Annotated in this window: 100 protein-coding genes and 1 tRNA gene (2 of these 101 only partly in view); 49 read left to right on the top strand and 52 right to left on the bottom strand. The window is 43.5% G+C overall.

The window, feature by feature from the left end:
• From CCC32_RS10415 to CCC32_RS10335, 17 genes are all read left to right on the top strand, one after another.
• A protein-coding gene (locus CCC32_RS10415) for a golvesin C-terminal-like domain-containing protein (protein WP_287074268.1) crosses the window boundary here: on the top strand, positions 1 to 1,028 show its 3' end. The gene continues 1,693 nt to the left of window position 1, outside the view; the window shows 1,028 of its 2,721 coding nt (coding positions 1,694–2,721); its start codon lies off the left edge, out of view; it ends in the stop codon at positions 1,026 to 1,028.
• Positions 1,029 to 1,175: 147 nt separating this feature from the next.
• Positions 1,176 to 1,496 carry a DUF8442 family protein gene (locus CCC32_RS10410; RefSeq protein ID WP_022315994.1) on the top strand — a complete coding sequence of 107 codons (321 nt, stop codon included), beginning with the start codon at positions 1,176 to 1,178 and terminating at the stop codon, positions 1,494 to 1,496.
• Complete coding sequence (locus CCC32_RS10405; protein WP_287074266.1) at positions 1,496 to 3,616, top strand: YgiQ family radical SAM protein; 2,121 nt, start codon at positions 1,496 to 1,498, stop codon at positions 3,614 to 3,616. The genes CCC32_RS10410 and CCC32_RS10405 overlap by 1 nt, the downstream gene beginning before the upstream one ends.
• The gene (locus tag CCC32_RS10400; RefSeq protein ID WP_044065848.1) at positions 3,543 to 4,355 is read left to right on the top strand and encodes a hypothetical protein; all 813 of its coding nucleotides are present in this window, start codon (positions 3,543 to 3,545) and stop codon (positions 4,353 to 4,355) included. The genes CCC32_RS10405 and CCC32_RS10400 overlap by 74 nt, the downstream gene beginning before the upstream one ends.
• 68 nt (positions 4,356 to 4,423) lie before the next feature.
• The gene (gene kdsB, locus CCC32_RS10395) at positions 4,424 to 5,179 is read left to right on the top strand and encodes a 3-deoxy-manno-octulosonate cytidylyltransferase (RefSeq protein WP_022315991.1); all 756 of its coding nucleotides are present in this window, start codon (positions 4,424 to 4,426) and stop codon (positions 5,177 to 5,179) included.
• Positions 5,180 to 5,487: 308 nt separating this feature from the next.
• Entirely contained in the window at positions 5,488 to 6,822 is a 1,335-nt protein-coding gene (locus CCC32_RS10390) for a TolC family protein (protein ID WP_287074263.1), read from the top strand.
• Between the two features lie 81 nt (positions 6,823 to 6,903).
• Complete coding sequence (locus tag CCC32_RS10385) at positions 6,904 to 8,079, top strand: efflux RND transporter periplasmic adaptor subunit (protein WP_287074261.1); 1,176 nt, start codon at positions 6,904 to 6,906, stop codon at positions 8,077 to 8,079.
• Positions 8,080 to 8,354: 275 nt separating this feature from the next.
• Entirely contained in the window at positions 8,355 to 9,107 is a 753-nt protein-coding gene (locus CCC32_RS10380) for an ABC transporter ATP-binding protein (RefSeq protein WP_287074260.1), read from the top strand.
• 18 nt (positions 9,108 to 9,125) lie between these two features.
• Positions 9,126 to 10,364 carry an ABC transporter permease gene (locus CCC32_RS10375; RefSeq protein ID WP_042519609.1) on the top strand — a complete coding sequence of 413 codons (1,239 nt, stop codon included), beginning with the start codon at positions 9,126 to 9,128 and terminating at the stop codon, positions 10,362 to 10,364.
• Complete coding sequence (locus tag CCC32_RS10370; RefSeq protein ID WP_287074257.1) at positions 10,361 to 10,885, top strand: hypothetical protein; 525 nt, start codon at positions 10,361 to 10,363, stop codon at positions 10,883 to 10,885. Before CCC32_RS10375 ends, CCC32_RS10370 begins: the two co-directional genes overlap by 4 nt.
• A complete protein-coding gene (locus tag CCC32_RS10365; RefSeq protein WP_353756534.1) occupies positions 10,886 to 11,473 on the top strand; it encodes a sensor histidine kinase in 588 nt (195 codons plus the stop codon).
• Positions 11,448 to 12,161 carry a LytR/AlgR family response regulator transcription factor gene (locus CCC32_RS10360; protein ID WP_044072443.1) on the top strand — a complete coding sequence of 238 codons (714 nt, stop codon included), beginning with the start codon at positions 11,448 to 11,450 and terminating at the stop codon, positions 12,159 to 12,161. The genes CCC32_RS10365 and CCC32_RS10360 overlap by 26 nt, the downstream gene beginning before the upstream one ends.
• 316 nt (positions 12,162 to 12,477) lie before the next feature.
• Positions 12,478 to 12,550, top strand: a tRNA-Pro gene (locus CCC32_RS10355).
• Positions 12,551 to 12,732: 182 nt separating this feature from the next.
• Positions 12,733 to 14,346, top strand: coding sequence for a CTP synthase (pyrG, locus tag CCC32_RS10350; protein ID WP_044072024.1), 1,614 nt, complete (start codon positions 12,733 to 12,735; stop codon positions 14,344 to 14,346).
• 50 nt (positions 14,347 to 14,396) lie between these two features.
• Entirely contained in the window at positions 14,397 to 16,292 is a 1,896-nt protein-coding gene (yidC, locus tag CCC32_RS10345; RefSeq protein ID WP_278839679.1) for a membrane protein insertase YidC, read from the top strand.
• An 81-nt stretch (positions 16,293 to 16,373) separates the two neighbouring features.
• The gene (gene dpp5 / locus CCC32_RS10340; RefSeq protein WP_042519670.1) at positions 16,374 to 18,539 is read left to right on the top strand and encodes a dipeptidyl-peptidase Dpp5; all 2,166 of its coding nucleotides are present in this window, start codon (positions 16,374 to 16,376) and stop codon (positions 18,537 to 18,539) included.
• Positions 18,540 to 18,600: 61 nt separating this feature from the next.
• Positions 18,601 to 20,013 carry an MFS transporter gene (locus CCC32_RS10335; protein WP_022316414.1) on the top strand — a complete coding sequence of 471 codons (1,413 nt, stop codon included), beginning with the start codon at positions 18,601 to 18,603 and terminating at the stop codon, positions 20,011 to 20,013.
• Positions 20,014 to 20,681: 668 nt separating this feature from the next.
• On the opposite strand, the gene CCC32_RS10330 is transcribed toward CCC32_RS10335, so the two are convergent.
• On the bottom strand, positions 20,682 to 21,065 hold the full coding sequence (locus CCC32_RS10330) for a DUF3127 domain-containing protein (RefSeq protein ID WP_287074255.1): 384 nt from the start codon (positions 21,063 to 21,065) through the stop codon (positions 20,682 to 20,684).
• A 219-nt stretch (positions 21,066 to 21,284) separates the two neighbouring features.
• Here CCC32_RS10330 and dnaN point away from each other — a divergent pair, with 219 nt between their 5' ends.
• The 14 genes from dnaN to rho all read left to right on the top strand — a co-directional run bounded on the left by dnaN (position 21,285) and on the right by rho (position 37,802).
• Positions 21,285 to 22,409 carry a DNA polymerase III subunit beta gene (gene dnaN / locus CCC32_RS10325; protein ID WP_042519615.1) on the top strand — a complete coding sequence of 375 codons (1,125 nt, stop codon included), beginning with the start codon at positions 21,285 to 21,287 and terminating at the stop codon, positions 22,407 to 22,409.
• Positions 22,410 to 22,779: 370 nt separating this feature from the next.
• The gene (locus CCC32_RS10320) at positions 22,780 to 23,643 is read left to right on the top strand and encodes a 3'-5' exonuclease (protein WP_044072567.1); all 864 of its coding nucleotides are present in this window, start codon (positions 22,780 to 22,782) and stop codon (positions 23,641 to 23,643) included.
• A complete protein-coding gene (coaBC, locus tag CCC32_RS10315; protein WP_287074249.1) occupies positions 23,637 to 24,878 on the top strand; it encodes a bifunctional phosphopantothenoylcysteine decarboxylase/phosphopantothenate--cysteine ligase CoaBC in 1,242 nt (413 codons plus the stop codon). Before CCC32_RS10320 ends, coaBC begins: the two co-directional genes overlap by 7 nt.
• A gap of 38 nt (positions 24,879 to 24,916) precedes the next feature.
• Complete coding sequence (porD, locus tag CCC32_RS10310) at positions 24,917 to 25,825, top strand: type IX secretion system protein PorD (protein WP_022316419.1); 909 nt, start codon at positions 24,917 to 24,919, stop codon at positions 25,823 to 25,825.
• A gap of 73 nt (positions 25,826 to 25,898) precedes the next feature.
• A complete protein-coding gene (gene recN, locus CCC32_RS10305; protein WP_287074246.1) occupies positions 25,899 to 27,560 on the top strand; it encodes a DNA repair protein RecN in 1,662 nt (553 codons plus the stop codon).
• Positions 27,561 to 27,623: 63 nt separating this feature from the next.
• Complete coding sequence (locus CCC32_RS10300) at positions 27,624 to 29,303, top strand: tetratricopeptide repeat protein (RefSeq protein WP_287074243.1); 1,680 nt, start codon at positions 27,624 to 27,626, stop codon at positions 29,301 to 29,303.
• Positions 29,304 to 29,448: 145 nt separating this feature from the next.
• Positions 29,449 to 29,862: a 2-amino-4-hydroxy-6-hydroxymethyldihydropteridine diphosphokinase gene (locus tag CCC32_RS10295; protein WP_022316422.1), complete on the top strand. Its 414-nt coding sequence runs from the start codon at positions 29,449 to 29,451 to the stop codon at positions 29,860 to 29,862.
• Positions 29,859 to 31,151 carry a M64 family metallopeptidase gene (locus CCC32_RS10290; protein WP_044080093.1) on the top strand — a complete coding sequence of 431 codons (1,293 nt, stop codon included), beginning with the start codon at positions 29,859 to 29,861 and terminating at the stop codon, positions 31,149 to 31,151. Before CCC32_RS10295 ends, CCC32_RS10290 begins: the two co-directional genes overlap by 4 nt.
• Positions 31,148 to 31,816: a tetratricopeptide repeat protein gene (locus CCC32_RS10285; protein WP_287074240.1), complete on the top strand. Its 669-nt coding sequence runs from the start codon at positions 31,148 to 31,150 to the stop codon at positions 31,814 to 31,816. Before CCC32_RS10290 ends, CCC32_RS10285 begins: the two co-directional genes overlap by 4 nt.
• A gap of 107 nt (positions 31,817 to 31,923) precedes the next feature.
• Positions 31,924 to 32,142, top strand: coding sequence for a hypothetical protein (locus CCC32_RS10280; protein WP_044064804.1), 219 nt, complete (start codon positions 31,924 to 31,926; stop codon positions 32,140 to 32,142).
• An 83-nt stretch (positions 32,143 to 32,225) separates the two neighbouring features.
• Positions 32,226 to 32,828 (top strand): riboflavin synthase, encoded by a 603-nt coding sequence (locus tag CCC32_RS10275; RefSeq protein ID WP_022316425.1) that lies wholly within the window; start codon positions 32,226 to 32,228, stop codon positions 32,826 to 32,828.
• Positions 32,829 to 32,965: 137 nt separating this feature from the next.
• Complete coding sequence (yihA, locus tag CCC32_RS10270; RefSeq protein ID WP_022316426.1) at positions 32,966 to 33,577, top strand: ribosome biogenesis GTP-binding protein YihA/YsxC; 612 nt, start codon at positions 32,966 to 32,968, stop codon at positions 33,575 to 33,577.
• Between the two features lie 126 nt (positions 33,578 to 33,703).
• A complete protein-coding gene (gene abc-f / locus CCC32_RS10265) occupies positions 33,704 to 35,497 on the top strand; it encodes a ribosomal protection-like ABC-F family protein (RefSeq protein WP_287074235.1) in 1,794 nt (597 codons plus the stop codon).
• 253 nt (positions 35,498 to 35,750) lie between these two features.
• Positions 35,751 to 37,802: a transcription termination factor Rho gene (gene rho, locus CCC32_RS10260; RefSeq protein WP_287074232.1), complete on the top strand. Its 2,052-nt coding sequence runs from the start codon at positions 35,751 to 35,753 to the stop codon at positions 37,800 to 37,802.
• A gap of 241 nt (positions 37,803 to 38,043) precedes the next feature.
• Here the strand turns inward: rho and CCC32_RS10255 are convergent, their stop codons facing one another.
• The 11 genes from CCC32_RS10255 to CCC32_RS10205 all read right to left on the bottom strand — a co-directional run bounded on the left by CCC32_RS10255 (position 38,044) and on the right by CCC32_RS10205 (position 49,341).
• Positions 38,044 to 38,571, bottom strand: coding sequence for a 30S ribosomal protein S16 (locus CCC32_RS10255; RefSeq protein ID WP_022316429.1), 528 nt, complete (start codon positions 38,569 to 38,571; stop codon positions 38,044 to 38,046).
• A gap of 154 nt (positions 38,572 to 38,725) precedes the next feature.
• Positions 38,726 to 39,400, bottom strand: a complete 675-nt coding sequence (locus tag CCC32_RS10250) for a lipocalin-like domain-containing protein (protein WP_278839691.1) — start codon at positions 39,398 to 39,400, stop codon at positions 38,726 to 38,728.
• An 83-nt stretch (positions 39,401 to 39,483) separates the two neighbouring features.
• Positions 39,484 to 40,290 carry an MBL fold metallo-hydrolase gene (locus CCC32_RS10245; protein WP_022316431.1) on the bottom strand — a complete coding sequence of 269 codons (807 nt, stop codon included), beginning with the start codon at positions 40,288 to 40,290 and terminating at the stop codon, positions 39,484 to 39,486.
• A 357-nt stretch (positions 40,291 to 40,647) separates the two neighbouring features.
• Entirely contained in the window at positions 40,648 to 41,235 is a 588-nt protein-coding gene (locus CCC32_RS10240) for an IMPACT family protein (protein WP_278839692.1), read from the bottom strand.
• 112 nt (positions 41,236 to 41,347) lie between these two features.
• On the bottom strand, positions 41,348 to 42,595 hold the full coding sequence (locus CCC32_RS10235) for a DUF1015 domain-containing protein (RefSeq protein ID WP_022316433.1): 1,248 nt from the start codon (positions 42,593 to 42,595) through the stop codon (positions 41,348 to 41,350).
• A 44-nt stretch (positions 42,596 to 42,639) separates the two neighbouring features.
• Positions 42,640 to 43,560 (bottom strand): NAD(P)-dependent oxidoreductase, encoded by a 921-nt coding sequence (locus tag CCC32_RS10230; RefSeq protein WP_022316434.1) that lies wholly within the window; start codon positions 43,558 to 43,560, stop codon positions 42,640 to 42,642.
• 127 nt (positions 43,561 to 43,687) lie between these two features.
• A complete protein-coding gene (gene serC / locus CCC32_RS10225; protein WP_022316435.1) occupies positions 43,688 to 44,755 on the bottom strand; it encodes a 3-phosphoserine/phosphohydroxythreonine transaminase in 1,068 nt (355 codons plus the stop codon).
• Between the two features lie 286 nt (positions 44,756 to 45,041).
• Positions 45,042 to 46,118 carry a tRNA 2-thiouridine(34) synthase MnmA gene (mnmA, locus tag CCC32_RS10220; RefSeq protein ID WP_287074226.1) on the bottom strand — a complete coding sequence of 359 codons (1,077 nt, stop codon included), beginning with the start codon at positions 46,116 to 46,118 and terminating at the stop codon, positions 45,042 to 45,044.
• 33 nt (positions 46,119 to 46,151) lie between these two features.
• Positions 46,152 to 46,727 (bottom strand): Maf family nucleotide pyrophosphatase, encoded by a 576-nt coding sequence (locus CCC32_RS10215; protein WP_022316437.1) that lies wholly within the window; start codon positions 46,725 to 46,727, stop codon positions 46,152 to 46,154.
• A 9-nt stretch (positions 46,728 to 46,736) separates the two neighbouring features.
• Positions 46,737 to 48,335: an OmpP1/FadL family transporter gene (locus CCC32_RS10210; RefSeq protein WP_287074222.1), complete on the bottom strand. Its 1,599-nt coding sequence runs from the start codon at positions 48,333 to 48,335 to the stop codon at positions 46,737 to 46,739.
• A 43-nt stretch (positions 48,336 to 48,378) separates the two neighbouring features.
• Positions 48,379 to 49,341: a hypothetical protein gene (locus CCC32_RS10205; RefSeq protein WP_287074219.1), complete on the bottom strand. Its 963-nt coding sequence runs from the start codon at positions 49,339 to 49,341 to the stop codon at positions 48,379 to 48,381.
• Positions 49,342 to 49,559: 218 nt separating this feature from the next.
• On the opposite strand from CCC32_RS10205, the gene prmA reads away from it, so the two are divergent.
• The 5 genes from prmA to serS all read left to right on the top strand — a co-directional run bounded on the left by prmA (position 49,560) and on the right by serS (position 55,120).
• Positions 49,560 to 50,462: a 50S ribosomal protein L11 methyltransferase gene (prmA, locus tag CCC32_RS10200; protein ID WP_287074217.1), complete on the top strand. Its 903-nt coding sequence runs from the start codon at positions 49,560 to 49,562 to the stop codon at positions 50,460 to 50,462.
• Between the two features lie 172 nt (positions 50,463 to 50,634).
• Positions 50,635 to 50,952 carry a 50S ribosomal protein L21 gene (gene rplU, locus CCC32_RS10195; protein WP_022316441.1) on the top strand — a complete coding sequence of 106 codons (318 nt, stop codon included), beginning with the start codon at positions 50,635 to 50,637 and terminating at the stop codon, positions 50,950 to 50,952.
• Between the two features lie 21 nt (positions 50,953 to 50,973).
• Positions 50,974 to 51,237: a 50S ribosomal protein L27 gene (rpmA, locus tag CCC32_RS10190; RefSeq protein ID WP_022316442.1), complete on the top strand. Its 264-nt coding sequence runs from the start codon at positions 50,974 to 50,976 to the stop codon at positions 51,235 to 51,237.
• 288 nt (positions 51,238 to 51,525) lie between these two features.
• Positions 51,526 to 53,739, top strand: a complete 2,214-nt coding sequence (locus CCC32_RS10185) for a RelA/SpoT family protein (RefSeq protein ID WP_287074214.1) — start codon at positions 51,526 to 51,528, stop codon at positions 53,737 to 53,739.
• Between the two features lie 91 nt (positions 53,740 to 53,830).
• Positions 53,831 to 55,120 (top strand): serine--tRNA ligase, encoded by a 1,290-nt coding sequence (gene serS / locus CCC32_RS10180; RefSeq protein WP_022316444.1) that lies wholly within the window; start codon positions 53,831 to 53,833, stop codon positions 55,118 to 55,120.
• Positions 55,121 to 55,256: 136 nt separating this feature from the next.
• Here serS and ilvA read toward each other — a convergent pair whose 3' ends face one another.
• The gene (ilvA, locus tag CCC32_RS10175) at positions 55,257 to 56,450 is read right to left on the bottom strand and encodes a threonine ammonia-lyase (protein WP_278839704.1); all 1,194 of its coding nucleotides are present in this window, start codon (positions 56,448 to 56,450) and stop codon (positions 55,257 to 55,259) included.
• 97 nt (positions 56,451 to 56,547) lie between these two features.
• Complete coding sequence (locus tag CCC32_RS10170; protein ID WP_287074212.1) at positions 56,548 to 57,468, bottom strand: glucosaminidase domain-containing protein; 921 nt, start codon at positions 57,466 to 57,468, stop codon at positions 56,548 to 56,550.
• Between the two features lie 182 nt (positions 57,469 to 57,650).
• Here CCC32_RS10170 and CCC32_RS10165 point away from each other — a divergent pair, with 182 nt between their 5' ends.
• On the top strand, positions 57,651 to 58,040 hold the full coding sequence (locus tag CCC32_RS10165; protein WP_042519633.1) for a thioesterase family protein: 390 nt from the start codon (positions 57,651 to 57,653) through the stop codon (positions 58,038 to 58,040).
• Between the two features lie 322 nt (positions 58,041 to 58,362).
• Positions 58,363 to 58,788 (top strand): hypothetical protein, encoded by a 426-nt coding sequence (locus tag CCC32_RS10160; protein ID WP_044075325.1) that lies wholly within the window; start codon positions 58,363 to 58,365, stop codon positions 58,786 to 58,788.
• Between the two features lie 27 nt (positions 58,789 to 58,815).
• Here CCC32_RS10160 and CCC32_RS10155 read toward each other — a convergent pair whose 3' ends face one another.
• The 4 genes from CCC32_RS10155 to CCC32_RS10140 all read right to left on the bottom strand — a co-directional run bounded on the left by CCC32_RS10155 (position 58,816) and on the right by CCC32_RS10140 (position 64,914).
• A complete protein-coding gene (locus tag CCC32_RS10155; protein ID WP_022316449.1) occupies positions 58,816 to 59,541 on the bottom strand; it encodes a DUF5932 domain-containing protein in 726 nt (241 codons plus the stop codon).
• A 44-nt stretch (positions 59,542 to 59,585) separates the two neighbouring features.
• Entirely contained in the window at positions 59,586 to 63,113 is a 3,528-nt protein-coding gene (locus CCC32_RS10150) for a DUF5112 domain-containing protein (protein ID WP_287074208.1), read from the bottom strand.
• Between the two features lie 4 nt (positions 63,114 to 63,117).
• Positions 63,118 to 63,786 (bottom strand): bifunctional 4-hydroxy-2-oxoglutarate aldolase/2-dehydro-3-deoxy-phosphogluconate aldolase, encoded by a 669-nt coding sequence (locus CCC32_RS10145; RefSeq protein WP_022316451.1) that lies wholly within the window; start codon positions 63,784 to 63,786, stop codon positions 63,118 to 63,120.
• A gap of 102 nt (positions 63,787 to 63,888) precedes the next feature.
• Positions 63,889 to 64,914: a sugar kinase gene (locus tag CCC32_RS10140; RefSeq protein WP_287074205.1), complete on the bottom strand. Its 1,026-nt coding sequence runs from the start codon at positions 64,912 to 64,914 to the stop codon at positions 63,889 to 63,891.
• 207 nt (positions 64,915 to 65,121) lie between these two features.
• On the opposite strand from CCC32_RS10140, the gene CCC32_RS10135 reads away from it, so the two are divergent.
• The 7 genes from CCC32_RS10135 (at position 65,122) to CCC32_RS10105 (ending at position 74,057) form a co-directional block, all read left to right on the top strand.
• Complete coding sequence (locus CCC32_RS10135; RefSeq protein ID WP_042519636.1) at positions 65,122 to 66,186, top strand: LacI family DNA-binding transcriptional regulator; 1,065 nt, start codon at positions 65,122 to 65,124, stop codon at positions 66,184 to 66,186.
• Positions 66,187 to 66,285: 99 nt separating this feature from the next.
• The gene (locus CCC32_RS10130; RefSeq protein WP_022316454.1) at positions 66,286 to 67,782 is read left to right on the top strand and encodes a UxaA family hydrolase; all 1,497 of its coding nucleotides are present in this window, start codon (positions 66,286 to 66,288) and stop codon (positions 67,780 to 67,782) included.
• Positions 67,783 to 68,213: 431 nt separating this feature from the next.
• Positions 68,214 to 69,509 (top strand): Na+/H+ antiporter NhaC family protein, encoded by a 1,296-nt coding sequence (locus CCC32_RS10125; RefSeq protein WP_022316455.1) that lies wholly within the window; start codon positions 68,214 to 68,216, stop codon positions 69,507 to 69,509.
• A gap of 1 nt (position 69,510) precedes the next feature.
• The gene (locus CCC32_RS10120) at positions 69,511 to 70,299 is read left to right on the top strand and encodes a hypothetical protein (protein ID WP_022316456.1); all 789 of its coding nucleotides are present in this window, start codon (positions 69,511 to 69,513) and stop codon (positions 70,297 to 70,299) included.
• Positions 70,300 to 70,355: 56 nt separating this feature from the next.
• Positions 70,356 to 71,072 (top strand): glycoside hydrolase family 25 protein, encoded by a 717-nt coding sequence (locus tag CCC32_RS10115; RefSeq protein WP_022316457.1) that lies wholly within the window; start codon positions 70,356 to 70,358, stop codon positions 71,070 to 71,072.
• 82 nt (positions 71,073 to 71,154) lie between these two features.
• Entirely contained in the window at positions 71,155 to 72,321 is a 1,167-nt protein-coding gene (locus CCC32_RS10110; RefSeq protein ID WP_287074199.1) for a zinc ribbon domain-containing protein, read from the top strand.
• Between the two features lie 35 nt (positions 72,322 to 72,356).
• Positions 72,357 to 74,057 (top strand): bifunctional metallophosphatase/5'-nucleotidase, encoded by a 1,701-nt coding sequence (locus CCC32_RS10105; RefSeq protein ID WP_287074197.1) that lies wholly within the window; start codon positions 72,357 to 72,359, stop codon positions 74,055 to 74,057.
• A gap of 9 nt (positions 74,058 to 74,066) precedes the next feature.
• On the opposite strand, the gene CCC32_RS10100 is transcribed toward CCC32_RS10105, so the two are convergent.
• From CCC32_RS10100 to uxuA, 34 genes are all read right to left on the bottom strand, one after another.
• Complete coding sequence (locus CCC32_RS10100) at positions 74,067 to 75,068, bottom strand: AMP-binding protein (RefSeq protein ID WP_353756484.1); 1,002 nt, start codon at positions 75,066 to 75,068, stop codon at positions 74,067 to 74,069.
• Positions 75,047 to 76,078 carry an o-succinylbenzoate synthase gene (locus tag CCC32_RS10095; RefSeq protein ID WP_287074195.1) on the bottom strand — a complete coding sequence of 344 codons (1,032 nt, stop codon included), beginning with the start codon at positions 76,076 to 76,078 and terminating at the stop codon, positions 75,047 to 75,049. The genes CCC32_RS10100 and CCC32_RS10095 overlap by 22 nt, the downstream gene beginning before the upstream one ends.
• Positions 76,079 to 76,166: 88 nt before the next feature.
• Positions 76,167 to 76,994, bottom strand: coding sequence for a 1,4-dihydroxy-2-naphthoyl-CoA synthase (gene menB / locus CCC32_RS10090; protein ID WP_022316462.1), 828 nt, complete (start codon positions 76,992 to 76,994; stop codon positions 76,167 to 76,169).
• Between the two features lie 6 nt (positions 76,995 to 77,000).
• Positions 77,001 to 78,713 (bottom strand): 2-succinyl-5-enolpyruvyl-6-hydroxy-3-cyclohexene-1-carboxylic-acid synthase, encoded by a 1,713-nt coding sequence (gene menD, locus CCC32_RS10085; RefSeq protein ID WP_287074193.1) that lies wholly within the window; start codon positions 78,711 to 78,713, stop codon positions 77,001 to 77,003.
• Between the two features lie 45 nt (positions 78,714 to 78,758).
• The gene (locus CCC32_RS10080) at positions 78,759 to 79,814 is read right to left on the bottom strand and encodes an isochorismate synthase (protein WP_156136929.1); all 1,056 of its coding nucleotides are present in this window, start codon (positions 79,812 to 79,814) and stop codon (positions 78,759 to 78,761) included.
• Between the two features lie 62 nt (positions 79,815 to 79,876).
• Entirely contained in the window at positions 79,877 to 80,299 is a 423-nt protein-coding gene (locus CCC32_RS10075) for a PaaI family thioesterase (RefSeq protein ID WP_022316465.1), read from the bottom strand.
• Between the two features lie 143 nt (positions 80,300 to 80,442).
• A complete protein-coding gene (locus CCC32_RS10070) occupies positions 80,443 to 81,711 on the bottom strand; it encodes a phosphoglycerate kinase (RefSeq protein ID WP_022316466.1) in 1,269 nt (422 codons plus the stop codon).
• A 273-nt stretch (positions 81,712 to 81,984) separates the two neighbouring features.
• Positions 81,985 to 82,791 carry a 16S rRNA (adenine(1518)-N(6)/adenine(1519)-N(6))-dimethyltransferase RsmA gene (gene rsmA, locus CCC32_RS10065; protein ID WP_287074187.1) on the bottom strand — a complete coding sequence of 269 codons (807 nt, stop codon included), beginning with the start codon at positions 82,789 to 82,791 and terminating at the stop codon, positions 81,985 to 81,987.
• 51 nt (positions 82,792 to 82,842) lie between these two features.
• The gene (gene cdd / locus CCC32_RS10060) at positions 82,843 to 83,316 is read right to left on the bottom strand and encodes a cytidine deaminase (RefSeq protein ID WP_022316468.1); all 474 of its coding nucleotides are present in this window, start codon (positions 83,314 to 83,316) and stop codon (positions 82,843 to 82,845) included.
• A 27-nt stretch (positions 83,317 to 83,343) separates the two neighbouring features.
• Complete coding sequence (locus CCC32_RS10055) at positions 83,344 to 84,783, bottom strand: right-handed parallel beta-helix repeat-containing protein (RefSeq protein ID WP_231556900.1); 1,440 nt, start codon at positions 84,781 to 84,783, stop codon at positions 83,344 to 83,346.
• Between the two features lie 193 nt (positions 84,784 to 84,976).
• Entirely contained in the window at positions 84,977 to 86,917 is a 1,941-nt protein-coding gene (locus CCC32_RS10050) for an NAD(+) synthase (protein WP_287074183.1), read from the bottom strand.
• Positions 86,918 to 86,945: 28 nt separating this feature from the next.
• Positions 86,946 to 88,034, bottom strand: coding sequence for a DUF2027 domain-containing protein (locus CCC32_RS10045; RefSeq protein WP_278839741.1), 1,089 nt, complete (start codon positions 88,032 to 88,034; stop codon positions 86,946 to 86,948).
• A gap of 21 nt (positions 88,035 to 88,055) precedes the next feature.
• The gene (locus CCC32_RS10040) at positions 88,056 to 89,273 is read right to left on the bottom strand and encodes an S-adenosylmethionine:tRNA ribosyltransferase-isomerase (RefSeq protein WP_287074473.1); all 1,218 of its coding nucleotides are present in this window, start codon (positions 89,271 to 89,273) and stop codon (positions 88,056 to 88,058) included.
• 188 nt (positions 89,274 to 89,461) lie between these two features.
• Positions 89,462 to 90,142: a phosphatase PAP2 family protein gene (locus tag CCC32_RS10035; protein ID WP_042519647.1), complete on the bottom strand. Its 681-nt coding sequence runs from the start codon at positions 90,140 to 90,142 to the stop codon at positions 89,462 to 89,464.
• A gap of 9 nt (positions 90,143 to 90,151) precedes the next feature.
• Entirely contained in the window at positions 90,152 to 92,719 is a 2,568-nt protein-coding gene (locus CCC32_RS10030) for a BatD family protein (protein WP_287074179.1), read from the bottom strand.
• 47 nt (positions 92,720 to 92,766) lie between these two features.
• Positions 92,767 to 93,456 carry a tetratricopeptide repeat protein gene (locus tag CCC32_RS10025; protein WP_353756479.1) on the bottom strand — a complete coding sequence of 230 codons (690 nt, stop codon included), beginning with the start codon at positions 93,454 to 93,456 and terminating at the stop codon, positions 92,767 to 92,769.
• 24 nt (positions 93,457 to 93,480) lie between these two features.
• The gene (locus CCC32_RS10020) at positions 93,481 to 94,500 is read right to left on the bottom strand and encodes a vWA domain-containing protein (RefSeq protein WP_287074176.1); all 1,020 of its coding nucleotides are present in this window, start codon (positions 94,498 to 94,500) and stop codon (positions 93,481 to 93,483) included.
• Positions 94,501 to 94,629: 129 nt separating this feature from the next.
• A complete protein-coding gene (locus CCC32_RS10015) occupies positions 94,630 to 95,628 on the bottom strand; it encodes a vWA domain-containing protein (protein ID WP_042519651.1) in 999 nt (332 codons plus the stop codon).
• 10 nt (positions 95,629 to 95,638) lie between these two features.
• Positions 95,639 to 96,703: a hypothetical protein gene (locus CCC32_RS10010; protein WP_287074175.1), complete on the bottom strand. Its 1,065-nt coding sequence runs from the start codon at positions 96,701 to 96,703 to the stop codon at positions 95,639 to 95,641.
• Between the two features lie 30 nt (positions 96,704 to 96,733).
• The gene (locus CCC32_RS10005; RefSeq protein WP_042519654.1) at positions 96,734 to 97,603 is read right to left on the bottom strand and encodes a DUF58 domain-containing protein; all 870 of its coding nucleotides are present in this window, start codon (positions 97,601 to 97,603) and stop codon (positions 96,734 to 96,736) included.
• Positions 97,603 to 98,598, bottom strand: coding sequence for an AAA family ATPase (locus tag CCC32_RS10000; RefSeq protein WP_022316479.1), 996 nt, complete (start codon positions 98,596 to 98,598; stop codon positions 97,603 to 97,605). Before CCC32_RS10000 ends, CCC32_RS10005 begins: the two co-directional genes overlap by 1 nt.
• A gap of 131 nt (positions 98,599 to 98,729) precedes the next feature.
• The gene (locus tag CCC32_RS09995) at positions 98,730 to 100,223 is read right to left on the bottom strand and encodes an HU family DNA-binding protein (protein WP_287074172.1); all 1,494 of its coding nucleotides are present in this window, start codon (positions 100,221 to 100,223) and stop codon (positions 98,730 to 98,732) included.
• Positions 100,224 to 100,238: 15 nt separating this feature from the next.
• Positions 100,239 to 100,526, bottom strand: coding sequence for an HU family DNA-binding protein (locus tag CCC32_RS09990; protein ID WP_022316481.1), 288 nt, complete (start codon positions 100,524 to 100,526; stop codon positions 100,239 to 100,241).
• Positions 100,527 to 100,547: 21 nt separating this feature from the next.
• Positions 100,548 to 101,888, bottom strand: coding sequence for a 30S ribosomal protein S12 methylthiotransferase RimO (gene rimO / locus CCC32_RS09985; protein WP_287074170.1), 1,341 nt, complete (start codon positions 101,886 to 101,888; stop codon positions 100,548 to 100,550).
• Positions 101,885 to 102,838, bottom strand: coding sequence for a signal recognition particle-docking protein FtsY (gene ftsY / locus CCC32_RS09980; RefSeq protein ID WP_022316483.1), 954 nt, complete (start codon positions 102,836 to 102,838; stop codon positions 101,885 to 101,887). Before ftsY ends, rimO begins: the two co-directional genes overlap by 4 nt.
• A 129-nt stretch (positions 102,839 to 102,967) precedes the next feature.
• Positions 102,968 to 103,123, bottom strand: a complete 156-nt coding sequence (locus tag CCC32_RS09975; protein WP_022316484.1) for a DUF4295 domain-containing protein — start codon at positions 103,121 to 103,123, stop codon at positions 102,968 to 102,970.
• Between the two features lie 21 nt (positions 103,124 to 103,144).
• Positions 103,145 to 103,333, bottom strand: coding sequence for a 50S ribosomal protein L33 (gene rpmG / locus CCC32_RS09970; RefSeq protein ID WP_022316485.1), 189 nt, complete (start codon positions 103,331 to 103,333; stop codon positions 103,145 to 103,147).
• A 4-nt stretch (positions 103,334 to 103,337) separates the two neighbouring features.
• Complete coding sequence (gene rpmB, locus CCC32_RS09965; RefSeq protein ID WP_022316486.1) at positions 103,338 to 103,601, bottom strand: 50S ribosomal protein L28; 264 nt, start codon at positions 103,599 to 103,601, stop codon at positions 103,338 to 103,340.
• A 286-nt stretch (positions 103,602 to 103,887) separates the two neighbouring features.
• The gene (locus tag CCC32_RS09960) at positions 103,888 to 104,547 is read right to left on the bottom strand and encodes an MgtC/SapB family protein (protein WP_022316487.1); all 660 of its coding nucleotides are present in this window, start codon (positions 104,545 to 104,547) and stop codon (positions 103,888 to 103,890) included.
• 307 nt (positions 104,548 to 104,854) lie between these two features.
• Positions 104,855 to 106,603: a phospho-sugar mutase gene (locus tag CCC32_RS09955; protein WP_042519658.1), complete on the bottom strand. Its 1,749-nt coding sequence runs from the start codon at positions 106,601 to 106,603 to the stop codon at positions 104,855 to 104,857.
• Positions 106,604 to 107,528: 925 nt separating this feature from the next.
• The gene (locus CCC32_RS09950) at positions 107,529 to 108,452 is read right to left on the bottom strand and encodes an IS982 family transposase (protein WP_287071600.1); all 924 of its coding nucleotides are present in this window, start codon (positions 108,450 to 108,452) and stop codon (positions 107,529 to 107,531) included.
• Positions 108,453 to 108,645: 193 nt separating this feature from the next.
• Positions 108,646 to 110,127, bottom strand: coding sequence for a tagaturonate reductase (locus CCC32_RS09945; protein WP_287074166.1), 1,482 nt, complete (start codon positions 110,125 to 110,127; stop codon positions 108,646 to 108,648).
• A gap of 176 nt (positions 110,128 to 110,303) precedes the next feature.
• Positions 110,304 to 111,116, bottom strand: coding sequence for an SDR family oxidoreductase (locus CCC32_RS09940; RefSeq protein ID WP_022316491.1), 813 nt, complete (start codon positions 111,114 to 111,116; stop codon positions 110,304 to 110,306).
• 97 nt (positions 111,117 to 111,213) lie between these two features.
• Complete coding sequence (gene uxuA, locus CCC32_RS09935; RefSeq protein WP_287074164.1) at positions 111,214 to 112,434, bottom strand: mannonate dehydratase; 1,221 nt, start codon at positions 112,432 to 112,434, stop codon at positions 111,214 to 111,216.
• Between the two features lie 240 nt (positions 112,435 to 112,674).
• Between uxuA and CCC32_RS09930 the strand changes: the two genes are divergently transcribed.
• From CCC32_RS09930 to CCC32_RS09915, 4 genes are all read left to right on the top strand, one after another.
• Positions 112,675 to 113,067, top strand: coding sequence for a DUF1573 domain-containing protein (locus CCC32_RS09930; protein ID WP_022316493.1), 393 nt, complete (start codon positions 112,675 to 112,677; stop codon positions 113,065 to 113,067).
• 42 nt (positions 113,068 to 113,109) lie between these two features.
• Positions 113,110 to 114,387 (top strand): DUF3078 domain-containing protein, encoded by a 1,278-nt coding sequence (locus CCC32_RS09925; RefSeq protein WP_044064841.1) that lies wholly within the window; start codon positions 113,110 to 113,112, stop codon positions 114,385 to 114,387.
• 486 nt (positions 114,388 to 114,873) lie between these two features.
• On the top strand, positions 114,874 to 115,116 hold the full coding sequence (locus tag CCC32_RS09920; RefSeq protein WP_287074161.1) for a hypothetical protein: 243 nt from the start codon (positions 114,874 to 114,876) through the stop codon (positions 115,114 to 115,116).
• A 51-nt stretch (positions 115,117 to 115,167) separates the two neighbouring features.
• Positions 115,168 to 115,343 carry the 5' portion of a hypothetical protein gene (locus CCC32_RS09915; protein WP_502705617.1) on the top strand. The gene runs 73 nt beyond the window's last position, so the window shows 176 of its 249 coding nt (coding positions 1–176); its start codon is at positions 115,168 to 115,170; its stop codon lies beyond the right edge, outside the window.

Genomic DNA, 115,343 nt, shown 5'->3' with positions numbered 1-115,343 from the left:
CAACAGGATATATTGTATATACCGCAGCTGGAAGTCAAGGGGGATTTGACAATGGTGAGCTTGTACAAGGCAGGAAGATACGAATAAAACTATCGCCTGATGCCGTTTATAGATTCAGGGTTACAGCGACGAACAAGGGAGGAGAAAGCTTCCCCTCAGAAACTCTGACAGCTGTTTATCACCCAGGAGCTACTAAAAGCATACTGATAGTTAATGGATTCTACAGACTGGCGGCTCCTGCCATAGTGAAAAACGAATGGCAACAGGGATTCGACCTGGCATCTGACCCTGGTATGCAAATGGGAATGACAGTGGGATGGAGCGGACAACAGATAAACTTCGACAAGTCGCGTCATACCACTGTAGGACCTGATGGGTTGGGATATAGCGGTACGGAACTGGAAGGACGTTTCATAATGGGAAATACCTTCGACTATACCGCTGAACATGCCGAAGCAATGGTTCCGATGAAGAAATACAATGTGGTGAGCGCATCGTCTCATGCTGTTGAAAACGGAAGGGTGAATCTTTCAGAATACGCATGTGTAGACTTTATATTGGGCAACCAGAAATATACCTCCACGGCGACAGAAGATTACAAGACGTTCTCATATCTGATGCAGAAGGTTCTTGAAGACTATGTCGCAGCAGGTGGCAACATACTGGCAAGTGGTTCCTATATCGCCTCAGACATGCAGTCTGACAGAGAAAAGACTTTTCTGCGCAACGTGCTGCATATTGATGATTATGCAGAAGATACCGGACAGTCTGTGTCGGGAATGGGAACAGCATTCGACATTTATGATTCACTCAACGACAGGCATTACGCCGCAACAAGAGTAAACGTGGTAACACCCACTCCACAAGCATTCTGCACGCTTACTTACGCCAATGGCAAGTCGGCCTGCGTGGCATATAATGGAACCGCCAACAGGACTCTCGCAATGGGTTTTCCTTTCGAATGCATAACATCGGCAAAAGCAAGGAGAATGATAATGAGGGGATTCCTGACATTTCTAAATGAATAAATAAACAAGAGGGAACAAATAAACAAATTAATTTGACCCGGCAAATGGTCAAGTAAACCTCCTCATTCACCTGTCAGACCATCGACAGACAGAAGGAGAAATACTTGTCTGACCCATTAATTTGAAAACAAATAAAAACAAAATTAAATGTACAAGATTCAAGCTAACGCTTCGGGAACAAGAAGCATAAACGTGACAGACGAACATCTGGCAACAGTAAAGAAATATTCATTATTAAGAAATCTCATCGACAGCACAGGCTTCATTGACGAAACCGTACTCGACAAACTCAAACTCAACATGAGGTCGATGCTGGAGTCGAACATGGGAGCAGACAAAGGGTTGATAGACCTGTGTCTCGACGTGATTTACAACAAGAACATGAAAGCTTTCGGACTACACCAACTCGTACTCCTATATATAGAATGGGACGAGAAAAACAACGGTGAAACCGAAATGGAGGACTGATGGCAGAACTGAGACTAACAGATTGGCTGCCAACGACAAAGAAGGAAGTAGAGCTCAGGGGATGGGATGAACTAGACGTCATTCTGTTCTCTGCAGACGCATACGTAGACCATCCGTCGTTTGGAGCGGCAGTAATAGGAAGAGTGCTTGAGGCCAACGGATTGAAGGTGGCAATAGTGCCACAACCCGACTGGCACGGCGACTACCGGGACTTCAAGAAACTTGGAAAGCCGAGACTGTTCTTCGGAATATCTCCTGGCTGCATGGACTCAATGGTGAACAAATATACGGCAAACAAAAGACTGAGGTCGGAAGATGCATATAGCCCCGACGGAAGACACGATTGCAGACCGGAATATCCAACCATCGTATACAGCAGAATCCTAAGAGAGATTTACCCAGACGTGCCTATAGTGCTAGGCGGCATAGAAGCTTCCCTGAGAAGACTCACCCATTACGACTACTGGCAAGACAAGCTCATGCCTTGCATTCTGAAAGAAGCCGGGGCAGACATCATAATATATGGTATGGGAGAGAAGCCCATCGTGGAACTAGCCAAGCAACTCGTTGACGGCAAAGAAATCAAAGAGATTAAAGACATTCCACAGACAGTTTACATTTCACCAGAAGATGGAATAAGCGGAGGAATAACAGAAAAGGACATCGTTATCCACTCCCACGAGGAATGTCTGCAAAGCAAAAAGGCAGAAGCGGAGAACTTCAGACACATAGAGGAAGAGTCAAACAAAATCCATGCACAGCGCATCATACAGGGATTGGGCAAAGAATACGTAGTGGTGAATCCTCCTTATCCACCGATGGACACTAAGGAATTGGACATGGTCTTCGACTTGCCTTACACTCGTTTGCCACACCCTAAATACAAGAACAAACGCATTCCGGCATACGAGATGATAAAATTCTCTGTTAACATCCACAGAGGATGTTTTGGAGGATGTGCCTTCTGTACCATAAGTGCGCATCAGGGCAAATTTATAGTTTGTCGAAGCAAAGAAAGCATACTGAAAGAAGTGAAGAAGGTAATTCAGATGGATGGTTTCAAAGGCTATCTCAGCGACCTTGGTGGTCCGTCAGCAAACATGTATGGAATGTCTGGACGCAACAAGAACCTATGTGAGAAATGCAAGAGACCATCGTGTATCAACCCACAGATATGTCCGAACCTCAACACGGACCACACGGCTCTGCTCGACATCTACCATTCTGTTGACGCTCTGCCTGGAATAAAGAAAAGTTTCATCGGAAGCGGTGTGAGATACGACTTGCTGCTGTACAAAAGCAAGGACGATAAAGCGAATAAGGCTGCACGAGAATATACAAGGGAACTTATTTGTAAGCACGTAAGCGGACGACTGAAAGTTGCTCCAGAACACACGTCAGACAATGTGCTGAGGCTTATGAGAAAGCCATCATTCGAACAGTTTGGAGAATTTAAACGGATGTTCGATAGAATAAACAATGAAGAGAACCTGAACCAGCAAATTATCCCCTACTTCATAAGCAGCCATCCTGGTTGCATGGAGGAAGACATGGCGGAACTCGCGGTAAAGACAAAAAGACTGGATTTTCATCTGGAACAGGTACAGGACTTCACGCCCACTCCAATGACGGTAAGTACAGAAACATGGTATACAGGTTTTCACCCATATACACTCGAACCTGTGTTTTCAGCCAAGACACCGAAAGAAAAACTCGCTCAAAGGCAGTTCTTCTTTTGGTATAAGCCCGAAGAGAGACGAAACATTGAAAGAGAGTTGAAACGAATTGGAAGAGCTGACCTCATAACCCAACTCTATGCTAACGTCTACAGACAGACATCTGCCGGTCCACGCACCAGCAACCAATGGAAGGACGACGGACAAGATTCACATAAAGGCAACGGCCGAAGCCGCAACAAAAAAGAATATGTTCACAACGACAATGGATATTCGAAAAATAGCAGCGACTATGTATGGAGTAAGAACAGGTACGGAAAGAACACAGGCAGAACGGGAAGACTTACTTCAAGCAACAACGAAAAAGGAAATGACAATCATAGAACAAAAAACGGAAGGAAAGGCGGGCAGGCTGCTAAACGAGGACGGCATAACAGCAGATGACAATTTCGTTGCCGTCGTAGACGGAAGTACAAGCAAAACAGAACTGAAAGTTAACCCTGAGATGAGTAACGGCAGATACTGCATGCTCGCTATCATAAAAGCCATCAAAAAGATGCCACGCGACATCTGTATGGAGAGATTTTGTGAAAAGGTGACAGAAGAAATCCGTTCCATATATAATGCACATGCTGTTGACATTCAGAAGTTGAATGATGTTCCAACGAACAGGATGACGGCAAGTGCCATCGTCTTCAGTCTCAGCAGGAAGGAGATATGGATGGTGGGCGACTGTCAGTGTCTCGTTGACGGTAAACTATACGAGAATCCTAAACCAGGGGAAAAAGAAATTGCAGCCCAAAGAGCGCTGATAATTAGAAAATCCTTGAAAGAAGGTATGTCAGAAGCCGAAATGAGAAGAAATGACATCGGGCGCAAAGCAATATTGCCAACATTGAAGAAAGCATGTCTGGAACAGAACAAGCTCTACCCGGTAATAGACGGATTCAATATCCCTACACATCTCGTGAAAGTTATACCCATAGATGACAAAACGCATGAAATAGTGCTTGCCTCTGACGGATACCCAAAGTTGATGCCTACGCTAAACGAAAGCGAAGCAGAGCTACAGAGACTGCTTGAAGAAGACCCGCTATGCATATACGAAAACATAGCGACCAAAGGCCTCAATGAGGGACAAACTTCTTTCGATGACAGATCATATATAAGGTTCAGAATTTGATGTCAAGTCACCCACAAACGCACTCAATGGAATTCCATTGTCAATTTAAAACTAAAAAAAACATAAATATGAAATTCGTAGGAATAATACCGGCAAGATACGCATCACAACGTTTCCCCGGAAAACCACTCGCCATACTAGGCGGTAAGACTGTGATTCAAAGGGTCGTCGAACAAGTAAAGAAAGTGCTCGACGACGTATATGTAGCTACTGATGATGACCGCATTTTCAATGCGGTAGCAGAATTCGGCGGAAATGCCATTATGACTTCCACTAAACACAAGAGCGGAACTGACCGTATTGAAGAAGCAGTAGAAAAACTCAGTGAGGAGTACGACGTTGTGATAAACATACAAGGCGACGAACCGTTTATCCATGAATCACAGATAAAAGAACTATGCCGTTGTTTTGATGACGACAACACTCAGATAGCGACACTCGGAAAGCCCTTCACAAAAGATCAGGACATTGTTGATCTTGACAATCCGAACTCTCCCAAAATAGTTAGAGACAACAATGGATATGCAATGTATTTCAGCCGCAGCGTGATTCCATATCTCAGGAATGTGGATCATGGTGAATGGCTTCAGAACTTCAACTATCTGAAACACATCGGCCTCTATGCCTACAGAAGAAACGTACTGAAAGAAATAACCAAGTTGCCACAGTCGTCACTCGAAATGGCAGAGAGTCTGGAGCAATTGAGATGGCTGCAGAATGGATACAAGATTAAGGTGGGACTGACCGATGTTGAAACCGTAGGCATTGACACTCCAGCAGACCTGCAGAGAGCTGAAGCCTTTCTGACAAAGAACAAGGGATAAATCCTTCATCATCCTAACCTTCTCAAAGGAAGAAACAAATTATCAAAGCAGACTACGAATAGACCTATTCTGTCTCATATATGCACAATAAGATAATAGGCTACAGTTTCTTACTTTGAAAAGATTAGGATGATTTTTCACAATCACGCTCGTCCATGAGTCCGTATTTCTGTTAAAAAACAGTTAATTTAGAGGTTCTACATCTAAGAAACAAAACTTTTCCTCTACTAACACACCCCTTATATCTATTTCATTATCATGCAGGGAATAGAATGCCTATATTTGCAGAGTAATCAAAGAAAGCAAATATGAACAAAATCATTATGACTACAGCCTTGGCATCTTTGTCGATAGTCTCCTCTCTTGCGCAAAGTACAAAACAGTGGACTCTTGAGGAATGCATTGACTATGCCATGGCCAACAATATCTCATTGAAGAAGAAAGCACTCGATAAGCAGACTGCACACGAGAATACTCTCCAGGCAAAAGCCCAACTGCTGCCATCTGTGAATGCAAGCACAACTCAAGGGGTGGGATTCAGGCCGTGGCCAAACGAAAGCATGGGTATGGTGAGCAATGGTACAGTACAACGCAGCGTAGACAAACTGTCGTATAACGGTACATACGGAGTGAATGCCAACTGGACAGTATGGAACGGCAACAAAAACACCAACACACTGAAATTAAGCAAAGTGGCAGAAGAACAAGCCGCTGCCGACTCTGCCATAACGGCAAAGACAATCGAAGAGCAGATAACACAGCTCTACGTACAGATTCTCTATACCAACGAGGCCCTGACAGTAAACAAACAATCATATGAGGCAAGTCTGGCTAATGAGAACAGAGGCAAAGAGATGGTAAATGTAGGAAAGATGTCGAAAGCAGATCTGGCACAACTCTCAGCTCAGGCAGCAAACGACAAATACGGCATAGTGGAAACAGAGAGTAATCTGGCAAAATACAAGTCACAACTTAAACAACTGTTGGAGATTACTGCTGAAAGTGGTTTTGAAATAGTTTTACCAGAAGCAACCGACGCCCAAGCCACAGCAACAGTTCCAGCCCTTAGCTTTGTCTATGAAAATGCCATTACAAACAGACCGGAGATCGTATACAGCCAGCTTGGAATAAAAGGCAGCAATCTGAACATCGCCATAGCAAAGGCAAGCTACATGCCTACGATAAGTCTCACAGGATCAGCGATGACAAGTTCCTCATCGATGAACGAGAACTCATGGGTAAACCAGATAAAAACGAACTTCGACATGGCGCTTGGAGCTACAGTAAGCATGCCTATCTACGATCAGCGACAAACAAAGACAGCATTGAACAAAGCTCGTATTGCAAGAGAAAACGCATTGCTGGAACTGGACGACCAGAAGAAGAAAATATGGAATACCGTTGAGGGATACTGGATAGATGCCAACAATAACCAACAGAAATATCTGGCAGCAAAGAGTAATGTTGAAAGCGCGCAAATGAGCTACGACCTTATGAGCGAGCAATTCAGATTAGGATTGAAGAACATTATAGAATTGATGAACAGCAAGACGAATCTGATTAAGGCCCAACAGGATATGCTACAAAGCAAATACATGACAATTCTCTCAAAACAGATGCTTGACCTTTACGGCAATAGATAGCCAACAAGCAATCTATCCGTGAAGTAATCTTACATGATAAAAAAAATCAAGAATATCAAAAAACAAGAAAGTATTAAGAATATGAAAAAGATAAGCAAAATATGGATTGGGATTGGCATTATAGCAGTCCTCGCGATAGCAACATGGATGTTCTCCGGAGGAAAAAAAGAACAGGCGGTGACATTTGACACGGCAAAGGTTGAACTTGCAAATATCAAGAACAGCGTTACGGCTACGGGAAGCGTAGAGCCTGTGACTTCAGTAACGGTGGGTACACAAGTATCAGGAATCATCTCAAGACTGTATGTTGATTACAATACAGTGGTGAAGAAAGGACAGATAATAGCAGAATTGGACAAGACAAACCTCATTAGCGAACTGAATACCGCAAAGGCGAACTTGTCGAGTGCACAGAGTTCACTGAACTACGAATCTGCAAACTACAAGCGCTATGCAACATTGTTCAAGAAAGGACTGGTAAGCGCAGACGAATATGAATCGGCAAAGCTGAACTTTGAGAAAGCTAAAGACCAGGTTGCCCAGTCGAGAGAGATGGTCCAGAAAGCCCAAACCAATCTCAGCTATGCCATCATCACCTCACCAATAGACGGAGTTGTGATTTCCAAGTCTGTAGAGGAAGGACAGACCGTAGCCGCAAGCTATGCCACTCCTGAACTCTTTACTATTGCCAAAGACCTGAAAGATATGCAGGTTGTGGCAAACGTAGATGAGGCCGACATCGGCGACGTGAAAGAAGGCGAGCGCGTATCATTCACCGTCGACGCCTATCCTAACGACACTTTCGAAGGAGTCGTGAAACAAGTAAGACAGGAAGCTACAACGACAAACAACGTAGTAACATATGAAGTAGTGATAAGTGCCCCAAACAGCGAACTGAAGCTGAAGCCAGGCCTCACAGCCAACGTAACGATCTATACGGCAGAACGGCAGAACGTGTTGTGCGTTTCCACAAAGGCTTTGCGTTTCACTCCGACCCAAGATCTGATTAAAGGCTGCAAGATAGTTGACTGTAAGGGGAAAAATAAAGTATGGACACGCGAAGGCAACACTTTCAAGGCACATGCTGTACAAATAGGTATGTCTGACGGAATACATACCGAGATTCTGAGTGGTGTGAGCAAAGGACTGGAGATAATAACCGACGCTAAGGCTGCCAACGAAAATGATGATGAACAGGCTGAAAACAACAGCGAGAGCAGTCCATTCGCTCCTAAAGGTCCACGCCAAAAGAAGTAATAACAACAGTTAAGTTTCACATCAATGAAATTCACCGGTTCCATAAACCCAAATCGGTCATTAGGCCGTTTAATGTATAATTTTAATAACTGCTTGCAGTCTTTTGTTTTTTATAAGGCGCCTTTTGCTTGTTTTTAATTCGCAATAGCTCGCTATTACTCATTAAAAGCCAAACAAAACCACTCTTCTAAAATAACAAAATCCAAGCAAGCCTAATGACCGATTTGGGATAAAAACGTGCTTGGAACTTGAATAAATTCATGAATCAGAACAATATGGACAGTAAAAAAGTCGTTATAGAATTACAGAACGTTAAAAGAGAGTTTCTTGTAGGCGATGAGATGGTACATGCCTTGAGGGGCGTCTCTTTCAAGATATACGAGGGTGAATTCGTAACCATCATGGGTAAGTCGGGCTCCGGAAAGTCTACATTGCTAAACCAGCTCGGATGCCTCGATACTCCATCAAGCGGTGAATATCTGCTCGACGGGGTATCGGTGAGAACAATGTCAAGACCACAACGAGCCGTGCTGCGCAACAGAAAAATAGGTTTCATATTCCAGAACTACAATCTGTTGCCAAAGACCACCAGCATAGAGAACGTAGAGCTTCCCCTGATGTACAACTCAGACGTTTCGTCAACAGAAATACATGACAGGGCAATTGAAGCCCTCAAGGCAGTGGGATTGGGTGACCGCCTATACCACAAGTCCAACCAGATGTCAGGTGGACAAATGCAACGTGTGGCCATAGCCCGTGCCTTGGTGAACAACCCTGCCGTAATACTTGCTGACGAAGCTACAGGAAATCTCGACACGAGGACATCGTTTGAAATCCTCGTGCTCTTCCAGAAACTCTTCGCTGCAGGAAGAACTATAATATTCGTGACACACAATCCCGACCTGGCCAACTATTCGAGCCGTAACATCATGCTCAGAGACGGCAAGGTGATAAGTGACGAATACAACAACAACATACAGTCGGCAGCCGAAGCACTTGCACAATTACCGCCAAGCACCGACGAATAAACCAATGAGGACAGAACAATGAATTATAGCAATCTTTTCAAGATAGCCCTCAGAGCTATAGCCGCCAATAAAATGCGGTCTTTCCTTACAGCCCTCGGCATTATCATTGGCGTGGCTTCGGTCATTGCCATGCTTGCCATAGGCCAGGGATCAAAGAAAAGTATACAAGCAAACATTGCCGAGATGGGCTCTAACATGATAATGATAAACCCTGGAGCCGACATGAGAGGCGGAGTGAGACAGGATGCCTCATCAATGGAAACCCTGAAACTTGCCGACTATCAGTCGCTTAAAGACGAATGTAAGTACATTTCAGCAATAAGTCCGGTGGTGAATAAAAGCGGACAATTCATCTACGGCAACAACAACACCCCATCTACTATCTATGGAGTGAACACCGACTATCTCTCAATCCGCCAACTCAGCGTGAGCGATGGAGATATGTTTTCAGATGAAGACATAAAGTCAAGCGCAAAGGTATGCGTTCTAGGACAGACCGTAGTTGACAATCTCTTTCCCGACGGCAGCGATCCCATCGGGCGTGTGGTGCGTTTCAACAGCATACCTTTCAGAGTCGTCGGAGTGTTGAAGAAGAAAGGATACAACACGATGGGTATGGACCAGGATGATCTCGTGCTTGCCCCATACACTTCTGTAATGAAGAGGATACTCGCACAGACGTATCTCGGAAGCATCAACTGTTCTGCAATAACAGAAGGGCTTACAGACAAGGCTACAGACGAGATAACCACAATACTGCGTCGTAACCACAAACTGAAAGAGGCCACAGACATGCAGGAGGCCGACGATGACGACTTCAACATACGCTCACAAGAGGAACTTGCATCAATGATGAACTCAACCACAGATATGATGACCATTCTGCTGGGATGTGTGGCAGGCATTTCACTTATAGTGGGCGGCATCGGAATCATGAACATCATGTATGTGAGCGTGACAGAGAGAACCAAGGAGATAGGACTCAGAATGAGCGTTGGAGCACGCGGAGTGGACATCCTTAACCAATTCCTCATCGAGGCGATACTGCTCAGCGTGACAGGAGGCATTATCGGCGTACTGATAGGAGTCTGTTCATCATATGCCATCAACCTCATTGCCCACTGGCCGATATACATACAGCCATGGAGTATCGTCATGAGCTTCGCCGTGTGTACCTTTACAGGTGTGTTCTTTGGTTGGTATCCGGCAAAGAAAGCAGCACAGCTCGACCCTATCGAGGCTCTCAGATATGAATGATTAAATATAAGAAGAACAAACTCAACGCCATGAACTCATACAAGAAGGCCCTTGTCGCTATCCACGTTGCCGTATGGCTCGTGATATTAATATCCCCGCTCACATTCTTCGATAGAGGTGACCGTTTTGAAGCATACAAGCTGATACCGATGTTTTCCACACCAATTGCCATGATGCTGGTGTTCTACACCACTTATCTATACCTCACGCCCAAACTGTTGCTCAAAGGACAAAAGCGTAAGTTCTGGACATATACCATAGCATTGGTGATACTAATGGGATTAGGGCTACATATCTGGTTTCAGGTGAGCCATAGGGTATTCTTCCATCCGGAACATCACCTGCATCCGATGAAAAAGATGAGAGAGCCGAATGCGTTGATGGACTTGATATTCATTTTGAGAAACGTTTTCAACATGACTGTTACTGCAGCCATAGCAGCCATGTCGATACTGTCAATCAAATGGCAGTCGTCAGAAACGGCACGTCGGGAAGCAGAGATGGCAAAACAGGATGCATAGCTGAAGAACCTGAGGAATCAGGTCAATCCTCATTTCCTGCTCAACACCCTCAACAACATCTATGCCCTCACAGCCTTCAACCAGCAGAAAGCACAAGAGGCGATACTGGAACTCAGCGGTATGCTCAGGCATATCCTCTACGATAACCAGCAGGACTTCGTCAGACTCGACGATGAGATTAAGTTTATCCACAGCTATATCAACCTTATGAAAATCCGCATTCCGAAGACTACCAAGATACAAATCCAGGTCAACGTGCCCAAAGACACGGAACTGAGGATTGCTCCCCTAATTTTTATCTCGCTGATAGAGAATGCCTTCAAGCATGGTATAGGAACGGCAGAAAACAGTTTCATACACATAAACATATATGCCGACCGCAACCATATCGCATGCGAGATAGAAAATTCAAATTTCCCCAAAAACGACACCGACAGAAGCGGTCACGGCATCGGCCTTGAACAGGTGGGCAAACGCCTCGAACTTGCCTACCACAAAAAGTATACATGGGAAAAAGGAACAAAAGACAATAACAAGATTTATTATTCTAACATATATATTTATGACACTAAATTGCGTGATAATTGATGACGAGCCGCTGGCAGCAGAGCTGCTGGAAAGTTATGCTCAGAAGGTGCCCTTCCTCAGAGTGGAAGGAGTGTACAACAGTGCCATACAAGCAATTAAGACCATACGCGAAAGAAAGATCGACCTGATTTTCCTCGACATCCAGATGCCAGAACTCAGCGGACTGGAATTTGCAAGGATAATCAGCAAGGAAACGAAAATCGTGTTCACTACGGCTTTCAACCAATATGCGATTGACGGCTACGATGTCAATGCTCTCGACTATCTTCTGAAACCCATCAGTTTCGAGAGATTCCTGCAGACTGCAAACAAGGCTCTTGAGTGGTTTGACATTCAAGACAGACAGAAGACAATGCGCGAAGACCGGTTCGTGTTCGTGAAAAGCGAATACAAGCTGCAGAAAATCAACTTCGACGACATCCTTTATGTAGAGGGTGTTAAAGACTATGTAAAATTTTATTTCACTGACAGTTCTAAAAACATCATGTCTCTAATGAACATGAAGAAGGTGGAGGAATACCTTCCTTCGCCAGAATTCATGCGCATACACAGATCATACATCGTACACATGCCCAAAGTGGAACTGGTCGATCGCTTCCGCATTGTTATCGGTGACCAATATCTCCCCATCTCAGAAAGCTACAAAAACGAAATGCTAAAATACATTGACAGCCACTCACTAGTATGAGGATAATACAACAATAATGCTTGCAAACCAACAAAGGGGATGTGACAGACCACCATTCGTCTATAATCCATCCCCTTCCCAGCTCTGATATTAATCAGACAATTGCAATACGGGTAAGGTAAAAACAATATTTAATAATGTGGAAATTGTGTTTTTAGGAAAATCTCTGTAAACTATTAAAAAAAGAGCATACAATTTAATGCTTTTTTCTTGAAAAGTTTTGCAGAAACAAAAAAAATCCGTACCTTTGCACCCGCAATCAAGAAACAAACACAACAAGAGTTGCAGGAACAAGAAGATTGTCAAGACAAACAATCGGGGTGTAGCGCAGTTGGTAGCGTTCCTGGTTTGGGACCAGGCTGTCGCAGGTTCGAGTCCTGTCACCCCGACATAAGGAGAATGATTTCGGTCATTCTCTTTTTTTTATTCTTCTAAACCAACCTCAATCCGCTGACCCATAATTCTTCATAGAAGAAAAAAGCGAAAAAAAGCTAATCCTTTGGCTATAAATGTTTTTATTGTTAACTTTGCAAATCGTTTGAATATTATAAACAATAAAAACAACAAGACCGTGACTGAAACCAAGTACATCTTCGTCACTGGCGGTGTAGTATCATCGCTCGGCAAGGGAATTATCTCTTCTTCAATAGGTAAGTTATTACAGGCAAGGGGCTACAACATCACAATCCAGAAATTCGACCCCTACATCAACATCGACCCAGGAACCCTGAATCCGTATGAACACGGTGAATGCTACGTCACCGTGGACGGTATGGAAACAGATCTCGACCTCGGACACTACGAGAGGTTCACAGGCATTCAGACCACAAAGGCGAACTCACTCACCACAGGACGCATATACAAGGCTGTGATAGACAAGGAGCGACGTGGCGATTATCTGGGAAAGACGATTCAGGTAGTTCCACATATCACGAATGAGATAAAGAGGAACATAAAGTTGCTCGGAGAGAAGAACCACTACGACTTCGTAATAACGGAAATCGGAGGAACGATAGGCGATATAGAAAGCGCCCCATACCTTGAGGCGATAAGACAGATGAAATGGGAACTGGGCAAGAATGCAGTATGCGTACATCTAACCTACGTACCCTATCTCAAAGCAGCCGGAGAACTGAAGACCAAACCAACTCAACACTCCGTAAAAGAGCTTCAGAGCGTCGGCATACAGCCCGACATTCTCGTGCTGCGAACCGAGAAACACCTCGGAGACGGAATACTCAAGAAAGTGGCATCCTTCTGCAACGTCGACTTCGACTGCGTCGTACAAAGCGAAGACCTGCCTTCCATCTATGAAGTGCCCGTCAATATGCAGAATCAGGGACTCGACTCGGCAATCCTCAAGAAGATGGGCATTGAGCCGGGAGAGACTCCTGCACTCGGACCATGGAAGAGCTTCCTCGAAAGAAGACAGAAAGCCACAGAAGAAGTACATATTGGTCTTGTCGGCAAATACGACCTTCAGGATGCATACAAGAGCATCAGGGAGAGCCTCTCTCAAGCCGGCACCTACAACGACCACAAGACCGTCATTACGTTCATCAACAGCGAGAAGCTCACTGAGGAGAACGTGGCAGAAAAGCTGCAGGGAATGGACGGCATAATGATATGTCCCGGATTTGGACAGCGTGGAACAGAAGGCAAGATCGTTGCAGCCCACTACACCAGGACTCACGACATTCCAACTTTCGGCATCTGCCTCGGAATGCAGATGATAGTTGTGGAATTCGCGAGAAACGTGCTTGGCTATGAAGATGCCAACAGCCGTGAACTCGATGAGAAGACGGAGCACAACGTGATCGACATCATGGAAGACCAGAAGAACATCACCGACCTGGGTGGAACGATGCGACTCGGCGCCTATGAATGTGTACTGAAACAAGGATCACGCGCCTTTGAAATCTACAAGAAGGAACACATACAGGAGCGCCATCGTCATCGCTATGAGTTCAACAACAGCTTCGAGCAGGAATACGAGCGTGCAGGAATGAAATGTGTGGGACGCAACCCAGAGAGCGACCTCGTTGAAATCGTGGAGATACCAGGACTGAAATGGTATATCGGAACACAGTTCCATCCGGAATACTCAAGTACGGTGCTCAAACCGCATCCTCTTTTCCTTGACTTCGTGAAAACAGCTATAGCCTGCAAGAAGGGTAAGAAATGACAACCGGTTAATAACGCAATATTTATCAGAAAAACAACTTATTTTTGACAATGGATAAAAACACCATCACGGGCTTTGTGCTCATCGCAGCATTGCTCATCGGTTTCAGTTGGTACAACAAACCGTCAGACGAGGAAATAGCCCAGCAGCAGAGAGTGCAAGACTCCATAGCCAATGTGGAGAAGAAGAAAGCAGCAGCAAAACAGGCTGCCGATGCAGCTGCAGCCAAGGCAAACGCCCAGGCGCTGGCAACAGACACCACATCCCTCTTCCATGAGGTGATGTCTGGAAAGTCAACAGACGTGACACTCCGCAACGAAAAGGTAGAACTCACGCTCAACACAAAGGGAGCCACAGTACAGAAAGCCGTAATCAAAGGGTTCGCCGACCGCAACGGCAACAATGACGTGACGCTCTTCGACGCTAAAGACCAGCAGCTCAAATTCATGCTTGCAGGCAAGGAGACAAACCTCGTGACGAGTGACATGTATTTCACGCCTTCAAACGTCACCGACTCTACGGTAACGTTCACTGCAGCAACAGCTAACGGAAAATCGCTCACTATTTCATACAAGCTGGGCAAAGACTACATGCTACATGCCTCTATACAGGCAAACGGCATGGCAGGAATGTTCTCTCCAAACTACAACACGATTGATGTGGAATGGACAGACAAATGTCGTCAGCAGGAGAAGGGCTTCACTTTCGAGAACCGTTATGCGTCGCTCACATACCATCTGACCGAAGGCGGAACCGACTATCTTAACGAGGGCAAGGAACTGACCGACGAGACTGTTGAGGACAACATCGACTGGGTGGCATTCAAGAACCAGTTCTTCAGTGCCGTAATGATAGCAGAGAAGGACTTAGGCAAGAATGCCAAGATGACAAGCATTCCGCAGGAGAAGGGTTCTGGTTATCTGAAGCAGTACGGAGCAAAGATGAAAACATTCTTTGACCCGACTGGAAAGCAGCCTACAGAATTGGAGTTCTACTATGGTCCTAATGATTTCCGTCTGCTGCAGAACGTAGAGGAAGAGAGCAAGTTCGGCAAAGACCTTGAGATGCAGCGCCTGGTTTATCTGGGATGGCCTCTGTTCCGAATCATCAACAGATGGTTCACCATTTACGTTTTCGACTGGCTCACCAAGCTCGACATTAATATGGGTATCGTATTGATTCTCATCACTATGCTCCTCAAGTTCATCACATTCCCGCTTGTGAAGAAGAGCTACATGTCTTCGGCCAAGATGCGTGTGCTGAAACCAAAGCTCGACGAGATAACGAAGAAATACGACAAGCCAGAAGACCAGATGATGAAGCAGCAGGCAATGATGGCAGAATATTCCAAGTATGGCGTCAGCCCCCTGAGCGGTTGTCTGCCAATGCTCATCCAGATGCCTATCTGGATTGCTATGTTCAATTTCGTGCCTAACGCCATACAGCTAAGAGGTGAGAGCTTCCTCTGGATCAGTGACCTCTCTACCTACGACCCAATCATAGAGTGGCACACCAATCTGTGGCTCATCGGCGACCACTTGAGTCTCACGTGTATCCTCTTCTGTGTAGCCAACGTATTGTATTCAATGATGACAATGCGCCAGCAGAGAGACCAGATGGTAGGCCAGCAGGCTGAACAAATGAAGGCAATGCAGTGGATGATGTATCTCATGCCAGTGATGTTCTTCTTCATGTTCAACGACTATTCTGCCGGACTTAACTTCTACTACTTCATATCACTCTTCTTCAGCGCTGCCATCATGTGGACATTGCGCAAGACCACAAACGATGAGAAGCTTCTGTCTATCCTCGAGGCCAAATACGAGGAAAACAAGAAGAATCCTAAGAAGACCAGCGGACTCGCCGCACGACTCGAGGCCATGCAGAAGCAGGCCGAGGAACTCCGCAAGCAGCGCGAGGAGATGGAAAGAAGAAAGGGCCACTAAGTATCAAACAACAAGTCTGTAAAGGATTCCAGGCGTTGCATAATGCCGGAATTCCTCGCAGGCTTTTTTACCTTCTATATTATGAAAAAATCAATTATCCTCGCCATGGCTCTCTCATTGGGATGCCATAGCCTAAAAGCACAGACCACAGTGGAAACAATCGGAAAGAGCAACGTCACGCTCAGCAGCAACAAGATGACTCCCGAGGCCCTTTGGGCAATGGGACGAATTGCATCTGCCCAGGCGTCACCCGACGGAAAGCTCATCGTATACCAGGTGGGCTACTACAGTGTGAAACAGAACAAGAGTCGCCAGGTAATCTGCATCATGGATGCCAACGGCAAGAACATCCGTCAGCTCACTACAGCTTCTGCAAGCGAGACTGATCCAGCATGGATAGAGGGTGGCAAACGCATCGCCTTCATTTCCGGAGGACAGGTCTGGTCTATGAATGCCGATGGAACAGACCGCAGGCAGCTGACCCACGACAAGACCGGCATAGACGGTTTCAAGTTCTCGCCAAGTGGCACACAGGTAATCCTCGTGAAACAGATAGCCTATCATGAGAGCATCAAGAAGAATCCGTCAGACCTGCCTCTGGCCAGCGGAAGGCTCATCACCGACCTGAACTACCGCCACTGGGACGAATACGTGGAGACTATCCCCCACCCTTTCTTGGCTGATGTCACAGCCGAGGGCATAACCGAAGGCACAGACATCCTTGCCGACGAACCATACGAGTGTCCCATGAAGCCATTCGGAGGTGTGGAGCAGCTGGCATGGAGCCCTGATTCAAAGAGCATTGCATATACATGCAGAAAGAAGTCAGGAGTGGAATATGCCACTTCTACAGATTCTGACATATATCTCTATGAACTGGCTACAAAGCAGACCAAGAACCTCTGCAAGCCAGCCGGATACGTAGCACCCAAGAACGACACTTCAAAGTCAAAGAAATTCCAGGCTGTGAACTCTGCCGAGAATCTGAAGAACAACCCTGGCTACGACATCAACCCCAAGTTCTCGCCCGACGGCAAACGCATTGCATGGCAGAGCATGGCACACGACGGATATGAGAGCGACAGAAACAGACTCTGCGTCTATGACTTCGCCACCGGCACAAAGCAGTATGTCACAGAGAAGTTCGACTCCAACGTGGATGACTTCTGCTGGATGGCAGATTCCAAGACCATCACTTTCATCGGTGTATGGCACGGATGCGTGAACATGTATCGCACCGACCTGACAGGAAAGGTGGAGCAGATGACAAACGACTGCGCAGACTTCGTGTCCGTATCTCTTGCCAACAGCGGCAACAAGCTGCTTGCCATCCGCCAGAGCATGTCGGCACCAAACGACATCTTCGTGGTGACGCCAGAGAAAAAGGCTGAGAAGTCGAAGGTACAGCAGTTGACTTCGGAGAACAAGGAAATCCTTTCTCAACTCTCTCTCGGCAAGGTGACAGAGCGCTGGGTGAAGACTACCGACGGCAAGGACATGCTCGTATGGGTGGTATTGCCTTCTGATTTCGACGAGAACAAGAAATATCCTGCTCTGCTCTTCTGCGAAGGCGGCCCACAGAGTCCTGTATCACAGTTCTGGAGCTACCGTTGGAACATGCAGATAATGGCAGCCAACGGATACGTGGTGGTTGCTCCTAACCGCCGCGGACTGCCAGGTTTCGGTTCTGAATGGAACGAGGAGATAAGCGGCGACTGGACTGGCCAGTGCATGAAAGACTATCTCAGCGCTATCGACGACGCTGCCACACTGCCATTCGTTGACAAAGACCGTCTCGGTGCCGTTGGTGCAAGCTTCGGCGGCTTCAGCGTTTACTACCTCGCAGGCCATCACGACGGACGTTTCAAGTGTTTCATCGCCCACGACGGTGCTTTCAACCTCGAGTCTATGTATACCGACACCGAGGAGGCCTGGTTCAGCAACTGGGAATACGACGATGCCTTCTGGAACAAGGACAAGACTGCCAATGCCAAGAGGACATACGACAACTCTCCTCACCATTTCGTTGACAAATGGGACACTCCTATACTCTGCATCCATGGCGAGATGGACTACCGCATCAATGCCAACCAAGGTTTCGGAGCCTTCAATGCAGCCCGCCTGAGAGGCATTCCTGCAGAACTGCTGCTCTTCCCCGACGAGAACCACTGGGTTTTGAAACCACAGAACGGCGTTCTCTGGCAGCGCACATACTTCAACTGGCTTGACAAGTGGCTGAAGAAATAAACTTTTCAAATGAAAATATAAAAGAAAAAGGAAAATAAAAACAATTAAAAAAAGAATTAAAATGGTTCAAACAGTTAAACAACTATTAAATGACAAGGCATGGGCACGCTGGACAGCCCTCATCCTTATCGCTTCCATGATGTTCTTCGCCTACATGTTTGTCGATGTAATGTCACCAATCCAAGCTCTCATGGAGAGCGAAAAAGGCTGGGGTCCTGACACGTTCGGAACTTATGCCGCTTCTGAGTATATCGTCAACGTGATGGGCTTCCTCATCATCGCCGGTATTATCCTCGACAAGATGGGCGTTCGCTTCACAGGAGTCCTGTCTGCCTCTATGATGTTTATCGGAGCGCTAATCAAGCTCATCGGAATCTCTGATTGGTTTGCCACGACCGGTTTTCACGACTGGCTCAACACCTGGTGGGTGTCTCTTCCTGCCAGCGCCAAGATGGCATGCTTCGGCTTCATGCTCTTCGGTTGTGGTTGTGAGATGGCAGGAACAACAGTTTCAAAGGCCATCGCAAAGTGGTTCAAGGGCAAGGAGATGGCTCTCGCCATGGGTCTCGAGATGGCTATCGCCCGTGTGGGTGTGTTCGCCATCTTCTCAATCTCACCAATCATCGCGAGCAAATTCGGCACTGTAGTAGCTCCTATAGCATTCTGCACCGTCCTCCTGCTCATCGGTCTGATTACGTTCATCGTGTTCACATTCATGGACAAGACACTCGACAAGCAGCTCGGTGTGTCTGAAGAGGCTGGAGAGTCTGAGGAGGAATTCAAGTTCAGCGACCTTGGCAAGATTTTCTCTTCACAGGTGTTCTGGATAGTTGCCCTTCTCTGTGTGCTCTACTATTCTGCCATCTTCCCATTCCAGCGTTATGGTGCAAACATGCTGCAGTGTAACCTCGACGGAATTTCTCCATCCGATGCTGCCAACATCTTCCGTTGGTTCCCTATCGGTGCTGCTGTCATCACTCCATTCCTGGGCAATTTCCTCGACCGCAAGGGCAAAGGCGCTACGATGCTCATGGGCGGTGCGCTGATTCTCATCTGCTGCCATCTCGTGTTCGCATTCGTATTGCCAGAGACAAAGAGCCCGCTGATTGCCTATACCACCATCGTGCTCCTCGGAATCTCATTCGCTCTCGTGCCGGCTGCATTGTGGCCAAGCGTTCCAAAGATTATCGACGAGAAGATTCTCGGTTCTGCATACTGCCTTATCTTCTGGGTTCAGAACATCGGTCTTTGCTTCGTGCCAAAGCTCATCGGCAACCTGCTCGCTTCTACCAATGAGAACAACCCTGCCGTTATAGCAGCCAAGAAGGCGGGTGCAGACTTCATTCCTTACGACTACACGGTGCCACTCGTAGTGTTTGCGAGCTTCGGCGTTGTTGCCCTTCTCTTCGCCATCTATCTGAAGGCACTCGACAAGAAGAAGGGCTTCGGTCTGGAGGAGCCAAACATCAAATAATGACGCACATCATGTGGGGTCCTTTATCAGAAGCCCATATAGCATAATTCTTGCCTTGACATAAAGGCGCATCGGTCATCAGGTGATTGACGGATAGGTCTTGAAGACTATCCAAAATTCCTGATGACCGATTTTTATTAGCATATTGGAAACCGACATTTGGAACATTATACCATGTAGGTATCTACGAAAAATGAATAAAAATACTTTCAGAGGCTACCGACGATGAACATATTGTAAAAGTGAATCCATCCGTTTGAATCCGTTTGTTTTACAAAATAGTACCAATAGTCCCAAAAGTCCCAAAGTCCCAAAGTCCCATAAGTGTACTATATTTTGTAAATATAATGATAATACATTGATATATAATATATTATAGAAAATGAAGAATCGTCTTGGGACTTTGGGACTTTGGGACTTTTGGTACTATTTTGTAAATTATTTTCAACCACTTACATATTCCATTCCATTAATAAGTACTCATATTTCCTAATTGTTTCAAATAAATTTGCAATTCTATCGTTGTCCGGTTATTCACATATATGGGAAAAAACGAACAATTGCGGACACAAAAAAATGCCGCAAGAAGCATTACACCTCTTGCGGCAATATCAATTCCCTGTCACTACAACGGGAAAAGCCGTTTGCTCAATCGACGGTTTTCTGCTTTAGAAAGGCAGATCATCAGTAGACTCGCCTGTAGCGGCAGCTTCCGGCTGTGCAGGCGGGAATGGTTCCGGAATTGCCTGTGGCGGAATCTCTGCCATTGGCTCCTGCACTGGCAGCTCCACTTTCCATGCACGGATAGAGTTGAACCAGCGGTCATTCCACTGGCGTGCGTCGATATCAAACGACACCTTGACAGTGTTGCCAACAACGAGCATGGAGGCAAACTGGCTGATTCTGTCGTTGCCGAAGATCTCAAAACACATCTTCTTGGGGTACTGCTCCTCTGTCTCTATCACATACTCCTGCACCTTCCATGGGTTGCCCGTCTTTGAGGTTCCCTCACGAGGGGCAAGCACAGCTATAACTTTTCCTTGTATTTCCATTTGTTTTTCCTTCTTTATGGTTTGTTCTGCGAAATTACCAAAATAGTTTTAAAAATAAAAACATTTCATTTTATTTTTTGCTCACCACAAGGTTTTTTTGTATTTTTGTAGTCGTTATCTGCCAGACGCCAACAGGTCGTAAAATAAGAAGAAAATAGCGTCCGGCAAAGCAAGGACAACGATAAACAACAATAAAAAACAACAATAAAATACACAATAATGAGAATCACATTGTCATGCGCGGTGCTAAGCAGCCGCCTTCTTACACTGTCGAAAGTGCTTAACAGCAAGAACTCACTACAGATTCTGGACTGCATCCTTTTTGATGTAAAGGACGGAGTGCTCACGCTCACCGCTTCTGACAAGGAGAACGAGCTCACCACCAGTGTGGAACTCGACGAGGCTGATTCCGACGGAAGGTTCGCCATCAGCAGCCGCACCATCATCGACGCCGTTAAAGACCTGCCGGAGCAGCCAGTCACGCTCACAGTAGACCTGAACACCTACTCCGTGAGCATTACATTCCAGAACGGAGGCTATACCTTCACGGCACAGAATGCCGATGAATTCCCTATGGCACAGCCAGTAGGCGACGGGGCAACGACAATCACCATACCATCCGGCATCCTCGCCGACAACATCTCGCGCACATTGTTTGCCACAGCTAACGAGGAAATCAGGCCTGTGATGAACGGTCTCTATTTTGACCTCAACCAAGAGGCATTGGCAATCGTGGCAAGCGACGGACACAAGCTCGTGAGAAACAAGATACTGAGCATCACCAACGAAGAGCCTGTGTCGTTCATCTTGCCGAAGAAACCCGCCACACTGCTCAAGAATGCGCTGACACACGACGACACACCTGTAGAGATACGCTTCGACAACCTCAATGCAGAGGTGACATTCGCAGCAGGCAACTTGAAGTGCAGACTCATAGAAGGCAGATATCCCAACTACAACTCCGTGATTCCAACCGACAATCCATGCCAGATGACCATCGACCGCAGGGCTCTTCTCGGTTCGGTGAAGCGCATCCTGCCATTCGCAAGCGAGAGCAGCCAGTCCATCCGTCTGCGCCTCGGCATCGGACAGGTGGAGGCGTCGTCAGAGGACATCGACTTCGCGACAAGCGCAAAGGAAACCATAGTATGCGACTACAACGGAACTCCTATGAGTATCGGCTTTAAAGGCCCTTCGCTCGTCGAGATCCTCTCAAGCCTGACAAGCGACGAAGTGTTGATGGAGCTTGCCGACCCAAGCCGTCCGTGCCTCATTTTCCCATCAGAGCAGCCTGAGGGGCAGAATATCCTTATGCTCATCATGCCGATGCTGCTGAACGACTAAAACCAGAAAGGGCAAACATATATAGGCAACAAACAAAACGGCAGGGAATACCGGGGAGCACCGACAAGCCAAGAAGGCCGAGCACCTCTCCCCTATGCCAGACGACAAGGAATAAGAAAAGGAATCAACACAGCCTGACACCATTCTGAATGGCAAAAGACTATGACGTCCTTCTCTTGTTCCTTGGTTCAGATAAGGCATAAACACCATCAGGAAACGTGTACAAACCCTTTGACAACAGAAAAAAGGCTGGTTGCTTGTCAAAAAACAACCTGGTTGCGTATAAAATAATGGTGAGTTGCCCATCTAAAACAGGTAGATTGCATTGACAAAACAATATTAAATTAACCATAACACACATAATATACAGATGAAACTGAATCTGACAAGGCCACTCGTAGTGTTCGATCTCGAGACTACAGGACTCGATATAGTGAGAGACAGAATTTTCCAACTATCATATATAAAGGTATATCCCGACGGAAAAGAAGAGAGGGAGAATATCTTTGTGAACCCAGGAAAGGAGATTCCACAGGAGGTGGTTGAACTGACCGGCACATCAAACGCCGATGTGGCAGACAAGCCCACATTCAAGGCCCTAGCCCCGGAACTGGCAGAGAAATTCGCAAACTGCGACTTCGCCGGTTTTAACTCCAACCACTTTGATCTGCCGATGCTCGCTGAGGAATTCTACCGTGCAGGCATCAACTACGACTTCAGCCAGTGCAGACTGATCGACGCCCAGACGATATTCCACAAGATGGAGCGCCGTAATCTGGCTGCAGCGTACAAGTTCTATTGCGGAAGGAAAATGGAGGACGACTTCGACGCCCACCGCGCCGACCAGGACACTGAGGCTACATACCGCGTGCTCATGGGAGAACTCGACATGTATGCGCCTGGGAAGCAAGAGGAAGAAGAACGCCAGCTGGAGAACGACATGGACGTTCTGGCACAGTTCTCAAAACAGAACGACAACGTGGACTTCGCCGGACGCGTAGTATGGAAGGAAATGAAAGACGCCAACGGACAGCCTATGCTCGACGCCGACGGCAAGCCCATGAAGCAGGAGGTGTTCAACTTCGGCAAATACAAGGGAGTGCCCGTTGAAGAAGCATTGCGCCGCGATCCGGGTTACTACAACTGGATGCTCACAAGCGACTTCACGAGCGACACCAAGCAGGTACTGACACGCATCAAGATGAGAGATCTGAGGAGGGGGCAAGGATGCTGAAAGGAAAGAAAATCGTTCTCGGCATAACAGGTAGCATCGCAGCATACAAAGCTTGCTACATCATCCGTGGACTGATAAAGGCTGGTGCAGAGGTTCAGGTTGTGATAACGCCAGCAGGCAAGGAGTTCATCACTCCCATCACGCTGTCGGCACTGACCCACAAACCGGTCATCAGCGAATTCTTCTCTCAGAGAGACGGCACCTGGAACTCACACGTAGACCTCGGTATCTGGGCCGACGCCATGCTCATAGCACCATGCACGGCATCAACGATGGGAAAGATGGCAAACGGCATTGCCGACAACATGCTCATCACCACATATCTCTCGATGAAAGCACCAGTGTTCGTAGCTCCCGCCATGGACCTCGACATGTATCGCCATCCGTCAACACAACAGAACATGAATACGCTTCTGGGCTATGGCAACCATATCATCGAACCCAAGAGCGGATTTCTTGCCAGCGGACTTGAGGGCAAGGGCAGAATGGAAGAGCCGGAAGAGATAGTGAGACAGCTCGACGCATTCTTCGAAGACAATGACAACGCGTTTGAAGACACGTGCCACACTCCTGCCTGCAAGGAAGGACTGCCACTCAAGGGCAAGAAGATAATGATTACCGCCGGACCTACATACGAGAAAATCGACCCTGTGCGCTTTATAGGCAACTACTCAAGCGGCAAGATGGGCTTCGCCCTGGCTGAAGAATGTGCGAGAAGAGGCGCTGAAGTAACGCTTATCGCCGGACCAGTGACGATGAAATGTTCTGACATGATAAAAAGAATCGACGTTGAGAGCTGCGATGAAATGCATAAGGCAGCCACAGAATGCTTTGCCAGCCAGGATGCAGCGATATTGTGTGCGGCAGTTGCCGACTTCAAACCTAGCCACGTGAGCGACAGGAAGATAAAGCGTGAGCACGACAACCTCGTGATAACGCTAAGTCCGACCCACGACATTGCCGCCGCTCTCGGCAAGGCAAAGCAGGCTGGACAGAAGCTGATCGGATTTGCACTGGAAACAAACGACGAGGAGATGAACGCAAAGAAGAAACTTGCGAAGAAGAACCTTGACTTCATAGTGCTCAACTCCACACGCAATGAAGGCACCACTTTCAGAAGCGACGACAACATGATTTCCATTATTTCGCCAGACGGCAAGAAGGATTATCAGAAAAAGCCGAAGACAGAGGTGGCAAGCGACATCGTAGACGAGATGGAGAAACTTTGGAAATGATGATTTCTCTAACAAAAAGACATAAACCACTACACATCATGAGAATACGACTGATTTGTCTGTATGCACTGCTCATCGTGGCAACGGTATCCGCCGGTGCACAGGAGCTGATAGCCAAGATAACCATCAACCACAACCAGATACAAGGCACCGATGCCAGTGTCTTCGACAATCTGAAGGAGACGCTGGAGCAGTTTGTCAACGACAGGCAGTGGACGGATTATCAATTTCAGAAAAACGAAAGAATCGTGTGCAACTTCAACATAACGGTGACTAAATACGACCAGTCATCGAACAAGTTCACATGCAATGCACTAATACAGGCAAACAGACCGGTATACAACTCGGCATATAACACTACCTTATATAATAATAAGGACAACGACTTCAACTTCGAGTTCGCACAGTTCGACCAGCTCAACTTCAATGAAGAACAGATAGACAACCAACTGACGGCTCTATTCGCCTATTACGCCTATCTCATCATCGGACTCAACCTCGACAGCTTCTCACCAATGGGAGGTGAAGACATACTGCAGCGCTGTATGAACCTCACCAACAATGCCCAGAACCTGAACTTCACGGGATGGAAATCATTTGAGACCGACAGAAACAGATTCGCCATCATAAACGACTACCTCGACGGAGCGATGAAACCGTTCAGACAACTGCAGTATGACTACTACAGAACTGGACTCGACGAGATGGCAAACAATGTGGAACGCGGAAGGACGAACATCACCACCGCTCTCGAAACCAATCTCAAGAAGGCTCATGACGACAAGCCGCTGAGCAGTCTGCCTGCTATATGGACTGACTTCAAGAAAGACGAGCTGGCAAACATCTATAAGGGCAAGGGCACGCAGAAGGAGAAAGAGGCCATATACGAACTGCTGTTCTCCATCAACCCATCGCAGAACAACTCGTGGGAAAAGATAAAAGAATGACAAGGAGGAAGATTTTCAAATGATTTTCTTACCGAATATACTCTCTATACAACCACTTTAGCAGAAAACAGAAATGCTGAAACAACTATATATCAAGAATTTCGCACTCATAGACACGCTCGATATGGAATTCTTTCCTGGGTTCTCTGTGATAACAGGAGAAACAGGAGCCGGAAAAAGCATCATACTCGGAGCCATAAACCTGCTGCTCGGACAGAGAGCTGACTCCAGACAGATAAAGAAAGGAGCTGACAAATGCGTAATCGAAGCTCATTTCGACCTCTCGAGATACGACATGAAAGCGTTTTTCGACGAGAACGACATTGAATATGATGCCAACGACACCATACTGCGAAGGGAACTTCTGGCTTCAGGAAAGAGCAGGGCATTCATCAACGACACACCGACATCACTCGCCATTACGAGAAAACTCGGCGAACAGCTCATCGACATACACAGCCAGCACCAAAACCTCATGCTAGGCAACGAGGACTTCCAGCTGAAAGTGCTCGACATTATGGCACAAAATGCAATATTACTTGAAGAATACCACTCGGCATACGACAAATTGCAGAAAGCGCGCAACAATGTGGCTGAAGCAAAAAGGGAAATGCAGAAAGCCATAGAGAACGAGGAATTCTACAGATTCCAGCTAAATGAACTGCAGGCTGCAAATCTGCAACACGGAATGCAGGAACAACTGGAAGCAGAACAAGAAAAGCTGAACCATGTGGAAGACATAAAAGGCACACTGTACCAAGTGGACGTCATGCTGAACGGGAACGGCGAGAGAAGTCTCGTAGACGACATACGCGAAGCCGCAAGGACGTTGGCTGGCATCAGCAACGTGTATCCCGAAGCTGCCGGCATGGTAGAGAGAATGGAGGACTGCCATATAGAACTGAAAGACATAGCACAGGAAGTGGGGGCAAGCATGGACGGAATAGAGATAGATCCGGAGAGACAGAAACAGGTAAACGAAACCCTCGACATAATTTACTCACTGGAACAGAAACACCACACGGACTCCGTGGACAGGCTCATAGAAAAAAGAGACGAACTGGAACAGAAGATCCTCAACATTGACAATGGTGACGAAAGACTGAAGGAACTGGAACAGAAACTCTCCGAGGCTAATGCAAACTGCAAGGAAGTGGCTGGCAGACTGACGGCAACAAGACGAAAGGCAGCGACAACGGTGGAGAGAGGAATGAAAGACCGGTTAGTGCCTTTGGGAATACCAAAGGTGAGATTCAGCATAAGCATTGAACCGAGAGAGTTCCAAAGAGACGGCTGTGATGCCGTGGCATTTCTATTCAGTGCCAACAGCAGCAGCGACATGATGCCTATTTCACAGGTGGCATCAGGAGGAGAAATCGCAAGAGTGATGCTCTCGCTGAAAGCCATGATCAGCAACGCCGTGAAACTCCCGACAATCATCTTCGACGAGATTGACACCGGAGTGAGCGGAAAGATTGCCGAAAAAATGGCACTGATAATGCAGGAAATGGCCCAAAGCAAAAGACAGGTGATAAGCATCACCCATCTGCCACAGATTGCAGCAAGGGGTACTACCCACTACAAGGTGTATAAGGAAGAAACGGAGAACGGAACTGAAAGCACAATGACAAGACTCAATGATGAGCAACGCGTAAATGAGATAGCGCAGATGCTGAGCGGATCAGACATCACCGATGCAGCAAAGCATAATGCCAAAGACCTGTTGGGAGCATGAAATGCCCGTAAACCCGTTTGCTTGGCAAGAAGAATCCCTTATCAATCCGTCAACAAATATAAAATGAAACATATAACAATTTTCAAACTGATATTCTCATTGGCAGCATTAATTCTGCCAGCAACAGTAAAAGCACAGTCGGCAGCCGTAAAGAAAGCATCGGAAAGCGTGTTCACGCTGACCACATTCAATGCGGACGGAAGCATACATGCCACAAGTCATGGAGTGTTCGTAGGCAAGAGCGGTGAAGCAATAAGCGACCTGAAACCATTCTTAGGCGCCAGCAAAGCTGTAGTAATCGATGCAAAAGGAAATAAGAAGGACGTAACACGCATCTTGGGACTGAACGATATTTATGATGTGGTGAAATTCAAAGTGGATGGCAACACGAAACCTGCAGCCATCGCCAACACTTCAACTACGCCAGGCGGCAAACTGTGGCTTCTGCCCTACTCCAACAAAAGTACGAAACCAGAAGCAGCGACAGTGAAGAATGTGGAGAAATTCATGGATAAGTTCTCATACTACATCTTCGACTATTACGCAAAGGAGACAACTGAAGCTTGCCCGTTCGTCAACGACAATGGTGAAGTGGCAGGACTGTTGCAGACATCAACGACATCGACGGAAGCTCACGCCACTGATGCAGCCTTCATAATGCAGCTGACAACAAGCGGACTGTCGGTCACCGATGACACATACAGGAAAATAGGTATACCTGCAGCATTGCCAACGGAAAAGAATCAAGCCTTGCTGGCTCTGATGCTCGCCACACAGAGCAACGACTCTCTGAAGAGCGAGGCGACAACAAGCGACTTCATAACCGCCTTCCCCACCCTTGCAGACGGCTATGTGGCAAAGGCTGAAGCTGAGGTAAACAGAAACGACTTTGAAGCAGCACGCAAGACAATGGAGACAGCAGTGGACCGCACAGAACCCAAAGACGAAATCCATTACAACTACGCAAAGCTGATGTATATGAAGGAGTTGTACAGAAGCGATATCGCCTACGCCCCATGGAGTCTTGACAAGGCCATCGACGAAGTGACAAAGGCTTACAGCATAAACGCGCTGCCAATATACAAAGATCTGGAAGGACAGATCCTCTTCGCCAAGAAAGACTACCAGAAGGCTTATGATACATTTATGGCGCTTACAGACAGCAAACTGAAAAACGGCGATCTGTATTACAATGCAGCTCAATGTAAGGACATGATGAAGGCTCCAGATACAGAAGTGCTCGCATTGCTCGACAGCGCAGTGAACAACATCGACACGCTCAACGTGAAAGAAGGCGCAAAATATTTCATCATGAGAGGCGACGTATATAACAGGATGGAGAACTACCGTCAGGCAGTGTTCGACTATACACGCTACGAGGTGATTGAAGGAAAAAGACAAACTCCCCAATTCTACTACGTCAGAGAACAAGCTGAAGTTAAGGCAAAACTCTTCAAACAGGCACTGTCAGATATCGACATTGCCATATATCTAGCCCCTGATGAAACATCCTTCAAGGCTGAAAAAGCATCACTGCAACTCAGACTCAACCTTATCAGCGAAGCCATGCAGACTGCTGAACAATGTGTGAAAGAAGCTCCTGACTATTCAGACGGATACCTCATCCTCGGACTGGCACAGATAAACTCCGGCAAAAAGGAGGAGGGACTGGCAAACCTCGACAAGGCAAAAAATCTGGGCAACAGCCAGGCTACTTCACTGATAGAGAAATACAAGAAATGAAAACAGAATTGATTGACAAGAAACAATAACGAGAAATGCGGTTCTGTAGATTCCACATCCAACGACAAGAGGATAGAATTATCACTTGAACATGGACATGAAATCTACAGGACCGATTCCAGGACCTTATACTAATACGAAAAGGATGGACAAAGGAACAAGAATCATCGTCTCAATAGGCAGCAACTTCAACGCCAAGGAGAATATCACACTGGCAAAGCGGAAACTGGCTTTCATGCTGGGCAACGATACCGTGTTTACCAAAGAAATGTGGACAGACCCCATTGGAATAGAATCGGAGAAGTTCATAAACTGCATCTGTTTCTCCACGACGAAGCATACGTTGTCGCAAATCACGAAAGCATTCAAACAACTAGAAAAACGATGTGAGAGAAGCAAGAAGAATGACTTGATGAACAGAATAACTCTCGACATCGATATTCTGATGTATGGAGAAACGAAACTGCACATAGACGATTGGAACAGAGACTATATCAAGACTCTGATGAACGACTATGACAACAACAAGGAATTATTCATTATCGACAAGACACTATGACAAAAAAGCTATTATTACTCTCAGTCGTGGCTCTTGGATGCCAGACGACATCATTGAAGGCACAAGACTTCAACAAGTATTTCACAGAAAACACCCTGAGAATAAACTGTATCTTCGGAGGTAACGCCAACGAGCAGCATATCTTCGTGGACAACATGAATTCCATTCCAGGATGGTATGGAAGAAAGACAAGACTCGGAGAGTTTCCGGTGGAGGGAAACGCTCAATTTGAAATGAGAGACCACAAGACAGGAAAGGTGATTTACAGAAACTCCCTCTCTACCCTCTTCCAGGAATGGCAGACATACGACGAGGCCAGGACATCAAACAAATCGTTTGAAAATGTCATCCTCATGCCTATGCCTAAAGATTCCGCCGAAGTGACCATCAAACTGAAGAACAACAGGAGAGAAACCGTGGCTTCAATCACTGAGACCATTGCCCCCAAAGACGTGCTGATAAGCAAAAAAGGCAGTCACCCTACGCCATACGACGTCATTCACAAGGCTGCAGACACCTCAAACTGCATCAACATTGCCTTCCTTGCAGAAGGATATACAGAAACCGAAATGGAGAAATACATCAATGATGTCAAGATTGCGACTGACGCAATCTTCGCTCATGAACCATTCTTGGAATACAAAGACAGATTCAATGTCATTGCTGTGAAGTCGGTATCAGAAGAGAGCGGGACGAGTGTACCGTCCAAGGGCATATGGAAGAACACTGCATTGGGATCCAACTTCGACACTTTCCACAGTGAGAGATACCTTACGACACTGAACCTGAAAAAGGTACACGACTGGCTCGCTGGTACTCCATACGAACATATTATCATATTGGTAAACACCGATGTTTATGGCGGAGGAGGTATACTGAACTACTATAACCTGAGTTCCACAGGACACAAATCATTCAAGCCAGTCATCGTACACGAGTTCGGACACAGCTTCGCAGGACTCGCAGATGAATACGCCTACGATTGGGAAGAGATTCCGATGTATCCTCTCGACGTGGAACCATGGGAGGCCAATATCACCACCCTTGCCGACTTCAATGGCAAATGGGAAAGCCTCATAAAGAAAGGAACTCCGATACCTACACCTGAGACAAAAGACGAAAAGAAGGCAAAAAACAAAGTGGGATACTTTGAAGGAGCTGGATACAGGACCAAAGGTGTATACAGAGGGGTGCAGGACTGCCGTATGAGAACGAACGCCTGCAAGGAATTCTGCATCGTATGCAAAAACGCTCTCACAAAACTAATTAAATTCTATACTGGAGAATGAGAGGCATCAGAACTCTGATCATCTTCATGTTCATCACTGCTGTCTGCAACACAAGACTGCCAGGACAAACAGTCAATGGCATGCCTGACAAAGAACAGCTGACAATAGCACTGGAATACTTCAGCAGCGGCAAATACATCGAGGCGCGAAATATACTGACGCGCCTCGATAAAAGATACAAGCTGAACCCCAGGTTCAAGGCGTATATTGGATTATGCTTCTATTATACCTGGGAATATGACAAAGCCTGCAGATACCTTGACCCGTATATAGCAGACCTGGAAGTTTATGCCCCACACGAAAGAAGCGTGTACTTCTTTGCAGATGCAGAAAGCCATTTCCTGCTCGAAGAATACGACAGGGCCATACCGCTATATGAGAAAACGCTTACCGTATGCTATGGCAAAGAAAAAGGCGATGTGTTCTTCAGGCTAGCCTACTGCTATATGAACAACAAAGAATGGCAGAACACTCTCGATTGTCTAGACTCTGCATTATCATTTTATGAACAATTCGGATATCCGGAAGACAAAAGCGCAAGAGTTATTCAGATACAGAAGATGATTGGAGGATGCAAGAAAAAACTCAAACAAGGAAACAAGACAAACAAAGATAATGTAAAGCAAGAAAACACGACTGAAAAAACTAAGATGAAATGCGATTGAAACATAAGTGTATCATGAGAGAAGACAAAACAATTTTCATGTCTTGTTGTAAATGAAAAGCAAAATTTAATGCAAATAATTTGCAATAAGAGAAAATAGCATTATCTTTGCAACACGAAAGAAATACAAAAGAAATAGACCGTATCGGTTCGATCGGGATACTCATCAATAATAAAACGAAAACCGAGATGATTTCTTTTGCTAATGGCGGGCCACATTCCCCAGCAATGAGGATAGCTGTAAAGCCGGTGGATTACAAAGGCGGAGAACTCTCAAATCTTTCTAGCTCGGAGTTTCATCACATCATCGGTGCGGTCTTTTTTTAAAATACAAAAGCGGTGGCACTTCGTCAAGACACGAAACACCGCTTTTCTTCTTGAAATTTTAAATCATAAAAACTTTTATAAATATGTTCTCAGGAATAGTAGAAGAATTCGCTACTGTGACCAACATACACAGATATGGTGGCAATATCGATTTTACACTCACATGCTCATTTGTAAACGAACTCAAAATAGACCAAAGCGTATCTCACAACGGTGTATGTCTGACCGTAGTGGAGATAAAGGACAATACATACACCGTGACGGCTATGAAAGAGACACTTGACAGAACGAATCTCTCACTACTCGAAGTGGGAGACAAAGTGAACGTGGAGAGGTCGATGATAATGAATGGAAGACTCGACGGACATATAGTGCAAGGACATGTTGACGAGACAGCAAAGTGCATCGACATGAGAGATGCCGACGGCAGCACATATTTCACCTTTGAATACAAGAACAACAAAGAGATGGCACAGCGTGGATATTTTACAGTGGACAAAGGTAGCGTAACGGTGAACGGAGTGTCGCTCACGGTTTGCGAACCAACCGACAATACCTTCACTGTCGCCATCATACCATACACAAGGGAAAACACGAATTTCTGCGATATACAGGTGGGAACAGTGGTAAACATCGAGTTTGACATTCTCGGCAAATATATAGCAAGGCTGAAACATTTTGACTGATAATGTTTCATGTAAAAAAAGTGAAGCAAAACGACACATAAAGCCTAATCATGAAAACCATACGAAGGAGTCTATGATAAATTGCCATACCCTACACATTTTTTCATGACAGGACAATAACAGAGAAAAACATAAACATGGAAATAAACAAATCGGAATTCGTCATAAGCAGTGCTGAGACAACCAAATGTCCAAACGACAACAAGCCGGAATACGCATTCATAGGCAGAAGCAACGTTGGCAAATCTAGTCTCATAAACATGCTCTGCAGACACAAAGGATTGGCCAAGACATCTGCCACACCAGGAAAGACCCTGCTCATAAACCATTTCATAATCAACAATGAATGGTATATAGTTGACCTGCCCGGATACGGATATGCCAAGAGGTCCAAGACCGTGCAACGTAAGCTCGAACAGATGATACAATCATATATCCTGCAGAGGGAACAGCTTGTAAATCTATTCGTGCTTATAGACATCAGACACGACCCACAGAAAATTGACACCGACTTCATAACATGGTTGGGACAAAGCGGCATACCATTCTCTATAATCTTTACCAAGGCTGATAAAATAGGAAACATGCAGAAGGCGCAAAAAGCAGCCAACAAATATATGGACACCCTAAAAGAAACATGGGAGGAACTGCCTCCCTATTTCGTGACAAGCAGCGACAAGGCTTTGGGAAGAGACGAAGTGCTCGACTACATTGAAGGAATAAACCGGGAATTGACAACAGAAGATTAATATTTGATGAGCATACAAACAAACGAGTTGACAAGACATTACTCAGAAAAACGACAACAAACATAAAATGGTGTGTCAACTTGTCTACTCGTCAATTTGACTATTCGTTTACTAAATACACACACTATGGCAAGTCAGAAACCTTTTCTTGACGTACAGAACCTGACAAAGACATTCGGAGCACAGGTGATTTTCGACAATATATCATTCAGCATTGCAGAGGGACAGAAAGTCGGACTAATAGCAAAAAACGGAACAGGAAAATCCACACTGCTATCCATACTGACAGGCAAAGAAGACTACGATGCGGGAAACATTGTATATAGCAACGGAATAAAAGTAGGATATCTGGAACAATCGCCGACCTTCGACCCAAACGAAAGCGTGCTCGACGCATGCTTCAACCACGACGGCAAAGAAGAAAAGATACTCAAAGCGAAACAGATCCTCACACAACTGAGGATAGCCGACCTCAACCAGCCTATGGGACAACTAAGCGGAGGACAGCAAAAAAGAGTGGCGTTAGCTAATATACTCATCAACGAACCCGACATGCTCATTCTGGATGAACCTACCAACCATCTCGATATAGAAATGACGGAATGGCTAGAAGGATTCATCGGCAGAGGAAACAAAACGCTGCTTATGGTTACACACGACAGGTTCTTCCTCGACAGAGTATGTTCCATAATACTGGAACTCGACGACTTCACCATATATAAATATAAAGGCAACTACAGCTACTATCTGGAAAAGCGACAAGAGCGGATAGACAATATGAGAACTGAAGTGCAGAGAGCTAACAACCTTTATAAAAGGGAACTGGAATGGATGAGAAGAATGCCGCAGGCGAGAGGACACAAAGCGAAATACAGAGAAGACGCATTTGTAGAGCTTGAGAAAGTGGCAAAACGGAAAATCGAAGAAAGACAACTCCGACTCAAATCAAGCAATGTTTATATCGGAAGCAAGATATTTGAATGTCAATACGTGTCAAAGGCTTTTGATGACAAAGTGATACTCAAAGATTTCTACTACAACTTCGCCAGATACGAAAAAATGGGTATAGTCGGAGACAATGGAGCAGGGAAATCAACATTCATAAAACTTCTGTTAGGAAAAATACAGCCAGACTCAGGAAAATTTGACATTGGAGAAACTGTGAAATTCGGGTACTTCTCACAGGAAGGACTCAAATTCAATGAAGAACAGAAGGTGATAGACGTCATAACAAACATAGCTGACTATATAGACGTGGGAGGTAAGAAACATTTGTCAGCATCACAATTCTTGCAATATTTCCTTTTCACACCAGAACAGCAACACAACTACGTGTATAAGCTAAGTGGAGGAGAAAAGCGAAAACTATATCTTTGCACGATACTGATGGCAAATCCCAACTTTCTCGTACTCGACGAGCCAACAAACGATCTTGACATCCAGACACTACAAGTGCTTGAAGAATACCTTGTGGACTTCCCCGGTTGCGTTATCGTAGTAAGCCATGACCGTTATTTCCTCGACAAAACCGTAGACCATCTACTTGTATTCGAAGGAAATGGAGAGATAAAGGATTTTCCAGGAAACTACACCCAATACCGTGATTGGAACAGCATAATAACATCTGAAGAAAGAGAAAAGAAGGAAAAAGAGAAAAAAGTCACCGTACCCTCAAAACATAAAGAAAGCCAACAAGGAGGGAAAAGGAAAATGACTTACAAGGAGAAATGCAAATATGAACAACTGGAAAAAGAAATTACAGAGTTGGAAAAAGAACAGAGACACATAGAAGAAGCTCTCAACTCAGGCACACTAACTGTGGATGAACTGACCAATAAGAGCATCAGATTCTCTGAAATTAAACAGATAATTGACCAAAAGTCATTAGAATGGCTCGAATTGGCTGAGATAGAAGGATAAAGCAAAAATACAGATTTCAACACGACAAACATAGAGGATTCTATAAATTGATTTCAAGTCGCGTCTGAATATAATGATATTTACGACATGACAAGGAACCGCAAGTTAAATTTGGTTAACCAATAGGTAAATTACCAATTAACAAAGCAAATGTTTGAAGAATGTTTTGTATATTTGCAAAATCATTAGAAACACCCTTTGTTTCTGTTTTTTTGAAACGAAAATCATATAATTTTTTCACACATAATTTATTATGTATAGCAAAGACGAATTACTATCGAAGGATATCTCCGAATTGGAGGATATTGCTAACAATATTGGAGCACAGACCAATCCGTCTGACTCAAAAGAGGTTATTGTATACACTATCCTGGACAAACAGGCTGAAGTGGAAGGCAACAAGAATCCTCTTGGCACAAAACGCAAAAGAACAAGGATAACGAAAAAGGAAACTGACAAAGTTTATTCAGTCAAAGGTGCTACTGGGGAAAACTTCGACTTAAAGAAAAGCAAGACGACACCAGCAACCAGCCAATTGCCGCTTTTTGAGGAGCCTGTTGCCGACAGCAAAGACTCTAAGTCTGCAGAAACAGAATCGGCAGAAGAGGCCACTCCTAAAAAAAGGACAAGAAGGACAAAAGCCCAGAAACAAGCTGATGAACTAGCAAAAGAAGCTGCTGAGACCATTCAGGAAATTGCAGAAATGAAGCCAACTCCAGAATCAACCGAGACTGAAGAAAATCAAAATATAGGTGAGACAACAGAAACCATCGCCCCTTTGTCAGCAAACGAAGAACCAAGCATGGAAGAGCCCTCAATATCTAAGAAAACAGATAACACAGACGACATCATGACCGCCACACCTGAGGCACAGTTCGCATTAAGCGACAACGACAGCGAAGACGGTGATATACAGGCTGACCTTATTGCACAGCTTCAGGCGAAAGTGAATGCCCACAACGAGAAAATTGAAGAGTCATATGAAGCAGGGATTGCAGAAAATAAAATTGACGAAGTGTGGGAAGGAGATCCTGGTGATGGTACCGACTTCATAACTATAGTAGACTTGCCAATAGAAGACCAAACAGCAATGCCCAACTACGACATGTTTGACAATCTAACCGCATCGGTTACAAATGACAACATGTTTGCAGTTGAAGAGAAACAGGAGACTCAATACAATTTTGACGACATAATAACGGCAAACGGCGTATTAGAAATTATGCCTGATGGATATGGTTTCCTAAGATCCAGCGATTACAACTATTTGTCATCGCCAGACGACATATACGTCTCGAACGCACAGGTTAAGAACAACGGACTGAAGACTGGTGACGTGATAGAATGCCATGTGCGACCACCACACGATGGAGAAAAGTATTTCCCTCTGACATCAATAGATAAAATCAACGGAAGGACTCCATCAGAAGTGAGAGACAGAATGCCTTTTGAACACCTTATTCCATTATTCCCTGAAGAGAAGTTCACATTATGCGGCAACCCTGCAACAACAAATCTAAGCACGAGAATTGTAGATCTCTTCGCTCCAATAGGTAAAGGTCAGAGAGCCTTGATCGTGGCACAACCAAAAACCGGTAAGACCGTACTCATGAAAGATATAGCCAACGCTATAGCAGCTAACCATCCAGAAGCTTACCTCATGATGCTGCTTATTGATGAACGTCCGGAGGAAGTTACCGACATGGCCAGAACTGTAAATGCAGAAGTAATCGCCTCTACTTTCGACGAGCCAGCAGAAAGACACGTAAAGATAGCAGGCATCGTATTGGAGAAGGCCAAGCGTATGGTGGAATGTGGCCACGACGTAGTGATATTCCTCGATTCAATAACACGACTAGCACGTGCATACAACACTGTTGCTCCTGCAAGTGGAAAAGTTCTCACCGGTGGTGTTGACGCAAATGCCCTGCAGAAACCGAAACGTTTCTTCGGTGCAGCACGAAACATCGAAAATGGTGGCTCGCTGACCATTATCGCAACAGCTCTTATTGACACTGGCAGCAAGATGGACGAAGTAATCTTTGAAGAGTTCAAAGGTACAGGAAACATGGAGCTCCAACTCGATCGCAGCTTGAGCAACAAACGTATATTCCCTGCAGTAAACCTTGTTGCGTCAAGTACACGTCGTGACGACCTGCTACATGACTCTACTACACTGGAACGCCTGTGGGTAGTAAGAAATTCCATTGCCGACATGACTTCCGTAGAAGCAATGAACACTATCGGAGAGTATATGAAGAAAACAAGATCCAACGAAGAATTCCTAATGGCTATCAATTCGTAAAAGGACTTATCAAAACTGATTATACTTCACAATAGACGAGAAAACAAGCAGAAGAGTTAATGTGAGAGTTTTCAGAATATCTGGAACTATTCAAGAAGACAATTTTCCTTGTTTTCTCGTCTTTACTTTTATACACTCGTCAACATTAGTGTCCCTATTTTAACGGGACACTAATGACGGAAAGTCAATAAAAAAAGGAAGCCATGTGGCTTCCTTAAGTCGTTTTGCAGAAAAGAATAATTTATTCTGCCTCGTTTGAAGTCTCCTCAGCAGGTGCTTCAGATGCTTCGCTTGCCTTAGCAGCTTCAATTGCAGCTTTCTTTTCTGCAACTTTCTTGGCGATAGCTTCATTGACTTTCTTCTCCTCGGCCAAATTCTTCTCGTAAGTTGCCTTCTTTTCATTGGCGACACCATTACGAACTGAATCGAGCTTGGCTGCCTTCTCTGACTTCCAAGCGTCAAACTTAGCCTGTACAGCAGACTCGTCAAATGCACCCTTCTTAACACCACCGCGCAAGTGCTTCATCAAATAAACGCCCTCGCCTTTCAAGATGTTACGAACAGTGTCAGTTGGCTGTGCACCAACTTCTACCCAATAAAGAGCACGATCAAAATTCAAATCTACTGTGGCTGGATTAGTGTTTGGATTATAAGTACCAATCTTTTCAGTAAACTTTCCATCACGTGGAGCTCTAACGTCAGCGATTACGATGCTGTAAAAAGCATAGCCCTTACGACCACCGCGCTGTAATCTGATTTTTGTTGCCATTTAAATTTTTATTTTTAGGTTTGAATTTAATGCCATTAACTCGTAGTGGCGTGCAAAGTTAATAAAATAATATGATTTGTCGAATGTTGTTTCGTAATTTTGAGTATATTTTAACAAATATCACTAAAAAACATCAAGCATTGATTAAAATTAACTATTTCGACTTCTCTAATCTTACTCCGCATTCCATTCCCTCGACACCTGACAGGTATGAACTGATTGTGCCAAGCATAGAATTATTGTACATTGCTCCTGCAGCACTTGCAAATTTAAGGAGCTTTGTCGCATCCATGACAATCAGCAATGAATTACCGTCAATCTGTGTGGTTCCCATTATCTGCTGAATTCCACCTGAATATGTCAGTTTCACATTCTTGCCTTCAATGGTATAGGTCCCGGTGACAGTTTTCTTGGCAATTGTCTGTGTGAAATTGCCTTTCTTGTCAAAGGTCATCTTGAACTTCCCTGCCTTAATGCCATATTTGTTAAATACAGTGTTAAGTTTATTCTCAATAGCTGTTGAAACTAGCTTTCCTCCTGCTTGTTTCAGAAGGCTTGAGCTTTCAAACACCACAGCTGGTTCTTTATAAACCCACGTTCCGACAATCTTGTCAGCAGTAGCGACTTTGCTGTTTTGGAAAATAGATGTAAGCCCCTCATAAATATCTGAAACCTTACTTCCTTCTGTCTTACTGCCGTTTTGCTTGTTTGACATTCTGTCAGCTACGTTACCCAAGATTCCACCTAGAATATTCTGAGATGATGCAACTGATGCCCCTCCAAACCACAAAGAAGCGACTACCATGGTCTTGATAAATAAATTCCTCATGTTCGTTTTGTTGTTAAATTAACTAAATAATATATGTTATAGTCCTTGTCCTGCAGGATTCATTGCTTGCTCTCGCCAGTGTATCATAACAAGTTGAAAATGCCGGTTGGCTGTCTGCGTCGAAGAATATCTACTTCTATATCGCCTCCCATACGCAAGCCATTTTCTTGAAATTCCTTTTCTATTGTCTTTCTCAATAGCTCAGGATGATTGTTCTCTTCACTTAAATGGCAGAGCCAAATGTGCTTCAAGCCTTTCATATAGCATTCACATATAGTCTGAGCGCATTTTACATTGCTCAAATGTCCATTCCCGCCTGCTATTCTATCTTTAAGATATTGTGGATATGGACCATTCTGTAACATCGATTCGTCATGGTTGGCTTCCATAACCAGATAATTGCATTTTCTTATATTGTCTCGGATAGTATCTGTAATATGTCCAATATCTGTCATGAGGCCAAAAACGACGTCATGATATTCTATTGTATAGCCCACATTACCACAACTGTCATGCGGAACGTCAAAAGGAGTGATCTTGAAGTCACCAATCTCTATGGTGTCATCTCCAGGTAAGAAAACCCGTTTGTTTGCCGCATTAATTTTCTTTCGTACACAATAGTTTTTTTGTATTCCTTTGTGGACTGCTTCTGTAGCGTAAACAGGAATCTTGAAATCATTACTTATTGCCCCTACTGACTTGACGTGGTCTGCATGGTCATGTGTCACAAGTATAGCGTTGATTTTAGTAAAGGACAATCCATATTCCTGGAAATATCTTTTCATGGATCTTATACCAACGCCAGAATCCAACATTAATATAGTATTATCCGACATTAACAGATAACTGTTTCCGCTGCTACCGCTGCCAAAAGATATAAATTTTAGCATTTCGTTCGTTATTTTATTCTTTAAATGTGCAGTCTAAAACCTATATGTATTTACCTATCGAACTGCATTAATCGTGCAAAGGTACAAAGTTTTAGGTTAAATAATAAAGAAAACAAAACATTAATTCGCTTTTCGCGGAAGTTTTACGCTGGAAAATATGCGACAAATGTACGACATTGGTAATTATTCTATTAAAAGTAGCTTACATTTAAATGAAAAGTAACCTATATTGTGGATATAAGTAACTGTTTTAAATGTGCAGAACAGCTATTTTTATACGCCAAAGAATGCATATTGCGACGACATTGTTTTAAAGACCAACATATCCAATGACTTTGATAGAAGTGTGCCTAAATATCATTCAAAGGACAAGCTGTTCAACTTATTTTTCAGTTCCTCTGCCTTCGATCTCCTTATTGAGAGTGTAATCGTACAGGTGTTGTCAAACTCTTGCGAAATAATCTGTGGTTCCATTGTTTTTACTACTTTCATGACCCCGTTCATCATGACATATGGGAAAGTGAATGTTATTTTTTCCTTAATGTACTTCTCTTCAATAACGCAATGTGACAATGCATCTGCAGCTGCGGTTCTATACGCTACAATCAACCCTCCGGTGCCAAGATTTACACCTCCATAATATCTTATGACGACTATAAGAATGTCAGTGAGGTCATTTGATACTATTTGTCCATAAATCGGTTTTCCTGCGGTGCTGCTTGGTTCTCCGTCATCATTCATTTTATAGTCTGCCTTATCAGCCCCTAATACATATGCATAACAGACATGTCTTGCGTCATAATATTTTTTTCTATAGATAGATAATATTTCTCTTATTTGTGCTTGTGATTCTACATGATGGGCAAAAGCAAGAAACTTGCTGCGTTTCTCACTGTAGAAGCCCTCCCCTATTGTTTTTGTGATTGTCGTGTATTTATCTTCCACTTTTAATACTGTAATTTCTTGATGACGATTATCCTTACTCTGTTTTAATCAAAAGTAGGCGCACCAATAATAAAATTATTGAGTGCGCCTTATTTAGTGTGTTCCCTGTTTCTTATGCTAATTCATGGATGATAAGTCCTGATCTGAGTTTAGGTTCAAACCATGTTGCCTTAGGTGGCATGATCTTGCCACTGTCTGCGATATCCATTATTTGCTTCATTGTTACAGGATAAAGTGCCAAAGCCATCTTCATCTCACCTGAGTCGACTCTGCGCTTAAGCTCTTCCAATCCTCTCAAACCGCCGACAAAGTCAATTCTCTTGTCTGAGCGGAAATCCTTAATTCCAAGAAGTTCGTCGAAGATAAGTCTGCTTGACACATCAACGTCGAGAACACCAATTGGGTCATTTGGATTATAAGTACCCTCCTTAGCAGTCAGACTATACCAATTTCCGTCAAGGTACATAGAGAAATTGTGCAATGCTGTCGGCTTGTACAGGTCAGTTCCCTTGTTTTCAACGATAAAGTTCTTCTCCAAGGCCTTGAGGAAATCCTCTGATGAGTAACCGTTCAAATCTGTCACAACCCTGTTGTAATCAAGAATTGTCAACTGAGAAGCCTGGAAACAAACAGCCATGAAGTAGTTGTACTCCTCATTGCCTGTGTGGTTAGGATTCTGTTTTGCTTTTTCTGCACCAACCAGAGCTGCAGCTGCAGAGCGGTGGTGACCATCTGCAATATACAAAGACGGCATTGCAGCAAATTCATTGGTAATGAGATCTATGTCTTCCTTGTCTGAAATCACCCAGAACTTATGGCCGAAGCCGTCAATAGGAGCTATGAAATCGTATTCCGGCTCTGTCTTCGCATATTTTTCAAGCAGGGCATTAAGCTTTTCGTTATCAGGATATGCAAAGAAAACCGGCTCAATGTTAGCGTTGTTTACGCGAACATGCTTCATACGGTCTTCCTCTTTATCTCTACGTGTAAGCTCATGCTTCTTGATTGTGCCGTTCATATAATCCTCTACACGAGCACCAACCACAATACCATATTGTGTCTTGTTGCCCATTGTCTGAGCATAAATGTAGTAGTGCTCTTCGTTGTCCTGAACCAGCCAGCCGTTATCCTTGAATTTCTTGAAATTCTCAGCTGCCTTATCATAAACACGTGGGTCATACTCACTTGTACCTGGCTCAAAGTCTATCTCTGGCTTTATGATATGATATAGACTCATTTCATTATCGCCAGCTTCTGCTCTTGCCTCTTCTGAATTAAGAACATCATATGGTCTTGATTCTACCTTCTCAACGAGGTTTTTCGGAGGTCTGATGCCTTTGAATGGTTTTATTGTTGCCATATCTTTATGTCAAATTTGAATTATTACAAATATGTTAGGAAATATTATTTGTTAACCTGGAACTTTGTACAACCCTCAGCAAAATAAGCATTGATCTGTTTAGCGGCTGCTATACCTGCATTAATGTTAGCCTCTGCTGTCTGAGCGCCCATCTTCTTAGGGGTGCTGAAATAACGACCTTCTGCCTTCTCTGCAAATTCTGCATCAAGATCAGGCTTGATATCTGTAACGAACTTGAGGTCTGTGCGCTCCTGCAAAAGTGCTACAAGTTCCTCTTCGTTGATAACTTCTTTTCTAGCTGTGTTAACAAGGATACCACCCTTCTTCATCTTGGAAACCAGCTCCTTGTTTATGCTCTTCTTGGTCTCGTTTGTAGCAGGTATGTGTAGTGAAACGACATCACATGTAGAGAACAACTCTTCCTGGTTGTCAACAGCATGAACGCCACTCTGCTCAATTACTTCCTTAGGACAGAATGCGTCATAAGCATAGATATCCATACCAAAGCCCTTAGCAATGCGAGCAACATTTCTTCCTACGTTGCCATAAGCTAAGATACCAAGTTTTTTACCCTTCAGCTCTGTACCAGCCTTGCCGTTGTAGAAGTTTCTGACAGCGTAAACCAATAGACCAAATACCAACTCAGCAACTGCGTTTGAGTTTTGTCCTGGAGTATTTTCAACAACAATACCCTTTTCTTTTGCGTAAGCAGTATCAATATTGTCATAGCCAGCGCCTGCACGTACTACAATCTTAAGCTCCTTAGCTGCATCAAGCACTTCTGGAGTAATCTTGTCTGAACGCACGATAAGTGCGTCTGCATTGGCTACTGCGTCAAGAAGCTGCTGCTTTTCTGTATATTTCTCCAACAATACAAGTTCATGGCCTGCATTGTCAAGCTCTGCCTTGATTCCATTAACTGCTACTGGTGCGAATGGTTTTTCTGTTGCTACTAGAATTTTCATAATTATAAGGTTTAAATTATTACACTTTAAGGTTGACTTATGATTAAATAGTCGAAAGTATTTTTTTAAATCAAAACCCATGCTTCAGTATGGAGCACGGGTTTGATTGATATTGTTTTATTCAGAATTAGTTCTGTGCTTCGAATTCCTGCATGCACTGAACGAGAGCCTTAACACCCTCTACGCTCATTGCGTTGTAGCAGCTTGCACGGAAACCACCTACTGAGCGGTGACCCTTGATGCCGACCATGCCCTTAGATGTTGCGAAATCAAAGAACGCTTTCTCAAGTTCCTTGTACTCATCGTTCATAACGAAGCAAATATTCATGAGTGAACGGTCTTCTTTTGCTACTGTGCCACGGAACAACTTGTTGCGGTCAATTTCTGCATACAGAAGTTCTGCTCTTTCGTGCGCTCTTCTGTCCATTTCTTCAACACCACCGTTCTTCTTGATCCAACGAAGAGTCTCAAGGCAGGTATAGATAGGAACTACTGGAGGAGTATTGAACATACTGCCCTTGTCAACATGAGTCTGATAGTTCAACATCGTAGGTATCTCACGTTCAACCTTACCCAGAGCTTCATCCTTAACGATAACCAATGTTACACCAGCCATAGAAAGGTTCTTCTGAGCGCCAGCGTAGATACAGTCATACTTTGCAACATCTACCGGACGGCTGAAGATATCTGATGACATATCACCAATCAGAGGAACGTTTACGTTTGGCTCCTCGCGCAGCTCAGTACCGTAGATAGTATTATTAGTTGTGATATGAAGATAATCAACATCATCTGGACAAGTCCAACCCTTTGGAATGAAGGTGTAATTGTCATCAGCAGAAGAAGCTACTTCAACAACCTCTCCAAAATGCTTAGCCTCCTTGATTGCCTTCTTTGACCACACACCAGTGTTCAGATAGGCAGCTTTCTTCTTCAGGAAGTTACATGGAATCATACAGAATTCCAATGAAGCACCACCACCAAGGAACAGAACTGAATATCCTTCTGGAACGTTAAGCAACTCTTTAATCAAAGCTGTTGCCTCGTCAATAACTGGCTGGAAATCCTTTGATCTGTGGCTGATTTCTGCCAAAGACAAACCAATACCGTTAAAATCCAGAATCTGCTTTGCAGTGTTTTCAATTACTTCTCTTGGAAGAATTGAAGGACCTGCGTTAAAATTGTACTTCTTCATTCGAAATAATAGTTTTAGGTTAATGTTTTTCAATTGCGAAGTTACGCCTTTTATTCGAACTCGCAAAATATTTTGAAGGAAATTTTGTTTAAACTGATAAAGACTTCATCTTATTGATATAATAATGTGGGATGATTGTATCAGAAACAACACATAATGATTGTAAGGTAATCCTAATGGAAAGTAAAAACTGTTGAGACACCACGAAAAACACTCTAGACGATTTCAGAATGCGCAATCAAAATGATTGTTAAGGCTTGAAAAGTATTTAAAAATTTACAATTTGTCAAATGGCTGTGATTTCACCACTACCGTAACACCTATGGTGATTTTCGTCATAGATGACACAAAACTGTCCTGGTGCAACACCATGGATGAATTCTTCTGCATGAACAACAAAATCCGAATCGCCTGTTATCTCAATTCTTCCTTTATGATACTCTGGTGTATGGCGTATTTTAAAAGTTATTTTATCCATATTGACCCTTTCTGTCAAATAATGAAAATCCATAACGGGGAATTCTTTCTTGTATGCAGTCTGAGGGTTATAGCCATGGCTGACATAGAGGATATTGTCTTGCACATTTTTCTTGACAACGAACCATGGTCCACCTCCAAATCCAAGACCTTTACGTTGGCCTATTGTGTGGAACCACAATCCGCGATGTTTGCCAATTATTTTTCCGGTTTCAAATTCTATTACGTCGCCTATGTTTTCGCCTAAATACCTGCGTATATATTCATTATAGTTGATCTGACCTAAGAAACAGATTCCCTGACTGTCTTTTCGCTTTGCATTTACAAGTTGTTCTTTTTCAGCGATTATCCTTACCTCGTCTTTCTGGAAGTGACCTATTGGGAATATAGCTTTCCGTAATTGCCATGAATATAGTTGTGCTAAAAAATCTGTTTGGTCTTTTACTGGGTCTGGACTGGTGACAAGCCATTTTCTTCCATTCTCGTCAATCTCAGTCTGTGCATAATGTCCTGTTGCAATCAGATCATATTTGTAACCAATCTTTTCATGAAATGCACCGAACTTGATCAAACGGTTGCACATCACGTCAGGATTAGGCGTAAGACCTGCCTTGACTTTTTCCATCGTATAACGAGTAACCTCACTCCAGTATTCTTTATGGCAATCGATCACAGCAAGTTTACATCCGTATTTATGAGCTACAGAGGTTGCCATTTCCAGATCTTCTTCTGATGAACAATCCCATTCTTCCTTCTCTTCTGGGCCGATTTTTATGTAAAAACAGTCTGGTGTCAGACCTTTTTCCGCCAGTTCATATAAAACGACAGAACTGTCTACACCACCAGACAATAATACTGCTATTTTCTTATCCTCTAATTTTTCCATTATTATGCTATACAGATATTTGTGTACATTTTACTAGAACTCTTCAGTTAGCGTCTGATAAATACGCTGCACCGGTAATCCCATCACATTGAAATAACTGCCATCAAGATGTTCCACTCCCACATGTCCTATCCATTCCTGTATGCCATAGGCTCCTGCCTTGTCAAACGGTTTGTATTTAGAGACATAATAGTCTATCTCAGTGTCTTGAAGTCGTTTAAATGTCACATTGGTGTTAACGGAGAAAACTTTTTTCTTTTCCTTAGTTGATATGCAGACCCCTGTGATTACTTGATGGGTTTTCCCACTTAACATTTTTAGCATCCTGACTGCATCATTTATGTCGTGGGGTTTACCAAGTATTGTATCATCACAAACGACTATAGTATCTGCCGTTATAACCATAGTGTCACCTGACAGGAGGTCGGTATAAGCAGAAGCCTTCTCTTCGGCAATATAGCGGGCAACTTCCTTGGCCGGCAGGTCTTGAGGGTATGTCTCTTTTATCCCTTCACGTACTAAAACTCTGAAGTGGAGGTCCAAACCGCTAAGGAGTTCCTTGCGGCGCGGACTTCCACTGCCTAATATGATATTATATTGTTTGATCATAAACACAATTTAGAAATGATAGCCCAATGTCAACAGCAGCTGATGCCGCTTGTTGCTTACCTTTACGGCATCACATAGATTAGACATGTCCTTTACTTCTGATTTATAATCTGTGAAAGCATGGAATTTTCCATTCTGTACAGAATACTGATATGCCAGATCAAGCGAGAATTTGTTCAATGTATAGCCAATTCCGCAAGTTACACGATTGATGGACTCCCAATTGGTATAATCCGTTGTAGACGCATAATAAGACCCTGGAGAGTTGATTGTTCCGTCCTTATAACCCACACTCTCGTATTTAGGGGAAACATAATTGTAGCCTAGGCGTATTGCCAAATTATCATCAGCCTTGAACTCCATTCCGAGTTTCAAGGTACTTACGCCTTTCAGAGTGCTTTCTGTATGGTCGTTCATCTCTCCATCTGACGAACTGTTCGAATAGTAAGTATCATAATACCAGTCATAATCGCCACCATCGTTAATTCTTGAATCGAGCGTACTGTAATCCGAATATTCATAACCTGCACCTATGGCTAGATAATTGCCGAAGGTAGTACCAAGGCTCAAGCCGAACTTCCAAGGAGTGTACAATTTGAAATCATATGACTCCCCGATATTTCCCGTGTCGTAATAGCCGAAATTGTCAGCTAATGAGCGGTTGTCAATAGTGGTGTAATTTGTTGTAGTCAGATCATACCAAATTGGAGTAGCTATCGATAGACCTATACGGAAGGGCGAACTTTCTACCGGACGGAATATAATACCAGCTTTGACATCAAATCCTGTACCAGTCACCTTTCTGTTGTCCGACAATGATGTTTTACCAATACTCTTGTCCGAACTATCTAATAACGCCTCCGTGTATTCTCCATACGATTTGTAGTGAACGTCATGAATTCCAAATGTTATTCCCAAATACACACGGTCATTTATATTGCCACTCAAGTTGAAATCGTATGTTCCGATATATCCACTGTGAGTCCTGTTGAAATCAAAGTCTGAAGCTCCTAAATAACCGTCGATGTACCCCTTGTTCTTATCGTCAAAAGCAACAGGCAAAAGGGTATTTGCATAAAGGTAGTCGACTTGGTTGAACGAGTTGTCGTTTCCGACATAAGCCCCACCCTTGTCAGAAAGGTCAAAGTACTGGTCTTGACTCTTCAGGAATGTTTGCTTGTTTTGCGAAGACAAACCATCCAATTTGCCGGTTGCAGACAATATAAAGTCAAAATTCTTACTTTTGTGATAATTGAATGCGAAATTCATGAATGAGCTACGACCTGTACGCCTGGAATAAACGAATCCAATCTGGTCAAAGCTGAGATTTGTCTTTTTACCATTTGCAAAGGTCTTACAGTCTTGTTGCGATACGATGCCGAATGAAACATTGGCAGAAGAGTGTCTGAATAGTCCAATGCCAGCAGGGTTTGAAGATATGGTGGATATATCAGCTCCCAACGCATCCAGAGCACCTCCCATACCAATATATCTTGCAGTGCCATTTAAATCCTGATCTGCAATTTTTGCATTTTCATATGTCTCCTGTGCCATGGCGCTAGAATATGCGAACAATGCTGCAGCAGAAAACAAAGCTATTTTTTTCATAATCAAATATTATATTTTAAAGTCCAATAATAACGTGTATTTGCTATCTCCTTCCTCCAAAGTGTCCGCCACCGCCGGAGCGACTGCCGCCACTGAAACCACCGGAGCGACCGCCACCAAAGTTACTTCCGCCAGTGAAGCCACCTCCTCTGTTTACGGAAGATCCTGTGTTGAAAGACGAGTTGTTACGGTACGTAGAATTGCTATCATATTCCCGTGTCCTTATGGTTCTATTCTCTCCAAATTCATTGTTGTTGCGGTTGTTGCGACGATATCCAGAGTTATTGGTGTTCCTCATTCCCTGCCTGTTATAAGCATCTGTATTTCTTCTGTTCGTGCTGGTGCTTCCTCTGTACCCGCTAAAGTTGGTTCTGTTATTGCGAGGATTACCGGCCCATCCGTGGTTTGTCGTTCCTGAAACGCCTCCATTGTAGGGATTATGAGCAACAGTTACTCCAAAATACGGCTTGTGCCAACCAACTAACCACGGGTCATACCATCCTGTCCAATAAGTAGAATACCAAGGGCTATACCATCCTCCATACCATCCGTATCTATAAGGCCATCCCCATCTATATCCATAATAGTCATACCAAGAGGCATAATACAAAGGACTTCCTGTTATCCACGGGTCATAAAACCATAGGTCGTCAAAATAACGCCATCTGTTTAATCTTGAATAGTAGTCCCATTCTCCATTATAGTCAATATCACAAGGGGCATCATCATAAAAATATGCAGAATCCGTATCAACACCGTCAATATTAATGATGTCATTAGTCAAAGAGTCATTGGTCACATATTTATAAGTGTTGCCTAATCCTCTCCTATTGTATTCGTCAACATCCCGGGTGGAGCCAGCGTCGTATTTTGGGGCTTTATCCCCCATGACAATCGTAGTTTTCTCCTTCTTGCTTTGTTTGGGTGAAAAATACATGTCGTCCTGTGCCATTGATACTGAAGGTAAAACTACAGACAATAATAAAGTGAAAACTAATCTTTTCATGTTTTTATCTCCTAAATCTTATATTGCTTGGGATATATATATCCACAAGTGCTGTCGTTAATAATTACTAAATGCAAAAATAGATTACTTTCAAATGCAAAAATACGGAAAAACCCTATATCATGATAGGTTTTCTCCTATTTTTTATAATTTTGCAATAAAATTTACGGAAAGAGAAACAAATTCTCTTCAGAAGAATACAACTAACAATTCAAATAATGAAATATTACAAGACTGTTTTTTTCATAAAAAATACTGATGGGAAAAAAACAATACAGGGGCCGTCTTTTTCCATGGCATGCGATATCTGCGCCGCCTTATGCGGTACGGTAGGATATGAGTCATTTGAAGAAAACGAAGGTGGAATTTCCGGATACATCCAGAAAGAGCTATACGACCGTTCGTCTTTGGAAAAGACTTTGGAGGATTTTCCTTTGGACACCTTCTCCATTTCTTTTGAAACAGAAGAAGTAATAGACAAGAATTGGAATGAGGAATGGGAAAAAGGAGGGTTCAATCCGATTATAATCGGTGACCAATGTATTATACATGACTTGAAGCACCCTTCAGACAAATCATATCCCATAGATATTACAATAGATGCATGCCAGGCGTTTGGCACCGGTACACACAACACCACAAGGATGATTGTTGAAGAATTGCTGAAAATGACATTGCAAGACAAACGTGTGCTGGATTGTGGATGTGGAACTGGTATTTTATCGGTTACCGCAGCAAAATGCGGTGCAGTAGCTGCATATGGATATGATATTGACGAATGGAGTGTTAGCAATACGATACATAATGCCAAACTGAACAGTCTGGAGAATGTTTCAGCGTTGAAAGGGGATTCAACGTTATTGTATGAGGAATTAATGGGGAAATATGATGTTGTTTTGGCAAACATAAACCGCAATATTCTTTTAAACGATTTGCCAACATTAGCAAATTCAATGGCAGACAATGGCACTCTCATAATTAGTGGCTTTTATAAAGAAGATGAATCTGTTCTTATTGCAAAGGCTCGTGCGTTGGGGCTAGTTGAAGAAAAGAGAAACTCTTCAGATAATTGGGCTATGATTAAATTCCTAAAAAGACAAGTCAACTTTAGTAAGCATTAGTTTTTCTAATATTAGTTAATATTGCTTAACTAACGATATAAAAATACATTCAAGAGAAAGGAAATTAATTTTAAATGAGTAATTTTGCATCCGATTTTTATCTGTCAAGGCTCAAATAAGACATAACACGAGGTTATGCGCCTTGCAGACCAAACCCGTTTTATATAACAAAATGTACGCAATTGTAGAAATTAACGGTCAGCAGTTTAAGGTTGAAGAGGGCAAGAAATTGTTCGTTCACCATATCCAAAATGCTGAAGAAGGTCAGACTGTAGAGTTTGACAAAGTGCTTCTCGTAGACAACGAGGGAGCTGTTAAAGTAGGAGCACCTGCAGTAGAGGGTGCGAAAGTTGTTTGTGAAGTGGTTAACCCACTTGTTAAAGGTGACAAGGTGATTGTCTTCAAGATGAAGCGTCGTAAAGACGAGCGCAAACGCAATGGTCATCGTACACACTTCACACAAATCGCAGTTAAACAAGTAATCGCTTAAAACAAAGGAGGACTAGTAGAAATGGCACATAAAAAAGGTGTAGGTAGTTCTAAGAACGGCCGTGAGTCAGCTTCACAGAGATTGGGCGTGAAAATTTGGGGTGGTCAGAAAGTCATCGCAGGCAACATTATTGTTCGTCAGCGTGGTACTAAGCACAACCCAGGCTTGAATGTCGGTATTGGTAAAGACGATACTCTTTATGCACTTGTTGACGGAGTAGTAAACTTCCGCAAAGGTCGCAAGGACAGAAGCATCGTTTCAGTACTTCCAGAAGCTGAAGCTTAAATAAAAACAAACTTATTCCAAACAAACATAAGAGTCTCATTAGAGGCTCTTTTTTTTATATAGGCAATTTAGATTGTCTTTTTAACAAGTTATAAGTAGAAAATCTTTATTCCGTTGATATTTTCTATGAGTTTTGCATTATCTTTGCAAATAATTATCAGAATGCAGGGAAATCAATTTCATACCCTATCAGTTCTTGTCGCTTGGTTATAACAGGTTTTTAATCAAAATACGGCATACTTGATTTACATATTTGAATTTCAACAATATTTAATTTGACCTTTGCTTATGGACAAAAAACTGTTTTTTACGAATAACGAGAAATCTCAAGTTCTTGAAGCCATAAAGGAATTAAGAAATTCGCAAAACTATGTATTGACAAAGTCTGATGAATTGAAAGTCTTTCAGTCTTTGAAGCAGGCTATAATACAAAAAAGAATACAAAGAGATATTTTTGGACTTAATCCAATATTGTCAAGCATACAGACAGCATTAATAGCCATTGAAGAAATTGGACTAAAACGGGATGGAGTTGTAGCTGTTTTGCTTTATTCGTGTTTTACGGAAGAAACGGAAAATGATTATGATAAATACGAAAAAGAATTCGGCAAGACAGTAGTAAGCATTCTTAAAGGACTTGTACACATACAAGAGTTATACAAGAAAAATCCCGTAATAGAAAGCGAAAATTTCCGTAACCTTCTTCTTTCATTTGCAGAAGACATGCGTGTGATCCTTATCATGATTGCCGACAGGGTAAATCTGATGAGACAGATTCGCAATACTGAATGTGAAGAAGAAAAAAAACGCGTGAGTGAAGAAGCAAGCTACCTCTATGCTCCACTTGCCCACAAACTAGGACTCTACAAACTCAAAAGCGAGTTAGAGGATCTTAGTCTTAAATATCTTGAGCATGATGTTTACTATATGATAAAAGACAAGCTCAACGAAACGAAAAAAAGTCGCGATAAATATATAGAAAACTTTATCAAGCCTATAAGGGAAAAGTTGGAAGCCGACGGATACAAATTCCACATGAAGGGGCGTACCAAAAGTATCCATAGCATTTGGCAAAAGATGAAAAAGCAGAAATGTGAATTCGAAGGAATATATGATCTTTTCGCCATACGTATTATTATTGACGCTCCTTTAGAATTGGAAAAGATACAATGTTGGCATGTCTTCGCTTTGATAACAAATATGTACCAACCCAATCCAAAGAGATTGCGTGACTGGCTGAGTGTGCCCAAATCTAACGGATATGAAAGTCTTCACATAACGGTGAAAGGACCCGAAAACAAATGGGTTGAAGTTCAGATAAGAACAGAAAGAATGGATGAAGTCGCAGAACGTGGACTTGCAGCTCACTGGCGATACAAAGGGATAAAAAGTGAAGGGAGCATGGACGAATGGCTTACGAGTATTCGTAGAGCTTTGGAAAACAATGACGACATGCAGGTCATAGATCAATTCAAAATGGACTTGTATGAAAACGAGATATATGTCTTTACCCCCAAAGGAGATTTGATGAAATTTCCTAAGGGCGCAACGGTTCTTGACTTCGCTTATCGCATTCATTCTAACATAGGCAATCACTGTGTCGGTGCCAAAATAAATGGTAAAGTTGTTACTTTCAGACATATCCTGAAGAGTGGAGATCAAATAGAAGTAATGACATCAACCGTACAGAAGCCTAAACAAGATTGGCTCAACATCGTTAAAACCAGCAGAGCCAAGGCAAAGATACGCCTTGCACTTAAGGAGACACAAGTGAAAGACGGGCTATATGCAAAGGAAATGCTTGAAAGAAGGATGAAGAACCGTAAGATAGAAATGGATGAGGGCACTATGTCCCATTTGATCAAAAAGCTCGGTTTCAAAGAAACAAATGATTTCTACAGGCAGATTGCTGATGAGACATTGGATATCAATCATGTAATTGAAAAATATCAGGAGATTCAAGCTTATGACAACAACCTCCAAGGTCAACAGCAGACAAGAAGCGCAGACGAATATAGCTTTGAGAATTCAATCAAGAATTTTACAAAATCCAATGGAGATGTACTTGTCATTGACCGCAATCTGAAAGGCATAGACTATCAATTGTCAAAATGTTGCAATCCGATATATGGTGATGATGTCTTTGGCTTTGTAACAGTAAGCGGTGGAATAAAAATCCACAGAAAAGATTGTCCAAATGCTTTGGAGATGCGCAAACGTTTTGGGTATAGAATTTTACAAGCCAGATGGAGTGGCAAAGCAGACTCTAAATACACCATAACATTAAAGATAATAGGCAATGACGATATTGGCATTGTCAATAACATTACAAGTGTTATATCCAAGGAGGAGAACATAATGATGAGAAGCATTAATATTGATAGCCATGACGGACTGTTCAGTGGAAATCTTGAAATAAACGTCGAAGATACTTCCAAATTGAACCAGTTAATAAAAAAATTGCGCATTATAAAAGGCGTAAAACAAATTATAAGATTATAAATAACGTTTTTTTAATCAAAAACATTAATTTTGCATAAAGAATACGTGCTTATTCTCAGAATGATAAAACATTAATTTAATACATAAAAATATGCTTACACTTAAACTTGTCAGTGAAGAAACTGAACGTGTAATTAAAGGTCTGGAGAAAAAACATTTCCCTGGTGCCAAACAAGCAATTTATGATGTCTTGGCTCTAGACAAGATGAGACGCGAAACTCAACAGAAACTTGACAAAGAACTCCAAGAGGGTAAAAAGAAAGCTGCCCAGATAGGCGCTCTGATGAAAGAGGGTAAAAAAGATGAGGCAAATGCTATAAAAGAAAGCGTAGCCGCATTGAAGGAAGAGTCAAAATTACTTGAACGAGAATTAAACGATATACAGCAGAAATTAATCGATCTTCTGCGAACAATTCCGAATATCCCTTGCGATGAAGTTCCTGAAGGAAAAGACGCTTCTGACAATGTCGTAGTTAAGGAGGGTGGAGAAAAACCGAACCTTCCTGAAGATGCTATGTGCCATTGGGATCTTTGCAAGAAATTCAACCTTATTGATTTTGACCTTGGAGTAAAAATCACAGGAGCAGGATTCCCTGTATACATTGGAAAGATGGCTCGTTTGCAAAGGGCTTTAGAAGCATTCTTTCTTGAAGAAGCAAGGAAAAGTGGCTATCTCGAGGTACAACCTCCATACGTTGTAAATGAAGCTTCTGGTTTTGGTACCGGACAGCTTCCAGATAAAGAAGGTCAGATGTATCATTGTAACCTGGACAACTTGTATCTTATTCCTACAGCAGAGGTGCCGGTGACGAATATTTTCAGAGATGTCATTCTTGATGAAAATGATTTGCCAATCAAGCGTTGTGCCTATTCTGCATGTTTCCGTCGTGAGGCTGGCTCTTATGGCAAGGACGTGAGAGGATTGAACCGACTTCATCAGTTTGACAAAGTAGAGATCGTACGTATCGACAAGCCAGAACACTCATATGAGTCACTTAAGGAAATGTTAGATCATGTAGAGAATCTGCTCATTAAGCTTGAACTCCCTTATCATATTCTCAGACTTTGTGGCGGAGATATGAGTTTCACATCTTCAATATGCTACGACTTTGAAGTATGGAGTGCTGCTCAAGAAAAATGGTTGGAAGTATCTTCTGTCAGCAACTTTGAAAGCTATCAAGCAAATCGCTTGAAATGTCGATTTAGAAATTCTCAGACCAAAAAGACAGAATTGTGCCACACATTAAATGGTTCGGCTCTTGCATTGCCGCGAATTGTCGCCGCTTTGATAGAAAACAATCAGACACCAGAAGGTATAAGAATACCTAAGGCATTGGTACCTTATTGTGGATTCGACATTCTTGATGACAAAAACTTCTAAAAAATTGAGAGTTGGATAACTTAAGATTGAGACATTTTTAAAGGGAGAAAGTTTTCAAAGCTTTCCCCCTTTAAAATTTAAAAGGATAGTCATGATGCTTCAATAATTATCCTATAATTACATAATAGTGTAAACCTTAAACAAGTTTAAATCCACTTTCTCTCAGTGCGTTGTTTATAGCTGCGACATGCTCCTGGTTACGAGTCTCGCAGATTACTCTCAAGATGCAGCTGTTAACCTTCTCGCTATCGCTATTCCTGTCGTGATAAACATTTGTGATGTTAGCACCTGCCTTAGCGATAACTGAAGCCACCTCTACTAATTTGCCAGGTTTGTCATCAAGCTCGACATTGATGATTGCAATTCGTCCACTCTTTGCGAGTCCACGTTCAACAACACGATTGAGAATAGTGACATCAATGTTGCCACCGCTCACAATGCAAACTACTTTCTTACCTTTAACTGGTACCTTGTTAAACATCACTGCTGCAACGCTTGTCGCACCAGCACCTTCTGCTACAACCTTTTCCTTCTCAAGCAACTGAAGGATAGCTGCACAAATCTCGTCTTCAGATACAGTAACAATGTCATCAACATACTTGCTGCAGATTTCATAAGTCAATTCACCAGGCTCTTTAACGCAGATTCCATCCGCTATGGTTGAAACGGAAGACAGACACTCTCTCTTATGAACATGCAGACTTTGAACCATGCTAGCAGCACCGGCCGCCTGAACGCCATATACTTTGATGTGCGGATTAAGTGTCTTCAATGCGAAGGCAACTCCACTGATAAGTCCACCACCACCGACAGGTACTACTACTGCATCCATATCTTTCACTTGATCGATAAGCTCAAGACCAATTGTTCCCTGGCCTGCAATTACATTCGGGTCGTCAAACGGATGCACGAATGTGTATCCCTTTTCATCTCTCAATTCGATAGCCTTCTGGTATGCATCGTCATAAACTCCAGGAACAAGACAAACGTCTGCTCCATATCCTTTCGTAGCTTCTACCTTGCTGATAGGTGCTCCTGCTGGCAGACAGATAAGAGACTTGATTCCATGTGCTGTAGCTCCCAAAGCCACGCCCTGAGCATGGTTACCGGCTGAACAAGCGATTACTCCGTGTGCCTTTTCCTCATCACTAAGCTGTGAGATCTTATAGCATGCGCCACGTACTTTGAAAGATCCTGTACGCTGCAGACATTCCAATTTGAGATAAACATCACACTCTGGATTTACTTGAGGCGCTAGGACAACTTCAGTTTGTCTGATTACTTTACTAAGCTCATAACGGGCTTTGTAGAAATTATCTAACTTCAACATATAGTTTGATATTTAATGTGTGTATTATATCGTATTAGTTTTAAACGATGCAAAAGTAATAAAAAAATAGATGCAACAAGCTAAATAATGATTTTTTTTATCTCACTCTCAGTTTGTCACCCACTTTTATTGAGTAATTAGGTGTCAAACCATTCATTTTATAAAGACTCTTCAGCCTTATGCCATATAATTGGGCTATACTATACATACTTTCGCCTGCTTTTACACGATGTGGGCGGCGCTTGTATTGTTTTTCTGCTTTCTTTTGCTTCTTCTTAAGGTATATCACCTCACCTTTTTCTAATTTGTCATTCTTTCCACGTTCATTAAAAGTGGCAATCTTCTTATATGACAATCCAAGTTCCCTGCCAAGAGATTTAAATGTGTCACCAGAGCGTACGATAATATAATAGTTATTGTTATACATGTGGATAGGATGTTCTAATCCTCCATTAGCCGACTTGTCGTCTTTAAAGGATCTTCTCTCCATAAATCTGTCAAATTTCTTCGCTTTGTCATATTCATGAAGTTTATAGAGTTCAATTATACCAATAAGTTTCTGGGCGTACGTAGGACTTGTGGCATAGCCACATTTTTTTAGTCCCTTTGCCCATCCTACGTAATCTTTTGGATTTAAAGAGAACAGACCTTTATATCTAGGCTGCTTTGTAAGCAATAGACTATGGTCTTCATAACTTTCGAAAACATTGTTGTATGCTCTGAAGCATTCTTGCTTTTCATCATCGTCATGGTATGTTGTTCTGCCTGTCCATCCATGACACTTGATGCCGAAGTGGTTATTGCCCTTCGTTGCCAGTTCGCTATATCCGGCCCCACTTTCCAGGAGTCCTTGGGCTAGAGTGATACTTGCTGGTATTTTGTATTTGAGCATTTGCTCAATAGCGAGGTCACGGTATTGATTAATATATGTCTGATAACGTTGATTCCATTTCATTTGCGCTGACAATTGCAGCACGTTCAGTATGAAAGTCAATATGATGATAAGTTTCTTGGTCATGTTGCATTTTTATTTATTCTACAAATATAAAAATAATATAGTAAATTACAAAATGAACTAGTGTTTTTTTATACTTTATGATAAATATGTATCTTTGCAAAAAATAACAGTATCCTTGCACCGTCACTGTTTTTTTCGGTCGTGTTGTGCTTGGTCTGCAATATTAAACAATTTAAATCAATATGGAATCAGGAATTAAATTTACATTAGAAAAAGTAGTTACCAATGAAATGACAGCTCGCAATATGGCAAGTGGTACATTGGATGTTTTTGCAACTCCCTCAATGATAGCACTCATTGAAGAGACTGCATGGAAAAGTGTCGCCCAAGAACTTGAAGAAGGAATGGGCACTGTTGGAATAAGCCTAAACGTAGAGCATGTAGCTCCTACTCCTGTGGGAATGAAAGTAAGATGCGAAACGGAATTGGTGAAAGTAGATGGTAGAAAACTGGATTTCAAAGTTGAGGTCTACGATGAGTGTGATTTAATCGGCAAGGGAACACACAGTCGTTTCATTGTAAAGAACGATAAGTTTCAGATAAAAGCAAACGGCAAACTTGGAAAAGCTTGATTTCTTATCATACACTAAAAGAATGGTTTAACGCATCAAGACCAAATAGTTATTCTCCTTGCTGATCATTAAAGTTGCAGTCTTTAAGAGATTCATCCAATTTGGCCTTGATGTTTTTCATTTAACATCCAAGAATTTTACCATTAATTACACATGTCAAGGAATAAATGTATAACAGAAAGAATAGTAAAGCTGATTTGAAAAGACATACATCAAAATAAGTGGTGAGAATATTCTCATTCCATAAATCATGCATTCCACTGCATTTACCAATGTTGTTATACGTCGTGTTATAAAGCCTGTAGTCAAAGAAGTGACAAGCATGGCAAAGATGACAACTGCAACCAGACTGTTGCTAAAACAGCTAGGAATCAGATTTCCTGTAGAACTCAACAAAATGGCCTGCGGTAAGGTCGTGAGCAGCAACATCACTGTCAATATTAGTATGACTTCTACTACAAACACTAAAAAGGCCATTCGTTCTCTGAAGGTACAAGCTTTGAGAATCAATGATTTCCTCATCAATGATGAAAGTCCACTCTTCACGAATACTCCATATGCTATACTAGAAAGAATCATCCATACAAGGATATCCTTGTTGAGATTGCTTGTGAAACTTCCGAAAAACCACCTGATGCCCTCACCATTGAGCATTGATTTTATATGGGAATACGGAAATGTAGAACTTAGTATCCATGAAAGCAATATCAATGCAAGTTCTCCGATAGCCAATATACATACGCAATAGGCTGTAACCTTGATTGTTCTGGTTCCGTTATTCCTCATCTGGATGCAAATTGTCTAAATCTATAATTCTAAGTTCCAAGGCGCGAACAACGAGACGAGTTGCGTTAACCCCAAGTCCTCCATTACCTTTTGGAAACAGTTTCTGTACGAGTTCGTTCTGTCTTTTCTCCAAACTCTTCACTCCAAACGGTATTCCACGCAAGTTTGTTATCTGCTCTTTGGTGTAGCCCAAAGCAAGATGTCTAAGAAAGCGTTCGTCATATTCGTCAATTTCATAATTGACAAGAGCCTCCTGCCGCATTATGGCAGACTTGACGTCATGTTTGAAATGCTGTAATATTTTCTCCATGATAGGCTGATTGAACACATTTTTCTTTCCTGACATTACACTTTCTATATCTGCACGCGTCAACATCTCTCCAGTCTTCAAGATTATTCCGTTGCATCCAGCATCCATGACATCAAGCCAAAGTTTTTCGTTAAGTATTTCACCAGTAAAAATGAGGACTTTCGTTTCAGGGTATCTGGCTTTCGTTTCACGGCATATCTCAACACCTATTGTTGTAGAACCACCCAAGCCTAAATCCAATAGCACCAAATCAGGCACATTATCCTTCATTATCCGCCAATATTCCACTTCATTCTCTGCAGTTCCAACAATCTTGGCTTCTGGAACATCCGACTTTAATATGCCTTCAGTACCTTTTAATTCCAGAGGTACATCTTCGACTATAATTACTTTGAATTCTATCATATCTTTATTTGGATTATTATCTTTGGTTAAAAAAATTATTTTTGTTACTGCAGGCTAATAACGCGTGGGAGTGTTATTGTAATATCAATGTTGCCATTGGATTCAATCGCAGAAATGCCACACCCACACAAATTGGTGACATTACTTATCTCCCGCAATATTTGTCTGATGATTAGAAATGGAATATTTGCATGATTAGGAACGAATGGATTCTCCACTCCACCTGGTCTTTGGCCTCTCGGAACAGATGTGTATAGTTTTATATACGGCCCCCTTTCTGCTTTGTATTTATATGAAGGTTGCACGCCTTTATTCATTCTTCTTATTATTAGAAACATATAAGAAAAAAGTTCTTTGTCTCCAACAGTTTTCAAGTCACATCCTTTAAGATATTCCGACATGTTGATTTGGCTGCAGGCGAAGCGATAGGAACCAACTTGCATCTCAACCTGTGTGCAAAGAATTCCATACAATTCCTTATAATAATTCACTAATGCAGACAATTCATTCAAATCAGTATTAGCTTTTGTCAGACCGTCTGGCAATGTTATGCGCGCTATGCGCTTTTTCGTGTCGGGGCTTTCCAAATAATTGTATATCCGCGACGGATAATACATGGTCTCATGCTTGATAGTGCTCAAACAATTATCCAATATGTTATTGCAAACATAAAGCCTGTCTATTTCATAATTCAATTTGCCAAGAGTGTCTTCTAGTATTTGAAGATTGTCTTTCAAATTATATTCTTGTTCAACCGTACTATGATATTCAGACAGAATTTTTGTAAATTCTTCTTTTATTGACTTGTCGGTTATACTATCGCTTATTCCAAGCAAGAAAGACAATTTGTCTTTCAGCTCTTTGTCACAGTCGACAACATTTTCTAGACGTTTCTTCAATTCTTTTATAGAACTGATTTTCATAGCATGCCTGTAATACAGCGTATAAGCTGCCATGAATAGCGCAATTAAAAGTATTACAAGAAGTACAATCGCTATGTTTTTATTCGTCTCTGATTGTTGCATGATTCTACAATACTCTCCAAGAGATTTGTCCGAATAAACTTCTTTGAAGAGTTTTGTATATATCGAATTGTTGTATTCGTATAGACCCCATTCGTGAAGGGCAAGTGCTGCGATAGCACTTTCATTTCTTATGTCAAGTATTATCTTATAGTTTGTACGGATACCCATCCTAAACCATTTCAGTTCAGGAGAATTAGTTGTGCTCGCACCGATTCTGTGTATAAACTCATGCCCATTCTTGTAAGTGCTGGCATAATGTCTGTTCAGCCATATTCTGGCAGAATCGGTAAACTCCAGAGTTTTGGAATAAGAAGCGTTGACATTTGAATAATAGGCAGAATCAGCGTATGTGGCTGCCATTTTAATGCAATAGTCAAAATCACTGTTTTTATGTTTAAATTTATAAATTGAACCGTTTGCGATTCCTAATGCAGGCATCATAAGCAAACATAACGCTGTTACTATTCCTTTGGGCAATTTGAAGAAGAAGCGACTGCCCTTCCCTACTTCGCTTTCTGCAGACAATTCACAAACATTGAATATCTTGCTTGATTTGCGGTATTTGTTAAGAATGCCTTTACAGTTCATGAGCCCGAAACCATGCCCGTCGCTTACCTTTCTGTTGAATACGCAAGACAATTCTTCACGGCTCATTCCCTTTCCATTGTCTTTAATGGAAATCTCAACATAATCGTCTTTCTCTTCAGCAAAAATTCGCACCATGCCCCCAGGAGCGGTGAATTTCCTGGCATTGTCCGCTATTGTGTTTATCATGAATAATGTCAACACCCTATCTGCTTTCACGCAGACACTTGTCTGTTCTACAACGAGAGAAATGCCTTGTAGTTCAAATACAGTTTTACTTTTGTTAACTATGTCAAATAGATCCTGAAGCTTGAAACTGACAATTTTGAGATATATCTCGCCCTGCTCTAACTTTATCCAATCCGTAAGAGTACTATTGTATTTCTCGATTGTCTGTGACAGTTCGGATATGTATGTGATTCTTTCTTCTCTATTTTGTGGTCTTTCTTTTCTTTTCATCAGTTTGTCAACCTCGTTTGCCATACGGTCAATGAGGGGCATGACGCTGTTTACAAGAAATACTTTCGATCTGTTTTCTATATTCCTTCTTTTGTTGTTCTCAAGATGTAGTTTCGCTATTGATATGTTATCTTCAGCGGCTTCAATTTCATCTTCTAATTTTCTTATTAATAGAGTGTTATCACTCTTTGACTTAAGCAATAGTTTGTCAAAGAATTCATATGGTGTACTATCAGCCGAGCGATGTTGTAGTAATTTGTAAATCAAAAGAGAAAGACATATAATCAACACGATGACAACAAGAATCATTATATTCATCGTTCTTGATGTCTGCTCTAGCATAGAGGCTCTTGCATCTAGCTCCATGTCCTGCCTTGTTTTATCCTGAAGATCTAAGTAAAGGTTTCTGTTTACGTCACTGTTGTATTTATCATCCATTGAAGAATATACAATGCTCAACTGCTCATAAATGCTCGCTACAAGGTCTGGAGCCTGTCTTATTTTCTTGTCTGCCAATGATTTCTTCAGACAAATCAATGCGCTTTCATTATCTCCTATTTCCCTATAACATGCAGCAAGAGTTCTCAAAGAGCCTGCAGTCTGATATTCATCTCCATAATCCTTAAACATCTCCATTGACTTTTGTGCAAGATATCCAGCGAGTAGGGAGTCTGGCATGTTGTCACTGTTTAGGAAACCTATAGAAACTCTGTTGTTGTCAAGGATTATGGCTCTGTCAGACAATGACGTAAGGTGTTCGCTTACTGCTTGCATAGAGTTAGCTTCCCAGTAAACAAATCCGCTTTTTTTTGATAGCAGATAGCATTCAACAAGCATTTCATATTCAATCTGTTTTGTCTCTACCCTGTTCTTACAGTGTATTAATCCACCACTACCATATTGATATAGCATATTTAGATACTGACTTGTATCCTTTTGCATCAGTCCTTCTATATCAATTGATTTCAATTCCGCTAGAGACTGCTCAAACATTCCTACATAATAATAGTATGTAGATGCAACCAATGCATACTCTGTTTCAGCGTATATCAATCTTTTCTCATCTTTTGGCAATAGGTTATCACGCTCTTCGTTGATTCTCTTCAATCGCTGCAGAGCACGTTCTTTATAGTCATAGAACTCTTTGTTCTGGGCTTTCCTTTGGCAAAGCCTCATATACTGGACATCGGCAATAAGAAGTTCTATTTGATTGTTCGTCAGTTCCAGGACGCTATCAAGTTGACAAGCAGCGCGATCATAATCCATTTTTGCTATGCTTACAAAAGCCAAATTATTTAGGGCCTCCGCTTTGCCCGAAGAATAATTGTCTGAGGCGACAAATGCTTTCCTTGCATAGCAATAAGTCGAATCCAAATTTTTATAGTGGAAAGCATAAGATATTTCGTTCAGCCTGTCTGCATACTCGTGGCGAGAGTCAGTACATGCCAAACAAAGATAAAGGCTCCATAGGCAGACAACGCCTATGAAGCCCTTGTATGTCATAATATTATCCGCGAGCCTTAGCAATGTATCCGAGAGCTTCTGCACATTTGTCTGAAATAGCTTTCCAGTTCTTGGCAGCTACAACATCCTTAGGGAACAACTTAGATCCCATTCCTACGCAATAAACACCCGCCTTAATCCAGGAAGTGAGGTTTTCCTCATCAGGAGAAACTCCACCTGTTACCATGAGTTTTGACCATGGCATTGGCGCTTTCAAACCCTTAACCAGTTTTGGACCTAAAACATCGCCAGGGAAAATCTTGCACAAATCACATCCGACTTCCTGAGCAGCGCCTACCTCAGACACGCTTCCGCATCCAGGAGTGTATGGGACGAGGCGACGGTTGCATACCTTTGCCACCTCAGGGTTAAACAATGGGCCAACTACGAAGCATGCTCCAAGTTGAATATAGAGAACCGCTGTCGCAGGGTCAACTACCGAACCAACGCCGAGGGCCATCTCTGGACATTCTACTGCAGCGAACTTCACCACTTCTTCGAATACCTCATGAGCGAAATCACCACGGTTAGTAAACTCAAAAGCACGAACTCCACCCTCATAGCAAGCCTTAACTACTTGCTTTGCCACTTCAGCGTCTTTATCATAAAACACAGGCACCATACCTGTCTGGCCAATCTTGTTCAAGACTGCCAATTTGTCAAATTTTGCCATATTTATGTTGTTGCTACTATTTTAAAAATTAAAATTAATACTGCGGATATTGACAGATAGTTTTAAACTGTCACCATCTGATGTTTTCCTTGTTCTCCGTTTTTATCGCTGTACACGACCTGAAGCATCACCACCGGCAAGATTCTCCACCTCTTCTTTGCTCATGAGGTTGAAGTCACCAGGAATTGTATGCTTCAAAGCAGAAGCAGCTACTGCAAACTCGAGAGCTTTGCCCTGATCTTCAGGCCATGTCAGCAAACCATGTATAAGTCCGCCTGCGAAGCTGTCGCCACCGCCTACTCGGTCAATGATTGGCATGATATCGTAGTGTTTGCTCTGATAGAAGTCCTTTCCGTTGTAGATAAGGGCTTTCCATCCATTGTGAGTTGCAGAGTAAGACTCGCGAAGGGTCGAAACCACGAATTTGAATCCGAATTCCTTCATCATTCCCTGGAAGATTCCGTAATATCCCTCAGCGTCGGTCTTTCCACCCTCTACGTCAGCGTCTGGCTTAAATCCAAGGCAGAGTTGTGCGTCCTCTTCGTTGCCGATACAAACGTCAACATACTGCATCAAAGGTTTCATGATGCTTTGAGCTTTCTCTGAAGTCCAAAGCTTCTTGCGGAAGTTCAAATCGCAACTTACTGTTACACCGTGACGCTTCGCTGCCTCGCATGCGAGTTTTGTCAGCTCTGCAGCTTTGTCACTTATTGCTGGAGTTATGCCGCTCCAATGGAACCACTGTGCTCCCTCCATGATTGAGTCAAAGTCAAAATCCTTGGCATCAGCCTCTGCTATAGAGCTTCCGGCACGGTCGTAAACGACCTTTGAAGGACGCATAGAAGCACCTGTCTCAAGGAAATAGATACCAAGACGGTTACCTCCGCGTGCTATGAAATCTGTATGTACACCATATCGGCGAAGAGCGTTTACTGCGCACTGGCCGATCTCGTGTGTAGGAACTTTAGTTACAAAGTAAGCCTCATGTCCATAGTTTGCCGCACTTACAGCAACGTTAGCCTCGCCACCGCCATATACGACATCGAATGAATCACTCTGGATAAATCTCTTCTGTCCAGGAGAAGAAAGGCGAAGCATGATCTCGCCCATTGTTACTACTTTAGCCATTTGTTTTTGATAAATTAATTATTTAAGAATGTTTTTGCCTAATTTTTCGTTTACAAAATTACAGTTTTACACCCATCCACACAAATAAAAATTGAAAAAATTGCGATTTTGTCAAAAATGAGCTTTAAAATAAGGTATATTTAAATTATTCTTCTTATTTTTGCAAATGAACAATCAAAAAAGTAGTTGACTAAGACCTCATTTATAATGACAGAAAAGGTTAGGATAAAAGATATAGCTGAAAAGTCTGGCGTATCGGTCGGAACTGTTGACCGAGTGCTTCACAACCGTCCAAACGTATCAAAAAAAGCACGTGAGAAAGTAGAAAAAGTGCTAAAAGAAATAAACTACCAGCCCAACATGTATGCAAGCGCTCTTGCATACAACAAATCATATCAGTTTTACTGTATTATCCCCCAACATGACTCAGAAGCATATTGGGAGGAAATTGAAGACGGAACAGCAAAAGCCTGTGAGACGAGGCGGGATTTCCATATAAGCACGGAAATTATGTATTACCAACGTTATGACATCAAGTCATTTGTCCAGACAACGAAAGAATGCCTGGAGAAGAAACCGAATGGGGTAATTGTCGTGCCTGCTGATATCAAGGTCACAAAACATTTCTGCGAGACGATGCATGAAAGGAAAATTCCGTTTATTCTGCTCGATTCTTATATTCCCGACGTCAACCCCCTGACATTTTTTGGCCAGGATTCATTCTCGAGCGGCAAATTCGCTGCCAAGATGCTGATGCTCCTGGCTGCCAATGATAAAGAGATAATGCTTTTCAAACGCATGAAAAACGGCAAAGTGGCAAGCCGTCAGCAGGAGAACCGTGAATTGGGATTCCGTCATTATATGAATGAACATTTTCCGAATGTCAGGATTGCCGAGCTTGACGTACCCGTTGAAGGAAGTCCAGAGAGCAACGAGAAGAAACTGGAACAGTTCTTCTCTGCCCATCCCGGAATTAGAAACTGCATCACCCTCGGCTCAAAGGCCCATATCGTTGGTGAGTTTCTACTCAAGACCAATAGAAGAAGTGTACAGATAATGGGATATGATATGGTAGAAAAAAACGCTCAATGCCTGAGGAAAGGCTCCATTTCGTTTTTGATAGCCCAGCATGCTTACATGCAAGGTTACCACTGCGTTGATTCTCTTTTCAAGGCAATAGTGCTTCACAAGAAGGTGGATCCGACCAACTACATGCCAATAGAGCTGTTGTCGAAAGAAAACGTTGATTTCTACAGAAGAACTCAGTTGTAAGCCTGATGTAATGCATACTGAATCGACATCATTATGTGAACTGTTAAAAGACGGAAATTCAATTATAAAAACAAAATAATACAAATCAAAAAAAACATCATGAATATTTCAGCATTCATCAAAATCAACCCTGCAGACTCCGTAGTGGTTTGTCTGCGCCCTATTGATAAAGGTGAGACAATCAATGTAGACGGAAAGGAGATAACCGTGCTCCAGAATACGCCTGCCGGCCACAAAATTCTGATCAAGGATACGCCTGCTAACGTGAACATCATTAAATATGGTTATCCTATCGGTCATGCTAAGGAGGACCTGAAGCAAGGCCAATGGGTAAACGAGAACAACCTGAAAACAAACCTTTCAGGTACGCTTACATATGAATATTGCCCCGTAAATGAGAAACTCGACATAAAGAAAGACAATCGCACGTTCCAAGGCTACGTTAGAAAGAACGGAGAAGTGGGCGTAAGAAACGAAATTTGGGTTGTGCCGACCGTGGGATGTGTCAACGGCATTGCCGAGCGCCTCGCCAACATGATTGAAAAGGAAACAAACTTAGAGGGAATCGACGCTGTTCATGCCTGGCATCACAACTTCGGTTGCTCACAGTTGAGCGAAGACCACGAAAACACCCGCAAGGTGCTGCGTGACATCGTTCTCCATCCTAATGCGGGAGCAGTGCTTGTCTTGGGTCTCGGATGTGAGAACAACCAGCCTGACCAGTTTGAAAAACTACTTGGCGACTACGACAAGGAGCGAATAAAGTTCATGGTTGTACAGAACGTGAAGGGAGACGAAATAGAAGAAGGCATGAAAATTCTACGCTCGCTTTACAAAGTCGCCAAGGAGGACAAGCGTACAGACTGCCCGCTGAATGAACTCCGCATCGGACTCAAGTGCGGAGGAAGTGATGGCTTCAGCGGAATCACGGCAAACCCACTTGTTGGTGAACTGTCCGATTATATCGTAGCACAGGGTGGTACGTCAATTCTTACTGAGGTGCCAGAAATGTTTGGTGCAGAAACTATACTGATGAACCGTTGTGAGAATGAAAATTTGTTTGAGCAAACTGTAAAACTCGTAAACGATTTCAAGGAATACTTCCTCAGCCATGGCGAACCTGTTGGTGAGAATCCTTCACCAGGCAACAAGGCTGGTGGAATATCCACTCTCGAGGATAAAGCTCTTGGGTGCACACAGAAATGCGGACGCGCACCTGTTAGCGGAGTACTCGGATATGGCGACAGACTTCAGGTTAAGGGGCTGAATCTCCTTTCAGCACCAGGCAATGACCTCGTGGCAGCAACGGCTCTTGCAGCTTCCGGTTGCCAGATAGTTCTCTTCACGACAGGTCGCGGTACGCCTTTCGGCACATTCATACCGACAATGAAGATTTCGACAAACAGCAACCTGGCCAATAACAAGCCTAACTGGATAGACTTCAACGCTGGCGAACTTGTAGAAGGTACAGACATGCCTACATTGCTTGATAAATTCATTGACAAAGTGATTGCTGTGGCAAGTGGAGAAAAGGCCAACAACGAGAAGAATGGTTATCGAGAGATAGCAATTTTCAAGAATGGCGTTACGCTGTAACGAAAGATTTTCCATCCGTTTTTGTAGCTTTGCATTGACTGGATGAGAGATTACGAATAAGAAGGAGTCAACAGAGCGTCAAGTTCTTGACTCCTTCTTGTAAGTATATAATCAAGGCGGATATCAACAACAGGTCCCTGAACCTACAGTCAATTCGGAAGCAAAATGCAATTGGCCACACCATTCAAGAAATTGTTATGCTCCAATTATAATCCTACGGATTTCAATGCATAAAGCAGCTGCTTGCAAACAAAAAACAGCGGGGTTTTAATACGTAACTCTATGAGTTGTAAATTCAAAGCGGCTGTTCACTATTTTCAAATAACAGAATAGTTCAGATTCTATAGTTAAGGAGTATTTGGAATGAACATGTTATAATAAAGTTTAACCATTAATATAAAAGAAGATATTTCCTAAAAGTCATAATAAGAATGCAAAACGAGAATTTAAACCATAAGAAAGGGCTTTTGGCGTTGTCACCGCTTATTCTCTTCGTGATAGTTTATTTCGTGTCGTCATTAATAGCAGGCGACTTCTACAAGATGCCTATCACTATTGCTTTCATGACAGCCTGCATATATGCAATAGCCGTGTCGAGAGGCAAAGCCTTCAAGCAGAGAATAGATTCCTTCTGCATCGGAGCTGGGGCAAAAGACATCATGCTTATGGCATGTATATTCATTATGGCCGGCGCTTTCGCAAATTCGGCCAAGACAGCTGGATGTATTGACGATACTGTGAATTTCACATTGAGCGTCCTTCCTGACAACATGATAATGCCAGGCCTCTTCATTGCGGCTTGCTTCATCTCGCTTTCCATCGGAACAAGCGTAGGAACAATAGTGGCTCTCACTCCTATCGCTGCAGGACTCGCCCACTCCACCGGCACGAGCGTCCCGTTAATGGTGGCAGTCATAGTCGGTGGGTCGTTCTTTGGCGACAATCTCTCGTTCATATCCGACACGACTATTGTTGCAACCAATACTCAGGGATGCAAACAAAGCGACAAATTCCTTGTGAATTCATATACCACAATTCCTGTCGCGATAATAGTAATGGTGGTATATATGTTTGTTGGCCAGGGAGTGAACTCACCAACCAACATCCCTTCGGCAAATATAATAAAAATCATACCTTATCTGATTGTCATCATATCAGCCATCTGTGGACTAAATGTTCTGATAGTTCTTACGTTAGGCATACTTTCCACAGGTGTTGTGGGCATGGCATTCAATGCGTTTGACTTCTTTGGCTGGTGTCAGTCGATGGGCGACGGCATTACGGCGATGGGAGATCTCATAGTAGTTGCCCTGTTAGCGGGAGGATTGCTCAAAACGCTGAGCGACAATGGCGCACTTGACTATCTGATACGCTTGATAACAAACAAGATAAGCAACAGAAGAAGTTGCGAGCTTACAATTGCTTCGCTCGTAAGCATAGTGAACGTGTGCACGGCAAACAATACTGTAGCCATTCTGACCGTTGGCTCCATATCAAAGGATATTGGCGACAAGTTCGGTGTAGACAACAGAAAAAGCGCCAGCATACTTGACACATTTTCCTGCTGCATACAGAGCATACTGCCATACGGCGCACAGATACTTATGGCTACAGGACTCGCAGCCGTGAGTCCGATGGATATCATCAGCCATCTATATTATCCATTCGTACTTTTTGCCGTTTCTGTAGGTTCGATATTGTTCAGATACCCTAAAAAATACAGTTAACATGAATACCGTACTTGATAATCTCATATCATTGTTGGACGATGGCGCATTCGGATCAAGACACGAGATTGAGCCAATGACAGCATTCAAATGGGGAGTTCTTTATAAAATATCAGTCATTGAAGACGTTGTTCCAATCGTCTTCAAGGCGATTGTTGCCCACGAAAGTGACAAGCATCTCGACATGCCATACGAAATAAAAGTACTATTCGCCAAAGGCACATTCTCTGAAAAAGACGGGGTGTCCTCGGATTTTGACTTTGAAGACCTTGAAATGCAAAACCTTAACTATATCGTCAAGAAGTATGTACTGAAAGATATCGTCTACAAGGAAAGACATAGTATTGACACTTCGAAGATATCTCTGGATTTTCTCGGTTTGATACTTCAAAACGCGAATGTCATACTGCGTCATGGGATACGTTTGAGAGGCATGATAGAGTTAGGGGTGTTTCTAAAGACAAAGGGACAGCTCGTTGACTTTGTGAAAGTGGAAAGCTGGATCCAGCGTCTGAAACTTAAGAAAATGGCAAGTCTCCAAGCAAGCGTATTGACGGAATTGTTTTCGTTCGAGACAGACGAGTTCCCATATATAAAGAAGTTTGACAAGCATGCACGACTGTTGACAGACCAATCGCTTATGAGAACATACAAGGCAAACAAGTTTGGTCGCTCGTTCGGTAAATATAACATCACCAATTGCGTAAGATTCTATAGCTATTCACATTCTGAATCCTTATGCAAAATAATGTCGAACATATCAAAAAGTCTTTCAGAAATAGAGGAATAACTAATTAAGTTTAATTTATTTTGTCAAGCCTGAAGAATGAAGTAACTTTGCAAATCATGAAAATATTCAAAGAAATTAAGATTCTGGCGTTGGGCATAATTTCATTCTGTTCCACTTCAGTCAGTGCGCAATCATATGAATCATACGTGCAATGTGAAGACACATGCCGCCACATACATGGTATAGACTTGAGCCACTATCAAGGAGAGGTGTTTTGGGAAGCAGTTGGTGACAACAGCAAAATGGCATACGTTTATCTGAAAGCTACAGAGGGCGGGACACGTATAGACCCTACATACAAAAAGAACATCGAATTGGCTCATCGTTATGGGCTGAAGGTTGGTTCATACCATTTCTTTCGTCCAAAGGTGGATCTGGTTCAACAGATGGAAAACTTCAAATCTCAATGTAGACCAGGCGATCAGGATCTTCTACCGATGATTGACATAGAAACGACAAGCGGACTTGGTACAGAAGAATTCTGCGACTCGCTTATGAAGTTTCTGATTCTCGTTGAAAAGGAATACAGACAAAAACCGCTATTATATACTGGTACGAACTTCTACAACAAGCATCTGAAGGGAAAGATAGACGGCTACAAGTTGATGATAGCCCAATACTCCTCAAGAGAACCCAAACTTGCTGACAACAGAGATTTCGACATGTGGCAATACACAGCTAAAGGAAGGATAAACGGAATCAACACGTATGTAGACAAAAGCCGGTTCATGGGACGTCATAGCATGAGAGAAATACGTTTCAGGCATCATTAACGGCAGTACACAGAAATAATCCGATTATTGGGAGTATTATTAACAAAACATAGAAATATTCATTAAATAACAATAAATCATCATGGCTATTATAAAATGTCCAGAATGCGGCCACCAAATCAGTGACATGGCTGCAAGTTGTCCCAATTGTGGTATCAGAATACAGGGCAACATTCAGAGATGCCCACATTGTGGAAACGTATATATCAAAGGACAACCAGTTTGTCCTGTATGCCATATGGCTCCAGACACTCCGGCAAGCCAAGGCAACACTGCTTTCACTCCGCAAGGCAACCAAGCCTATCCACGACAAAACAATACAACCCAGGGGAATGCTCCTGCTAATCAGGAAGCTATAGTTACGCCACAGCCAACCCAAAGCAATAAAAAGAATATGATTATTGCTATTGTTATAGGTTTGATAGTGATACTCGGAGCGGGAATCTGGTATGCCTCTTCTATGAATACTCTTCATGGAGATGAGCAGGAGGCATATCTTAATGCGATGGAAAGTTCAGACCCGGCGGTGCTACAAGATTATCTTGACAGCTTCAGAGACGCTCCTCAGGAACACAGGGACTCCATTGAAGCGCACTTGAAGATTCTACAAATGAATGACGCAGAGTGGACTAACGCATTGTTGAGCAATTCCAAGAGTGCGATTCAGGCATATCTTGAAAAGCATCCTGACACTATGCACAAAGCAGAAGCTGAGCATAAGATAGACTCTATAGACTGGGCAACCTGTGTAAGACAGAATACTCCGGAAGCATTCCAGGCTTATCTCTCTGAACATAATGACGGAGAGCACGCTGTTGAAGCACAAGAAAGGCTGGACAAACTGGATGCCACAACTGTTAATGGTGAGGATAAACAGTTGATTACTAGCATATTCCGACAGTTTTTCAACGGTATTAACAGTAATGATGAGATGGGACTGACGTCTGCTGTGAGCAGCACACTGCATTTCCTCAATAATGCTAACGCAACAAAGAATGATGTAATAACGTTCCTCCACAAACTCTACAAGGATGAAGTGAGGAGTCTTACATGGCGTCCTAACGGAGACTACAAAATAAAGAAAAAGGATATGGGCAACAACACATATGAGTATGACGTTGAATTCACGGTAGACGAATCTGTAAGTAATATCGATTCATCAAAAGACAAATTCAACCAATATAAAGTTGTAGGCCACATCGATTCAGACGGTAAGATATCAAGCCTGCAGTTAATCAAAATCGGATAAAGCCGCAATGTATCCCCACTGCAGATAAACAGAACATGCCTGATGTAATAATAAAAATTATACAGACTGGTGACATTCACGGTTGCTTCTTTTCCTATGATTTCATAAAGCGGAAAGAAGCAACCGCTTGTTTATCACGCATTTCATCATATATAGCTGGCGAAAGGCTGAAACTTGGCGACAAACTTATTTTGCTCGACCTCGGAGATATACTGCAAGGTCACCCTACATGTTATTACTCATCATTCGTAAATCGCTCTCATACATGTCTTGCAGCCAGAGTTCTTAATCATTTAGGCTATGATGCCGTATGCATTGGCAACCATGATATAGAGACAGGTCATGCGGTTTACGACAAATGGATAGCAGAGACACAAGCTCCAATACTTTCAGCCAATTATCTCCGGCTGAAAGATAATAAACCTTACTTTAAACCTTATACCATTATCATGCGAGATGGCATACGCATAGCTGTGTTAGGAATAACTACAACGGCTATTCCATATTGGCTCAGCAGTTCGTTATGGCATGGCATAAGCCTTGAAAATCCTATTGAAAGTGCCAGACGTTGGATTAACACTATTAGAGAAGAAGAGCCAGACCTCATTGTCGGTCTCTTTCATACAGGATGGGCTGGTGGCATCAACGATGGTGATATGATTGAAAACGCATCCAGAGCCATTGCTGAAGAGGTTGATGGCTTCGACATCATCTTTTTCGGACACGACCACAAAAGCTGCAAAAAATGGATACGCAATAGAGAAGGGCGTGAAGTGCTATGCCTCAATGCCTCAAGCGACGCAATACAATTCAATGAAGTGGAAGTGACATTCAGTTCGGATGAAAAGAACTCAAGCGTGAAACATAAATGGTGTAAAGAACTCATACAGGAACGACAATTATTCTCAGAGAATTATCCTGTCAACAGTGATTTTGAAAAGCTTTTCAAAATTGATATCAACGAAGCGAAAGCACTCCTCGACGAAAGAATAGCTAATATTGATATACCATTACGCACTAGAGATTGTTTCTTCGCTGCAGCACCTCTGTCCTCGCTTATCCATAAAGTACAATTAGAAGCAACAGATGCTGAAATTTCATTTGCCGCTCCGCTTGCCTTTGATGAGGAGATAGGACCGGGTGATGTGAGAATAGCAGACATTTTCAACATATACAAATACGAGAATTCTATATTCGTATTGAAAATGACAGGAAAAGAAATCAAAAGATACCTTGAATACAGCTATGACTTATGGATAGAAACCATGTCGTCACCCTCTGACCACATAATGAAGATGATGACATACGAATACGAAGGCAACTCGTTTACATTCTTCAAAAACTTAGTTTACAACTTCGAGACGGCTGCAGGCATCAACTATACTGTTGATGTTACCAAGAACTATGGCAATCGGATAAATATAAGAAGCCTTTCTTCTGGCAAATCCTTTCGCTTTGACACATATTACCTCGTGGCAATGCATAGCTATCGTGGCAATGGCGGAAACGAATTTTTGCTCAAGGGAGCAGGAATACCTATTGAGCAACTTAAACTGAGAAAAGTTGCCGAGAGTAAGGAAGGTGAAAGAAATTATCTGATAAAAGAATTCAGGAAGAAACTCGTTTCTAATGATATATCATTCACAGCCAACTGGCACTTCGTCCCATTCGAATGGACTAGAGCAGCCATTGAACGGGACAAAAGATTATTATTTCCTGATGAATTATCTGAATGATATCAGATGTTACATTTTCTCAACTATGTTCTGCAATGCGCTGCGGGCAATCTTGCCGGTAGCAGTCATAGGAATCTTGTCAATTACGACATAGCGTTTGGGTTGCCAATACATGGGCAAAGTGGCTTCTATCTGTTCTCTGATGTTAGATAAATCCGCTTCTGTAAATGACCCCTGTACTACCATCACAACAATTTCTCCGAACTTCTTATCCGATTTTTTTGTTATGGCAAAGGGAGGGGCAATAATGGGCTCTAACATCTTTTCCACCTCCTCAATATGTATTTTGACACCACCGCTAATTATAACATTGTCTATCCTGCCAAGGACTTTAAATCTGTGTCCTTCAGAATCAAACTTCACAATATCATTGGTTTGCAACACTTCCGGACATATCTTCGGGGCATCTATGCAGAGACACCCCATTTCATTTACAGACAAATGAATTCCATCAAGTGGAATGTAATATTCAGAAGCAGTGGGGCCATTCAAACGCCTCATGGCTATATGCGACAAAGTTTCAGTCATGCCATAAGTACTCCACACGGCATTAGGGAAATGCTGAAGTTTACTGTATAGAAGATCATTGACTGGACCACCACCAATAATCAGGTTCTTTATTCTTTTCAACTTGTCAGCCTCTTCAGGAACAGACAGCGAGTTGAACACCTGCATAGGTACCATTGCGGCAAATGTAGGAATATCTTCCAGATCTTTAAGCGGATGACTTGTTGGAGGGATGGAAATCAGTCTCATGCCAGAAACAAGAGTCCTCACAACTACCATCTTGCCGGCTATATACCGCAACGGCATACAAAGCAAAGCAGAATCGTCAGAAGTAAGCCCAAGGAAAGAGCATGTCATCTTAGCACTTTCAATCATCCGTGACTTCTCGACTCTCATTGATTTCGGTTTTCCTGTAGACCCACTCGTGTTCACTATAACTGTTGACAATGCGCTATTCCATTCTTTATAAAACTCATCAAGAGTCATTTCTTTCCTGTCATCCATATCTTGTCTCCACGTATCTCCGTCTGTGATGGCAGGTTATCGGCAAACAAGGCACCTGTTCCGAGCCCCTGGGCCATCGTTATGTCATTACCGTAAATGTCGGATGTGAGCTGTGCTATGGCACTCAGACCAACACTGCTCTCCAATGCACTTGTTATCCAACTGTCTACATTCCTTTCTCGAGACTTCTCTATCCACTCACGTGTACCCTTCATTCCACCATGCAATGTGGGTTTCAGCACAATATATTGTGGCTTGATATAATCAAGAAGATCATCCTTCATCTTTGGAATATTTACACCTATAAGTTCTTCGTCAAGAGCAATTGGCACTGGAGTATTTGCACACAGGTACGACATCTCATGCCATTGCTTCTGTCGTATAGGTTGTTCGATTGAATGAATATCGTATTTCGATAGCTCTTCTAGACGTGACATTGCATCACCAGCAGTGAATCCTCCATTGGCATCTACCCTTAGCTCAATGGCAGACTTCGAATATCTCTTCCTGATACTCTTTATCAGTGTCATTTCACTATCAAAGTCGATTGCCCCGATCTTTAGTTTCACACATCTGAAGCCTTCTGATAATTTGTCCTCTATACGCTTGTTCATCTCATCGAATGATCCCATCCATACGAGTCCGTTGATAGGAATACCAATCTCTCCTCGCGAAAATGGTGTATCGAAAAGCTTATCTCCATTCTCAAGATTCAGAAGAGCTGTTTCCAATCCAAACAAAGCCGACGGATAGGGTCGCATGAGGGAATAATCAATCCTGCCATTCTGCTTGAAAATTGAGCACAATTCCAGCAATCTTTCATCAAAATCGTCTGAAGCATCACAACTAAGATCAGGAAGCGGAGCACATTCTCCGATTCCCAATCTTCCTGGAATTTTATCGGAAGCAAGCTTTATCAGCCATATATCTCGTGTGGTGTAAATGCCACGAGATGTGCCAGCAGGCTGTTTGAAATGTAATCTCTTCTTCTCAATACTAATCTTATACATATCTACTGATAGCTTTAACTTCTAAAGTTTAAAATCAAAAGTATAGAAGTATGTATTTAAAAAATGGATACTCACTAATACTTGTAAATCAAGGCAGTTTAGGATACTTCCCAAAATCAGGCTTACGCTTCTCCAAGAATGCCTTGCCACCTTCCTGTGCCTCATCAAGGAAATAATAAAGCATGGTTGCATCACCCGCTAACTCCTGAATACCTGCCTGTCCATCGAGCTCCGCATTAAGTCCTGCCTTTATCATTCTCAGAGCCAATGGACTACGTTCCATCATTGTGTGGGCCCACTCCATACATTCGTCCTCAAGACTATCGAAAGGCACTACCTTGTTTACCATTCCCATTCTCTCTGCCTCTTCCGCAGAATATTGTCTACACAAGAACCATATCTCTCTAGCCTTCTTCTGCCCAACGATGCGAGCTAAATAAGAAGCTCCGAAACCTGCATCAAATGATCCCACCTTTGGACCTGTTTGCCCAAAAATGGCGTTTTCGCTGGCTATCGTCAGGTCACACATCAAGTGAAGCACGTGTCCTCCTCCTATCGCATATCCGTTTACCATAGCGATAACAGGTTTTGGCAAGGAGCGAATCTGCTTCTGTACATCGAGCACATTCAGACGTGGCACTCCGTCATTACCTACATATCCGCCCCTTCCTTTAACATTCATGTCGCCACCAGAACAGAAGGCTTTGTCGCCTGCTCCTGTGAGCAATACGACAGAGATATTCTGAGCCTCTCTACAGTAAGCGAAGGCAAGGCTCATCTCATGTGTGGTAAGTGGAGTGAAGGCATTTCTATATCGTGGGCGATTTATAGTGATTTTTGCCACGCCTTCACACTCTTCGAACAATATCTCCTTAAAATCGAATCCTTCGATTTTGTTCCAAATTCTATTTGCCATATATTTTTAAAATTTACTTTTTATCATTTTTTTCAATCCAACGAAAGCTTGCCGATCATCATCTGGAGATGTAAACACCTCAAGCACTATTGGACGATTTGTTTTTTCAATCAAGAAATGTGCCATTGAAATGCGCAGTTCCTCCTCATCTCGCACAGCCATGTATCCTATGTCATTTTGTTCGCATATACCCTTGGCCGTAGCGGTGTGTCTTCCCTCAACATACTTCATGATGTCATCTGGAATATTTAAGCCTTTCAACTGGGAGAATATTCCTCCACAATTATTATTAAGGATCATCACTCTAAAATTACCTTTCAGGTGGTTATTCCAAAGTGCGTTCTGATCATAGAAAAAACTCAAGTCGCCAGTAATGCAGAACACCATCGAGGATGTAGTAAGTGAGAAGCCAGCAGCAGTAGACACACTGCCCTCTATACCATTCACCCCTCTGTTACACCATATGTAATGCGGTGAATACAGGCATCCTATGCGTATTTCCATGCTATTTGCATAATGAACTTCACTTTCATACTCCATGTCTTCTAGAGACTGCTCGAAACAACGTATCGCAAGCATTTGAGAATAAACGGGCACATAATCATCTATACACATTTCAATATGTGTCATGGCTTTATCCCAATGCGTCTTCAGAATGTCTTGTGAAATTTCATTGTCAGCATTTCCTGTTTTTTCTGTTTGCTTTTCTTTGTAATTCTCTTTTGTCAAACGCAGTAGTGCTTTAAGGAAAAGTTTACAAGAACAGTCAATAATGCCAGTCTGACTCATAAACGTGTCGTGTATTATTCCATTATCGTTGATTTCCCAAAGAGATGATATTTTCTTAGTACGCAAATACCTCTTGGTATTTTTGCTCACCAAGGTATTGCCAAGAGAGAGCACCATATCAATATTCTCTATGGCGGAATTATCTTCGAATATATCTACTATGGCGTCAATCGGTTCAGCAGAAGCCGTGGACAATTGCTCACACATAACGATATAATACATCTTCAATTCTTTGACAATCATGTCGATTTCCTCATCATGGTATGGTAGTTGTCCAATGACAATAATCTTCCTTTCCGAAAGGATAAAATCTTTGATTATCTCCATTGCCCTGTATGGCAACACTTTTTCAGCTTGTAAAAATTCTATATCTTTTTTCACTGGCAAAGAAGTCTTGTTAAAAACAAATAATGGCTCATGCAGATGAATATTGATATGAACTGGCCCCCTATTGTCTCTAAGTGCTGCATTCAGAGCATTATTAATCAGTAGAGAAGAATAATTTTCTGCCTCGCCATTACTAATGTCATTTACATCAACCTCAGAATTGAAGAGACCATATGTCGGACCACATTGAACCATGGTCTGTCCATCATTTCTCTCTATCCATTCTTGCGGACGGTCTGCTGATATGAGGATTATAGGAACTTGCCTGTAATGTGCTTCTGCAATGGCAGGTAGTGTATTAAGAAAAGCGGAGCCTGAAGTAACGCACACTATGGTGGGTGTCCCTGTAGCTAACGACACACCAAGAGCATAGAAAGCTGCACTTCTTTCATCAATCACAGAGATGCATTCTATCTCCTTGACAGTTCTGAGATTACTTATAATAGGTATATTCCTTGAACCAGGACATACTACGGCTTTTTTGATTCCTTTTGCAATCAAAAGAGATGTTAGCAAATTGACTATGTTTTTGTCAGAATACATGTATTTTTAGTGTTTAATTCAATTAACAGGTCGTTGCAACCTGTCTCAGATACAGTCCATCATTGTCTTCATTTTCAGTTCCGTTTCTCTCCATTCTTCCTCCATATTGCTTTCGGCAAGGATTCCGCCTCCTGCATATAGTTTATAACAATCGGAGAAAATTTCCATACATCTCAAGGTAACAAACAAATGACTGTCTCCATCTGTATCCACTACTCCACAGAATCCGCTGTAATATCGACGGTCATTATGTTCTTTGCTATTGATAAGACTGTATGACTCACCTGCAGGAACACCGCAAACTGCCGGCGTTGGATGTAATTGCCTTACTATATCACCAGGGCTTATTCTTGCAATACTATCTACTTCTGCGAAAAAATCACTTCTTAAATGCACCACATTGCCTGCAGATACTGTCGTAGGTCCAAGTTCTTCTATTTCAGAAAAAAAATAGGATAACCGTTTTTTTATATAAGAAGAAACGTATTGTTGTTCCCAGATGTTCTTGTTGCTCCAACAGGATATATCTATATCTGAAATCTTGCCAATCGCTTTTGATTCGTTATCGGATATAACCAGTCGTTTGTCCATCGTTCCGGCAAGTGCTATGGTGTGAAAGACATTTCCACAACGTTCTAAAAGAACTTCAGGCGTTGCTACAAGCCATACTCCAGTTTGGTCTGACGAAATGAGAACGATGTATGAATCCGAATTGTTCTCACATGCTTTCAGAAACATTCTTATCACATTCTTCTTGTTGTCGTCCTTTAAAACTAGACTTCTAGACAGAACGGCCTTATCAATCCTCTTCTCCCTAATCGCAGCTTTGAAACAGTTGAAATCTTCTTCGTATGATTTTCTATCATAGAGTTTTCCATTGTATGGCTTAAGTCTTTCATTTTGAACGCAACAGTTGCCATTATACATTACCTCTCTGAGGATATTATCATAATCAAGCTCTGTCACACGGCGGATAGGACTATCGAAAAGCACAGCCGGAGTGTCTTCTGTTATACAGAATGGTGCAAATACGAAACCATCAGCCTTTCCCAATTCTGAAAAGGAATGCAGCTTCTTGAGAGAACTTTCATCTTGTTTCACAATAACACATTTGTTCCCTGCTGAAGGGTAACGATATATCACAAAAGCGTCTTTCACGATAATTAGTCTTGAGAGTCTTTAGGAGTTAATACATAATTTGTGACATGAACGGTGGAAATCAGTTCCCCATGAGAGTTCACTATCGAAACCTCCCACACGTGAAGTTTATGTCCTTTGCTCACTAGGCGAGCGTTAGCAGTAACTGTGTCTCCTTCCTGCACTGCTCTCACATGTTCTCCACTTACGCTAATGCCGACACATATTTTGTCCGGACATATTGAGCATGAGCCAACGCCAGCCAGATTCTCCGCCAACGCCAAGGATGCGCCACCACTCAAGAACCCGAATGGCTGACGGTTACGCTCATCAACTTTCATTGTAGCCTTGCATGTGTCCTGTTCTGGAGTAGAAATGAAATTCATCCCGAGAGCAGTGGAGAGGTTAGGCTTACGCTCTATTATCTTTTTTACATTTTCTATATCCATTATCTGATAGCAATATATATATATACAAAGGTAATGGAATTATGTTGAACCTACAAAAAAGGTGTGCAAATAATGCACACCAATTCATATAATGTAGAATAATGAATCGTCATATTCTATAAAAAGACAAATCCGGCCTGTCTTTATTTCTCTATGGCAGCAACTCCAGGGAGCTCCTTACCCTCGATGGCTTCGAGCAAAGCACCACCACCAGTTGATATATAAGACACCTTATCGGCAAGACCGAACTTATTTACACAAGCTACAGAATCTCCACCTCCAATCAGAGAGAAAGCACCTTCTGCGGTTGCCTTTGCGATAGCTTCACCAATAGCGCGTGAACCAGCTGTAAATTCATCACACTCGAAACATCCTGCAGGACCGTTCCAAAGGATAGTCTTCGCTCCTTCGATGGCTGCAGCAAACTTGGCACGACTATCCGGACCAGCATCAAGACCATCCCAACCATTCTCAATCGCATTTGAAGGGAACACCTTGACCTGAGCGCCATCCTTGACTGAGAACGTCTTGAAATCATAGCCAGTGCAACATACAGAATCTGTAGCGAGCACAAGCTCTACACCGTTCTCCTTTGCCATTTTCTCCACGTTGAGTGCGACATCCAGTTTGTCAAGTTCAACAATAGAGTCACCTATCTCACCACCATGAGCCTTAGAGAATGTATATGTCATACCACCGCAAAGGATGAGCTTGTCAACCTTGCCAAGTAGGTTCTCGATGATGCCAATCTTAGACGAAACCTTTGAACCTCCCATAATGGCAACGAAAGGACGTTTTATATCCTTCAGCACATTGTCAACAGCATGAACTTCCTTCTCCATCAGATATCCAAGCATCTTATTGTCCTTGCTGAAGAATTCATCAATTACAGCTGTTGATGCGTGCTTACGATGTGCTGTACCGAATGCGTCCATTACATAACAGTCTGCATAAGAAGCCAATTTCTTGGCAAACTCTTTCTGCTTGTCTTTCATCTCAGCTTTTGCCTGAGCGTAGGCTGGATCTTCCTTGTCAATACCTACAGGCTTGCCCTCTTCCTCTGCGTAGAAACGGAGATTCTCGAGTAGCAAAGCTTCACCGGTCTTCAGTCCTGCAACTTCCTTGTCTGCATTAGCACAATCTGGAGCAAACTTCACGTCAACGCCAAGAGCTTCTGAAACGTTCTTGACAATCTGGCTGAGAGAGAGCTTTGGATTAACTTTACCTTTGGGCTTACCCATATGGCTCATCATGATGAGACTACCACCATCAGAAAGGACTTTCTTCAGTGTTGGGAGCGCACCACGGATACGAGTGTCGTCTGTCACATGTCCGTTCTCATCCAATGGAACATTGAAATCTACACGAACGATAGCCTTTTTACCTGCAAAGTTAAAATCTTCGATTTTCATAACTGTTTGTTTATCTATTAAAATTAAACTAAGTACCTTTGAATCAAGTCAGGACTTTACACACGCACAATTGCGCATAAGTCCTTTCATACTGCAAAAATAATAAAAAATGATTGTTTAGAGAAACGTATCTGTGATTATTTTTCCTTTTTAATTGGCAACGAATTGTATTTGCAATATCGACCTTGCAAATACAAAGAAACGGAAAAGCCTGGCAAAGACCATTCCATCTCTCTGTTGTCTTATAAATATTTGTTCTCAGTAGACATCATATCATTCCACGTTTCCGTTTTTCAACTGGTTGTAAACCAAATTTGTCAACTCTACGAATTGCAGTATCGTCAGTTGTTCAGGACGCTTTGTCATTAGTTCATGAGTAAAGAATTCATCATCATTCTTCAATTTTGAGAATATTTGCCTCAGAGAAACGCGTAACATCTTGCGCCGCTGATTGAAAACGGTTTTTACTACACGTTTGAAAAGATTCTCATCGCAACCGATATTCTGAACGTCGTTACGCGTCATCCTTATAACAGCACTTTTTACCTTTGGTGGAGGGTTGAACACATTTTCGTCTACTGTGAAAAGATACTCAACATTATACCATGCCTGAATAAGCACACTAAGTATACCATATTGTTTGTTTCCTGGCTGCGAAGCAATTCGCAGTGCTACTTCGCGCTGTATCATTCCTGTGCAGCATGGGATAATGTCGCGATTGTCAAGCATTTTGAAGAAAATCTGTGACGATATATCGTAGGGATAATTGCCTGTCAATACGAAAGGGCTGCCAGAGAATACGGTATGCAAATCCATTTTGAGGAAATCTTCACCGATTATGTTATCTCTCAGCATTGGATACGCTTCATTGAGGTATTCCACTGATTCCCTGTCTATTTCCACCACCTTGACTTCTCTTCCCTTTTGTGTGAGATATTGTGTGAGGACTCCCATTCCCGGGCCAACTTCAAGGATCGGAATATCCTGACAAGCGTCAACTGTGTCTGCTATCGCCTTTGCCACATTTAGATCCGTAAGGAAATGTTGTCCTAAATTTTTCTTTGGTCTTACAGCTTTCATCAATCAGTTTCGTTTCTATTTCAAGTGTATTGTGATGCAGGAGAGGTCATTTCAGTCTAGATTCTCAAATGACAACGGCATCAGATTCTTAATCGATTCAATCACATATATAGCATTCTCACCATAAAGCACAATATGCAGTGGCTGTTGATATCTCTTTTCTATCTCTACCATCACCTGCCGGCATGATCCACATGGTGATATTGGCTGTTTAGTGAATCCGTTTTCGGTTCTTGCCGCTATGGCAATGGCCAGAATAGCCTTTCCCGGTTGTTGTGCCTGGGCAGCGAATATAGCAGAACGCTCTGCACATAGAGTGACACCGAAGGCGGCATTCTCCTGATTGGCACCGATGATGGTGCTGTCGTCAGACAATCTTATTGCTGCTCCGACTCTGAAGTGGGAATATGGCGAATAAGAATTGGCCGTAGCCTGTTTTGCCAAATCCACAAGTGCTTTGTCCTGTTCGTTGAGCTCATCATATACGCAAGACAATATCTCGATTTTTACATTGATATTTTCCATGATGTCTGTTCATTTTATGGTTTCATTTTATTCTTGTTCTTTAACTGGCTCCACATATTCATAACATCCCAAGTCTGGTTCATCGTCCCTCTTTCGTCCTTCTCTGTCAGTAGGCATGTAATAATTGTCTTCCTTGGTGCCCTTCCCGATGGCTTTGGAAACATTGCTCAGATGAAAATCAAAATGCTGTTTGTTAATATCCACCAGTTTGAAGTTTTTCTCTCCACCATAAACCGTGTCGGTAGCTACGGAATCAGCATCCTCCCATATCACATTCTTGATGTTATCTCCATTGTCGATGGAGTCAGTCCTGAGAATACAGTTCTGGAACTTGTATGTATAAGAAATTGTGGAGTCTGCGACAGAACCCATCACTACGTCATCAGCATATCCTGTCACGATGGAGTTGATGCAATCCATTTGATACAATGGGTATTTGTGGAGTGTTTCCCCGTCATTTTCACCATTGCTGAATCTTAAGGCAGCACCTCTGTTGGAGTCGAACGGATAGAATTGTGCTATGGTACAGTTCAGAAGCAATGCCCCTCCACCATGTATGGCAACGCAATCATTGAGAGTATTTGTCAACTGGCTGTTTCTCACATCGACGACACTGTTTACAGAACGTAGTCCGTAGCCTTGACAGTTATGCACTATGCTGTTATAAAATTTCAGCTTTAGTCTGCTGACATCAGAAGAGTCGCAGACGATGCCATTGAAAGTACTGTGCACATCGGTAAAGTTCATAACGTTTTCGTATGATGACGAATGGAAACGGATACCGTTCCATTGTCCGCTTACCATGTCATAGGGCAGATAGTCGAACATACGGTCGGTACGGTCGCCTCTGAACACAATGTTTTTTTCCGGAGTGCCTTCTGCCACGAGTCTGCCATAGACGTCAAGCCCGGCTTTTGAATGGAAATACAACGTTGTTCCTGGTGCTATGGTTGCAGTTGCAAGGCTATCGATGCGCATGTTGCCGTAGACTACAATCGGTCTGTCCGAAGATATCAACGTATCGTGGCTTACTTTGAGATCTTTCAATATCTCGGCATCCCACGAATATGCGTTAAGATTTATCTTCTGCTCCACGCCGCTTTCAAGTCTGAACACAAGATTGTCTTCTATTAGCTGAGGGTCAAGCTTGTTTGTCATAGGGGATGTCAGTTCCACATTGACAAAAACACTGTCCTTGTTTCTTATTTCCAGATTTGCAGTCTGAAATCCGGATTCCTTGCCGAGATATGTACCGTCGACGTTCACACGGAAACCAGACTGGTTCCCATTAGCGAGTCTGACGTTAGAGCATCTGATGCCATCGCCCGATTTGTTATATACCCAGAAAAACCTTCTGCTTGTGGGCACTCTCGAGAAGACTGTGTCCATGCTTATAGTGTCTGTAGAGAACGTGAGAAGGTGGTCTGGCGACGTCGTGAAGGAGTCGTCGTCAGTACATGCGGACATAATGACTGTCGCTGCAAATGCTAATAAGAATTTGTTAACAGAATATTTCATTAAATACATTAACGATTATTACTCTGAATTATTGTATTTTCTTTCAATAATTGCATTATTGCATAGTATGCAAAGCCTCACGCCATCCTTTTGCTTTATGAGGTTAGGGCTTTGCCTTTCGGCAAAGTCCTATATGGAAAGCTTACAAACTATCTATTTCCTGCAGCCAGAGGCTGGAATCTGCATCTGACGGCATTCTCCAATCGCCTCGCGGACTAAGACTCACGCTGCCCACTTTGGGACCATCTGGAAGACAGGAACGTTTGAACTGTTGATTGAAGAAGCGTCTTGCAAATATTGACAGCCAATGCTTTATGGTATCATCGCTGTATGTTTCCACTCTATTGTCAGTTCCATCAAATGCCTTCTTGGCAAGCAGGAATATTCTTGACGGCCGATAGCCATAGCGGAGGAAATAGTAGATGAAGAAATCATGTAATTCATAAGGACCGACAAGGTCTTCTGTCTTCTGTGCGATGTTTCCTGCCTCATCGGCTGGTGTCAATTCCGGGCTGATAGGTGTGTCGATGATGTCGAGGAGTGTATCACGCGTCTTTTCATCCACCTCATTTTCTGCCACATGGCGCACCATATGCTTTATCAGAGTTTTAGGAATACTTCCATTGACACCATACATGCTCATGTGGTCTCCATTATAAGTAGCCCATCCCAATGCCAGTTCGGAAAGGTCGCCAGTGCCAATCACCATACCTGACAGCTTGTTGCTTAGGTCCATGAGTATCTGAGTGCGTTCTCTGGCCTGTGAATTTTCGTATGTCACGTCATGAACGTTTATATCCTGGCCGATGTCAGAGAAGTGTTGTTTCACTGAATCGGCGATGCCGATTTCCCGTATCGTAATTCCGAGTCCTTCCATCAGGAACATGGCATTAGAATGTGTTCTGTCAGTAGTTCCGAATCCAGGCATTGTAACTCCTACTATGCCTTTGCGGGATAACCCAAGTTTATCAAATGTCTTCACGCATACCAGCAGAGCCAATGTGCTGTCGAGACCTCCACTTATACCGACTACCACGGTTTTGCAGTGGGTATGCACGAGACGTTTGGCAAGTCCCATCACCTGTATAGAAAATATCTCGTCACAACTATCGAACATATCATCTGTTAACGGGATGAAAGGCAATGGATTGATTTTTCTGATGAGCTCGAAATCTTTCTCTGCCACGGGTTGTGCATCTATTATTTCAGCCACATGGTCGCGTTGAGCGTTGGCATAAGTACTGTTTGAACGACGCTCATTGCGCAATTTCTCCACATCGATCTGAGAAATGACGGTCTGTGGGTCAAGGCTGAAGCGTTGGCCTTGAGTCAGAATGTTTCCGTTCTCGCAGATGAGGGCATTACCGCCATACACCACGTCTTGTGTGCTTTCGCCAAAGCCACAGCTACTGTAGACATAGCCCGTTATCGTACGGGCGCTCTGCTGCGAGAGCAACTTTTCCAGATAGCTATGCTTTCCTATAAGGTCGTCGCTTGCCGAGAGATTGAATATCAGTTCTGCTCCAGAAAGGGCGAGTTCGTTGCTCGGCGGATTTGGCGACCATACATCTTCGCATATTTCCACGCCGAAAGTGACACCATCGTATGTACGGAATACTTTATGGCTTGCCGATAGTTTCACCGTCCTGCCTGCAAAACGTATTTCTGTGGGCTTCAGGTCTTGCGAAGACGAGAACCATCTTTTCTCATAAAACTCGCTGTAGTTAGGCAGAAATGTTTTCACTACCACCCCCAGGATAGTTCCTTTTTGAATAACCATGCCGCAATTGAGCAGCAAGTCACCAGCCACGATTGGTACACCAACTATGCTTATGATGTCCAGACTGCGAGTGAAGTCAAGGAGTTTCATCACCGAAAGCTCAGCCTGTTCAATAAGGAGCCGCTGGCGGAAAAGATCCTGACAGGTGTATCCTGTAATTGAAAGTTCCGGGAACACGATTATCTCGACGCCCTTGCCTTCTGCCAGGGCTATGGCATTCTCTATCTGCTGCACATTGTATTGGCAGTTGGCAACCTTTACCGACGGTATGGATGCTGCCACTTTGATAAAGCCGTTTTGCATGTCTCTTGGTATTTTTATGAAAGAATCATCAGTGGATGGTTACCTGTGTGGCTCCGTATCCGTACTCCTGGAATGAAGCGTCCTGATATGTATACTTTTTGTACTTGTATCTCAATTCTCTGATTATGGCATTTCGCAACACGCCTTCGCCCTTGCCGTGGATGAAGATGATTTTGAAACCTTTCTTTTGCTTGAAACTTTCCAAAGTCTCACGGAACTTGTCAAGCTGAAAATTCAGCATGTCTGTATGCGACATGCCCGCTGTAGTGTCGAGAAGTTCATCGATATGTAGGTCAACGACAAGCGGCTCATTGTCATTTCTCTTGTGAGCAGTCCGGGCAGGAGCGGTAATCTCGATGCGTTGCTTTTCTATTATCTTTTCCTTCAGGTCGTCTGCCTCAATGGTGAGCGCCTTCATCGGTACTCCGTTCTCGACGACAGACATCACGAGAGCGTCTTCATCAAAGAAGTCGTTTTCTCTGAATGTGTGGAGCTTATAAAACTTTACAGGGTCTACTTTCAGTTTCACATCTAAACTTGGCTGAAGCTTGAATGGCTTGTCCGTTTTATACGCGTTGATTTGAATAGCTCCATTCTGGAAATCCTGCACATCATCTAATGTAAGCTTTGATATGAGCAGTTTGGTATTAGGTTCCAGGACGTTATGCGCAAGGAGTTTGTAGTCGTCTCCCTGCTGAAGTGAATATGTGAACGAGAGGAAAAAATTGCAGTCATTGATGAGATACATGAAGAATTCCGTCTTACTGATATTTTGCTTGTCTTTTGGAACAAAACCCAAATACAAGTTTATCTGGTCTGAATTCTCACGCTCATACACGTGTAGAGCTTTGGGAACGTTGCAATTCTGGGCAACAGGAGCGTTTGCCATGGCATTGGCGTGTGACGCCGGAATGTCTGGTTCCTGAATTTTCGGCGTTGTGGCTCCTGATAGCATTTTCGCCTGTTTGTCGTCGTTCACCACTACAAGGTCTTGCACCTGAGTCGGCACCTGGAATCCGTCTTCGTCTTCCACAATAGCAATGTTGTTGTTTTGAAAGCCAACGACAACTCCACCGCCTTTCTCACTGATGAATCTTACTTTGTCTCCTATTTTCATTTTTATTGTTTTCTTTTTTCGTTATGGTATTAATAAAGAGCTGTCGCCATAGCTCAGGAATCTGAACTCGTGTGACAATGCATAATCGTAGATTGATTTCCAATCGCCGTTGACGAATGCGCTGACAAGCAGCAGCAGAGTGCTTTGGGGCTGATGGAAATTGGTGACAAGCATCTTGACAATCTTGTAATCGTAACCCGGTACGATAATTATCTGTGTGGAGAAATGAATGGTGCTTATCCTCTTTGCTGACATATAGTCAAGAATTGCGTTTATCGCCTCTTGTGGTTTGAGTTTCGGCTGGTTCTCGTCGTAAGGTTCCCATTGTCCTATGTGAAGCTTGGACTCTTCAATTTCTTTATCCGCGTGTAACTTTAGTCCCAGATAATATAGGCTTTCAAGGGTTCTTACGCTCGTTGTACCCACGGCAATAGTCTTGCAGTCGTGACTTATGAGCTTTTCGAGTGTACTCCTATGCACACAGATGAACTCAGAATGCATATCATGGCCTCCTATTTCTTCGGATTTTACAGGTTTGAACGTGCCGGCTCCTACGTGCAGCGTGATTTCCTCACGGTCGATGCCATGGTTGTCGAGATCGGAGAGCACAGAGTCTGTGAAATGCAGTCCTGCGGTCGGCGCAGCCACACTTCCCTTTATCTTGGAATATACCGTCTGATATGTGGTTTTGTCACTCTCCTGTGTCTCGCGGTTGAGATAAGGCGGTATAGGCAGTTCACCCATCGCCTCAAGTATATCTGCAAACGAGACCTTGTCGCCGTCCCAGGAGAAACGTATGAGATGCGAGGTATGATGTTCCTCAACATAGTTGGCGCGTAATGTCACGCAGATTCCCTTGATGTTAACCTCACGCTTCAATTCCTGTCCTTTCCATTTTTTCAGGTTTCCAACGATGCATAGCCATGAGCACTCTCTCGTGGTCTGAAACATCTGTTCATAGTCAGCGGGAGTATGGGGCTCAAGAAGAAATATTTCGATGAGAGCTCCTGTATCCTTTCTGAAGTGGAGGCGTGCCTGTATCACTTTCGTGTTGTTGAACACCATCATAGCACCCTTTGGCAAATGGCTTGATATGTTGTGGAAAATGTCTTCCTCTATCTTTCCGTGGTTGTATATCAACAACTTGCTTTCGTCTCTCTTTGCCAATGGGAATTTTGCAATCTTCTCATCTGGCAAAGGATAATTGTAATCGCTGATTCTTATCCGTTTTACGTCCATTTCCATATTTGATAAATTCTTTAAATTTGCTTTTATAACTTGGTGGATGCCATGTCTTGATGGTATAACCAAACTGTCTACATCAGGTAAACAGGTGGTTTGCATCAGACAAATAGGTTGATTACATGCAATAAACAGGCGGCTTATACCAGACAAACGTTATGTTTCCGACCTGCAAACTGGCTATTCTAACTTATAAACGATCTTAGTATGGCATAGAGAAACAAGAGTGACATTGTGAGCAATACAATGTCGATAGTAATTATTGTATAGCCTTTAGAAGTATACTGGCTGGAAATGAATTCCACATCGGGAAACATCCTGTCGTAGACCTTGAGATATACTAAATATAAAAGTAGTCCAACAAGCGCTCCCCAAGCTATGCCTACCAACACGTCGAAAGGATAATGCATTCCGAGGTACAGCCTTGTGTAGCAATTAATCAGAGCCCATGCCGTCATTGCGACAGTAAATTTCCTGTTTCTCACCAACAGTGAGAAGAACATTGTCAAGCTGGTTGTGTTTGCTGCGTGTGACGAGAAGAAACTGAAGTCTTTGTTGCTCATATCCCCTACTGTATATATTATTCCGTCAAGCATGTCATCGTTGATAGGTCGTGTCCTTCCTATCATAGGCTTGATGATAAAGTCACAGATTCCTCCAGAGAACATCACGCAACCGATTCCACACAGTATTATCAGCATTATCTTGGTCATGTTGTCATTGTTGCTTATCACGAGATAAAGCAATGCGATATAGAGCGGTATCCATGTGAACCCGGAAGTCAACGTAACCATCAGTCCGTCGAGGAACGATGATTCGCTGCCGTTGACCATCTGCAATATGGCTAAATCTATATTCCCTGTCATTTTCGATATTTAGATTTTCTGAATTTGAGAAGAATGAAGCCATCCCTCCCTATTGTCACCTAGCTTTACGTGTTTCCAGTCTTTCATCGAGTCATCTATGATGTCAACACGTGTTCCTTCATGTATTACTGTAACACTTTTCCCTTTATCATCAGGCACGTCTTTCAGCTGCAACGATGGCACTACCACGATTGCTCCTCTCCGATTCTGATACTGGCTCTTTTGTTGATATGCACAAATCTGGGAAAGTACGAACAGAACGGCGAAAAACATTCCTGCAAAGAAGCCAACTTTGCGTCTCGTTACCTTGACCGAAAGTAGATATAAAGTGAAGAATGCCAGAGTGAGCACGAGAGAAAAAATTGACAATGCCGCCCATGAGTCGATACCCATAAGATTGACCAGCGACTTATACCATTGCACCAGGAACATCTCTGCTTCCGGTGTGATCTTGTCTATCGTCTTTGACTGTGCTATCTGCAGATTCAGCTTGATGTCGTCGTCGCTCGGCGACAACAATAGTGCACGCTCATAGCTGAGTATGGCAAAAGTAATGTTGTCTGTACGGTAATAGGCATTGCCCAGGTTATAATACAAATCAGCACTCTTCGTGGTCTTCAGCAACTCGTTATAATCTTTTATTGCCTGCTGATAGTTGCCTTTTTTGTACTCGTTGTCAGCATTCTCCTTTGTTATTGCGGATGCAGGCAATGCTGTCAGTACGAGAAACATGAGGGCGAGAATCAGTTTGTTTGATTTTTTCTTGCTGTCCTTCAGTGAATCTTCTATCTGTGTTATCGTATTCATTGCATCTTCGAAAATAGTATTCATGTCATTCGACATAGAAGACTGTGAATATCGTTCCAGCTCACAGGCATCAATGATTCCTATGAACTTCGTTGACAATTCTTCTCCTACACCGTTGGCAAGCAAAACACTCTCCACGTTGTTCCTGTTGAGCTCTCCGGCTGAAAGATTAAACTTCTCTTCGGCATACCCCCACATGGCTTTCAGTATATCCTCATAGAATGTGGAACTATTTCCTTTCAGCATTGAGTCATTAGCTGCCTTCAAGCGCTTCAGGGCAAGCCTGTTTGCAAGACAACGCTTGCTTCTCACGGTGTCCTTGCCCAAAGAGATGTATTTTCTCGAGGCAACGGTCAGCAGTGAGAATGTCAGGATTATCATGGTGATGAGTACCCAATATCCTGTAGAACAGAAGAACATGTCGTCGAAATCATGCGAACTCTCGAAACCTTCGTGTATTGGTTGTATATCCTTGTTGCGCAGATCTGACTGATAGTCGCTCACGGACGTTCCGCTTCCATCACCTTTGCCTACTTTAATGGTGAATGGTTGGGTCTTTATTGTCTTGTATGAATTCGTGTTAGTGTCAAAATATGTGAACTCAATGGCCGGAATCGTATACTCGCCCTGATTTCTTGGCACAGCGATGAAATCGTATATCATGTTGCCTTCAAGTCCGTTGGCTGTCACCTTTGTCTTGTCGGTTATCTTTGGGTCATATTTATCGAAATCTTTAGGGAAGTTGACAACTGGAGTCTTGATGAGCTTCAAATTGCCCTTTCCGCTTACCACTACACGCAATGTGAACGGATCGTTGGCCTTGATATCAGACTTGTTTAGCTGCGCACTTATGTTGAATACGCCGACTCCTCCAGAGAACGTTGCCGGTCTGGCGGGCAGAGGCAACACATTTAGCGTTATTCCAGGTGCCACAATGTCGCGTTTCACTTCAACATAAGCCGATCCACCATTGAAAAAGGCTTCCACTGGGTCTACGTCTCTATTCTGCTGAACTACTGATCCCTTGAACACTATGCTTGGTATCTTCAATGCTCCGGACATCTGAGGATACATTATGTACTGGCTCCATGTTACGCAACGGTATGGTCTGCCATTGTGGTTTTCGATATGAAAGGATTTCTGTTGTGGCAATGGCACTTCAAGCGTGTGGAAGCCTGTAAGGTCAGGCATGTCACCCTTAAGTGCGTTGAGATCTACCAGCGTATATACTTTGTATGTCAGTATCACAGGCTCCTGTTCATATACCTTGTTCTTGCTTGCACTTACCTTTATGAAGAGATCTGAATTGCGGATTTCAGATCCTGCAGTCCTCATACGTGGTTGGTCGTCAGCTCCATTGTGCATCCTTGGCGTGCCATTTGCCGACATGCTCTTGCCCGTCACCTTTATTTGTACAGAACGTGAAGCGAATTTTCGCCCGTTAGCCACTACTGTGGCAGAAGGAATTCTATACGAGCCAGCTTTCGTGGCACACAGAATATATGTGAATGTCGTGGATGATGAACTGCTTGCATGTCCGTTTATCACCTGATAGCTCGACTGAGACGAACGGTATGGACCCGTTATCACTTCGAGTGCTCCAGGTATGCCGCCGAGATGCAGGTCACCAACGTCTTGCGTGTCAATCACATAAGTCAGTCGGAAATTCTCTCCCGTTTGCACGTGGGAGGGAACTGAGACATGCAGCCCCTGGGCGTGACACAATGATATGGCAAATGCCAATAGTATATTCAGTATAACTTTCTTCATTTTATATGATATAAGTATTTCTGGCGTATAATATAATTATCTCTGGATCACCAATTCTTCTCCAGCCTCCTGGTCTGTTGTTGTTGGCGACTGCGGTTCAACCTTTCTTGAGTCTCTCGTTCCTGCTGCATAGCTGCATTAAGAAGCTGTTCAGCGTTGTCCTTGCTCATCTGAGGTTGATTCTGTTGCGGCTTATCTTGCTTCTGGTGCTTATCTTTCTGCTTTTCCTGCTTGTCTTTATTGCCTTTATCCTTGTTTTTGTCGCTCTGGTTCTGCTGTTTGTTCTTGACGTTCTGCTTGTTGTCCTTCTGAAGCTTCTTACAGAGTACAAGGTTATAACGAGTTTCATTGTCTGAAGGGTTGTTGCGCAAAGACTCAGAATATGCTTTTATGGCATCTGGATACATCTTACTGCCCTGACAGATGACGCCTATGTTATGATAAGACTTTGACTTTCTGAACTTGTTCTTCTCAGTGCTTGCTGCCTTTTGGAAGAATTTTACGGCTTCCGACATCTTGTTCTGCATCATGAGGGCACATCCAAGGTTATAAAGGGCTTGCGGGTTTTCGTGATTGATTGACAAAGCCTTCCTGTATCTCACTTCCGACTCAGGATATTGCTTGGCTTTGTAAGCCTTGTTGCCCTGCCGGATATAGTCTCGGTCGGTCTGTGCTGATGCAATCACAGGAATCAGCAGGAGCAATGCTATTATGTATTTTCTTATTATCATCATCATTGGTCTCATGTTACATACTGGATGTTATTTCTTGAACAGTTTGATATTTCTGAACAGTGGGTTTTTCACTTCCAGCGTGAGTGCTTCGATTATTATAATGAAAAGTGCCAGAAGTACAAAAGTCTGATACTGCTCGTCATATTCACTGTATACGGCATTCAACAGGTCGCCCTTCTGTAACTTGGCAAGTTCTTCGTCAAGTAACTCCTGTGCGCTGTTGGTGTTGTCAACATGGATATAAGAACCTCCGCCAGCTTTTGCAATCTGGCGACACATATCCTCGTTGAGTACAGACACGACTTCATTGCCGTGGTTGTCACGCATATATCCGCCATGCCCGTCTGGAATAAGTCCGCCTTTAGGCTGTCCGATTCCTAACACAAATACGTTAATACCCATTTTCTTTGCCTTCTTGGCAGCCTCTATGGCGCCTCCCTCGTGGTCTTCGCCATCGGTTATAAGCACTATGGCCCTTCCCAGATTGTTTTTCTTGGTAAAGCTGCTGCAGCACATATTGATGGCTCCACCTATGTCTGTTCCTTGTGTAGCAATAAGCCCGGGGGTAAGACTCTGAAGAAACATCTTTGCAGACACGAAGTCGGTTGTTATAGGCAATTGTATGAATGAACTACCCGCAAAGACCACAAGACCAACCTTGTCGTCTTTGAACCCATCGATCATATTTTCTATCAGCATCTTGCTGCGGTCTAATCTAGATGGGGCCACATCTTCAGCGAGCATGGAGTTGCTTATGTCCAATGCGACCATTGCCTCGATTCCGGCTCGCTTCTCATTGCTTATCTTTATGCCTGCCTGCGGACGGGCAGCAGCAATTATAAGCAATGCCAATGCCGTGAGCGTCATATAGAACTTTACAAGCGGCCTGTACTTTGAGCGTCCTGGCATCAACCCTTCTTGTAGTGCTTTGTCTACTATGCCGTTTATTTGTTTCCTCTTCCTTCTCGTCTGCACTGTCCAGATTATCATCAGAACCGGTATGACAAGCAGAAGATATAAATATTCCGGATTTGCGAATCTCAACATAATGTTTATGTTTTTTGCTTATATGCTATTTCCTGATTGTATGATGTTGACTCTCAAACTTCTAACGCAGTCTACTAAACTCAGAAAGTTTGTTGTCTCTATCGTTTTCTTGTTTATGTCCCTACGGTTTTAAGGAAGACGCCTGAATACTGTCAACCTCAGCAACATGTCGATTATCAAAATCAATACAGCCGCTATGGCGAATGGGACAAAAGCTTCAGAACGCTTGGAGAAGTTTTTCGTATTCAAACGAGTCTTTTCCAATTTGTCGATGTCCTTGTATATCTTTTTCAGTTCAGCAGTATTTGTAGCTCTGTAGAACTGACCGTCTGAAGTATTGGCAATACGCTGCAAGGTCTGTGTGTCTATATCTGCACGCATGTTAACGTATTTTACAGTTCCGCCCACATTGATTGGATAAGGAGCAAGGGATTTGCTTCCGATGGCGATAGTGTATACGCGGATATTGTAGCTTTTGGCAATCTGAGCCGCCGTTAGTGGTGATATGTCACCCATGTTGTTACTACCGTCTGTAAGCAAGATAACGACTTTGCTTTTCGTCTTGCTGTCTTTCAGACGGGCTACTGCGTTGGCGAGTCCCATTCCAATTGCCGTTCCATCCTGTATCAGAGAACGTTCGGCCAAGTCTGTTCGCACATTCACAAGCATATTCAACAACGATTGGTGGTCGGTTGTCATTGGACATTGAGTGAAAGCCTCACCGGCAAATATAGTAAGACCGATATTGTCGTTCTCACGGTCCGATATGAAATCAGCCGCAACGGCCTTTGCTGCTTCTATTCGGTTTGGCTTGAGGTCTTGTGCGAGCATACTTGTCGATACGTCCATCGCCAACATGATATCGATTCCCTCAGTCTCTTTTTCGCCCCAACTGTTGCGTGTCTGCGGACGAGCAAGGACAATCACTATCAACACGAACACCAAGACGCGCAGCAGATGAGGCAATTCTATAAGCCGCAACCTGAGACTCTTGTGAACATTCTGATAGGCAAAGGTATCAGCCATTCGGAATGTTGGTTCGTATTTCTTCCTGTAGAGCAGACACCATAATATATATGGTATCAGCAGAAGGAGTAAAAACAAATATTCTATGTTTGCAAATTCCATGAAACTTTCTCTACACGATTAAATAAACCTTATATATCACTACAATCAACGCAAAAAGTGCAGCTGCCGTCAACACGACTATAGCCAGCTTCAATGTCCTGCGCTGACTCTTGACTTTCTTTTCTACTTCATTCTCTTCAACGACTAGCTTTACAGGTTTCTCTTCCTCTTTCTTGGTGTCATTGATGAACGATAGAGCATTGACGAGATTTTGGTCGTTCTCGTTGGCCAATACAGAATACTTTGCGAATTTCACGAGGTCTGCAGTACGGAAAAGACTAACCATCTCTTCAATCGCGCCCTCATTTTCATCCCGGAGCCTTTCTATAATTTCTGAGCTTGTCATTTCCATAGCATCGAAATTGAAGCGCTCAGCTATATACTGGCGAAGGATCATTGTCAGGCGGGTGTAATAACTCTTCTGATCTTCTGAAACAGCCGCCTTCTCTTCTTTTAGCTTTTCTATCTCAGTGATTGCCTTCTGATGGGCAGATACTTTCTTGATGAATTTTATCGGTTTTATTACAGACTTGTTGGTATTTAGTCTGTTTATCAGATATGCAAGCAGTATTAGCAATAATACAAACAATATTGAATATCCGAAGACCGTTGCCCATTCGCCCCAGCTGAAAGGATTGTCCTGCACGTACTTCGGACCGTAGAACTTCTCTGTGTGTACTGTATCCACAGGCATCGTCATTACTTTCAATGCGAGATCCTTAGTCTGATACGACTTTCCGTCTACCTTTATGCTCTGTGATGGAATGCAATATAATTTCTCGTCGAATGAAGTAAGCGTATAAGACTTGCTGTATTTTATGAGATTATCTTCAACTCCTAATGTGTCGATATTACTGCACTCCAGTACTTCCACTCCTGGGGTGATATATTGCGATCTTTCGAACTTAGGGAATGACACCTTATGATGCTTCTCATCAAGGGTGACACTAAGGGTCAACTTGGTCTGTTCACCTATCAATATCTGCATAGTGTCGATCTTCTGGTCTATGGTCACCTGCGACCATATCGACATTGTGAGCGACACAAACAATATAGATAGAAATAATCGTTTCATCTTTGTTATAAAATCTTATGAATAAAGTATTTACGACCTCAGCTTAAAGAGTTGTATGAGGCTCTTCACATAGTCTTCATTCGTAGCAATTGAGATATTGTCAGTATTGGTCTTGCTGAACAGTCTATCGAGTGACGCCCTCCTCTCCTGCCAATATTGGCGATGCGCCTGACGTAGCTTCTTGTCACTCGTGTCGATATACATCTCATGTGAAGTCTCGGCATCACATATCTTGATGAGCCCCACATCGGGCAGCTCTCTTGCGAACTGGTCGTATAGTTGTATAGCCACGACATCATGCTTCTTGCAGCACACTATCATCTGCTTCTCATAATCACCTCTGTAATAGAAGTCACTAAGAATGAAAGCGGTACAACGATGCTTCACGGCACTGTAAAGGAACTGAAGAGCACAGGATATATCTGTGCGCTTGCTCTCAGGATGAAAGTCAAGCATCTCGTGGATTATATACAATATGTGTTTTCTTCCTTTCTTGGGCGGAATATACTTTTCTATCTTGTCAGAAAAGAACACTACTCCAATCTTATCGTTATTCTGTATCGCACTGAAAGCCAATGTTGCCGCAATCTCCGTTGCCTTGTCACGCTTTGTCTGCATGCGGGTGCCGAAGTCAAGAGATGCGCTGACGTCGATAAGCAGCATTACAGTAAGTTCTCGCTCTTCTTCATACACCTTCACATATGGTGAATTCATCCTTGCTGTGACATTCCAGTCTATATCACGCACGTCATCGCCATACTGATATGCACGCACTTCGCTAAAGGCCATTCCTCGTCCTTTGAAGGCCGAGTGATATTGACCAGCAAATATATTATTGCTAAGTCCGCGAGAATGGATTTCAATCTTGCGGACCTTCTTCAACAAATCCTGAGCTTCCATCAAGGAACCTCCACTTTATTTAATATTTTACTTATGATCTCCTCTCCTGTCACGTTGTCTGCCTCAGCCTCGTAAGAAAGTCCAATGCGGTGACGCAATACGTCATATGCTACGGAACGTACATCCTCTGGTACCACATATCCTCTGTGATTGATAAATGCATACGCTCTGGCAGCTTTGGCCAGATTGATGCTGGCACGAGGGCTTCCTCCAAAGGTTATCAGAGGTTTGATATTCTCCAATCCATAACGCTCAGGATAACGTGTCGCAAACACGATATCTGCGATATACTGCTCAATCTTTTCGTCGAGATATACTTGATTTACTATTTTCCTGGCATTGAGTATCTCAGACGCTTCAACAACTGGTTTGATATCTGCCTTCAGACCATTGAGATTCTCCCTGATAATCTGCTTTTCCTCTTCGATAGTGGGATAATCAATTATCACTTTCAACATAAAACGGTCTACCTGCGCCTCTGGCAACTGATATGTTCCCTCCTGCTCTATAGGATTCTGAGTTGCCATTACTAGGAAAGGACTTGGCAGGTCAAATGTTGTACTACCGATTGTCACTTGATGTTCCTGCATAGCCTCGAGCAATGCGCTCTGAACCTTTGCCGGAGCACGGTTTATCTCATCTGCAAGAATGAAGTTTGAGAATACCGGACCTTTCTTCACTTGGAAGCTCTCGGTCTTCTGTGAATATATCAATGTACCAATAACGTCGGCCGGCAACAGGTCTGGTGTGAATTGTATGCGGCTGAATTCTGTGTTGACGAGTTGTGCAAGGGTCTTGATGGCAAGGGTCTTTGCCAATCCCGGTACACCTTCCAGCAATATATGTCCATCGCTCAGCAGACCAATAAGCAGGCTGTCCACCAAGTGTTTTTGTCCCACAATGACACCTTCCATGCCACGCTTGATGCTTGTTATAAAAGCACTTTGTTGTTCAATCAGAATGTTTAGCTCTCTAATGTCTATAACTTCTGCCATGATTTTCGTTGTATATTTTGTTAAAATAAATGTTCCAAATCTCTTTATACCGCAAAAGTAATAATTTTAAATTCGGTTATAAGAGATTTAGAACATAAATAATATTAAAATGAGTTGACAGGCGCTTAATTTTAAGAAACTTTGTTATTCGCAGCTTTCTTCTTGAGTTTAAGTTTAGGAATATTTATAGTTTCCCCAACTTTAACCTCAGATTTGCCGTTATGCACCTGAAGGTAACATTCCATTCCCTCTCCAAGATAACGGCGTGCGAGCACCTTCATCGTTTGACCATCCTTCACTTTCACAGTTCTGTCGGTACCTTCTATCACATATGCCCCTGTCTTGACCATTCTTTTTGCACTTTGGATTTCAGAATTCTCAGTTTCTGAAATATGATCTTGTACATCTTTTATTTCAGCCTTCCCCCCTTTCTCAACATTGTCTTCCCCTGCAATATTCACCTTTGTGGCTATGGTGTCGGCAGCCTTTGATACTGCAGCCTTCTGATAACCGTTTTTCTTTGATGGATAAGCCTTTTTGACAACCACAACTTTACTGGCAGGAACACTTCTTTCGTTTTTGCCTCCAAGATACAAACCCGCAACAAAAGCCGATGCAATGCTTGCCAACGCAAGCAACGACAAAAGAACAAGTTTCACATTTCCTGCTTTCTTATGCGCCTTTCTTGTGTCACCTTCAGGAATTCCTGAAGCAACATAAGCCATTTGAGATTGTCCTTGTGCATTTCGCCTCTCTGTTTCATCGCTAACCACGAATGGATCTTGTGACTTTTCCTTGTTGTCCAGGGCATTATTGTCGGAGTCAGGAAATGTCTCGTCGACAACATTCGGGCTATCACCAGCCTGCAGGGCTGACTGTGATGGCTGATTATCACTTGGATCCTTTTCCGTTTCTGATTCTGAATCTGGAGTTTCTCCAGAAACCAACGATAGTTCATCTTCAGTCTTGAAGGAAATGCGAGATTCTGCTTCATTATCAGCATGCACCAGAGCGTCTGTGTTGCCTGATTGTGAATTATGAGAGTCAAGAGTATCGGTTGAATTATTCAATATTACTTCTTCTTCAGTAGCAGCTTCAGATTCGGCTTCAACGATCCCGTCATCCGACCCAACTTCTTTCGCAATGTCTAATTCAGACCCGCAATGGCCATCATTCCCATAATCAACTGATAATCTGGAGTTTTCTCCACTAACCGAAGTGTTATCGACTGTTGAATTATTCTCAGATTCACTATCCTTATTACCTATATTCCCGTTTTCTGCTTCTACGTTTTCGTTTGGCATACTTCCAAACTCAACTCCATCGTTCAGCTCAACGGTTTCGAACTGTGAAAATGGCTTGTTCACCATTTCCTTCAGCGAATTCTCGGGTGTGAAAGTAATTTTCGTATGACCATCGATCAGCACCCTCTCGCCAGTATTCACGTCAACGCTCTCGCGGTCTCTGACTTCTATAAGCTTGAAAGTGCCAAATCCCTTTATCTTCACAAGTTTGTCAGCCTTTAGGCCATCATGGATTACGGCAAAGAAGGCATCAAGATAGTTCTCTGCTTCTGAAATTCGTATGTTCTTCTTTTTCGCGAGCTGACTGGCTATGTCTTTCATCAATATCTTGCCCATTTATTGAAGTCCTCCATTTTTTATTTTTTCTTTTATAGTGGACGAGGGCTTGAAGGAAAGTACCAATTTCGGTGGGACGAGCATTCTCTTCTTTGTGTTCGGCGAGACCATTATACGCTCCATACGTTTCTTGACTTCAAAAGAACCGAAGTTGCTGAATGATACAACGTCACCTTTTTGAAAACACTCGTTCATTACATCTACGAGCGTGTATGAAAACATCTGAGCATCCTCAGGATCCATGCCCGTACGATTAGCCACTTCAGAAATGAAACTTTTGTTGTTCATATAGTTTCTCCTTATACACATTTATGCCCTTCCCAATACGGTGGCATATACATCAAACTCTTCAGAACCGGTGATTTCGACAATGTAGAATCCTCCGATTTCCAATTCCATCCCGTCATGGGCCTCGATAAGAACCTCCGGGTCAACCTCTGGTGAGGAGTATTCGCTGCGCGCAATGTAATAATCACCTTCCCTGCGGTCTACAATAACTTTCAGTTCTTTTCCGATTTTCTCAGCTTCGAGCTCAGCACTTATACGCTCCTGCACACGCATAAGTCTGTCAAGACGGCATTGTTTCACGTCGTATGGAACGTCATCTTTATAATGCTCTGCACTATATGTACCTTCTTCCTCAGAATATGCAAAGGCTCCCATTCGTTCGAATCTTGCCCATTTCACGAACTTCACCAGCTCGTCAAAATCCTCATCGGTCTCGCCTGGGAATCCAACCATCAACGTAGTACGGATGCAAATCCCTGGAACAGCCTCTCTGAGTTTCTCAATCAGTTTGTATGTTTCCTGGCTTGACGTGTTGCGCCGCATCGCAGTCAGCATATGGTCAGAGACGTGCTGCAAAGCGATGTCGAGGTAATTGCAGACATTATCGTGGTTTCTAATTACATCCAACAATTCAAACGGGAAGTTGTTTGGATAGGCATAATGCAATCGTATCCATTCCACTCCCTCAACATTTGCCATTCTCTCCACTAGTTCAGCGATGCTTTGCCTGCCATAGAGGTCCACTCCATAATACGTAAGTTCCTGAGCGATAATCTGGAACTCTTTCACACCCTCCTTGACGAGAGTCTCCATCTCTGCAATTATATCTTCCATTGGGCGGCTCTTGTGCTTTCCTGTGATGATAGGTATGGCACAATACGCACAATGACGGTCACATCCCTCACTGATTTTTATGTATGAATAATGAGCTGGTGTGGTCTTTTGTTTAAATGATCCGTCCGCACATGACGATACGGTTGCTTTCTCGCAGACAAATCCCTTTGCGGCTCCCAAATCATCAATCAGATCCTTGAAGTCGAATTTGCCATAAAACTTGTCCACCTGTGGAATTTCCGCAGACAATTCTTCTCTGTAACGCTGTGACAAGCAACCCATTACAAACAATTTATCAAGCAAGCCTTCATCCTTAGCTTGAGCGAATCGGAGAATCATCTCTATGCTCTCCTCTTTTGCGTCGCCTATAAATCCGCATGTATTTATTATAGCAATCTCTCCCTCAGGATGGTCGCAGTCATGGGTACATGTATAACCGATTCTCTTGAACCGTCGCATCAGGGACTCCGTATCAACAAGATTTTTGGAGCACCCCATGGTTATGAAATCTATCTGATCGCGTATCACTTGTCTGTATCGAATAATGAGTCTACGAATTGTTTCTTGTCAAAAATCTGAAGGTCGTCAACACCCTCTCCGAGTCCTATGTATTTCACTGGCACTTTGAGCTGGTCTGATATTCCTATCACTACGCCGCCCTTTGCAGTACCATCGAGTTTCGTTATGGCCAGGCTCGTAATCTGAGTAACGGCAGCAAACTGTTTTGCCTGCTCAAAGGCGTTCTGTCCTGTAGAGCCGTCGAGCACGAGCATCACCTCGTCCGGTGCGGTCGGTATGAGTTTCTTCAGCACATCCTTTATTTTCTTCAGCTCGTTCATTAGTCCCACCTTGTTGTGTAGCCTTCCTGCCGTGTCAATAAGCACCACGTCAGCATCATTAGCCATAGCAGAGCTTAACGTGTCGTAAGCTACGCTTGCAGGGTCTGCACCCATCTGTTGTTTTACTACAGGCACTCCGACTCTCTCTCCCCAGATGCACAACTGCTCTACGGCAGCAGCCCTGAACGTGTCGGCCGCTCCGAGATAGACTTTCTTTCCTGCGTTTTTGAACTGTTTTGCGAGTTTTCCGATTGTCGTGGTCTTCCCCACTCCATTCACTCCGACAACGAGTACGACGTATGGTTTGCGACCCTCCGGCAGGTTCCAGTCCGTCACATCATTGCTGTCATCGAGGAGCTTTGATATTTCATCTCTCAGAATACCGTTCAGCTCAGAGGTGGAGACATACTTGTCTCTTGCCACACGCTCCTCTATACTGTTTATTATTTTGATGGTAGTGTCTACCCCCACGTCGGAAGTTATCAACACTTCCTCCAGGTCGTCAAGCACTTCGTCATCAACCTTAGATTTGCCTGCCACCACATGAGCGAGTTTTGAGAACACGCTCTGTTTTGTTTTTTCGAGTCCTTTGTCAAGGGTCTCTTTATTTTTCTTTGTGAATAGTCCGAAAAATCCCATAATGATATTTTATATTATGCTACAAAATTACGCAAAAAAGCTCATTTCCACAAATAAAAAACCAACAAGCTAACGAAAAAAGGGCTGCAACCTGTAATTGCAGCCCTTAATATCATTTAAGAGATAGATTTATTTGAAGAAATCTTTCACAGCCTCATTGGGAACCATACGCTCATCGAAACAATAGGCACCTGTCTTGGGGCTCTTTACCATCTTTATAACCTTTGTATATGCGCGACCATCGTTTGAACCATCACGAAGGGTGGCGACTGCTTTCTTTGCCATTTTCTAATGTATTTTATTAGATTATTTAATTTCTTTGTGGAGAGTCATTCTCTTGAGAATAGGATTGTATTTCTTCAGCTCCATTCTCTCAGGAGTGTTCTTGCGGTTCTTGGTCGTTACGTAACGACTTGTTCCCGGCATTCCGCTCTCTTTCATCTCAGTGCATTCAAGGATTACCTGAACGCGGTTGCCTTTAGCCTTCTTTGCCATTGTATTATTCTCCTATAACTTTTATATCTTTCCAATCACAATAGCCCTTAGATACAGCCATCTTGAGAGCTGCATCGAGACCAGCCTTGTTAATCAGACGAAGACCTGCAGCACTAATCTTCAGACTAATCCAGCACTGCTCTTCTACATAATAGAATTTCTTATTAAACAGATTTACGTCAAAGCTGCGCTTTGTGCGATGCTTTGAGTGGGATACGTTATTACCCATCTGGGCTTTCTTTCCCGTGATTTGACAAATTTTAGACATTTCTATCTACGTTTTTTGTTGTTTCCTTTTGATACTTATTCCAAACAGGGTGCAAAATTACAAACTTTTTCCGATTTAGCAAAGTTTTCCTACTACACAGTTATTAAATTAAGTTTTTTTTACGTTTAAACGCTGCTAATCCATAACTATTCAAGTTATCAAGCGATTATAACCATCTGACCGGAATAGTGTCATCATAATATAATGGACAAAGTATATGTCAATATCAGTAGATTGCAGCGCTCCAACTTACTCTTTCAAGCCTGTGCATCACAGGCAAGGAGAATTACACCTCTACCGCGGATATCGTAACGTCGGTAAACTGGTCCATATAATCTATGACGCGCAGTTTGTCGTTCGACCCACGCTTTACTTTAAGGTGAAGGTTTGCCTCTAGGAATTCTCCCTGTGATGTACGCCGCTCCTTTATCTCATACGACCTCACGTCCATGCCGTCGTGCCGCATTTTTGCTATAAGCTGTCGGATGCTTTCTATCGAAGGTGCGGAAAAGGACAGATCAACCACCGTAGAGCCGAGCTGCGGAATCAGGGCATTTATCACTTCGAGACCGAACAGCACCATTACCGTGGCAATGGTGGCGGCCAGATACATTCCCGTACCACAAGCCAGTCCTATGGCCGCCGTCACCCACAAGCCGGCTGCCGTTGTGAGTCCGCGCACCACGTTTTTCTGAAAGATGATTGTTCCTGCTCCAAGGAATCCGATGCCCGACACGACCTGTGCCGCCACACGTGATGAATCCTTCAGGTCGAAGCCGAAACCGAACTGCGACACCACGCAAAACAGCGCACTACCCAACGCCACGAGGAAATGGGTGCGGAATCCTGCCTCCTTGGCTCTATACTCCCGCTCTATGCCTATCGCTCCTCCCAGCACAAGGGCGAGCGAAAGACGAATGGTCAAATCTACATATGAAGCTTCCATAGCTAATATCAAGAGTTTATCAAATCAAAGCCTGCCACAATCGACATGGCGAGCATCCAGATGCAAATTTACTAATAATCGGGAACAATACAAACTTTCATGACGTGAAAAAGAACGACACGGTCGAAAAGCGAATCGAAAAAAATGCGTTTCCATCGGCAGGCTGCCAGAGGTTGCTGTTGTCAGAATACCCGATGAAATCAGGCAAAAGCCAATATGTGGCCGAGCATCAAGCATAACCGCATATTGGCTTAAACTATTATATTTCACAATTGTCTGCAGGATTTCGCCTGCAAGTATTGTTTTGTCAATCCAGTCCGAGAGATTTCTTGATTGCCTCTATCTTTTCGTCGGCAGCCTTGCTGCAGCGCTGGTAGCATCCAGCACACTTCATCGTGTCTTTAACTTCAAGATAGAATTTGATTTTAGGCTCTGTGCCGGAAGGACGGACGCTGACCTTTGTCTTGTCGTCGCAGAACCACTGGAGCACGTTGCTTGTGGTCGGCATATCGAGTTTCTCCACGGTTCCGTCTGCCTTCTTTGCCTCCAGTGTCTTGTAGTCTTTCCAGAGCACCACCTTGCTACCTCCGAGCTCTTTAGGAGGATTGTTGCGGAAGTTCTCCATCATCTGCTTGATTTCATCGGCTCCGCTCTTTCCCGGGCGAACCACATTGACTGTGAATTCCTTTGAGAATCCGTATTCGAGATATATCTGCATGAGCAGGTCGTAGAGCGTCTTGCCCTGGTCTTTTGCCCATGCTGCTATTTCACAGATGAGGCATATTGAAGCAGGAGCGTCCTTGTCTCTCACCTTGTCGTAAGGCAGGAATCCGAAGCTTTCCTCTCCTCCTCCGATATAGTCTTGCTTGCCCTCAGAGATGGCTATTTCGCGTGCAATCCACTTGAATCCGGTGTAGCAGTCTCTGAGTTCCACATTGTTCTTCTTTGCTATCTCGGCGATGACTTCTGTCGTCACAATAGTCTTCACGAGATAGTCTGTAGGCTTCAGCTTGCCCAGTTTCTTCTTGTTTTCTATGATGTAATAGCAGAACATCATGCAAGTCTGGTTTCCGTTGATGATCACCCACTCTCCCTTGTCGTCGCGGCATACTATAGCGAGGCGGTCGGCATCAGGGTCGGTGGCCACCACGAGGTCGGCATTGAGCTTTGTTCCGAGTTTCATTCCGAGAGTCATGGCCTCGGAATTCTCCGGGTTTGGCGACACTACAGTGGGGAAGTTTCCGTCTACCACCATCTGCTCCGGCACGACGTTGATATTCTGGAATCCCCATGAGCGCAGGCAGAGAGGCACAATCACCCTACCCGTTCCGTGCATTGGCGAGTATACGATATTGAGGTCTTTCTGTCGGTTGATGACGTCCTGGTCTATCATTGCCGTGTGAACAGCCTGCATGTAGTCATAGTCCATTTCTCCGCCGATTATCTTGATGAGATCTTTGTTGGCTTCTGCCTTCACGTCTTCCATCTTCACTTTGTTCACCTCTTCGATGATTCCTGTGTCGTGTGGCGAGAGCACCTGTGCTCCGTCGCTCCAGTAAGCCTTGTATCCGTTGTACTCTTTAGGGTTGTGGGATGCTGTCACATTCACTCCTGCCTTAGCTCCGAGCTTTCTTATGGCGAAAGATATTTCCGGTGTCGGGCGCAGGCTTTCGAAGAGGTAAACCTTTATACCGTTGGCTGAGAATATTGCCGCCACGGTCTCGGCAAAGAGTCTGGAATTGTTTCTGCAGTCGTGGCCTACCACCACGCTCAGTCCCTCTTCGCCGGGGAATGCTTTCAGGATATAGTTTGCGAATCCCTGTGTCGCCATTCCTACAATATACTTGTTCATGCGGTTTGTTCCGGCTCCCATGATGCCTCTCAGTCCGCCTGTACCGAATTCCAGGTTCTGATAGAAAGCGTCAATCAGCGCCGATTTGTCTTCAGCGTCGAGCATAGCCTTGACTTCTGTGCGTGTTTCTTCGTCGAAAGCCGGAGAAAGCCACTGCTTGGCTCTCTCTTCACACAATGCGATGAGTTCTTTGCTATTTTCCATAATTGCTATTTTGTTTTAGATTATTGTTTTTAGACTGTCTGAAAGTTGCCGTCTCCGAAGAGTGGCGGTAAACATGCCCATTGCAAAGATAGTGTATTTTATCCAAGTAGAAAAACAATTATGCATGCATTATTCAAAAAAAATGCAAAAAGAAAGGGCGCCCCACATTTCTGCGAAACACCCGGGATGCATCATAGTATATAAAGGTTAGTTTCGTTAAGGCAGCCCAACGCTTGTCCTTGGGGCGTCGTCATACGATTCCCTGTTCCGTCATCGCCTTTGCCATCTTCAGGAAAACCAGCCGTTCGATGAGATTGGGCCTGTCGAACTCAGGATGCTTGTTATATGCTTGGTTACTGAAAAAAATCTCACTTATATATATGTATTCATGTTTTTTATAGTGCAAAGATACACTAAATATCAAAAACGCCAAACATTCTTCAAGTATTTCATGGCAATCAACGTGAAAACGTAAGTATATTTGACTGATTTGATAAATTAATTTACAAAGTGCCTTGACAACGTGCCATTTTTCAACTAACCGACCCTAAGAGAAACAGAATAAACTGATTTGACATACAAACAGACGGGGTAAACAAACTGGCGGGAATCAAGACATGAAAAACGCCAGAGAGAGAATAACCAGAGGGCAATGGATAGAAGTAGCCAAGAGACCACCGAAGAGCAGGGACCAGCAGACAACTGACAGAAGAAATAAACAAGCTGGGGGAGAGGACCAGCCAAAGGGGTATTTACGAAAAAAGGACGAGGGGCAAAATAAACGCCCTTCGTCCTTATAACCTGAGTTCGGGATAAGCGACAGTCGTTTTTCTTGCTATGCCAGATTTCCGATAGGTGCATATTACATTTGCCCTCCAAACAATATGGATGGCAAAATGCAAGGATTGTAAAGTCCAAATGAAGTTTACTTTATAACAGCAAGCTGTCCGTCAACATTCTCTATGCAATAGTCAATGTTGATGGATGGCTTCTTTTCAAAGAAGCTATACGCAGCCAAAACAGAAAGGACATTCATTACGAAATTGAACACGCTACGATGTCTTGAATGTACAAGTTGTGCAACATTCTTAAGTTCGTCATTGATGGTTTCTATGACAGATCTTTTACGCAACAGAATCTTGTCATACAATGGCATAAGCTTGTTTTTCATATTGCATTTCAAGCCAGTGACAATTTCTATACCGTCGTTAAACAATCTCTCAAACAAGCCATGCGAAATATATCCTTTGTCTGCGAATAATTTTCCGAACACATTATCACTCAATCTGTTAAAAACATCTGTATTTCTATCGTCAACATTCGCTTTCGTAAGCATAAAGTTAAGCAGTTCACCTCTCTCATTGCATATCAGGTGTAACTTGAAACCGAAATACCATCCCATGGTGCTTTTGCCTCTTTCTGCATAACCACGGAACACCTTATTCCTTGTTATACGCTTGTTGTGGCATACAGGAATGCATGTACTGTCAATGAAACTTATACCCGTGCATCTACCAAAGCAAAACAGTTGGAGGAACAGCATCATCTCAACCGCGACTCTGGACTCGAGTTCAACAAAGCGGTTATATGAGAGCTGCTTTGGGAACAAGTCGTGCAGGTGCACCTTGACATAAAAGAGGTAATAATGCTTGAAGTTGCGGAAAGTATTGAAATGAAAGCAGATGAGTATTGTCATGATTTCCGACCGGCTCATAGTACATTTCCGATTGCGGTGCTTACGCCCGTCAGGCTCACAAATGGACATGCGGGCAATCTCTTTATCATATTCTTGGCAAAAATCATCGATAATACAGAAAATTTCAGTAATTTTGTCCTTGGTAATCTCCATAACTATAGTATCCTTTTACTTTATAACTAATTGATTTACAACCATAAAGGTACTAAAAATTATTGAGATTACCAACTTTTATAAAGACTTTCTTATCCCGAACTCAGGTTTATAGCAAATATAAATTTTCCATGACAGACCTCCACTGTCGCTTGCGCCTGCATGGCACGTCTGTCAGAATCCTTTATCATTCTTACAGAATAGTCTTTACAGCCTCGAGCATACCCTTCTCCTGGATGAGGTCTAGGTCTTTCTTCACGAGCTCTGCAAGTCCTGGAACTGTCTTGTTCAGGTCCTCATGCCAGATGTAGTCGAATGCGAGCACGCCTTCAGCCACCTTCTGTGTGTCACCAGTAGCCCAGAGCTCCTGCAGCTTCTCGATTATCTTAGCGTCATCGTTTGGCTTGATTTCTGCTCCGTCTTCGCGCACTCCACCTTTATAATATGTGATGATGGCAGCCAGACCGAACACGAGTCCCTGTGGGAGTTCTCCCTTTCGTTCGAGGTAAACCTTCACTCCTGGCAGGTCGCGTGTCTCATACTTAGGGAATGAGTTAAGCATGATGCTTGTCACCTGGTGGTCAACGAATGGATTCTCAAAGCGCTCCAGCACGTCAGATGCGAACTGCTGCAGCTCGTCCATAGGCAGGTTTAGAGTCTGCATGAGTTCTTCAAACTGCACTTTGTGTATATACTTGCCGAGCACAGGATGCTCGCAAGCGTCGCGCACGATATTCACTCCGCTCAGATAAGTTACAGGGCTCAACACGGTGTGAGGGCCGTTGAGCAATGTCACCTTGCGCTCGTGGTATGGCTTCTCGTTGTCTGTGATGAGCACGTGGAGTCCAGCCTTGTCTGCCGGGAATTCTTCCTTCATCTGCTCCACGGTCATGTTCTCCGCCTTCTCGATTACCCAGAGGTGGAAGCTCTCAGCCTTCACCACGAGGTTGTCCTTGTAGCAAACCTTCTGCTGGATTTCGTTGATGGTGTCGCGTGGGAAACCAGGAACGATACGGTCTACGAGTGTTGCGCATACGAAGCAATGGTCGGTAAACCAAGCTTTGAATCCCTCGTAGTCTGCACCCATGTCCTCTTTCCAGAGTTCGATATACTGGTAGATGCATTCCTTGAGATGGTGTCCGTTGAGGAAGATGAGCTCGCAAGGCATGAGAATCATTCCCTTTGATGGGTCTCCGTCGAAGAACTTATATCTGTGGAAGAGCAGCTGCACGAGCTTGCCTGGATATGAAGATGCAGGAGCGTCGGTGAATTTGCAGCTGTCGTCGAAGGCTATACCTGCCTCTGTGGTGTTCGAGATGATGAATCTCATCTCCGGCTGCTCAGCGAGAGCCATGAAAGCCTGGTTCTGTGAGTATGGGTTGAGGGCGCGACTGATCACGTCGATGCGCTCGAGTGTGTTTACCGGCTGTCCGTTTTCCTTTCCCTGAAGGTTCACGTGATAGAGGCAGTCCTGACCGTTGATCCAGTCCACCATGCCGCCTGCCAATGGCTGAACCACTACTACAGAGCCGTTGAAGTCTGTCTTCTGGTTCATCTTCCATACGATCCAATCAACAAACGCACGGAGGAAGTTTCCTTCACCGAACTGGATGATTTTCTCTGGCATTACACTTTTTGGCGCAGTCCTTTTGTTTAAAGCTTGCAATTTCTTCATGATTTGTATTTAGTTAATTGATTATTAGTTTCAGATTAATTGCCGGTTTCAGCTATTCTTCTTTGAAATCCTTTGCAAATTTAATGTTTTTATAATTGAGCCGACATGGATTTGCAATCTTTTCGTCGAAAAAAATACGAAAAGGTTTGCGCAATCCATGCCGGTCGGCCTTGTCGTTACATGGCAAACACGTTGAAGCCTCCGTCTACCACGGCTACCGTGCCCGTGACGAACTTCGCCGCATCGCTCATCAGATAGTGTATCGTGCCGCAGAGCTCCTCGGGGTCGCCCATTCTTCCGAATGGAGTCTGATGTATCACGTCTCTGCCTCGCTGCGTGTATGTTCCGTCGGGATTGGTGAGCAGGTTGCGGTTCTGCTCCGTGATGAAGAATCCCGGGGCTATGGCGTTCACTCGTATTCCCTCTCCGAATTTCTTTGCGCATTCAGTTGCCATGAATTCGGTGAAGTTGCTGATGCCCGCCTTTGCAGCTGCATATCCGCAGACGCGTGTGATTGGTCTGAAGGCTGCCATCGACGAGAAGTTGATGATGGAGCCCTTTCCCTGCTTCACCATCGGCTCGAGGAACACCTGTGTAGGTATGACGGTTCCCGTGAGGTTCAGTTCCAGCACTTTCTGGAAGTCTTCAACCTCAAGGTCGAAGAAGTTTCCTTCTGGCGCTATCACGGCTCCTGCCATGTTTCCTCCTGCGGCATTGAGCAGCGTGTCGATCCTTCCGTATTTTTCGAGGATGTCCTTGCAGTTCTGCTTCACGGTCTGCTGACACATCACGTCGGTCTTCATGAATTCACAATGTCCTCCCTCTGCCGTGATGTCGGCAACGATTTCGGCTCCCACATTTTCCTTTCTGCCGAGGATTATCACTTTAGCGCCTTCTTTGGCGAGATATTTTGCTATGGTGCGTCCGAGCACTCCCGTGCCTCCTGTTATGACCACCACATAGTCTTTGATGTCAAATAGTTTGTTCATGCCTTTGTCGTATTTTATGCTCCTGGCGCCATTACGGCCGGTCTGGAGCTTGATTTGATATAATGATAAGAAATGTCTTAGTCTCCGCTGCTGCGGTTTACCACAATCCCGGCTGTCGGTATTCCTTTCCGAGCTCTCTGTCAACGGTTGCTATGATTCCCTGCACCTGTCCCATGGCGAACATTCGTCCCAGGAAGCTGTATCCGGCGTTGTAGCCCCGGTTTTCGTCGCCGAGCATCGTCATTCCGTGGTCCACTCTCATCGGCAGCTTCCCGATGTTCGGGGTGCCGGAGCGTCTTGTCTCCTCTTTCTCGAAGATGCGCGCCAGTTCTATCAGGTCTGCGCGGCCTCCCAGATGCGAGGCTTCGGTAAAGTCGCCGTTGTCGAACACGTGGCATGAGCGCAGATGTACGAACCACGTGCGTGAACAGTATTTCCTTGCCAGTTCCACCACGTCGTTGTGTTGTCCTGCCGAGAGCGACCCTGCACAGAAGGTGAGCCCGTTGTGAGGATTGTCCACCGCTTCGAGAAACCACCTGATGTCCTCGTCAGAGGTCACGATTCTTGGCAGTCCGAGTATCGGGAATGGAGGGTCGTCGGGATGCACACACATATACATGTCATACTCCTCGCATGTCGGCATTATGGCATTGAGGAAGTATTTCATGTTCTCTCTGAGCTGCTCTTTGGTGATTCCCTTATACAGGTCGAGCAGCTGGCGGAAGAGCTCCACGGGATGTTCGTCGTCCTCCTTTATGTTTCCGCTCACGAAGCCCTGTGTCTTCACTATGATGTTCTCCACGAGCTTGTGGTTGTCTTCAGCGGTCATGGTCTGCTTCATCTTCTCCACCTCTGCCGCCACGTCCTGCCAGTCCTTCTCTGCCCCCTGGCGTTTCAGTATGCAGATGTCGAAGTAAGCAAATTCCGCCCTTGAGAAGAAGAGGTTCGTGGTGCCGTTAGGGTTGGGGTGGCTGAGGTCGGTCCTCGCCCAGTCGAGCACGGGCATGAAGTTGTAGCAGATAGTATGTATGCCCTCGAGCGAGAGGTTCTTCAGGCTCTCCTTGTAGTTTTCTATCAGCCGGTCGCGGTCATCTCCCGCATACTTTATGCTTTCCGACACAGGCAGGCTTTCCACCACCGACCACCTCATGCCGTAGCTTTCGATATATTCTCTGAGGTCTCTGATTTTCTCTCTTGTCCACACCTCTCCGTTTGGCACGTCATGAAGCGCGGTGACGATTCCTTCCACTCCTATCTGCCTGAGCATGTCGAGTGTTATCTTGTCGTTCTTGCCGAACCATCTCCAAGTTCTTTCCATTTTTTGATTATGTTTTAAATTTGCTGAATACCTGTTTTAATATTGGTCAAATAGCGTTTGTGTAAACCATGCCTGACATGGCTGATTATGCATTGCAAAGATAGTGCTTTATTTTCCAACTCCGCCCCGCGAGCCGTTAATAATAGTAAAAATAATGTATAAACTTTGTTCTCTCGAAAAGAAAAGATACCTTTGCATTACAAAACAATAATTCATATAACAATAAAAACATTTAAAGAGATGAAAAAGCTATTGTTCACAACGATAATGTTGTTTGCGCTTGTCGCCACCGCCTTTGCCCAGAGCGACGCCAGAATAAGTTTTGATGCCACCACCTTCAACTTCGGCACGTTTCCCGAGTCAAAGCTGCAGACCCACGTGTTCACGTTCAAGAACACGGGCACGGCTCCACTCATCGTGAACCAGGCCGTGGCAAGCTGCGGATGCACCGTCGCCACTTACACCAAGAAGCCCGTAGCTCCGGGCGAGAAAGGCGAGGTGAAGGTGACCTACAACGGCAAGGGCAAGTTTGAGGGCCACTTCAAGAAGAGCATCACCGTGAGGACAAACGGCACTCCGGAGCTGGTGCGCCTCTACATCGAGGGCAACATGACCACCGACGGAGCGAAATAACCCCCACCGAAGGAGCAAACGCAAGCATACGATTACTTTTTTATGAATATCAGACACATCATTCTCCTTCTCTTCCTCGCCACCTGTGTGGGAGCTTCTGCCCAACACCCCTTCAAGACGAGAAAGAGCAAGGCGAAAGACACCCTTATCGTGAAGACCTACGCCGACTCGCTGCTATCGGCCAGGGAGAGGATATATGCCGCCCCCGACAGCTGCACAGAAGCCGACGGACGTCTCTTCCGCCTCTTCTCCCCCACAACATTCTATCATTCCGTGGCGGGCGACTATCTCGGCAGCACCCCCGTTGACGACCGCGACATGGCTATCGACATGGCGCTGATGAACGTCTACCTCAACAAGCCCCGGTTGGTCACAAAGAGTGAACGCTCGCTCAGGCGCATGGGCGAGATACACGAGGAGATGAAGACTCCAATAAGAAAAAAGGAGATGCTCGTGAGCAGAGCCGACGACGACGTGATAGACAACGCCGGCTTAGACCTTCCGCTGGAGATAATCGTGAAGAAACCGAACTTCTGGAAGTATCAGGGCGAATACTACCTGCAGATGCTCCAGAACTACGTGTCGTCAAACTGGTATAAGGGCGGCGAGAGCAACTACTCCATGGTGGCAAGCGCAATAATGCAGGCCAACTACAACAACAAGCAGAAAGTGAAGTTTGACAACAAGCTGGAGATGAAACTGGGCTTCCAGACATCGCGCGGCGACACTCTCCACAGCTTCAAGACCTCGGAAGACCTCATACGCTACACCGGACGACTCGGATTGCAGGCATCCAAGAAATGGTATTACTCACTGCAGCTCATCGCCTACACACAGTTTGCACGCGGATTCAAGAGCAACGACGCCACGGTATATTCCGACATCCTCTCGCCTCTCAACGTCAACGTGTCTGTCGGTATGGACTACAACGTGGTGTGGCTCAACAAACGCCTCACCGGAACCATACAGATGGCTCCGCTGGCATACAACTTCCGCTACGTGGGACGCAAGGCGCTCGCCACACGCTACGGACTGAAAGAGGGAGACCACACGCTCAACGACTTCGGTTCGGAATGCACGATAGACCTCACATGGGCTTTCGCGCCGAACGTCAAGTGGAAGACCCGCCTCTACGGCTACACCACCTACAAGCGAGCCGAACTGGAATGGGAAAACACGCTGATGTTCCAGTTCAACAAATACATATCCTCAAACGTCTTCGTCTATCCCCGTTTCGACGACGGCGCCAAGCGCGATAAAGACCACGGATACTGGCAGCTGAAAGAATATGCATCAATAGGATTCACGTATTCGTTCTGACAAAACGGGCTTGTGAGAGAAGAGGTTACACCCATCTGACAAGTTCCGGATACAACGGCACAGAAAGAGAAGACCCAATCGAGTAGGAGGTAAACACTTATCATAGGTGTTTATCTCCTACTCTCGTGTTTACCGGCCTTTCACACCACCGCACATGCGGTTCCGCATACGGCGGTTCCTATTTAGTGGTAAAATTTTCAATCCGGAAGAATATCCGGAACACAGAGCTACGACAACTGCATGAAAGGCCACAAGGGAGGAATCACTATCGCAACTTTCTTCCAGATGGCAAGAGATCTGGCAAATGTTGACCTCAAGGAGATGGCAAGGGAAAGAGGGAAAAGAGAAGGCATTTTTTCCCAAAATTCCCATTTTCCCATTTTCCCATCTTCCCATATAACAAAAAATAAATGTAATAAAAAAGATAATATATTGATATATAATAACTTAGATAAAAACACCATTTCCCGTTGGGAAGATGGGAAAATGGGAAAATGGGAAAAATGTTGTAAAGACTTTTCCAACGGCTATACATTCTCCGACAAGTTGGATACGGCAGACTTACCTCCCATACTCAAGAAAATCATGCAGCTACACGACGACGTGGTGAGCCGCGACAAGATGATAATCGGAACGCTGAACATAGTTTCGGGCCTAATCGGAGCGGCAAGCGGAACGCCGGACATGCCCTCGGGAGTTTACGGACTCTACGACGGCAGGAAGGTGTAGGCTCCGCTATACAACATCCTCTTTGCCAATGCCGGTTCGTCGAAAGGCGACTTGAACTTCTGCCGACAGCTCGCCAAACCGCTGAAAGACGAGATGCGACGGGAGTATGAGGGAAAGAAAATGGAATACGAAAGGCTGATGGCGGCATACGAGGCGAAACGGAAGCAGAAAGCGGCGGAACAGAAGCGCAAAACGGCGGGACAGAGAATGCAAACAACAGATTGGCT

This window comes from Prevotella sp. LMAG:51, from assembly GCF_008680225.1.
Taxonomy (GTDB): domain Bacteria; phylum Bacteroidota; class Bacteroidia; order Bacteroidales; family Bacteroidaceae; genus Prevotella; species Prevotella pectinovora.
Note: the sequence above shows the minus strand (reverse complement) of the source record. Positions and strands in the feature narration are given on the sequence as shown.

Coding starts and splice junctions, on each gene's coding strand:
- CCC32_RS10110 (WP_287074199.1), top strand. CDS start 71,155: ATGGCTATTATAAAATGTCCAGAATGCGGCCACCAAATCAGTGACATG.
- CCC32_RS10400 (WP_044065848.1), top strand. CDS start 3,543: ATGACAATCATAGAACAAAAAACGGAAGGAAAGGCGGGCAGGCTGCTA.
- CCC32_RS10055 (WP_231556900.1), bottom strand. CDS start 84,783: ATGTCCGCATGTACTGACGACGACTCCTTCACGACGTCGCCAGACCAC.
- CCC32_RS09990 (WP_022316481.1), bottom strand. CDS start 100,526: ATGAACAACAAAAGTTTCATTTCTGAAGTGGCTAATCGTACGGGCATG.
- ilvA (WP_278839704.1), bottom strand. CDS start 56,450: ATGTTGAAGTTAGATAATTTCTACAAAGCCCGTTATGAGCTTAGTAAA.
- CCC32_RS10210 (WP_287074222.1), bottom strand. CDS start 48,335: ATGAAAAAAATAGCTTTGTTTTCTGCTGCAGCATTGTTCGCATATTCT.
- CCC32_RS09950 (WP_287071600.1), bottom strand. CDS start 108,452: ATGGAGATTACCAAGGACAAAATTACTGAAATTTTCTGTATTATCGAT.
- CCC32_RS10205 (WP_287074219.1), bottom strand. CDS start 49,341: ATGAAAAGATTAGTTTTCACTTTATTATTGTCTGTAGTTTTACCTTCA.
- CCC32_RS10075 (WP_022316465.1), bottom strand. CDS start 80,299: ATGGATATAGAAAATGTAAAAAAGATAATAGAGCGTAAGCCTAACCTC.
- CCC32_RS10375 (WP_042519609.1), top strand. CDS start 9,126: ATGAATTATAGCAATCTTTTCAAGATAGCCCTCAGAGCTATAGCCGCC.
- CCC32_RS10045 (WP_278839741.1), bottom strand. CDS start 88,034: ATGAAAATAGGAGACAAAGTAAGATTCATCAGTGAGAAAGGCGGTGGA.
- rho (WP_287074232.1), top strand. CDS start 35,751: ATGTATAGCAAAGACGAATTACTATCGAAGGATATCTCCGAATTGGAG.
- CCC32_RS10275 (WP_022316425.1), top strand. CDS start 32,226: ATGTTCTCAGGAATAGTAGAAGAATTCGCTACTGTGACCAACATACAC.
- CCC32_RS10155 (WP_022316449.1), bottom strand. CDS start 59,541: ATGATAGAATTCAAAGTAATTATAGTCGAAGATGTACCTCTGGAATTA.
- serS (WP_022316444.1), top strand. CDS start 53,831: ATGCTTACACTTAAACTTGTCAGTGAAGAAACTGAACGTGTAATTAAA.
- CCC32_RS10035 (WP_042519647.1), bottom strand. CDS start 90,142: ATGACAGGGAATATAGATTTAGCCATATTGCAGATGGTCAACGGCAGC.
- CCC32_RS10380 (WP_287074260.1), top strand. CDS start 8,355: ATGGACAGTAAAAAAGTCGTTATAGAATTACAGAACGTTAAAAGAGAG.
- CCC32_RS10290 (WP_044080093.1), top strand. CDS start 29,859: ATGACAAAAAAGCTATTATTACTCTCAGTCGTGGCTCTTGGATGCCAG.
- CCC32_RS10215 (WP_022316437.1), bottom strand. CDS start 46,727: ATGATCAAACAATATAATATCATATTAGGCAGTGGAAGTCCGCGCCGC.
- dpp5 (WP_042519670.1), top strand. CDS start 16,374: ATGAAAAAATCAATTATCCTCGCCATGGCTCTCTCATTGGGATGCCAT.
- CCC32_RS09975 (WP_022316484.1), bottom strand. CDS start 103,123: ATGGCAAAGAAAGCAGTCGCCACCCTTCGTGATGGTTCAAACGATGGT.
- menD (WP_287074193.1), bottom strand. CDS start 78,713: ATGTATTCTGACAAAAACATAGTCAATTTGCTAACATCTCTTTTGATT.
- abc-f (WP_287074235.1), top strand. CDS start 33,704: ATGGCAAGTCAGAAACCTTTTCTTGACGTACAGAACCTGACAAAGACA.
- rpmB (WP_022316486.1), bottom strand. CDS start 103,601: ATGTCTAAAATTTGTCAAATCACGGGAAAGAAAGCCCAGATGGGTAAT.
- CCC32_RS09960 (WP_022316487.1), bottom strand. CDS start 104,547: ATGGAAGCTTCATATGTAGATTTGACCATTCGTCTTTCGCTCGCCCTT.
- CCC32_RS10405 (WP_287074266.1), top strand. CDS start 1,496: ATGGCAGAACTGAGACTAACAGATTGGCTGCCAACGACAAAGAAGGAA.
- yidC (WP_278839679.1), top strand. CDS start 14,397: ATGGATAAAAACACCATCACGGGCTTTGTGCTCATCGCAGCATTGCTC.
- CCC32_RS10295 (WP_022316422.1), top strand. CDS start 29,449: ATGGACAAAGGAACAAGAATCATCGTCTCAATAGGCAGCAACTTCAAC.
- CCC32_RS10115 (WP_022316457.1), top strand. CDS start 70,356: ATGAAAATATTCAAAGAAATTAAGATTCTGGCGTTGGGCATAATTTCA.
- rplU (WP_022316441.1), top strand. CDS start 50,635: ATGTACGCAATTGTAGAAATTAACGGTCAGCAGTTTAAGGTTGAAGAG.
- CCC32_RS10235 (WP_022316433.1), bottom strand. CDS start 42,595: ATGGCAACAATAAAACCATTCAAAGGCATCAGACCTCCGAAAAACCTC.
- CCC32_RS10070 (WP_022316466.1), bottom strand. CDS start 81,711: ATGAAAATCGAAGATTTTAACTTTGCAGGTAAAAAGGCTATCGTTCGT.
- rpmA (WP_022316442.1), top strand. CDS start 50,974: ATGGCACATAAAAAAGGTGTAGGTAGTTCTAAGAACGGCCGTGAGTCA.
- CCC32_RS10330 (WP_287074255.1), bottom strand. CDS start 21,065: ATGGAAATACAAGGAAAAGTTATAGCTGTGCTTGCCCCTCGTGAGGGA.
- CCC32_RS10370 (WP_287074257.1), top strand. CDS start 10,361: ATGATTAAATATAAGAAGAACAAACTCAACGCCATGAACTCATACAAG.
- CCC32_RS10320 (WP_044072567.1), top strand. CDS start 22,780: ATGAAACTGAATCTGACAAGGCCACTCGTAGTGTTCGATCTCGAGACT.
- kdsB (WP_022315991.1), top strand. CDS start 4,424: ATGAAATTCGTAGGAATAATACCGGCAAGATACGCATCACAACGTTTC.
- CCC32_RS10165 (WP_042519633.1), top strand. CDS start 57,651: ATGGAATCAGGAATTAAATTTACATTAGAAAAAGTAGTTACCAATGAA.
- CCC32_RS10410 (WP_022315994.1), top strand. CDS start 1,176: ATGTACAAGATTCAAGCTAACGCTTCGGGAACAAGAAGCATAAACGTG.
- CCC32_RS09925 (WP_044064841.1), top strand. CDS start 113,110: ATGAATATCAGACACATCATTCTCCTTCTCTTCCTCGCCACCTGTGTG.
- CCC32_RS10120 (WP_022316456.1), top strand. CDS start 69,511: ATGAATACCGTACTTGATAATCTCATATCATTGTTGGACGATGGCGCA.
- recN (WP_287074246.1), top strand. CDS start 25,899: ATGCTGAAACAACTATATATCAAGAATTTCGCACTCATAGACACGCTC.
- CCC32_RS10040 (WP_287074473.1), bottom strand. CDS start 89,273: ATGGACGTAAAACGGATAAGAATCAGCGATTACAATTATCCTTTGCCA.
- mnmA (WP_287074226.1), bottom strand. CDS start 46,118: ATGGAAAAATTAGAGGATAAGAAAATAGCAGTATTATTGTCTGGTGGT.
- CCC32_RS10160 (WP_044075325.1), top strand. CDS start 58,363: ATGGCAAAGATGACAACTGCAACCAGACTGTTGCTAAAACAGCTAGGA.
- CCC32_RS10285 (WP_287074240.1), top strand. CDS start 31,148: ATGAGAGGCATCAGAACTCTGATCATCTTCATGTTCATCACTGCTGTC.
- CCC32_RS10390 (WP_287074263.1), top strand. CDS start 5,488: ATGAACAAAATCATTATGACTACAGCCTTGGCATCTTTGTCGATAGTC.
- CCC32_RS10030 (WP_287074179.1), bottom strand. CDS start 92,719: ATGAAGAAAGTTATACTGAATATACTATTGGCATTTGCCATATCATTG.
- rpmG (WP_022316485.1), bottom strand. CDS start 103,333: ATGGCAAAGAAGGCTAAAGGCAACCGCGTTCAGGTAATCCTTGAATGC.
- CCC32_RS10250 (WP_278839691.1), bottom strand. CDS start 39,400: ATGAGGAATTTATTTATCAAGACCATGGTAGTCGCTTCTTTGTGGTTT.
- dnaN (WP_042519615.1), top strand. CDS start 21,285: ATGAGAATCACATTGTCATGCGCGGTGCTAAGCAGCCGCCTTCTTACA.
- menB (WP_022316462.1), bottom strand. CDS start 76,994: ATGGCAAATAGAATTTGGAACAAAATCGAAGGATTCGATTTTAAGGAG.
- CCC32_RS10125 (WP_022316455.1), top strand. CDS start 68,214: ATGCAAAACGAGAATTTAAACCATAAGAAAGGGCTTTTGGCGTTGTCA.
- coaBC (WP_287074249.1), top strand. CDS start 23,637: ATGCTGAAAGGAAAGAAAATCGTTCTCGGCATAACAGGTAGCATCGCA.
- CCC32_RS10005 (WP_042519654.1), bottom strand. CDS start 97,603: ATGGAAGCTCAGGATTTGTTGAAGAAGGTCCGCAAGATTGAAATCCAT.
- uxuA (WP_287074164.1), bottom strand. CDS start 112,434: ATGGAAAGAACTTGGAGATGGTTCGGCAAGAACGACAAGATAACACTC.
- rsmA (WP_287074187.1), bottom strand. CDS start 82,791: ATGAAAGCTGTAAGACCAAAGAAAAATTTAGGACAACATTTCCTTACG.
- CCC32_RS10135 (WP_042519636.1), top strand. CDS start 65,122: ATGACAGAAAAGGTTAGGATAAAAGATATAGCTGAAAAGTCTGGCGTA.
- CCC32_RS10025 (WP_353756479.1), bottom strand. CDS start 93,456: ATGATGATGATAATAAGAAAATACATAATAGCATTGCTCCTGCTGATT.
- CCC32_RS10095 (WP_287074195.1), bottom strand. CDS start 76,078: ATGTATAAGATTAGTATTGAGAAGAAGAGATTACATTTCAAACAGCCT.
- CCC32_RS09955 (WP_042519658.1), bottom strand. CDS start 106,603: ATGGAAAATAGCAAAGAACTCATCGCATTGTGTGAAGAGAGAGCCAAG.
- CCC32_RS10185 (WP_287074214.1), top strand. CDS start 51,526: ATGGACAAAAAACTGTTTTTTACGAATAACGAGAAATCTCAAGTTCTT.
- CCC32_RS10015 (WP_042519651.1), bottom strand. CDS start 95,628: ATGGAATTTGCAAACATAGAATATTTGTTTTTACTCCTTCTGCTGATA.
- CCC32_RS10245 (WP_022316431.1), bottom strand. CDS start 40,290: ATGCTAAAATTTATATCTTTTGGCAGCGGTAGCAGCGGAAACAGTTAT.
- CCC32_RS10170 (WP_287074212.1), bottom strand. CDS start 57,468: ATGACCAAGAAACTTATCATCATATTGACTTTCATACTGAACGTGCTG.
- CCC32_RS10255 (WP_022316429.1), bottom strand. CDS start 38,571: ATGGCAACAAAAATCAGATTACAGCGCGGTGGTCGTAAGGGCTATGCT.
- cdd (WP_022316468.1), bottom strand. CDS start 83,316: ATGGAAAATATCAATGTAAAAATCGAGATATTGTCTTGCGTATATGAT.
- CCC32_RS10385 (WP_287074261.1), top strand. CDS start 6,904: ATGAAAAAGATAAGCAAAATATGGATTGGGATTGGCATTATAGCAGTC.
- CCC32_RS10130 (WP_022316454.1), top strand. CDS start 66,286: ATGAATATTTCAGCATTCATCAAAATCAACCCTGCAGACTCCGTAGTG.
- CCC32_RS09930 (WP_022316493.1), top strand. CDS start 112,675: ATGAAAAAGCTATTGTTCACAACGATAATGTTGTTTGCGCTTGTCGCC.
- CCC32_RS10100 (WP_353756484.1), bottom strand. CDS start 75,068: ATGGATGACAGGAAAGAAATGACTCTTGATGAGTTTTATAAAGAATGG.
- CCC32_RS10145 (WP_022316451.1), bottom strand. CDS start 63,786: ATGGCAAAATTTGACAAATTGGCAGTCTTGAACAAGATTGGCCAGACA.
- CCC32_RS10230 (WP_022316434.1), bottom strand. CDS start 43,560: ATGAAAATTCTAGTAGCAACAGAAAAACCATTCGCACCAGTAGCAGTT.
- CCC32_RS10020 (WP_287074176.1), bottom strand. CDS start 94,500: ATGTTGAGATTCGCAAATCCGGAATATTTATATCTTCTGCTTGTCATA.
- CCC32_RS09940 (WP_022316491.1), bottom strand. CDS start 111,116: ATGAACAAACTATTTGACATCAAAGACTATGTGGTGGTCATAACAGGA.
- yihA (WP_022316426.1), top strand. CDS start 32,966: ATGGAAATAAACAAATCGGAATTCGTCATAAGCAGTGCTGAGACAACC.
- CCC32_RS10000 (WP_022316479.1), bottom strand. CDS start 98,598: ATGGCAGAAGTTATAGACATTAGAGAGCTAAACATTCTGATTGAACAA.
- CCC32_RS10150 (WP_287074208.1), bottom strand. CDS start 63,113: ATGACATACAAGGGCTTCATAGGCGTTGTCTGCCTATGGAGCCTTTAT.
- prmA (WP_287074217.1), top strand. CDS start 49,560: ATGAAATATTACAAGACTGTTTTTTTCATAAAAAATACTGATGGGAAA.
- porD (WP_022316419.1), top strand. CDS start 24,917: ATGAGAATACGACTGATTTGTCTGTATGCACTGCTCATCGTGGCAACG.
- CCC32_RS09920 (WP_287074161.1), top strand. CDS start 114,874: ATGGGAAAATGGGAAAAATGTTGTAAAGACTTTTCCAACGGCTATACA.
- CCC32_RS10140 (WP_287074205.1), bottom strand. CDS start 64,914: ATGGCTAAAGTAGTAACAATGGGCGAGATCATGCTTCGCCTTTCTTCT.
- CCC32_RS10300 (WP_287074243.1), top strand. CDS start 27,624: ATGAAACATATAACAATTTTCAAACTGATATTCTCATTGGCAGCATTA.
- CCC32_RS09995 (WP_287074172.1), bottom strand. CDS start 100,223: ATGAAAGACATAGCCAGTCAGCTCGCGAAAAAGAAGAACATACGAATT.
- CCC32_RS10335 (WP_022316414.1), top strand. CDS start 18,601: ATGGTTCAAACAGTTAAACAACTATTAAATGACAAGGCATGGGCACGC.
- CCC32_RS09945 (WP_287074166.1), bottom strand. CDS start 110,127: ATGAAGAAATTGCAAGCTTTAAACAAAAGGACTGCGCCAAAAAGTGTA.
- CCC32_RS10105 (WP_287074197.1), top strand. CDS start 72,357: ATGCCTGATGTAATAATAAAAATTATACAGACTGGTGACATTCACGGT.
- ftsY (WP_022316483.1), bottom strand. CDS start 102,838: ATGGGATTTTTCGGACTATTCACAAAGAAAAATAAAGAGACCCTTGAC.
- CCC32_RS10010 (WP_287074175.1), bottom strand. CDS start 96,703: ATGAAACGATTATTTCTATCTATATTGTTTGTGTCGCTCACAATGTCG.
- serC (WP_022316435.1), bottom strand. CDS start 44,755: ATGAAGAAGTACAATTTTAACGCAGGTCCTTCAATTCTTCCAAGAGAA.
- CCC32_RS10050 (WP_287074183.1), bottom strand. CDS start 86,917: ATGCAAAACGGCTTTATCAAAGTGGCAGCATCCATACCGTCGGTAAAG.
- CCC32_RS10360 (WP_044072443.1), top strand. CDS start 11,448: ATGACACTAAATTGCGTGATAATTGATGACGAGCCGCTGGCAGCAGAG.